This window comes from Paralcaligenes ureilyticus, assembly GCF_004346225.1.
Lineage (GTDB): Bacteria > Pseudomonadota > Gammaproteobacteria > Burkholderiales > Burkholderiaceae_B > Paralcaligenes > Paralcaligenes ureilyticus.
Window position 1 is genome coordinate 288,156 of sequence record NZ_SMAJ01000002.1, and the last position, 115,343, is coordinate 403,498.

Sequence of the window (115,343 nt, forward strand, 5' to 3'; positions counted from 1 at the left end):
CCGACTCCGGCAATCTGTTCTTTTGTCACCCGGCTAAACGTACTGTTGATCATGCTTGGGCCTCTTGTTCAATTAGCGCCTCTAAAGGCAAGTCTCGCCCGCTGCTGGCTGCTCACACTAGAGCAGATCATCGGCAACGCGCGGATAAACACACTGGAAACATTCCGCATATTTGATTTTTTTATTGGAATTGCGAGACGCCTGCACACCTCGCTGCAAGCCAACGCGAGTGTAATAGTCCCACAAGTGTTCTTGTGCACCCATCACCTGGAAAGCGTTGTACTTTTTTTCCCAGACAGGTGAAATATCCAAAAACAGCTCAGGCTTCCATTCACACTGCTCCGGTTGATGGGGTTCAAACAAAAAAACCGGAGGAGCCCCAATAACCGATTGGCCCGGATTATGGCCATGCGCTTGCGCGATGATCCGTGCTTCCAGCGCCAGGTGGTTCGCTAAAGGATGATCGAAGTTATAGGGATCCTTGAATGAATGCGTCAAAACAAATTCCGGATTCAATTCGCGATAAGCGTCAACGATCTTGAATAAAGAGTCGTCGCCCACGCGCAACGGATAATCGCCACAGTCAAGAAAAGACACGCTGGCGCCCAGTATTTCAGCAGCTCCCTCGGATTCCTCTTTGCGCGCCTGCTTCACCGTTTCGAGGGACATGTTCCCCTGCTTCCACAACTTGGCCGATTCTCCGCGCTCGCCGAAAGATAGGCAAAGAATATGCACCTTCCACCCGCGTTCAACGTACAAAGCAATCGTACCGCCCGCCCGCCAAACAAAATCGGCGGAATGGGCGCTAACAATAAGAGCATTTTTCTGATTCATCAACTCATCCCAAATACTTCACCGCAGACACACTCAGTCAGCTTTGATGCCGGCCGCTTTGATGACCTGTGTCAGGACCGTGGTTTCTTTATTCAAAAAGGCGCCAAATTCCGCAGGTGTTCCCGGCAACGGCATTGGACACCGTATAAAGCTCAGGGTAGCTCGACGCCAGAACAGTTTGAGGAGACGTAACGCCAATTACGGCTGCCGCGGTGACTATAAGAGCTGCGAGCAGCTTGGATCGTTTCATGGATTGACCTCCTCATATTGATGCATTGATCCGATAAGTTTGGAGCCAGGTACTTATATGGTCAAATACTATTTCAACCTCATATTTATATGTTTTTCGACTAACTATGGATTTCAGACAGCTCAATTACTTTGTGGCCGTAGCGCAAGAACTTAGCTTCAGCCGCGCGGCACAAAGGCTGCACATTAGCCAGCCGCCGCTCAGTCAACAAATAAAGTTGTTGGAGGAAAATCTGGGCGTTTTGCTGTTTGACCGTACCCGCCGCTCAGTTGAATTAACCCATGCAGGATCGCTGTTTTACGAACAGGCGACCGCCATCCTTAAACAATATGCTGCGGCAAAGGAGCTATGTGCCTGGTCCTCGGACGGCAGAGCGGGCAAGTTGAGAATAGCTTTTACCGCTTCAGTGCCTATTTTTGAAGAATTTCCGCGGCTGATTCAAAGCTTCCGTACTGCGTACCCAGGCATCGAAATGGATTTATTACATCTATCGACCGGAGAGCAGCTTGTCGCGCTGGGCGAAAAACAAATCGATGTCGGATTCTTAAGGCCATCACTCGATTTTCACGCACCGCCCTCCATCGAAGCGCTTGATCTCTGGCATGATGAACTTAGGCTTGCGGTTGCCAAGAACCACCCCGTTGCCACAGAAAATATAGGAGTCAAACTTGGCAACCTTGCTCAGGAAGACTTTATTTTGTTTCCGCAAGCGCTGGGCTGCGGCCTGTTCGAACACATCACGGCCATCACTGCCCGGGCAGGATTTTCGCCGCACATCGTCCAGGAAGTCCGTGAAAACAGCACGACGCTGGCACTTGTCGCCGCCGGGCTGGGGGTTTCTATCGTGCCAAGCACCTACTCGTACACCAAGCCACCGGGGGTAGAGTTAAAAAAAATCGAAGATGCGGACACAAAATCGAAAATCGTTTTGGCGTCAGCCAGAGACCATGAAACGGCATCCCTGAAGCTTTTTCTGAAACATGCCCAGGATTTCCTCGCATTGTAATGTCATGGACATAATGAATCGGTACAATCCCGCAACGTAATAATTGGTTCCATCCATGACCCTTCTTCAAACCATCCTCCTTGCCATCGTACAAGGCATTAGCGAGCTTTTTCCCATTTCCAGCGTGGCTCACGCCGTGCTGACCCCGTGGGCCTTCGGCTGGACGTTGACTCCGGAGTTTCTCAAGGTGCATTTCCTGCCCGTTGTTGTGCTCCTGCATCTTGGCACCGCCGTTGCACTGCTGCTGTATTTTCGCAAAGACTGGATCGCCTATGCACGCAGCCTGCTTGGCGGTAAAGACCTGATGGCGCGTCGCGAACTGCTGCTGGTGGTCGTTGGAACGGTGCCGGCAGCAGCGCTGGGATTTATCTTCGAAAAAATGCTCAAAGGCATATTCGCCAACGTCGCCTTTGCCGCAACCTTTCTTATCATCAACGGGTTCATCTTGTACATTGGTGAAAAGGCGCGCCATCGCGGGACCAAGGAATTGGCCGAGCTGAGCATTCCCCAGGCTCTGGGCGTGGGGTTTGCGCAATCGCTCGCGCTGATTCCTGGTTTTTCACGCTCGGGCGCCAGCATGGTCGCTGGATTCTGGGCTGGCCTGAGCCACGGCGCCGCGGCCCGTTTTTCGATGCTGCTGGCCACCCCGATTATTGTCGGCGCGAGCGTACTGGAAATCCCTAAACTTGCGCATCAAGCCGATGCGGCCACTTTTCAGACTGCTGTAGTCGGCGGCGTTGTGGCCGGCATCGTGGCCTATCTAAGCGTCTGTATTTTGATGAGCTGGTTCAAGCGCAACGAGATCAATGCCATGCGGCCATTCGCGATTTATTGCTGGGTGGTCGGCGCCCTGGTGCTGTTCTTTCATTAGGACGCTAGAGCATTTTCGGTTGAAGCGTTTATGGAACTGAACGCGTTTCGCGTCGCGCTTTTTTGCGCCGTTTTGGGTGGGGTAATCGTTTAGGGTGGAGTCGTTCTGTTAAGACGCCGCAGGCCGCCGGCCCCGCCCCGGCCCCCATAGACGGCGTCTTCAAATACCCAACCGACAAATACCCAAACATCCCGTGCCGTATACAGGTTGACCAAAAATGCTCTAGTCGGGCAGCCACTCCTGCACCGTCATCTCGATAGTGATGCAGGTAGGGGATGATCCGCGAACAAATTTGCCTGCGAAAACATGGCCCTGGTTGTCGGCGACGATGCCAAACAGATTCGCGACCGGGGCTGGCGAGTTCTGATGCGTAGACACGTTTCCCGACAACGACAGCAGCTCTACGGCAAAACCTTCCACCTCGATCGTCCGAGGCGTGTCTCCCGCGGTCTGCTCAAGCTGCGTGCGAAACAGACTTCCAAGCGCCCCTTTCACAATGGCGTTTTTGACATCGTGCCGAACGCATAGTTCTTCGATGCTTTCGACCAAGTCATCATTGCATAGCAACCGGGCAGCAAGCACACGGCCGAAGCGGCCTCCGATCAGCCTAGATTCCATGACTTAGCCCTTCGCGTCTGACCGGATGGAATATATGCATGTTCGAGGTGCGATCCAGATCGGCCGCAAAGCCGATATTGGGCGTAGCGCCGACTTGCACGCTCAAGCCCGCCGCGCCCGCAATGCAATTGACAACATCCAGATGGCCGCCATGCATCGCATCGTTTGCGTCAACCAGGAAACCGTGACAATGCAGCAAAGGCGAGCCATTGAAACCGGCGCCGTAAATAGCGTTTGCTGAAAACAGGAGAGCCCGGCCAAGGTGGATGCCTGCTCCGTACTTCACAAGCGTTTTACCTGATTGTTCGGGCGGTGCCGTGTGATAAACCGCTACATCGAGCGGTCCGGGTAAAAACTCAAGCTGTGCGAACCGGATGCCGGCATTTTTCAACGCCTGATGCACTCCATCCCAAATACTGGCGCCGGCTTCGATATGTAATTGAAAATCGTCGACATCCCAGTCGGCAACCGACAAGACCCTGCTGCTCATGGCGAAAATCCTTGAATAGGCAGCAATGGCTTTTGACTCATGGCCGCCTGTATTGACATCCGTTCACCTCTTTGCGTCCTTGTGGGACATTAGACAAACAGGTGCTTTCGGCCCTAGTGGGCAAACTGCGCAAAGATAAATTGGTATGAGTGGATTGCTTTAGAATCGTCCCACTATATGAACCAAACCTAACCTATGTTTTTTATCTTATGGCAATGCTTTCATTTAAACAACAAAAATACTGAAGAATAAGGGTTGTTACTAGTCCATGATATGAACCATATGAAGTGCAAGAAAGATTTGCTGGTGCATGTGGCTGTATGCCACTCGCAAAGGGGTGGGGCTACAACAGCGAACGGCAATGGGTGTTAATACCCGGATGACAGGCACAAGGCCTGTCGCTACATGCCTGTCGCAATCTGAATTGCACCCTGCCCGCGTGCTTGCTACACTTGCCGCGGAGATGGCATTCCTCCTTTAACCGCCGGCACTCGCCCGCTAATGATGCCTACACGTTCCTGAACGCTGTAGGCCCAGGCATACGGTTTCGTCCAGGCTCATGTTTTTAGTTGCGTATCTGGCCCCCATGATAAATATGCCGTTCATATCTCCTACCCTCCCCGGCTCGCGCACCATGCATCCTTTCCGCACGCAAGGCTAAGCCATGGCACTCACCGCTATCGTCGTCATCTCCATCGGTGCAGCCCTGGGCGCTTTGCTGCGCTGGGTGCTGGGAATGAGTTTGAACCATCTTTGGCCAACCTTGCCGCTAGGCACCTTGGCGGCAAATTTGATCGGCGGCCTGTTAATAGGTGTCGCCGCCGAATTCTTCAGAAATCACGGCGGCCTTGCGCCCGAATGGCGCCTGGCCATCATCACAGGGTTTATGGGCGGCCTGACCACATTTTCAACCTTCTCGCTCGAAGTGGGCAGCCTGATTCAAAGCCGCGAACTGGCCAGCGCTGCTCTTGAAATAGGCCTGCATGTGGTGGGATCGATCGGCCTGACCTTGCTGGGCATCGTTCTTGTGCAAACCGTGGCTCAGAGCTAAACATACGGAGTGTTCTCCATGACTGGCTATCAACTGACTTTCTTTACGCAGCAAAACCGAAGCCATGATTCCAAATCGTTGCATCAATGGCTCATGGACCTGACGCAATCCATGGGTATTCGCGGGGCAACCATGTCCACAGCCCAGGAAGGCATCGGAAGCGATCATCACCGTCATTCGGCCCGCTTCTTCGAGCTTGCAGACCAGCCTGTTGAGATCACCATGGTGGTGTCCGTTGCCGAATGCGAGTCAATTCTAAAACGCCTGAATGATGAGCCGGGCTTGCATCTGTTTTATTCGAAGATGCCGGTCGAGTTCGGGTTTATCGGCCAAGCCGATTAACCATTCTGTTATTTTCGGTGTCTCGCCACCGACACGGCCACATTGACCAACAGAATAAGCAAACACCCCAAGGCAAATAGAGGCGCACTCCAGCTGCTTTGAGCGGCGAACCGCGGCAACACCAGGCCGGCCCCCACGCACCAGAGAATCAGCGCCACGGCGAGACTGCCATCATCGACGAACAACCGGCCAAGCTTCCGTAGAAATTGAACCAGGCCTTCCATTACGCACCGCCCATGGAATCAAGTCGGGCACGGGCGAGGTTGACAGCTGCAACCGACGCGATAAGCAGCCCCCCCGCCAACACCACGATAGCCAGGTCTTCGCCAGGCCAGATCAGGCCTAGCCCTTCGCCCACCCAAAAAACCCCGAAAGCCGTAATCAGTATGCCGACGGCGAACTTGAGCGTGTTTTCAGGAACGCGAGCGAGCGGTTTTTGCAGTACGAAGCCCAAGGCAATAACCAGCACGCCAGCCAACGCCGCACCGATGCTGGCCGGAACCAGCGTATTGCCGGCGGCGCCTACCGCGATAACGATAAATACCACTTCAATGCCTTCGAGCAAAACCGCCTTGAAGGCAGTGGCCACGGCCAGCGGATCAAGCTGCCGCGTCGCGTCTGCGCTGACCGAACGCAATTGGGCGGTCTCGGAATTAAAGGCTGCCTGCTCATCGTGCAATCGGATAAGCCCGGCCGCACGCAGTATGGCTTTGCGCAACCAGCGCATGCCGAAAAGCAGCAATAGCACGCCGATGCCCAGTTGTAAAAACCGAATGGGAATATGGCCCAACAGCGGACCAAAAACGGCAATCATAATGGCCAACAGCAGCACGCCGCCGGCCACACCGGTGAGTGCCGAGCGCCAGCCTCTAACCGTGCCCACCGCCAGCACAATGGTGAGCGCTTCCACGAACTCGACCAGCGAAGCCAGAAAAGCAGCCAACACGGCGGGCCCGGCATGGGACCATAGCATCATGTTGCCGTCCTTTAAGTTAAAGTATTGAACATACTAAATAATAATGGAAAGCCCGATGGGCTTGTAGCGTTTTTCGAATCATACCGTAGCTCTTATTGAGGAGTTTTTTTCTTATGAACCCTTTGTTGCAAGCCGCACCGTCCTGGTCTGTAAGCCAGTGGCTGAACGCCTCATCGCCGATTACACTGGACTCCTTGCGCGGCAAGGTGACGGTGCTGCATGCCTTCCAGATGCTGTGCCCGGCGTGCGTATCCCATGGCATCCCCCAAGCCAAGGCCATATATCAGGCTTTCCCGCAGGACAAAGTCGCCGTGATCGGGCTGCACACCGTATTCGAGCACCATGCCGCCATGACTCCCGTGGCGCTGGAAGCCTTCGCACACGAATATCGCCTGGGTTTTCCCATCGGCATCGACCAGGCGGGTCCGGACGGGCTGATTCCTCTTACGATGCGCGCTTACAGCATGGAAGGCACACCCACCTTGATCCTGATCGACAAAGCCGGTTATATCCGCCTGCACCACTTCGGCAAACTGGATGACATCCGGGTGGGTGCCGTGATCGGGCAGCTACTGACCGAGCCCGCCGAGTCCTGAAGGGTTGGCCACCTTTTTCAACAGGGTGGTCAATATGTCGACGGGGATAGGGAAAACAATCGTCGAGCTTTTATCGCCCGCGACCTGGGTCAAGGTCTGCAAGTAACGCAACTGCATGGCAGAAGGTTGCTGCGCCAGGATTTCGGCCGCTTCCATCAAGGCCTGGGCGGCCTGCTTTTCACCCTCGGCATGGATCACCTTGGCGCGTCGCTCACGCTCGGCTTCAGCCTGACGGGCTATGGCCCGGATCATGTTTTCATTCAAGTCGATGTGCTTGATTTCCACATTCGTCACTTTAATGCCCCAGGAATCGGTTTGGGCATCCAGTATTTGCTGGACATCCAGATTCAACTTCTCGCGCTCGGACAACATCTCATCGAGCTCGTGCTTGCCCAATACGGCTCGCAAGGTGGTTTGGGCAAGCTGGCTGGTTGCCTCCAGATAGTGCTCGACCTGAATGATGGCTTTTTCGGGAGCAACCACCCGAAAATACAGGACCGCGTTGACCTTGACCGAAACATTGTCGCGAGAAATCACATCCTGGCTAGGCACGTCCATGGTCACCACGCGCAGATCGACCCGCACCATCTGCTGTATGCCCGGAATCACAAATACCAACCCAGGCCCTTTGACAGCCGTAAACCGCCCCAAGGTAAAAATAACGCCGCGCTGATATTCACGCAATATTCTGACAGCGTTAAATGTCAGCAAAAGCAGGACAATAACGACCCCGGACAAACCAATATTGATATCGTAAAACACATGCATCTCCTGTTATGGGTCTATTTCTTGAACGGCTGACGCACAACGTGCAAAGTCAGGCCCTCGAGCGCAGTGACTTTTATCGGGTCGCCCACGGCAAGCGGTTCGCGGCACTGAATACGCCAGCTTTCGCCGCGCACATCAGCGTAGCTCGCACGGTCGCCGGCCAATGTCACCACCCCGGGCAAGCCCAGCATTTCTTCACGCCCGGTCACTACTCGATGCTTATGGGCTCTGGCTGCCATGGCGCCTACGGCAAACAACAACACCGCGCTCGCCAGCGCAATGCCTATTAAAAATGGTATTGACAGGCCCAATCCCGAGGCGCCGCTATCCATAAGAAAAAGACCTCCTAGAAAAAAAGCAACCAAACCACCCAGGCCAACAACTCCAAAGGTGGGAAGGAACGCTTCCGCAATCATCAGCATGGCGCCCACGCCAAGTAACGCGACGCCCGCCCAGTTCACAGGAAGTAACTGAAACGCATACAAGCCAAGCAACAAGCATATAGCGCCCGCCACGCCAGGCAAGGCCATGCCCGGGCTGGTGAGTTCAAAAAACAGTCCAAAGATGCCAGCCATCAGCAAGATTACCGCCACTTCGGGATGGGCAAGCGTGGCGAGTATCCGGCTACGCCAGTCCGGCACGATCCGTTCGATGCTGGCGCCGGCGGTGGCCAGACGCACGGTGACCCCCGACGCAAGCGCGACTTGCCGCCCGTTGAGCTTGGCGAGGAGGTCGTCCAGGTTATCCGCGATCAAGTCGATCGCTCCGGCGGCAAGCGCATCGTGTGCCGACAGACTGGCCGCGTCGCGCACGGCTTGTTCGGCAAACTTGGAATTACGGCCGCGCAACTGAGCCAGACTGTGTATATAGGCGATCGCATCGTTGGTAATCTTTCTATTCATGGTGTCGCCGCCCGCGCCGGCAGCAGGCGGTTGCCCGGCCGCCGGTGGTTTGGCGGACCCGGGCTGCGTCTGGCCGGGTTCAACCGAAGCCGGCGCCTTGTCGGCCGGCTCGGAAACGGGCTTTTCGAAGCCCGGCAGGCCTATCGATACCGGAGAGGCGGCGCCCACATTGCTGGCGGGCGTCATGGCGGCGATATGGCTGGCGTAGAGGATGAAGGTGCCGGCGCTGGCTGCACGTGCGCCGGCCGGACTGACGAATGTGGCAACAGGCACGGGCGAAGCCAGGATTTGCTTGATGATGGCACGCATCGAGGTGTCAAGCCCCCCCGGAGTATCCAGTTCAATGACGGCCAATACCGCGTGTTCCTGGGCGGCATGCGCCAATCCGCGGATCAGGAAATCGGAAGTCGCAGGGTTAATGACTCCGTCGATCGATAGCACGACCACTTTGGGCGTTGCCGTAGCCGCGTGCGCCACATTTGACGCCACCGGTGAAAAGCCGCCGGAGAACAGCAAGAAGCCGCATACGATGAGTCGTCGCAACGCACCACTCATATCGGACTCCTTGAGCCATGCAGGCACTTGGAAGGTGGCGCCTGCGTCGCCTGTCTATACCTTAAGTATAGCCCCAGACACCTTTACTTCGAACCTGTTTTGCGCTTGCCCGGCGCAAGCCTGGACATTTCCTCGGCCAGCACACGAGCGTGATTATGCACAGGATCCTTGGCCGCATAAACCAGGGTAACGGGCTGTTTGCCTGCCGCCGCCAACACATCATGCATGCGGGCCTGTTGCTCTTGCGCACGCAATTCGGTTTGATAGTTCGCCTTGAATTCGTCCCAGTGCTCGATCTTGTGACCGAACCAGGTTCTCAGCGCGGGGCTAGGCGCCAGGTCCTTGCACCAGGTATCAAATTTCAGATCTTCTTTGGACACGCCGCGCGGCCAAAGACGGTCCACAAACACACGGTAGCCGTCCGAAGCCTGCATGCTCTCATAGGCGCGCTTGATACCCACATTCGTAGTCATTATTTCTCCCGCTAATCCGCCAGGCAAAGAAAACCCCTGGCTACAATTAGTCTACTCTTTTCAATGTCTACTTTGCAGGCCAGGGCAATTGCGCCAGACGCGCCCGCGCGCTGGCGTATTCGCGTTTTAAGCGGAGCACAATTTCGGCGGCGTCTGGAGTGTCGTCGATCTGGCCAACGCCTTGCCCCGCGCCCCATATGTCTTTCCAGGCCTTCGCCTTGGATCCGCCCTGGCCAAAATTCATCAAGCCCTTGTCGGCCACGCCCAAATTATCGGGATCAAGCCCCGCGCGCCGAATGCTTTCGCGCACATAGTTACCGTGCACCCCGGAGAATAGATTGCTATAGATGATATCGGCAGCCGTGGAACTAAGCAGCGACTGCTTATACTCTTCGCTCGCATGAGCTTCCCGGCTGGCAATAAAGCGCGTGCCGATATAAGCAAGATCCGCCCCCATTGCCTGCGCTGCCAGAATGGCATCTCCGGTCACAATCGAGCCCGACAAGACAAGCAGCCCCTCGAATCGTTTCCGTGCTTCACCCACCAGAGCCATGGGCGATAGCAGGCCTGCGTGGCCACCCGCCCCGGCCGCCACGAGAATGAGCCCATCCACACCCGCATCGATCGCCTTTTGCGCATGCCGCAGATTAATGACGTCGTGCAGAATAATACCGCCGTAGGCATGCACCGCGTCGATGATTTCGTGCACCGGCGCGCGCAAGGACGTAATCAGAATCGGCACTTGATGACGGATACACGTTTGCACGTCCTGCTCCAGGCGTACGTTGGAGGTGTGCACGATCTGGTTCACTGCCAGGGGGCCGACCACAGCATCCGGATGCGTCCGGCGGTAGTGGTCAAGTTCTTCTTTGATTTGAGTGAGCCACTGGTCGAGCAGTTCCGGCCCCCGGGCATTAAGGGCCGGAAATGAACCGACGATCCCTGCCTTGCACTGCGCAATCACCAGGTCAGGATAGCTGACCGTAAACATCGGCGCCGCGATGACCGGCAGGGAAAGGTTTTGCAGCACGGCGGGCAAGCGTCTGGCAACAGACATAAAATCTCCACAGGGAGGCTGTTTTGCCACCCACAAGGGGTGGCGCTACATCAGAGGAGCGGCGCTACATCAAAGGAGTGGCGCTACATCAGGTATGTGTCATATCTATCGGCACTATCCAGGCGTCGTATTGCTCGGCGGTGACAAAACCCAATGCCAGAGCGGCGCTGCGCAGCGTGGTCTGTTCGTGCTGTGCTTTCTTCGCAATGGCGGCGGCCTTGTCATAGCCGATATGACGATTCAAGGCGGTTACCAGCATCAGGTTTTTCTCGAGATTGCTGGCGATTTTATCCAGATTGGGCTCGATCCCCACCGCGCAGTGATCATTGAAGGCCCGGCACGCGTCAGCAAGCAGGCCAATGCTTTCCAACACATTGTGGACCATGACGGGCTTGAATACATTAAGCTGGAAATTGCCCTGGCTGCCTGCAAACGCCGTGGCGGCGTCATTGCCGAAGACTTGCACACACACCATGGTCATCGCCTCGCACTGCGTGGGATTGACCTTGCCGGGCATAATCGACGAACCCGGCTCGTTATCGGGGATATGCAGTTCGCCTATGCCGCAGCGCGGTCCGCTGGCCAGCCAGCGCACATCGTTGGCCATTTTCATCAACCCCCCTGCCAGGGTTCGCAAGGCGGCCGAAAGATTCACGAGTGCGTCGTGCGCAGACAGTGCAAAGAATTTATTGGGCGCCGTCCGAAACGCCAGGCCGGTAATCTTGGCGATATGCCCCGCCGCCACTTCGCCAAAGCGAGGATGGGAATTCAGACCGGTGCCAACGGCCGTGCCGCCGATGGCCAGGTCGTAAATCCCCGGCAGACCCGCCTTGATCACGCCCAACGCAAAGTCTATCTGCGCAACCCAGCCGCTAATTTCCTGGCCTAGGGTAATGGGAGTGGCGTCCTGCAGATGAGTGCGCCCGGTCTTGACGACGTTCTGATACTGCTCGGCCTTGGCGGCCAGGGTGTCGCGCAATTTTTGAACAGCCGGCAACAGGTTTCTGTGCAGTTCCTGGGCTACGGCGATATGCATAGCCGTAGGAAAGGTATCGTTTGACGATTGCCCCCTATTGACATGATCATTGGGGTGTACCGGCGTCTTGCTGCCCATCACGCCGCCAGCCAGCTCTATTGCCCGATTGGCAATCACTTCGTTGGCATTCATATTCGATTGGGTACCCGATCCGGTCTGGAAAACGACCAACGGAAACTCCTGATTATGCTTTCCGGAAATAACTTCATCTGCCGCGCGCACGATAAGTGCGGCTATGTTTTCGGGCAGTTCACCCAGCTCTGAATTGGCTTGGGCGGCTGCTTTTTTCAATATGCCAAAAGCTTCGATAACGGGAGGTTGCCATTTGAAACGCTCGATGCCTATGGGGAAGTTTTCGATGGAACGCTGTGTCTGCGCGCCCCAATAATGGTCGCCCGGCACGTCGATCGCGCCCATTGAGTCGGTTTCAACACGGTTTACGGCCATAAATTGTGCTCCTTTGAAGCGAGATCAAGTCTGACGGGCCACTCTGTGCCCAAAGAATAAAACTATACGCCAAGAAAGGCCGCCAAGGCGCCCAAAGCCCCGTTGGCCGCCATATCGGGCGGTTCCGAAAAGCGCGTTTTTATACGCTTTCCAGCGTATGCTTGGGCGTCTGCCCCATGGCGGGGCAACGAACGGACCAGGCTTGGAGGGCATCGAGCAGTCGGCAGGCAAAAGCCCATTCATTGTCAAACCACACAAACACGTTGGCAAAACGCGGTCCGTTGACCCGTGTTTGGCTGCCATCAATAACGGCCGAGTGTGGATCGTGGTTGAAATCCACCGAAGCATGAGGCGCATCGGAATAGGCAAGCAGCCCCGGCTGTTTGGCCGCCGCAGCCTTCAACAGCGAATTGATGGCATGGACATCGGCATTGCGTTCAAGGTTTGCCACCAGATCAATGGCAGAAACATTCAAGGTCGGAACACGAATGGCCTTGGCTTGCACTTTTCCGGCCAACTGCGGCAAAAAACGCACGACGCCCTGAGCCAGCCCCGTTGCCACCGGAACAATGGACTGCATGGCCGAACGATTACGGCGCAAATCGGAATGGTGGTACCCGTCGATCAGCGGCTGGTCATTCATGACGGAATGCAAAGTCGTCAGATAAACCTGCTCGACACCAAAGGCGCGGTGGAGCTGATCAAGAACAGGCACGATGGCGTTGGTAGTGCACGAGGCATTGGAAACAATGCGTTCATCGCCTTTCAGTTTTTCGTGATTGACTCCGTAGATCATCGTGAAATCGACATCCTGCGCGCTATGCCCAGGGTGAGAAAGCAGCAAGCGCGGGCAGCCCGCATCCACAAATCGCGTCAACTCATCGCGCAGGCCATAACGGCCGGAGCACTCCACCAGCAAATCGATTTCATGACGAGCCCAATCAACACCCTCGGGCGTTTGAGCGTGGCTGACATGAATCTCCTGCCCGTCGATAATCAGGCAATCGGGTCCCTGCCCGACCTGCCCCGAAAACACGCCGTGAGTCGAGTCAAAATGCGTCAGATAAACCATGGATTCGAGGTCGGCCGGCTCGTTAATAGCCACGATTTGAAACTTGTTTTTCAGCGGTGACTCGTGCAACGCGCGCAGAAAACAACGGCCAATACGGCCATAGCCGTTAATGGCCAAACGAATCGGACGACTCATGATAAAGATCCCGGGTGAAGAATTGGAAATTTTTGGGTTGCCCCGCAGCGTATTCGCAACCGGCCGTTGGGGCGACCCTGTTGCTTGGAACTGTACTACTTTCCTTGCGATGTTGAGGTGGCACCCACAAGGGGTGCCGCTACATTAGACGGGTACGTTTCTGTAGCGGCACCCCTTGTGGGTGCCATTGCGCGATAAGACACGACATCATCACCGCCGCAATCAATACGTAATGGAAAAACCGCCATCGACAACCAGCACATGGCCGTTCACATACGATGCGGCCGCGGATGCCAGAAATACCGCCGCACCGGCAATTTCATCGGGCCGGCCCCAGCGCCCCAATGGGTTGCGGCCAACCACGGCGGCGCTTTTGATGGGATCGCCCATCAGGCCTGCATTGGTTTCCGTAGCAAACGTACCTGGCGCGATGCCGTTGCTGGTGATGGCGTGGGGGCCGTATTCAACGGCCAGCGCGCGCACCATGCCTGCCAGGCCCTGCTTGGCAATGGGATAAATGGCATCGTCAATGCGCGCCAATTCCCCCGCGATCGAGGTCATGGTAATAATGCGCCCCGCAATGGCGCCTGCGACCATGCCCTGGGCGGCCAATTTGGACAAATGAATGGCAGCCACCAAATCGACATGAATGATTTCCAGGATTTCGGCCAACGAGGCCTGCGCCAAGGATTTGCGGATACGTATCCCGACGTTGTTCACCAGGATATCCGGAGTCCCGATCTGTTCGCACAGTCGCCTGAACGCAGCTTCTTGCGCGTTCAGATCGGCAATATCCTGTACAAGCGGGTACGCTTTACCTCCGCCGGCGACGAGCCTGGCTACCGCGCGAGCCACGCCGTCCGGATTGCGGCCGTTGATAATCACCCGCGCCCCGCTCGCCGCATAGGCCGCAGCAATCGCAAACCCCAATCCTTGTGTGGAGCCCGTGATTAGGGCAAGCCTGCCCTGAAGGGAAAAATCGGGCAATCCCCCGCTCATGAAGATTCCGCTACCGGTTTGGAAACGCCGCCGGCGAGCCACACGCGCAGGGTATCGCCAGCGCGCTGTCGCAGATATTGCGGCGCATCCTGACAGGCCAAGGCCAGAGTAATCGGCCCCGGCGCCAGGCTGAATGCGGCCGTGATGCCCGCCTTGTAGAGTGCTTCATAACCATCGCCCAAAGACCCCACAATGGCAATAACCGGTATACCCTGCGCTTTGGCATAAGCGGCGACGCCGGCCGGGGTTTTGCCGTGCAGGGTTTGGGCATCCATGCGGCCCTCTCCGGTGTAAACCAGATCGGCTCCTCGCATGGCTTGCGGCAAGCCCGACAGCTCGGCCAATATTTCCACGCCGGGCCTGAAGGCGGCATTCAAAAAGGCTTTGATTGCAAACCCCAGACCACCCGCCGCCCCTGCGCCAGGCGTATTCTGCTCATCTTTGCCCAGGACGCCCGCACAGACCTGGGCGAAATGAGCGAGTGCGGCATCAAGCTGCCGAACCTGGTCCGGAGACGCTCCTTTTTGCGGGCCAAATACGGCCGATGCCCCAAAAGGCCCACATAATGGGTTGTTGACGTCCATGGCGATTTCGAACGTGGTTTCCCGCAAGCGGGCATCAAGCGCGCCAAGCCTCACGGCCGACAGATGCTGCAATGCGGCGCCGCCCAGCGCAAGCGCCTGGCCCCGGGCATCGAACAACTCAACCCCCAATGCCTGCAACATCCCAGCCCCGCCGTCATTGCATGCGCTGCCGCCCAGGCCCACTGTAATATGCCGTGCCCCGGCGTCGAGCGCTTGCAGAATCAATTGCCCCACGCCGAAGCTGGTCGCCTTCAGTGGATCGCGCATTTGAGCCGGAATTTGCTCCAGCCCCGCCGCCGTGGCAATTTCAACAAAGGCGCTGCCATCGCCCAGCCACGCCCAGTCGGCCTGGCACGGCTCGCCGTTGGCGTTCTTCACTGTCGCGTACCGCCGCTCGCCCGAGCTGGCGGCAATCACCGCGTCTAGCGAGCCCTCGCCGCCGTCGGCCATGGGAATGCAGATAATATCGGCGCCGGGCAAGACATCGCGGACGCCCGCCGCAATAGCATTGGCGACTTCAAGAGCGCTCAGGCTTTCCTTGAATGAGTCGGGAGCTATAAGAACACGCATAAGACGGAAAGCCTTGTAGTAAAGAAAAAAGGCACGGTTCGGGCTTGATCGCCACTAAACCACATTGTTGGGAGCGCCCCGGTAAAACGCTTCGATATTATCCATCAACTGATTTGCCAGGCCCTGGATGGCCTCCTGGCTCGCCCAGGCTACATGCGGGGTAAGAATGAAATTGGGTAAATCAAGCAACTGCATAAGCGGGTGCTGCATGTCCGGTGGCTCCGGGCTGGTAACATCGAAACCTGCGCCGCTGATCTGGCCGGAACGCAAGGCGCGCCCCAGGGCGGCTTCGTTGACCAGCCCGCCGCGAGCCGTGTTGATCAGCAGGGGCTTGCGCTCCATTTGTGCGAACTCCGCCTCGTCGATCATGTTGCGGGTTTGCGCATTGAGCGGGCAATGCAGGCTGATGATGTCGCTGTCGCCCAGCATTTTCTCAAACGGCGTGTATAAGGCCCCCTCTTTCCCTGCCCCTTTGCGCCCCGCAAAAATCACGTGCATGTTCAGCGCCCGCCCTATGCCCGCTACGGCCTGGCCCAACACACCATCGCCAATAATACCCAAGGTCGAACCCGCCAGATCCCTGATGGGGTAGTCGAAATAACAAAACTGCTGCGACTCGTGCCAGCGCCCTGCCTTGACCGAATCCCGGTAAGCCGAAATGCTGCGGCGCAAAGCGAAAATAAGCGCAAATACGTGCTCCGGCACGGTGCGAGTGGCGTAGCCACGCACATTGGACACGACGACCCCGCGCGTATGACAGGCCTTGACATCGATAACATCAGTGCCGGTCGCGGCCACCGCAATCAGCTTCAAGCGCGGCGCATTGGCAAGCGCCGCCTGATCGATCGGCGCCTTATTGGTGATCACAATATCGGCTTGGGCGATACGTTCGGCCACGAGGTTTTTGGCCGTGCGCCCATACAGAGTCAATTCGTGAGGAAAGCTCAGGCCCCGCAGATCCGTGCGCGCCGGGATGGTTTCGCGATCCAGAAAAACTATTTGTAAAGGACGGTCGGGCATTGCATTCCTTGAGGCAGACTCAAATCCGATATAGTAATGGGATTATATTCACCCGCCAAAACAGACTCCGATGCCAACTGATTCCGCTCAACACCCGCCGCAGATCCCTAAGCACTACCCCGTCAGAGATTTTTTCCGCAACCCGGACCGGGGATTTTTCCGTTTGTCCGACGATGGCGCCACGCTGGGCTTCATGGAGCCCGTCAGCATCGACGGCGCGCCCGCCCGCATGAACGTATTTGTGCAAACGCTGGAGGGCAGCACGCCGGTGGGCGAGCCGCGACGGGTAACGTCCGAAACGGAGCGCGATATTGCTCATTTTTTCTGGAAAGGGTCAGGCACCGTTCTATATGAAAAAGACTTCAACGGCGACGAAAACTTTCATGTACTCATGGTCGATGTCGTCAGTGGGGCCGTTACCGATCTGACCCCGTACGAAGGGGTGCGCGCCAGCGTACAAGACGATCTGGAAGACGACCCCGACCATCTCCTGATCAGCCATAACAGGCGCAACCCGGAAGTCTTCGATGTATACCGCGCCCACATAAAGAGCGGCGAGTTGACGCTAATAGCCGAGAACCCCGGGAATATCGTCGCCTGGCAAACCGACCATGCCGGGTGCGTGCGCATCGGCATTGTCAGCGACGGGTTGACTACCAGCCTGCTTTATCGAGCCCACGACGGTCAGCCGTTCGCTTCCATTATTACGACCGACTTTCGCACTACGGTCAGCCCCGAGTTCTTCAGTTTCGACAATCAGTCGTTTTACGCCTTGAGCAATCGTGGCAGGGATTGCCTGGCACTAGTGACCATAGACCCAGGCCAACCCGAACGGGAACAACTTGTTTTTGCGGCAGACGAGGTTGATCTGGATGGAGCCTCATACTCGCACCTGCGCAAAGTATTGACGGCCGCCGTTTATCAAACCGATAAACCTCAGTACCATTTTTTCGATGAGATCAGCGCCGATCATCACGCCCGCGTGTCGGCGTTACTGCCCGGCTATGAAGTCTCGTTCCAAAGCAGCGCGCGCGACGAAAGCAAATTCATTGTGGCCGGTTATAACGACAGAACGCCCGGCAGCCGCTATCTGTACGATGCCCGGCGCCATACACTGGACAAACTGGCCGATATCAACGCGAGCCTGCCAGAACGCGATATGGCACAAGTACGCCCCATTCAATATGTCAGCCGGGACGGGCTTACCATCCACGGCTATTTGACCTTGCCCGTTGGCCGCAAGGCCGAAAATCTGCCTTGCGTGGTAAACCCTCACGGCGGGCCATGGGCACGTGACGGCTGGGGCTTCAATCCCGAAGCCCAGTTTCTGGCCAATCGCGGTTATTGCGTCTTGCAAATGAACTTTCGAGGGTCCACCGGTTACGGCCGCCAGTTCTGGGAAGCCAGCTTCGGCCAGTGGGGCCTGACGATGCAGGACGACATCACCGATGGCGTGCAATGGCTGACCGCCCAGGGCATTGCCGACCCCAAACGCATTGCCATTTACGGTGGCAGCTACGGCGGCTATGCAACGTTGGCCGGTATCACTTATACGCCCGATCTATATGCCGCCGCGGTCGATTATGTGGGTGTCTCCAACCTGCTGACGTTCATGAATACGATCCCGCCCTACTGGAAGCCCATGCTGGACAAAATGCACAGCATGGTGGGCGACCCCGAGCGCGACCTGGAACGGCTGGTGGCAACCTCGCCCGCCCTGAATGCCGACAAAATACAAACCCCCTTGCTGATTGCCCAGGGGGCGCACGACCCGCGTGTCAACAAGGATGAAAGCGATCAGATGGTTGCGGCCTTGCAGGCTCGCGGAGTCAAAGTCGAATACATCGTGAAGGATAATGAAGGCCACGGCTTTCATAACGACGAAAACAAATTCGAATTCTACGAACGCATGGAACAATTTCTTGCTTTACACTTAAAACCGAAGCCATAGCCGATTTAAATTTTTATCACCGTTTATCTCGATAGCGCACTTATCAAGGAGGCCGCTGGAGCAGGGTCACGCCGAGCGTGACGCGCTATCCCTCTTCGAGATCACTTGTTTTGTGTATGCCAAACAGGCCAGATCTGAAGTTTCCCGCGCAGCAACAATGAAACTGTATTATTTGCCAGGTGCTTGCCCGCTCGCCACACAAATCGTTCTGGAATGGATAGGCAAGCCCTACGAGTCGCAAGCCGTGACCCGCACAGAAATCAAAGAGCCAGCTTACCTGGCCTTGAATCCGATAGGTTCCGTACCGGTTCTGGTCGATGGCGATATGACCTTGACGCAAAGCGCCGCCATCCTGGAATACCTGGCCGAAATCAACCCAAACCTCAACTTGCTGGGCGATACGCCCAAACAACGGGCGGAAGCGCGCCGCTGGCTGGGTTTCTGCAATTCGGACCTGCACAGAACGTTCAGCCTGGTTTTCGGCCCTGCCGCATTCACAAGCAATTCCGACTTCCAGAAAGAGCTGGCGCTTAAGGCCACCGAGCGAGTAGTGACATTGCTCGGCGTCGCAGATAAACAGCTGGCCGGCAAACAATGGCTAAGCGGCAGCCGGTCGATCGCCGACCCTTATCTGTATACGATTCTGCGTTGGGCCAAGGCTAAAAACCTTGATATTGCCGGGATGGCCAATTTGCAGGCGTTCGTTAAGCATATGGAAGCCGACGCCGGAGTGAAATCAGCGTTGAAAGCCCAGGGGTTGTAAGCGGCGGCGGGCAGGGAATGGCACCCACAAGGGGTGCCGCTACAGGCCAGTCGCTACAGAATCACCCGCCCAGGTACGCTTTGCGTACCGCATCATTACTCAACAGATTGGCGCCGGTGTCGGCCAGCACGACTTTGCCGGTCTCCAGCACATAACCGCGGTCGGCAACCTGCAGCGCCTTGTTGGCATTCTGCTCGACCAGAAAGACCGTGACGCCTTGCTCACGTATGGTGCGGATGATGTCGAATATTTGCGTGATGATCAAAGGTGCCAGGCCCAGCGTAGGTTCGTCGAGCAGCAGCAGTTTGGGTTTGGTCATCAGCGCCCGTCCAATAGCCAGCATTTGCTGCTCGCCGCCCGACATGGTGACGGCACGCTGATTGGCGCGTTCTTCGAGCCGCGGGAACAAGGTGTAAACATGCTCCAGGCCTTCAGCCGTCTGCTGTTTGTTTAGAAAAAACCCGCCCATTTTCAGATTTTCGACGACGGTCAAATCGGGAAAAACACGCCGCCCTTCAGGGGAAATGGCGATGCCATGACGCATGATGACATGCGTTTCCTGGTGCGTAATATCTTCGCCCTCGAAGCTGATGTGACCGCTTTTAGCCCGCGGCGCACCGCACACAGTCATGAGCAACGTGGTTTTACCCGCGCCATTGGCGCCGATCAGCGTCACGATTTCGCCTTGCTTGACCTCGATCGAAACGTCGTCCAGGGCCTGAATCGCACCATAGTACGTGCAAATGTTTTCGAGCTTCAGCACTTATTCTTCCCCCAGATAAGCTTTAATCACACGCGGGTCGGAACGTACCTCGGCAGGCAATCCGGTGGTAATGGACTTGCCATGCTCCATGACCAGAATGCGATCGGACACGCCCATGACCAGGCCCATGTCGTGCTCGATCAACAATACGGCTACGCCAAACTCTTTGCGCAAACGATCGATAAGCATCTGAAGGTCGCGTTTTTCTTGCGGATTAAGCCCGGCTGCAGGCTCATCGAGCATCAGCAACCTTGGCTTGGTAATCATGCACCGCGCTATTTCCAGGCGTCTTTGATGCCCGTACGCCAGGGTCCCGGCCTCACGATTGGCAAACTGCCGTATACCCAGAAAATCAAGCCAGGTGGTGGCATTTTTCAACGCATTTTGCTCGGATCGCCGATAGGAAGGCACCTTGAACAAGCCCTGCAACAATCCGGTTTGCAACTGTGTGTGCTGCGCAACCAACAGGTTTTCAAGCACGGTCAATTGTTTGAACAGGCGTACATTCTGAAAGGTGCGCACCAGGCCTTGCTGCGCAACCTTATGGCTGGGCAGGCCATCAATGTTTTTGCCATCCATCAGAATAGCGCCGGTCGTAGGCTTGTAAAAACCGCCCACACAATTGAATACGGTGGTTTTACCGGCGCCATTGGGTCCGATAATAGCGAATACTTCGTCGCGCTTGACCTCGAACTCGATGCAATCGACCGCCAGCAGGCCGCCAAATCGCATGGTCAGATTGGATACTTTCAACAACGCGTCGCTCATGCCTTCAACTCCACCTGCGCGCGCTTGACCGGCAACAAACCCTGGGGACGCCACATCATCATCAACACCATCACCAGGCCAAAAATCAGCATGCGGTATTGGGCGAACTCACGAGCCAGCTCGGGCACTACCGTCAGGATAATGGCCGCCAGGATAACGCCCAGCTGTGAGCCCATGCCACCCAAAACGACAATCGACAGAATCAGCGCCGACTCGATAAAGGTAAACGATTCCGGGTTGACCAAACCCTGCCGGGCCGCAAAAAAAGCGCCTCCCAGGCCCGCAAACATCGCACCCATCGTAAATGCCGACAATTTGATGCGTGTGGGATTCAAGCCAAGCGATCTGCAGGCGATTTCATCTTCGCGCAGCGCCTCCCAGGCACGGCCTATCGGCATGCGGATAACGCGCGACGAAACGAACAAAGCCAGCAAAGCCAGACCCAGCACCGTTAGATAGAGATAAATAATGACGTGATCGGTATTGAAATCCCAGCCCATCAGTTGGTGAAATGTCATCTGCCCTTCAGGCGCGCGGCGCGTCATGGCATAGCCGAAAAAGGTGGGCTTGGGTATGCCCGATATGCCGTCGGGGCCGCCCGTAAACGAATACAGATTGATCAGCAACAGGCGTATCATTTCGCCGAAACCGAGCGTCACGATCGCTAAATAGTCGCCGCGCAGACGCAGCACGGGAAAGCCCAGCAAAAACCCGAACAAAGCAGCCATCAACCCGGAAAAGGGCAAAGCCTCCCAGAAACCCCACCCCGCCCAGTGGTACAGCAACGCATAGGTATAGGCCCCTACGGCGTAAAAGCCGACGAAACCTAAATCCAGCAAACCGGCGTAACCCACCACGATGTTCAAGCCCAGGCCCAGCATCACGTAAATAAGCACCAGCGTAGCAATGTCGACCTGCGCGCGGCCCGTAAAAAACGGCCAGACCACGGCGATGGCGACCATTATGTAGATGAATACGCGGCGCGTCTGGTCGCTGATTACGGGCATGGATAAACGCTTGCTGCCTCGCCTGGAGTTGAATTGTTCAACCAGCAGCGGACGCACCAGCTGAAAAACGAACACGACCACCACGCCGGCAATAATCATGAACCAATCGGGTTGAATTCGGGTTTGCGCCCCTTGACCCAGGATTTGCAGCCCGAACACAGGCGCGATGATGATGCCAGCCATAAACGCGGCGATCAGAGCATTGTTGAAATTCTTGCCCATCACACTTTTTCCACTTCAGGTTTGCCCAGTAAGCCGGTAGGTCGAAACAGCAAGACCAGCACCAGCAAAGCGAACGCCACAATATCTTTGTATTGCGATGAAATATAGGCGGCGGCCAGCGTCTCGGCCAAACCCAGCAGTACCCCCCCCAGCATGGCTCCGGGTATGCTGCCGATGCCGCCCAAAACCGCTGCGGTAAAAGCCTTGATGCCCGCAATAAAACCGATGAAAGGATTGAGTTTGCCGATGGCCAGGGCGATAAGCACCCCTCCCACGGCCGCCAGCATGGCGCCGATGACAAAGGTGAAGGAAATAATGCGGTTGGTGTCGATCCCGAGCAGGTTGGCCATGTGTATGTCTTGCGAACACGCGCGCGAAGCCCGCCCGGTGCGCGAGTGCTTGATGAAAAGCGTGAGCGCAATCATCAACAGGACCGTGACCACGATGATCATGATGCGCGAATAGGGCACCGTAACCTGGAAATCAGACCCTACCATGTGAAATTTGATCGAGCCGGTAATGAGCCCGGGCACCGCCATATCGCGCGCACCTTGCCCGATAGCGACCCAGTTCTCCAGGAAAATGGACATGCCTATGGCTGAAATCAGCGGAACCAGCCGCGGGCTATTGCGCAAAGGCGCATAAGCAATTTTTTCGGTCGCGTAGCCGTAGACGCCGGTGACAAAGACAGCAACGATAATCATCGCCAGCACGATGAGCGGCAACGGTAAACCGCTGTTGACGCCAATTGCCGACAAGGTGACCAGGCCTACATAAGCCCCAATCATGTAAATGTCGCCATGGGCGAAATTGATCATGCCGATGATTCCATAAACCATGGTGTAACCAATGGCAATCAAGGCGTAGATGGCACCTAGCGACAAGCCGTTAAACAGCTGTTGCGTCAGTTGAGGCAGTAAATCAGACATAGAAGAACATGTTCCAAATGGCAGCGGCCCGGATGAGGGTGGTCCAGGCGCTGCCAGGACATAAAGAAAATGCTCCCGCTCTGTTCAAGCCGGAGCACATCAGGGCCAATCTTAGGGTCACATTAGAAATTGGCCAGCGCGGCTATTCTGACGGCTCGCACCCACATTGTCACTACGGAAAACCCCTTAACTACTTTGCTGCATTGCAGCAGGTCGCGCCAAATTCCACATGAGAGCGCGAAAAGGCGCCAACATGGTTAGGTTGACGACCAGCTTGACGGCCAGGTCGCCCAGCAGCAAGGCGACCCAATGTATCCCGGTCCCGGCAAACGCCGCACTGAAAAACACACAGGTATCGAGCACGGCGCCCGCCACCCCTCCAATTAATGGAGCGCGCCACCAGCGCTGGTCGCGCAGCCGGTCGAATACGTAGATGTCCGCCATCTGTGCGCACAGAAATGCCAGGCCGGACGCGCCGGCAATGCGGGGTGTGGCCACCCAGAACGACACGATCAGCGCCACCACGAACCCCATCGCGGCCACCTGCCGCGCCGCGCGAGCACCAAAACGGCGATTGAGTACATCGGCCACCAAAAATGCGATGGGATAGGAAAGGCCGCCCCACGTGAGCCAATGATTGATGGGATATTGAACCAATATATTGGAGCCCACCACCACCACGCCCATGGCCAGTACCGCCACGAAAAATTGAGGGAGCGTCATGGGTACCGATACCCGGGATAAAGTAGTTGTCATTGTGCGAACTCGATCGCCAATTCAGCCGCCCGGTCCGATGCGGCCTGCATGGCCTCGTGAACAATAGCGGTAAATTGCCTTTGTTCGAATACGGCCAATGCCGCAGCCGTGGTCCCGCCTTTGGAGGTGACCCGTTCTCTCAAGACGGCCGGAGAATCCGGCGACAAGGCGGCGAGCTGGGTTGACCCATTCAAGGTGGCCAGCGCCAGTTGGCGCGACTGTTCGTCGTTCAGCCCCAGATCGCGCGCCCCTTGCATCAGGGCTTCGAGAAACAAAAACACATAGGCCGGGCCGCTGCCCGACAAGGCCGTTACCGCGTCAAGCGCCTTGTCGTCCTTGACCCAGACGACTTCACCCACGGCTCGCATAAGCTGCTGCGCGACGGCTTTATCGTCCTCGGAAACACCGGGTACAGCCATCAAGCCAGTCACGCCGGCGCCAATCAGCGCGGGCGTGTTGGGCATGCAGCGAACCAGGCACGTCCAGGGCTTGCCAGGCGCTCCCAACCAGGCGGCTATGGTGCCGCTGGTAATGCCCGCGGCAATGCTGATCACGAGCGTGTCGGGCCGTAAAAACGGCCGGCAGGCCAATACCACGGCTTTCATATGCTGGGGCTTGACGGCAAAGATCCACACGCGGCGATCGCTTAACTGGGCGTCGGGCACTGCAGCAACTGTCGTGCCCTGCTCGCGCCAGCGCGAGCGCACCGCCTCGTTCGGATCAATGACATGCACGTCGTGCGCGGCGCAGCGCTTGCCGATCAGGCCGGCCGCCAAGGCGGTAGCCATATTGCCGCCGCCGACCAGGGAGAGAGTGAGTTCTTGGGTCATAGGTGGCGTATTGTACGATTTTCCCGGGGATGCATTTCGCGTTTATATGGATTGACCGATAGATCGAGTGTCGTTACAGTCACGGCGTAGTCACAAACAAGTCATACACTTCCCCACACCGGGCCGAACACGCCACGTGGCGGCAGGTTTCTACCAAGGAGAACAAGCTCATGAGAGCGAAATACCTAGCCTTATCCCTCGCCGGCCTTATCGCCACAATCGGCACGGCGCACGCCGCCACCGACATCTCTTTCTGGCACGCCATGCAGGGGCCCTTGGGCGATCGGCTCAACTCCATTGTCGACCAATTCAACAAAAGCCAGTCCGATTACGTCGTCCATGCCGTCTATAAAGGCACTTATGCCGAAGCCATGAACGCAGGCATCGCCGCGTTCCGCGGCGGCAATGCACCCGACATATTGCAAGTGTTCGAGGTGGGCACCGCCACCATGATGTACGCCAAGGGCGCCATCGTTCCGGTTCAGGAAATGTCGGAGAAAGCCGGCAACCCGATCAACCCCAAGGACTTTCTGGGCGCGGTCGCCAGCTACTACTCCTCACCGGCGGGCAAGCTGGTATCGATGCCCTTCAACAGCTCCACGCCCGTGTTCTACTACAACAAAGACGCCTTTAAAAAGGCAGGCCTCGATCCTCAAAAGCCGCCAAAAACATGGAAAGAAGTGGCTGAAGCCGGCAAAAAGCTGCGCGCGGCCGGCCTGGAGTGCGGCTATACCACGTCATGGCCCGCCTGGATACAGCTCGAAAACTTCGGTGCCTGGCACAACAAACCCTATACAACCGAAGACAACGGCTTCGGTGGCCTGGGCGCCCGGCTGGAAATCAACAAGCCTATCTATGTACGCCACATGAAGTTCCTGGCCGATATGGCCAAGGCCGGCACCTTTACCTATGGCGGCCGGGGCGATACGCCTAACGCCCTGTTCATTTCCGGTAAATGCGGGATGTTCACGGGTTCAAGCGGCACCCGCGCCAGTATTCTGAAAAACGGCAACTTCAGTCTGGGCACCACCACCCTGCCTTATTATGCCGATGTCAAGGGTGCGCCGCAAAACACCATTATCGGTGGCGCTTCGCTGTGGGTGTTCGCCAAGAAATCTCCTGCCGTCTACAAGGGTGTGACGAAATTCTTTAAATTCCTCTCCAGCCCCGAGCAGGCTGCAGCCTGGCACCAGGACACCGGCTATGTGCCTATTACCAAAGCAGGCTACGATCTGACCAAAAAGTCGGGCTACTACGACAAAAATCCCGGCACTGAAATTGCCGTCAACGAACTCAACGCGACGACCACCAAGAATTCACGCGGTGTACGGCTAGGTTATCTGCCGCAAATACGCGATATCGAAGAAGGAGATATGGAGCAGATATTCGCAGGCAAGGTTACCGCCCAGGCTGGTCTTGACAACGCCGTCAAACGCGGCAACGAGCTGCTTGTACGTTTCGAGAAAAGCGTTAAGTAATTAACGTTCTCAGCCGACTGAAACCGTGAGAGATACCTCAACACCCAGGTATTGCTCACGGTTTTTTAGGTATATGCCACAATAGCGCCCGCAGCGGCCTGGCAACCGGGGATAATGGCCTGCAGCAGCAAGACAAAGGCACAAGCATGGAAAAACGCGTCGTTTTCAATCACAAGGCACTGCCCTACTTTCTACTGGCTCCACAACTGGCCATAACGATCGTGTTTTTCTTTCTGCCCGCGGGGCAGGCCATGTGGCAGTCGTTCCGAATTGAAGATCCGTTTGGCCTGTCATCCCAATTTGTAGGCTTGGCCAATTTTGTCGAGCTGTTTTCCAATTCCGACTACACGTACTCTTTTAAGGTCACCGCCGTCTTTTCCATACTGGTGGCTGTGCTGGGCCTGGGCATCTCTCTGGTTCTGGCCGTGATGGCCAATCGCGTGGTGCGTGCTTCGGGGCTATATAAAACGCTGCTGATATGGCCTTACGCTGTGGCTGCGGCGGTGGCCGGGGTTCTGTGGCTGTTCATGTTTTCGCCCTCGGTCGGCGTGGTGGCCGTATACCTGAGCCGCCTGGGGTTCAGCTGGAATCCGCGGCTCGACGGATACGACGCCATGACCCTGGTTGTTCTGGCGTCGGTATGGAAGCAGATTTCCTACAATTTCCTGTTTTTCCTGGCGGGGCTGCAGTCCATACCGCGTTCGCTGATCGAAGCGGCGGCGATCGATGGCGCGAGCCCCGCCCGGCGTTTCTGGACCATCGTTTTTCCTCTGCTGTCACCCACCACTTTTTTCCTGCTCGTCATCAATGTCATCTACTCGTTTTTCGACACCTTCGCCATCATCGACGTTGTCACCGAAGGCGGCCCGGGCACCTCGACCGCCATCCTGGTGTACAAGGTCTACAACGCAGGCTTCAAAGGCCTGGATATAGGGTCGTCAGCGGCTCAATCCGTGATATTGATGCTGATCGTCGTTATCCTGACGGTGATTCAATTCCGCTACGTCGACCGCAAGGTCAATTACTAAGCGCACATCAGCCATAACGAGACCTCGCCATGATAGAACGCCGCCCTTATCTGGATATTTTCTCCCACATCATTCTGATTGTCGGAGTGCTGGTCGTGGCCTTTCCTTTGTACATCACGTTTGTAGCCTCGACCCAAACGGCGCAGGAAGTGGCCCGGGCGCCCATGTCGCTGATTCCGGGCGGCCATTTTATCCAGAACTACATCAGCGTCTTGTTCGACGACACCAATGGCACCCCGCCCGTCGGGCGCATGATGTGGGTCAGCACCGTCATGGCGCTGGTCATCACATTCGGGAAGATCTCGATTTCCATGCTGTCTGCGTTTGCGGTGGTGTACTTCCGGTTCCGTTTTCGCATGTTTTTTTTCTGGATGATATTTGTCACGTTGATGTTGCCGGTCGAAGTACGCATTGCGCCCACCTACAAGGTCGTCGCCGACCTGGGGATGCTAAATAGTTATGCGGGCCTTACCTTGCCGCTTATCGCGTCGGCCACCGCCACGTTTTTATTCCGCCAGTTCTTCCTGACCATACCCGACGAGCTCATCGAGGCGGCGCGCATCGATGGGGCCGGCCCCATGCGTTTTTTCAAAGATATTCTGCTCCCCTTGTCGCGCACCACCATTGCCGCGCTCTTCGTCATCCAGTTCATCTATGGCTGGAACCAATACTTGTGGCCGCTGATCATCACCACGCAGGAAAACATGTACCCGGTCGTCATAGGCATCAAACGCATGATCGCCGGAGGCGATAGCGTCACCCAGTGGAATCTGGTCATGGCGACCGCCATACTGGCGATGGCGCCACCGGCGGCCGTCGTCATTTTCATGCAGAAATGGTTTGTCAAAGGCCTGGTCGATGCCGAAAAATAAATACGCCTCGAACACCCGGGCTACGCCACACTACAGGAACCCATCCGATGGCAACACTTAGTCTTCGCAACGTTACCAAAACGTATCCCGGCAATGTCGCGGTTATCCACGGCATAAACATGGACGTGGCCGACGGTGAATTCATCGTTATTGTGGGGCCGTCGGGCTGCGGTAAATCGACCTTGATGCGCATGGTCGCAGGGCTCGAGGACATCACGGGTGGCGAGATCGCCATCGACGGCAAGGTCGTCAACGAACTGGAGCCGGCCGAGCGCGATATTGCAATGGTATTTCAGAATTATGCGCTTTACCCTCATATGTCAGTCTTTCAAAACATGGCCTATGGCCTGAAAATACGCAAGCTGACCAAGGCAGACATCGAGCGGCGCGTCGATCGCGCGGCGCAGATTCTGGAGCTCGCGCACTTGCTCGACCGCCGGCCGCGGCAACTATCCGGCGGCCAACGCCAGCGGGTGGCCATGGGGCGCGCCATCGTGCGCGAACCCAAGGTGTTTTTATTCGACGAGCCTTTGTCCAACCTGGATGCCAAGTTGCGGGTACAAATGCGGCTGGAAATTCAGAAGCTCCATCGGCGGCTCGGAACCACCAGCCTGTACGTTACGCACGACCAGGTGGAAGCCATGACGCTCGCGCAACGCATGGTGGTCATGAACAAGGGCATTCCCGAACAAATCGGCACGCCCATCGAGGTCTTTGAAAAACCCGCATCGATTTTTGTCGCCAACTTTATCGGCGCCCCGCCCATGAACCTGATTCCCGTGCAGGTCGATGCCGAACGCCAACTGAAAAGCCGCAACGACATGGTCCTTGAAATCGACCCTCAGGCCGTTCCGGCGTCGTTGACCGGACGCAATGTCATTATGGGCATACGGCCCGAATACATGCGTCTGCATGCCCGAGGCATTGCTGTCGAGGTCGAAATGGTTGAAATTCTTGGCTCAGAACAGCTCATCCATGGCCGCCACGGCGATACCCTGCTTGTACTGCGTTGCCCGGTCAGCCTCACCGCCGCTCATCCGATTACGCCAGGCGAAACCGTGCAGATGGGCGCAGACGGCACCCATCCCCTGCACTGGTTCAACGCCGAAACAGGACGGCGCATCGAGGATTGAAGCCCGGCGTATAGGGGACTAAAAGCCGGCGAAAAAACGCGTACGTAAATTTTGTAGAGACAGGCCTTGTGCCTGTCATCCATGCAGGCTTCCGGCCTCGGTTATCAGAGATTGATGGCACCCACAAGGGGTGCCGCTACACGGACTGACGACACCCGCAAGAGGGCCGCCACAAAAACCAGGGGCACCCACGAGGGTGCCCCAACGGTTACGTCCGTTTTCGAACGATTATTTATACAGCGTTTTCGGGCCGTTTTTATGCCACATGAACACGTCGAACTTGAAGTTGGTTAAATCGCCCTGTTTGTTCCAGGAGATTTTGCCAATAGGCGTATCGACCGAGTGGCTGTGCAAATAAGCGGCCACCTTGGTGGGGTTATCGGCGCCTACACCTTTGATGCCATCGGCAATCGCTTCGGTTGCCGAATAAGCCGTCAACTGGAACGGACCGGTAGGATCGCGTTTCTTGTCGGTGAAAGCTTTAACGATGGCGGCATTGGCCGGGTTTTTGGAATAATCGGCAGGCAGGGTCAGGATCATGCCTTCGACGGCGGCACCGGCGATGGCATTGATGTCGGAATTGCCCACACCCTCAGGCCCCATGAAACGGGCTTTCAGGCCTTGCTCGGCACCCTGGCGCAGCAACAAGCCCATTTCAGGGTGATAGCCGCCGTAGTAGACGAAATCGACATTGTCCGCCTTCAGTTTGGTGATGACGGCCGAATAATCGCTGTCGCCCGCATTGATGCCTTCAAAAAGGACAACCTTGACACCGTCTTTGTCGAGCGTGTTTTTAACCGCGGTGGCAATGCCCTGGCCATACGACTGCTTGTCGTGCAAAACGGCAACGCGCTTGGGCTTGATTGTTTTGGCTATGAAGTTTCCAGCCGCCGGGCCTTGTTGATCATCGCGGCCAATGGTGCGGAAAATCATGTCGTAGTTCTTGCCATCGGTGACAGCAGGGGAGGTAGCCGATGGGGAAATCATGAGAACGCTGTTATCGTTGTAAATACTGGCCGCGGCAATGGTTGCGCCCGAGCAGACCGGCCCCACCACATAGTGGATTTTGTCATTGACGATACGATTGGCGACGACGGGGCCTTGCTTGGGTTCGCAACCATCATCGAGCCTGACCGCTTCAAGTTTTTTGCCCAGAACGCCGCCTTTGGCGTTGATTTGCTCAATAGCGGTGTCGACCCCTTGCGAAACAATATCACCGTATTGGGTAAGCGGCCCGGTAAATGGGCCAACAATGGCAATTTTGATCGTGTCGGCGCTGGCGGCACTGGAAACTAGCATTCCAACCGCCAAACCGATGGCAGCCGCTACTGGCGTAAAACGAATATTCATAAGTCCTCCTTGTTTTGACGCCGCAAGCATACACCCAAAGATCGAGCGCTGCCTAGGCCCAGATAGCAAGGGTTTTCGCTATGAAAACCCTGCCCCGGACAGGGCGTTTTCAGGCGTTGGCGGCCCGCTCCGCGGACCGAACTACTGCAACAGGCTGCGCAGCATCCAGGCGTTTTTCTCGTGTATGTCCAGGCGTTGCGTGAGAAGGTCGGTGGTAGGCTGATCGTCGGCCGCATCGGCCCGCTTCAGCGCAGCGCGCGCTGTTTTGGCGACAGCCTCATTACCTTTGACCAACAAACGCACCATCTCCTCGGCATTGGGCACGGACGCCGGCTCGGTTATCGACGAAAGCCTTGCATATTCGGCATAGGTGCCGGGCGCGTAATGGCCCAATGCACGTATCCGCTCGGCAATGCTGTCCAGGGCCTGCCACTGCTCTGTATATTGAGTCATGAACATGAGATGCAGCGTATTGAATAAAGGCCCCGTCACGTTCCAGTGAAAATTATGGGTCATCATATATAAGGTATACGAATCGGCCAGCATTTTGGACAGTTCGCTTGTCACCGCAGCGCGATCTTTCGCGGAAATGCCAATATCGATAAGGACGGCCTGACTGCCAGATTTTGCCGCGCCGGACTTTCCCGTTTTTGCTGCCTTTGCCATACTAACCTCCGAAGAAAATGAATAAGCGATGCGGTTCAAGGTTAACACGCACCGTTTTCTAAAATGATGACGGGTATTGGTTTTGAAATAGGGAGGCGCGGCGCGGGGAAATGGCACCCACAAGGGGTGCCGCTACAACGCTGCGGATATGTTTTTGTAGCGGCACCCCTTGTGGGTGCCATTTCAGGCAATCAAACACCCGCCCACCGATCAAACCGTAACCGCCTCGCCGACCGGCTGATCATTATGCAAATAATTGACGCCGGGTAGCTTGCAGTTGTGGATAGCCGCGGTCAGCGCATCGATGGCCGAGGGGCGGGGAAAGCTTTTACGCCAGATCAAAACGACGCGCCGATCGGGCACGGGCTTTTTAAACGGAATATAGCTGAGCAAATCGTTTTGCAGCCCCTGCATGGACAAGGAACTGGTCGGCAAAACGGTAACGCCTATGCCCGCAGCCACCATATGGCGTATGGTCTCGAGCGAGGAGCCCTCAAAGGTACGCTGAATGCCGTCGCTGGCGGCGGAATAACGCGACAACTCGGGACACACCTCGAGCACCTGATCGCGGAAACAGTGCCCAGAGCCCAGCAAAAGCATGGTCTCTTTCTTGAGATCGTGCGCGTCGATCTCTTTGAGCGCAGTCCACGGATGATGCTTGGGCACGGCGACCACAAAGGGCTCGTCGTAAAGCGCACGCACCATCCACCCCGATTCGGGCAAAGGCAAGGCTACGACGGCGCAATCGATCTCGCCCTGGCGCAGCAATTCGAGCAGACGCGCCGTCAGGTTTTCCTGCAACAATAGCGGCATCTGGGGGGTCGTCGCGATCTGTGTAGGAACCAGGCGGGGCAATAAATAGGGCCCAATCGTATGGATCACACCCACGCGCAAAGGGCCGGCTAGCGGATCATGGCCTTGGCGCGCAATTTCACGCAGATTGGCGCCCTCTTCCAGCACACGCTGGGCCTGCGCCACCACGCGCAAGCCAATAGGCGTAACGCCCACCTCGCCCCCTCCCCGCTCGAAAAGAATCACGCCCAGCTCATCTTCCAGCTTGCGTATCGCAACCGACAAAGTGGGCTGGCTGACAAAACAGGCTTCGGCCGCCCGCCCGAAATGACGCTCCCGGGCCACGGCCACCATGTATTTCAATTCAGTCAAAGTCATGTTGTTTCTCGCAGTAATAAATGCCAATCCGGTTTTTCATGAAATCTCGCCATCCATAGCCGATCGTCAGGTACGTAAAAAATCCTGCTTGCCGCGCATCCAACGCGCCAGATGGGCTTGCGCCTGCGCCGGAAAATCCGCCCTCATCTCGCGAGCCGCATCCTGAGCCTGCAAGACGATGCGCGCGTCGGTCTCCAGGCTGGCAAAGCGCAGCAGTTCCAGCCCCGACTGCCGTACACCCAGAAACTCTCCCGGGCCGCGCTGCTCCAAGTCACGCCGCGCAATCTCGAAGCCGTCCGCGGTTTCGTACATGGCGCGCAAACGCTGTCGCGCAATCTGCGACAAAGGCGCCTGATACATCAACACGCAAACCGATTGCACCGTGCCGCGGCCGATCCGGCCGCGCAATTGATGCAGCTGCGCCAGCCCGAACCTCTCGGCGTGCTCGATGACCATAAGCGAAGCATTGGGTATATCCACACCCACCTCGATAACAGTCGTCGCGACCAGCACATCGATGCGGCCATCGCGAAAATCCTGCATAACGCATGCCTTGTCGGCGGACTTCAGGCGTCCATGCACCAGCCCCACACGCAAATCGGGCAGCGCCTGGACAAGCCGCGCATGCGTATCGACAGCGGTCTGAAGTTGCAGGACCTCGCTTTCCTCGACCAGCGGGCATACCCAATAAGCCTGTCGGCCCAGCCTGATTTCGTCGACGACGCGGGACATGACCTCGTCGCGGCGGGTATCGGCCACCAGCTTGGTCAGAACCGGGCTGCGGCCGGGCGGCAGTTCGTCAATGACTGAAACATCCAGGTCGGCAAAAAACGTCATGGCCAGCGTGCGCGGTATGGGCGTCGCGCTCATGCTGAGCTGATGGGGAATCAGGGCATCCGAGCCGGCCTCGCCCTTGCGGCTGAGCTGCAGCCGCTGCCCGACCCCGAAGCGGTGCTGCTCATCGAGCACTACCAGGTCGAGATGCGCAAAGACCACCTTGTCCTGAATCAGCGCCTGGGTGCCTATGATCAGCTGCGCCTGGCCGCTGGCCATCGCCTCGGCGACCTGTCGGCGAGCCTTGGCATTTATGCTGCCGGTCAGCCACACGATTTCCACACCCAGCGGCTCCAGCCACGCCGCCAATTTCTGAAAATGCTGTTCGGCCAGGATTTCAGTGGGTGCCATAATGGCCACCTGCGAGCCGCTGGCAATGGCTTGCGCCGCCGCCAACGCGGCAACCACCGTTTTGCCGCTACCCACGTCGCCTTGCAGTAAGCGATGCATGGGAAACGACTGGCTCAAATCGTGCCTTATTTCGGCTACAACCCGCTCCTGCGCTGCCGTAAGCGCAAACGGCAACTGGCGCAACAAGGCCGCGACCAGGCCGCCATTGCCTGCCAACGGATGCGCACGCTGCTTCAAGCGGGCAGCGCGCGCCGCTGCCAACGATAGTTGCTGTGCGAGCAACTCATCGAACTTAATGCGGCGCCAGGCGGGATGCCCATGCTCGATCAAATCGGAGTACGACACGTCGGGCGGCGGATGATGCAATACGCGGATGGCCTGCGCAAAGGGAACCAGCTCGTAACGCGCACAGATTTCGGGAGGCAGCGTATCGGACAGATCTGCTTCGTTCAGCGCTTGATCGATCGCGCGCCGCAAAGTCGACTGCATCAAGCCGTTGGTGGTGGGATAGACGGGCGTGAGCGCATTGGGCAAATCGCCGCCGGCTGTGGTTACCTTTGGATGAACCATTTCGCAACCCGAAAAACCGGCCCGTACGTCGCCGCGCACGCGCACGCGCTTGCCGACGGCAAGCTGCTTATGCTGGCTTGGGTAAAAATTCAGCCAACGCAGCGCCAGCTCGCCCGTTCCGTCCTCAATAAGCGCAAACAATTGGCGACGAGGTCGAAACTGCACTTCGCTGCGTACAACCTGCCCTTCCACCTGCGCGGTTTGCCCCGCGCGCAAGGAAACAATCGGCACAATCCGCGTTTCGTCTTCATAGCGTATCGGCAAATGCACGACAAAATCTTGCGGATCCTTCAAGCCCAGATGCAAGAGCTTGCGCTCGATCAAAGAAACGGGCTTGACGTCCGCGCGGAGTGGCGAGGGACGCACGGCTGCCTTAGAGCCTGGTCGGACGCGCGCTTCGGGCACGGAGTTTACAGGACAATAATTGCTTCGACTTCGAACTGGGCGCCCTTGGGCAGGCTGGCCACGCCTATCGTCGAACGCGCGGGAAAGGGCTGGGGGATGACATCGGCCATAATCGCATTGGCACTGGCGAATTTGCTCAGGTCCGTCAGAAACAGCGTCAATTTGACGATATTTTCGAACGTGCCGCCGGATGCTTCGATCACGGCCTGCATATTGGCAAAGGCCTGGCGCACCTGGCCTTCGAAATTTTCGGAAACCAGCTCGCCCGTCCCGGGTTCCAGGCCGATCTGGCCCGATAAATACACCGTTTTTCCGGGCCCTGCGGCCACCGCCTGCGAATAAGGGCCTACCGCTGCCGGAGCCGCGTCCGTGTGAATAATCTGTTTGGCCATGAAAACCACCTCTGATGAATTAAAACAACTATCAGAGTGTAATCATCTATAGAGAATATTAAAAGCCCCCGGAAGCCCCAAAGCGCTTATTTATCTACGAAAGCGCGTTCGACGACATAATCGCCGGGCTGACCGACACCGGTCGATGCCACGAAGCCGCGCGCCTTCAGCATCTGGGTGATGTCGGCCAGCATATGCGGACTGCCGCAAATCATGCCGCGATCGGTCTCGGGATTTAGAGGCGGCAAGCCGATATCCTGAAACAAACGCCCGCTTTCAATCACCTCGGTGATGCGTCCTTGATTGCGGAACGGCTCACGCGTAACGGTCGGGTAGTAGATGAGCTTGCCTTGAATGTGCTCGCCGAAATACTCATTTTTGGGCAACTCGCCCTGAATGTAATCGGAGTAGGCCAGTTCGCTGACGTGACGCACCCCGTGCATCAACACCACTTTTTCAAAGCGATCGTACACATCGGGGTCTTTGATGATGCTCATGAAAGGCGCAAGCCCCGTGCCTGTCGCAAACAGATATAGATGCTTGCCCGGCTTCAGATCATCAACCATCAGGGTGCCTACCGGCTTTTTGCTGACCAGAACCGAATCGCCCGCCTGCAAATGTTGCAGGCGCGACGTCAGCGGCCCGTTTTTGACCTTGATACTGAGGAATTCCAGGTTTTCTTCGTAGTTGGCGCTAGCAATGCTATAAGCACGCAACAACGGCTTGCCGTTGACCTCAAGGCCCAACATGACGAAATGGCCGTTATGAAAACGCAGTGCCGAATCGCGCGTGGTGGTAAAAGAAAACAAGGTGTCGTTCCAGTGACGAACGCTGAGCACTTGCTCGGAATTGAAAGCAGCCATACATAGTCGATAAAAAGGAATACACCGATTTTAACCTACCTGGCCCGAAGCCTGCCTCTTGGCGCCTGGAGGATTGTGTGGCGGCAAGTACGTTTTGTAGCGGCAGCCCTTGTGGCTGCCATCTATGTTCTATACATGCCATCTTTTATCAACGATTTTGGCAGCCACAAGGGCTGCCGCTACAGACGACGGGCACAGCGGCTTAGGTCTCTTCCAGACCCAGTTCCTGGCATTTGCGCGTTAGCGTATTGCGACCGATACCCAAGCGCTGCGCCGCCTCGGCGCGCCTGCCGTGACTGTGCACCAGCGCGGCGCGCAGCAGTATGCGTTCAAAGTCGCGCGTCAGGGTGCTCATGACGGCTGGTTCGCCGTGAGCCAATCTATTCCTGACCTGACGCTCCAGCAAGGCCGCCCAATCCGGTTCGATGGCCGCCTGGGCCTGTTCGTCCGTACGAGGCGCATCTGCCGGACGCCCGTTGGGCCCTGCGGCCAGGGCACTGATTTCAGGCGGCAAATCGTTCACGTCGACCACCTGGCCGGCCGACATGACCGACAGCCAGTGGCAGAAATTTTCAAGCTGGCGAATATTGCCCGGATAATCAAACGCAATCAGCGCCTGCAAAGCACCGGGGGTAAGGCGGCGCGCCGGCACAGCCAGGCTACGCGCGCTGCGTTCCAGAAATAATCGCGCCAATGCCGGGATGTCTTCCTTGCGTTCACGCAGCGGCGGCAGGCGCAAACGGATCACGTTCAAACGATGGAACAAGTCTTCGCGAAACTGCCCTTGCGCTACGCGCTGCTCTAAAGGCTGATGCGTCGCTGCCACGATACGCACATCGACACTGACCGCCTGTGAACCGCCGACACGATAAAAACTGCCCTCGGCAAGCACCCGCAACAGGCGTGTTTGCAGCTCCAGCGGCATATCGCCGATTTCATCCAGAAACAGGGTTCCTCCGTGCGCAGCCTCGAAGCGCCCGCGGCGCAGCGTCGTGGCACCGGTGAAGGCGCCTCGCTCGTGACCGAATAACTCGGCTTCGAGCAGATCGCGCGGTATGGCCGCCGTATTCAGCGCAATGAACGGACCGTCGGCCCTGGCGCTATGGATATGCAAGGCGCGCGCAATCAGCTCCTTGCCTGTACCCGATTCCCCGGTGACCAGCACGGTTGCCCGCGATGTGGCCAAGCGGCCAATGGCGCGAAACACATCCTGCATCGCCAGCGACGCAGACTGCATCAGGGTCGCATCGCCGGTGATTGGCGAGGCGGGAGCCGGTGCGCTCTGCTCCTGGGCGGCGCGACGAATCAGATCGACGGCTTCGTTCACGTCGAATGGTTTGGCCAGGTAATCGAAAGCCCCTTTCTGGAACGCCGATACCGTGCTGTCCAGATCAGTGAACGCCGTCATGACAATGACGGCCAACTCAGGGTGACGCTGCTTGATGGCCTGCAGCAGGCTTAACCCGTCCTGGCCGGGCATGCGCACATCGGTCACCAATACCGACGGCGTGGCCTCTTCCAGCGCCTCCAGTACGGCAGCGGCCGACTCAAAGCTTTGTACGTCGATCGACACACGCGCCAGCGCCTTTTCCAGCACCCAGCGGATGCTTTGATCGTCATCGACTATCCAGACGGGTTTCACGACAGCTCCAAGGGCAAAATCATGCGAAATTCAGTGTGGCCTTCCGTCGAGTCAAACTCGATAACGCCGCCATGCTGCTGGACGAACTCCTGTGCCAGGCTTAGGCCCAGGCCGGTGCCACTGGCCCGTCCCGTTACCAGGGGATGAAAAAGCTTGTCGCGCAGATCGGCTGGTACGCCCGGCCCGTTATCGATAACGGACACAACCATACCCAGTTTGACTGGCCGCGTCGCCAGCACCAGCTGCCGCCCGACACGGGTGCGCAAAATCAATTTCGGCGGATGAGCTGAACGGCTTTCAGTCAGCGCCTGAGCCGCATTGCGCACCATATTCAACAGGGCCTGCAAAAGCCGGTCATGGTCGCCCATGAGCTCGGGCGCCGAGGCGTCGTAATCACGCACAATTTCTATTTGAGCGGCGTATTCCGCCCGAGCCAAGGTGTATACCAACTCGCATATCTCATGGATATTAAAGCGCGCCCGTTTCAGCGTAGCGCCCTGAGGCGCGATCAATCGATCCACCAGGCCACTCAAACGATCGGCTTCCGCCATGATCACGCGCGTGTACTCGCGCAGCGACTCCGTCTTGAGCTCGGTTTCGAGCAACTGGGCGGCGCCCAGGATTCCGCCCAGGGGATTCTTGACTTCGTGCGCCAGATTGCGCAGCGATTCGCGCTGCACATCGAGTTCTTGGCTGAGATGACGATTGCGCTCAAGCAAAATGTGATGCTCGAGCTCCCGCACTTCCAGCAAAGCCGCCCAGGGCGGCTGCGGCGAGTGCACCAGGGTCAGGCTGACCGGCACCGGAAGACCGCGCCGATCAACCGTCATATCCTGACGCAAGACACCGATTTTGCCTTCTATGGCCGACGCAATGTGCGCCGCCAGCGACGCATCGGCATTAAAAAGAAGGTGGGCCGACACCCCGCTCAGTTGCTTGCGCGATAAGCCAAACAGTTCTTGAGCGGCGGCGTTGGCATGTACGACTGCGCCTTGCTCATCCAGAAGCAATATGGTGGTGGCCAGCAGATCGTAATTCGCAATGTCCATCGCAATGCAGCGTCCATTTGGTTTGGTGGTTGCGAATCCGGCACCGGCCACCAGGCAGATTACAGGCTGTAGTACATATCGAACTCAACCGGATGGGAGGTCTTGCGCAAGCGCGTGATTTCTTCCATTTTGAGTTCGATATAGGCGTCGAGCATATCGTTGCTGAACACCCCACCGCGCGTCAGGAACTCGCGATCGCGATCCAGTGCGGCCACCGCTTCTTCAAGCGACGCGCACACCGTCGGGATCTTTGCATCCTCTTCGGGCGGCAGATCGTACAGGTTCTTGTCGGCCGGATCGCCGGGATGGATTTTGTTTTGCACGCCATCCAGACCCGCCATCATCAACGCCGAAAATGCCAGATACGGGTTGGCCAGCGGATCCGGGAACCGCGCCTCGACGCGGCGAGCCTTGGGGTTGCCTACGTAAGGAATGCGCAGCGACGCCGAACGGTTGCGGGCGGAATACGCCAGTTTTACGGGCGCCTCGAAATGCGGTACGAGCCGTTTGTACGAATTGGTACCCGGGTTGGTGATGGCATTCAACGCACGGGCATGCTTGATGATCCCGCCTATGTAGTACAGCGCGAATTCCGACAAGCCGGCATAGCCATTGCCCGCAAACAGGTTCTGCCCGTCTTTCCAGATCGACTGGTGCACGTGCATGCCCGATCCGTTGTCGCCGACAATGGGCTTGGGCATGAACGTGGCGGTCTTGCCATACACATGAGCCACGTTATGAATGGTGTATTTCAGGATCTGGTTCCAGTCGGCGCGCTCGACCAGCGTGCTGAACTTGGTGCCGATTTCCATTTGGCCCGGAGCAGCCACTTCGTGGTGGTGCACTTCCACGGGCACGCCCTGCTGCTCGAGCAACAGGCACATTTCCGAACGCATGTCGTGGAAGGAATCGACGGGAGGCACGGGCATATAACCGCCCTTGACGCCGGGACGATGCCCCAGATTGCCGCCGTCCATATCCAGGCCTCGCGACCAGGGTGCCTCTTCAGACTTGATCTTGACGAAGCAGCCCGACATATCGTCGTTCCAGGTAATGGCGTCGAACACGAAAAACTCGGGCTCAGGGCCGAAATAGGCGGTATCGCCCAGGCCACTGGATTTAAGATAAGCTTCGGCGCGCCGGGCCAAGGAGCGTGGGTCGCGATCGTACCCTTTGAGGTCGGAAGGCTCGACCACATCGCAGGTCAGATTCAGCGTAGTCTCTTCGCGGAAAGGATCCATGCGCGCCGATTTGGGATCCGGGATCAACAACATATCCGACGCTTCAATGCCCTTCCAGCCCGGCAGCGACGAACCGTCGAAGGCCTGCCCGGCTTCCATCTTCTCTTCATCCACCATATGAGCCGGCGTCGTCATGTGATGCTCGCGCCCCAGGGTATCGGTAAAGCGAAAATCGACAAAAGCAACTTCGCGTTCTTTAATAAGCTTAACTACTTCTTCTGCAGTGGACATGTGAGCTCCTGGGCAAATAATGGATCAAACCGAGATGAAATGGCTTGGTAGACTGAAATAGATGGGAACTAAAGGGCTGAATAAATCGGATATTACTATCTTGACTTAGCTTAAAGCACTTAAAGCAAAAATTGTGCCAGCCTGGGATGAGCTGGTTGTAATGCGTGGATGGCACCCACGAGGGGTGCCGCTACAAATGCCTGGCTGCCGTTAATGACGCGGATGGCAGCCACAAGGGCTGCCGCTACAAATGCCTGGCTGTCGTTAATGTAGTGGCAGCCCTTGCGGCTGGCAAATCGTTGAAATTCAAGGCCGCCTCTACTAACCCCGCAGAGAATTATCTCTGCCATTGCATGTCCCGCCAGTGCAGCCCAAAATCTCCGCCCCGATAGTCCAAAGAGATCACAAGAAAACGCACCATAAAAGTGCATTTAACACACATTCGCACCAAACAGGTGCATATTCTAGTGCATAATCGTCTTTGCACCGCAATGAGCCCAATACGACACTGCCCACAAGACATCCGAAAATCGCACGTTAGGCCAAAAATTCTTCTTGCAGATCATTTAAAAACTGCCAGCCCAGCGCGGTAGCTTTGAAACGGGTTGGATCGGATTCCAACAAGCCCCTGGCGACAGCGCGGTCGATCGCCGGGGCAATGGCCAGGACCGAAAGCCCCGTGCGTTCAGTAAAACTGCTGGCGGCAACGCCATTTTTCAGGCGCAACACATTCAACATGAATTCAAACCCCAGCTCATCGGCGCCCACCGTACGCTCTTCGGCAATATGGCTGCCATCGAGCCGAGGGGCATGCTCCATCCAGGACACTGGGTTCTTCAGCTTGGCGTGCCGCGTAATTTTGTCGTGAAACGTCAGCTTGCCATGCGCGCCGGGACCTATGCCCAGGTAGTCGCCAAACTCCCAATAATTCAAATTATGGCGGCAGCGTGCGTTGGCCTTGGCATAGGCCGAAACTTCATAGCGTTCCCAGCCGCCTAGCGTTGTTTGTTCGGCGATCATGTCTTGCATGGCGGCGGCGCTATCGTCATCGGGCACGGCAGGCGGAAATTTGGCAAATACGGTATTGGGCTCCATCGTCAGGTGGTATAGCGACAAGTGCTCGGTATTGAAAGATATGGCTTGACGCAAGTCCCGCCTGCAGCCATCCAGCGACTGCGAGGGCAAGGCAAACATAATATCCAGATTGACACGGCCGACAGCCTTTTGAGCGATTTCGATGGCCGCACAGGCCTGTTTGGCATCGTGTATACGCCCCAAGGCCTTAAGCGCCTGGTCGTTAAAACTCTGTATGCCCAGCGATATGCGGTTGACCCCGCTGCGGGCATATTCGGCAAAGCGCCCCGCCTCAACCGTGCCGGGATTGGCTTCCAGCGTAATTTCGGCATCGGGCAGGATATTCAAATACAGGCGGAACATGGCCAGCATCTGATCGATGGCCGCCGCCGACAGCAGGCTGGGCGTACCCCCACCGATAAAGATGGTCACCACCTGGCGTCCCCACACCAATGGCAGGGCCTGCTCCAGATCGGCGCGCAGGGCCGCCAGGTATTGCTGCTCGGGCAACTCGCCCGACAAGGCATGCGAGTTGAAATCGCAATAAGGGCACTTGCGCACGCACCAGGGCACATGCACGTATAAAGATAAAGGCGGTTGGCTGCCAAGCGTCGCATGCACCGGCGTGACCAGTTTGGCATGAGACTTGGCCGATCGGCCTTCTGGCTGGATTGAAAAAGTGGGATGCACCGAAATCTCGCAACAGGTTGTGGGTAGGGCTATGCAGAGGCGCTCGGCGCGGGCGGCTATGCCCGCAGCGCCTGCAATAATTTGACCAATGCCTGGGCGCGGTGGCTCCGACGGTTTTTTTCCGCCGGATCCAGTTCTGCAGCGGTCTTACCCAAATCAGGCAAATAAAAATGGGGATCATAGCCAAAGCCCGAAGCGCCTTTGGGCGTATCGATGATCTCGCCCCGCCAGAGGCCTTCGGTCACAATTGGCCGCGGGTCGTCGGCCGAACGCAGGTACACCAGTACCGCCACATACGAGGCGGACCGATCGCCCTGGGCAGCCAAGGCCTGTACTAAATAGCGGTTATTGGCGGCATCGGATTTTTCGCCGCCATTACGCAAGGCGTAACGCGCCGAATACACCCCGGGCGCGCCGCCCAGACAATCCACGCAAAGACCCGAATCATCGGCCAAGGCGGGCAGACCCGTTTGGCGGCAGGCATGGCGGGCCTTGGCCAGCGCGTTTTCGACAAACGTTGCAAAAGGCTCTTCAGCCTCCGACACGCCCAGATCGCCCTGTGCCACCATGGCAATGCCGGCGCCGCCCAGGATGGCCGAAAATTCCTTCAGCTTGCCCGCGTTATTGGAGGCAAGCACGACTCGGGTATCTGACATAAGGTGATAAACGTAAAGGTTCAGTTTACTCGAACCCGTCTGTGTCCTGGCGGGATTCCCCCGAGTTGGCCTGCGCACCGTCCTGCACCAGTAGAGACACCAGCTCTTTGGCAAAGACCGGCAGCTTATCGAACTGCCGCACGCATATATGGAGCTTGCGCAACGCCCAATCGTCAGCCAGCGTAATGACTTTCAGCGGCAGGTTTTGCAGATATCGGCGCGCGGCCGTTTCGGGAATCACGCCAATGCCGACCTGGGCGGCAATCATCCGGCAAGCCGCCTCGAAATTGCTGACCTCGACCCGAAAGCGCAAGACGCGCCCGATATCGTCCGCCGCTTGCAATAAAAACGCATGTATTGCACTGGCCTCGGATAAGCCCACATAATCGTAGCCTAGCGTATCTTCGAAGCTCAGGACATCATGCTCGGCCAGCGGATGGTCGGTACGCGTCACCAGCACCAGCCTGTCGTTGCGATAAGGTAAAAATTCAACCCCTTCGCCACCGCCCGCCTGAGCGGTAATGCCAATGTCGGCCGCTCCATCAACCACCGCCTTGACCACCAGATAGCTCAGGCGCTCGCGCAGTTCGATATTCACATCGGGATGATTCGCCAGATACTGCCCCAGAACAGCGGGCATGAACTCGTTCATGGCGGTCGTATTGGCGTAGACCCGCACGCAACCTTTGACGCCGCGGGCGTACTCCTGCATATCGCCGCGCAGATGCTCAAGCTGGCGCAGCACAATGCGCGCATGCTGCACAAATGCCTCACCCGACGGCGTCAGCGTCACCCCCTGGCTATTGCGATACAACAACGCCGTACCTAGATGATTTTCAAGATTCTTGACGCGGTTGCTGGCGGCGGGCAGAGACAGAAAGCTGCGTTCGGCGCCTTTGGTCAAACTGGACACACCCGCTACATTGACCATCAATTGCATATCGGTCAGGTCAAAATGCAACGCCATGGAGTGTCACTTCCTTTAAAAAAAGCTAAGCCACGCTTAAGCAATCAATAATAGGCAAACCTATGCCTTTCGGGCATTGTAGCGACATTACAATGAATTCAGGCCATTCCCGATGCTAGAGTCAAACCGTCAACACCAGGATATCCGCGACGCCATCCGTGATTTATGCGGCCAGTTTCCACCCGAGTATTTTCGCAAAATCGACGAACAACGCGGCTACCCCGAAGAATTCGTCAACGCGCTGACTCAGGCGGGCTGGCTGGCGGCGCTGATCCCCCAGGAATACGGCGGTTCAGGCCTAAGCCTGACCGAAGCCTCCGTCATTATGGAAGAAATCAATCGTTCAGGTGGAAATTCCGGGGTCTGCCACGGCCAAATGTACAACATGGGCACCTTGCTGCGCCACGGCTCTGCGGAACAGAAGAAACGCTACCTGCCCCGCATCGCCACCGGCGAATTGCGCCTGCAGTCAATGGGCGTGACCGAGCCCACCACCGGCACCGACACGACTAAAATCAAGACCACCGCAGTCAAAAAAGGCGACCACTACGTCGTAAACGGCCAAAAAGTGTGGATTTCGCGTATTCAGCATTCGGACTTGATGATCCTACTGGCGCGCACTACCGCGCTGGACGAGGTCAAGAAAAAATCCGAAGGCATGTCGATTTTCATCGTCGATCTGAAGCAAGCCATAGGGCACGGTCTGGAAGTGCGGCCCATACCCAATATGGTCAATCACGAAACCAACGAACTGTTCTTCGATAACCTTGAAATCCCGGCCGAGAACCTGATCGGAGAAGAAGGCAAAGGCTTCAAATACATACTGGACGGGCTGAACGCCGAACGCACGCTGATTGCGGCCGAATGCATCGGCGACGGCTACTGGTTTATCGACAAAGTTTCAGCCTATGCCAAAGAACGCGTTGTCTTTGGCCGGCCCATCGGCAAAAATCAGGGTGTGCAGTTTCCCATCGCCCGCGCGCTGGTCAATATCGAAGCCGCCAGCCTGATGCGCTACGAAGCCTGCCGCCTGTTCGACGCGCAGCAAGCCTGCGGCGCCCAAGCCAATATGGCCAAACTGCTGGCGGCCGACGCATCGTGGGAAGCGGCCAATGTCTGCCTGCAATTCCACGGCGGATTCGGTTTTGCCAACGAATACGATATCGAACGCAAGTTCCGTGAAACCCGCCTCTACCAAGTGGCTCCCATTTCAACTAATCTTATTCTGTCCTACGTGGCCGAACATGTATTGGGTTTACCGCGTTCGTTCTAGACCCAGGCCGCCATCCGTCCCTACCCATTCACCTCTTGCGTCCAACAAAGCCATGAACCATCCTAGTGCCGAACTAAGCCGATTTGTTGCCGAACTGAGTTTCGACGACATCCCCGAATCTGTCTTGCGTCGCGCCGAAGACTTCCTGCTCGATTGCCTGGCCTCGATTCTCGCCGGATCGAGCAGCAGGCCTGTGCAGGCCATTGCCAGCTTTGCGCGAACCATGGGACCGGCCGGCGGCCCGTCCGAAGACATGGTCGCACGGCGCGGCTCAAGCCCCTTGTTTGCGGCCCTGGTCAATGCCGCATCCGCCCACATGGTCGAGCAGGACGACGTACACAACGGCTCGGTATTTCATCCGGCCGCGGTCATATTTCCGCCGGCCATCGCCACGGCTCAGGCTTTGGGTCGTTCAGGTAAAGAACTGCTGGTCGCGGCCGTTGCGGGCTACGAAGCCGGCATCCGCATCGGCGAGTTTCTGGGACGTACGCACTATACCGTTTTTCATACCACCGGCACAGCGGGGACACTGGCCGCCGCCATGACTGTAGGGCGCCTGCTTAATCTCAATCCGGCGCAAATGCTGCACGCCCTGGGGTCAGCGGGAACCCAGGCCGCTGGTCTGTGGGAATTCCTGCGCGACGGTGCCGACTCCAAGCAACTGCACACCGCCAAGGCCGCGGCCGACGGCCTGACCGCCGCCTGGCTTGCGAGCGACGGCCTCACCGGGGCCAGCCACATTCTTGAAGGCAAACAGGGGTTGGCCGCAGGCATGTCGCAAGACGCCGACCCCGCACGGCTTACCAGCGAATTGGGATCACGCTGGGCCCTGGTCGAGACATCGTTCAAATATCACGCCTCCTGTCGCCACACCCACCCGGCCGCCGACGCCCTGCTTGCCGTGATGCAGAAAAACAAATTGGAATTCAACAATATCGCTTCTGTCGTGGCTCACGTGCACCAAGGCGCCATCGATGTGCTTGGGCCGGTTGTCAAACCAACCTCTGTGCATCAGTCCAAATTCTCGATGGGCACCGTACTGGCTCTTATTGCACGGCACCGGCATGCCGGTTTGCCCGAATTCGACGCCGCCCTGCACGACGCGGCCATCGCCGATTTTCGCGACCGCGTCACAATGCGGCTCGACCCCGAAATCGATGCCGCCTACCCTAAACAATGGATAGGCAAGGTGACCGTGCAAACCCGCCAGGGCCAGACGCTGACGGGGCGGGTCGATGTGCCCAAGGGCGACCCCGGCAATACGCTGACTCGGCCGGAAATAGAAGAAAAGGCCTTGCGCCTGGGTTGTTATCGCAATGCGGCGGCGCCTGAAGAGGTGCAGAGCATGATTGGCAAGGTTTGGGGGTTGGCTGAGTGCGAGCGGGTGGGGAATTTTCTGTAGATTAAAAGGCAGCAGTCGACAGTCTAGGCTGGGACCCCTTCCAACCCATATCGAATAAATTTCATATAAGTATCGGCTACGCCTTTTGGCAACGTTTTATTCTTGCCGCCACCGTACATGTATTTCAAAGCCAAATAGCTGCGTGCAGCCATTAGCATGTATACGATAACTTCCAGCTCTTCCACTTTATAGGCGGGAAATTCGCCTTGCCGATGAGAGTGCTGCAGAAACCGCGTGTATTGCTTGACCAGAATATCAAAATGCTTTTTATGACTTTCCGGCGCAAAGCTTTCAGCCTCGTTCAGTATCCGGAAGAAGTGAGGCTCCTGCTGCAGAAAGTCAAAGAAACCAAGAAAACCGCGCCTTTCCAGTTCGGCGAAGCTGTCTGCGCCCAGAGCGCTTTGGCGGATATGTTGCTGCATTTTTTCACCCAAATCGGGTAACAGCGTATCGAGAATATCCTGGCGAGTTTCAAAATAATTATAAAAAGTACCTTGCGCCACGCCTGCCTTCTGGGTGATACGCGTGATCGACGCCGCTGCGTAACCTACTTCCCCTACGACCTCTGCGGCGGCCCATAACAAGGTATCGCGCACCCGTTCCGATTTTTCCAGACGATTTCGGCCTTCACGCCAGTGCCCCGGGTGCTCATGGCCGACACCTTTCTTGGGCTTTGAAGATGTGGGTTTCGAAACTGTTTTCTTTTTTGAAATTGCCATTTGATTTGAAAACTCTAAGGATTAATTCGAAGCTGCACCGATCGGCAGAGCCGCAAAGCACGCAAGTACTTCGCCAATATCGTGACGCTCAGGATCATCGACAAAGCGTTCAAGGCGTTGATAAACACTCTCAGGCACGTTACTTTCGCTACCCACTCGGCGGATAAGCGCCGATACCCCTGAGCGGGAATAGGCATAATCGGCCGTCGTCATCTGCTGATCATGCGCAATGCTCTTCCCGCCATCCAGCTCGACCTCAATGACGCAACACAGTTTGTTGACACCTGCGTCGGTCACCAGATCGATGCGCGTAATCAACTCGTTAACCTGCGCATCGTCATAGATCGTCATCGCGTTCAGATCGGGAACCCCATATAGTAAGGTATTGGCAATGCAAAACGGAATACTCATCAAGGTCCCGGAGATGCTGTTGAATGGCCCTTTTGAATCCATGCCTGCATAGCCCGTTTCGTACGGATTCATCCTGACACGCACGCGCCGCATGCGGGCTGGCACGATTCCTGCCATCTTTTCACGCAGGGCGAGCGCCGCCGTGACGGGCGTTTGATTAAACGCACAAACCGGGTAAGGCTTGAATGTTACCCGATGAATGGCCCATTTTTTCCCCAAGCCCGCAACCAACTCGGCCACATTGCACTGCGTGCGCGCAAATACTTTGACAAAACCCGCACTCCCCTCAAAGGCATGGGGAGCCGACACGGAACCGGCCAGCGCCAATTGAGCCGCCGTATAGCCGGTTTGGCCCACCACACCAACCTGGTAGCGCCATTCGTCGGTCCCATCGGCAAATGATTGCAAAATACCTCCGGCAAAGGAAGCGGCATTCGATAACGCGGCAGCGGTCTGCTCCGAAGAAAGATCCATCATTTTGGCTGCTCCGGCCGCCGCGGCGACCGTACCGTATACCGTTGATGCACGCAATCCACCCGGAGTCGTATTGCCGGCATAAGCGTCTTCAAAAACTCCGCCTGCTTCGTAACCTGCCAAAAGCGCCGGAATCAGGCGCGACATGGGGTAACCGTCCGCCTCGATCATCGCCGTAAGCAAAGGCACGAGGATGGCCCCAAAATGAGCGGCGCCGCAGGTATCTTCTTGCGCACGGCCGTGAAATAGCGCAGAGTTTGCCAACGCTGCGCCGGCAACGGTAGTACGGCGGCCATCTCCCAGTAAAGTCGCGCCATTTTTACTACGCTCCCCATTCATGGCCAGTGCTGCACGTCGCGCAACAGGCGCATAGGGTGTGTTGCGACACCCCAAACCGATGCCATAACTATTCAGTAGACAGGTTTTGGCCTTTTCCAGCACATCCGCCGGAAGGGTTGCAGCATTCAGAGAGACAATAAATTCCGCAATTGTTTTACTTAGGCTCATAGCGATTCCTTTAGTTTGATGACGTGCCGGTCGATAACTCCTGGCGCAGCACGCGTTTGAGTACCTTGCCGCTGGGATTGCGTGGTAGCGCATCGCGCACAATCAACTTCCTGGGCACTTTGAAACCAGCCAGATGCTGGCGGCAATATGCGGTCAGTTGATCCAGGTCCAGCGTCTGTTGTGGCTGCAAGGCAACGACGGCGGCCACGCATTCGCCCCAGCGTTCATCGGGAAGCCCAATGACGGCAACGTCGGCGATCTGCGGCAGCATGAAAATAATGCGCTCGACTTCGGACGACGAAATATTCTCTCCACCGCTGATGATCATGTCTTTTTTTCGATCGGTCAGATAAAGAAAACCTTCGGCATCCAGATGCCCGACGTCTCCTGTACGAAACCAGCCATCGAAGAAACTTAGCCGCGTCTTTTCTTCCTGCTTCCAATAACCATGCGTCACCTTGGGCCCACGCAGGCAAATTTCACCGCTCATGCCGGGACGTACGGGATGGTTTTGCTCATCAAAGATCTGTATCTCTATGTGAGGCAAGGCACGGCCTGTAGATCCAATTTTTTCGATTTCGCGGCCAGCCTCCATGAAGGTATCGCCGCCACAGCTTTCGGTCAGGCCATACGCATCGATATACCGCCCTTGCGTAAACACCTCGCTAAACATGCGAATCCGTTTTTCGGGCGTCTTTTCGCCACCGCCTATGCACCATTTAAAGCTGCTCAGGTCGCGCTTGCTGTTTTGTCCGCATGCCAATAACCGGCCAACCATGACAGGCGCCAGCCAGGCCCCGGTAAGCCGTTCATTTTCTATGGCGGCAAGCGCCTGCTCTTCATCGAAATTGCGTTGCACCAGCAACATGCCTCCGAGATACAGCACGGCAGTCCCTGGCAAATCAAAAGCGCCAACATGATAGAGGGGTCCGACGACCAGTAAACGTTCCTCGGCCGTGAGACCAAGCGAGGCAATATGATCCAGACACTTCCAGTAGTAGTTCTGATAAGTGTGCATGACCCCTTTGGGGCGATCGGTCGTACCCGATGTGTACATCAGACGAAATAAATCATCCGGATTGCGCGGGACCGCCGGAGCTTTCTGGGCATCGCCAGATATATGACGCGTGTCTTCCTGCGCGCCGCTGTCCACGAACACCACGGAATCAAGAATACCGGCCACCGTCTCTTCGTACTCGGCATCGGCAAATAAAAAAACCGCATCCGAATTGCCAACGATATAGCTGATTTCCGGACGGGACAGTCGAAAGTTAATAGGTAAGAAAACAGCAGCAATATGACTGACGGCAAAAGCAACCTCAAGAAAAGCCGCACTGTTTTTCATGACAACGGCAACTACCTGGCCAGGCCGCACACCCTTAGCTTTCAAGAATCCCGCCATCTTCAACAGGCGATCAGCCAGTTCCGCATAACTGATTCTTTGCCGTTCGTAAACGAGAGCCAAACGGTCGGGAGTACAAGCGGCATGAAATAAGATTTGTGCGCTTAGATTAACCATGATGATAGTGACTTAGTAAGATTTAGGCATGCCCAGATCGTGGGTTGCAATAAAATTGAGCACCATTTCTTCGGCTACGGGCGCGAAGCGAAACAAGCGCGCATCACGCCATAGGCGCTCGACATGAAATTCCTTTGAATACCCCATGCCACCCATTGCCTGCATGGATCGCTCGGTTGCATCGGCTGCCGCTTGCGCGGCAATCAGTTTGGCCATATTGGCATCACTGCCATAAGGCACACCCTGATCGCAATAGGTCGCCGCTCGATAATTCATCAGGCAGGCGCACTCCAGTTCGGCATAGGCCTGAGCCAGGGGAAATTGCAGCCCCTGATAGGAACCAATAGGTTTGCCGCCGAACACCTTGCGATCCGTCGTGTATCTCACCGCCTGCGTAATAGCCAAGCGGCCTGCGCCAACCAATCCGGCCGTGGTAACGATGCGTTCAGTATTGAGTACGTCAAGCAACTCATTCCAGCCGTGATCAAGCGTACCCAGCAGCTCGTCGGGCTGGACGCGGACGTTATCAAAAAATACGGCGCTCGCCGGCATCGTGTGGGTGCCGAGTTTATCGATTTCATTGTGGCTTACTCCCTCGCGATCCGTATCGATGATGAACATACTGATGCCATGAGTGCGGCGTTTCACCTGATCCAGCTTCGTGGTGCGCGCCACGACCAGCATTTTGTGAGAACTAGGTACGGCCGTTATCCAGATTTTTTGCCCATTCAAACGCCAACCGTCACCATCCACGTTAGCGAACGTCGATATTTCCAGCGAATTGCTTCCCGCATTGGGCTCGGTGAGCGCCATGCAGCAGTGCATTTCGCCCGAGATGATTTTGGGTAACCACGCCTTGCGTTGTGATTCAGAACCGAATTTCGATATGGATACGCCGCCAAAAATCGGGTTGACCATAAACAATTGGCCCAGGGTCGAACCGCCGCCGCCTTCGGCCAGCGCCTCGACGATTACAGCGAGGTCGAGCATGCCTAAACCACTGCCGCCATATTTTTCAGGCAAAGCCGCCCCACACAAGCCCGCATCGCATATGGCCTGCCAGATTTCGGCAGGAAACGCCTTGCGAGCGTCCAGCTCACGCCAGTAATCAAGACCGAACTGAGCACCTATTTTTTTGGCCGTCTCGACCATCATTTGTTGTTCTTCGCTTAATGCAAATTCCATGCTTACTCTCCGCGCACTATGGGTTACCGCCTAACAGCTTCAAGGGTTGCTCCAGATAACCCGCCACGCAATTGAGGAAATCAAGCCCAGAAACGCCATCCAGGATACGATGGTCGGCGGCTAGGACGAGGCCCAATTCCTGGCACAACACGGGTTTTCCCTGACCATCGGGGCGGAAGACTTGATTGATGCTGCCTACCCCAAGAATCATGGCCTGCCCCGGATTGATAATGGGCGTCAGATATTTGACTTTGTACATACCCGCATTAGAGACAGCAATTGCGCCCCCGGTCGAATCGTCGGGCGAAAGCTTGCCGGCGCGGGCATCAGCCACTTTATGTGCGGTACGACGGCTGACCTCCTCCAGCGATACATTGCCCGCGTCGCGCACGACCGGCACAAACAGCCCGCGCTCAGTATTGACAGCGAGACCCACGTCGGTACTGCCAAAGGTCACCACCTCGCCGTCGTCCCAGACACGATTGGCCTGTGGGATGTCCCTTAATGCCCGACCTACCGCGGCAACCAGAAAATGGGTCAAGGTCAAGTGAGTAGCGGTCGCTAATTGATTGCGTTGTGCACGAAGAGCCAACAGAGATGATGCCTGAACATCAATCGACATATAAAAGTGCGGTACGGCTTGCTTGGCCTCAGTCAGACGGCGCGCCATCGTTGCACGGACCGAATCCGGTTTGCTGCGCACGCCAAGATCGATTGCGTCCGAAGCTGCGCGACTTTCAGAAGCCGCCACGACAGGCCCAGGAGCCGCTTCAGCCGCGGGTTCAACGAACGGCGCTTGCCGACCTGATGCGGCTTCAATATCAGCGGCCTTGATTCGGCCTCCCGGCCCACTGCCATCGACCGACTCGAGAGCTATGCCGTTGTTCGCCGCCAGCCGCCGCGCAAGCGGCGTAGCCAGAACTCGAGCCGCAACGGATAGTCCTTCTTGTGCAGATTCGGCCCAATTACCTACCACCGCACCCACCGGAACCGTCTGCCCCGGCTCGACAACAATGTCGGCCAGCACGCCATCGGCCTGAGCTTCCACCTCTGTGGCCACCTTATCGGTTTCCACCACAAACAACACATCGCCCGCCTTGAACTGAGCACCTGCTGTTACCAGCCATTCCGACAACAAGCCCTCGGTCATCGTCAAACCCAGTTTAGGCATCAACAAGGGATGTGACATGGATCAATTTCCTTTAAAAACCGGTGTGCGCTTGGCCAAAAATGCATCGCAACCTTCATGGGCATCGTTGGTGTCGAGAACCAGGCCTATCATGGCTTGTTCGTGCGCCAAAGCGGCGCCCAACGGCATCTCGCCGCCATAGCGCAGGTTGCGTTTTAACAGCTTGAGCACCAGCGGCGACTTGTTGGCGATACGCTCGGCCAAAGCCAGCGCCTCATCCCAAAGTTGCGCGCGAGGCACAGCGCGATTGCATAAGCCCAGAGCAACCGCCTCGACTGCGGTAATCTGGTCTCCTGTGAACATCAATTCCTTGGCGCGGCAAAGCGGAATCTGCCGAATTAAACGCTGCGTGCCACCCGCACCTGGAAACAGGCCCAATGTGATTTCGGGCAAGCCCAGCTTCGCCTCCTCGGCTACCAGACGAATGTCAAGAGCCAACAGCAATTCCATGCCTCCACCCAACGCCCAGCCATTGATCACGCCGATAGTCGGCTTGTCGCTTTCTTCGAAACGCCGGAACACGCGATGCACTACCTGGGCAAATTCGTTGTAATGCGCCAGGCCCCGGCGGCTGTTCAAGTCAGCGATGTCTCCGCCTGCCACAAAAGCGCGATCGCCCGCGCCGGTAACCATAATTACGCGTACGTTGACATCCTGTTCCAGCTGTACGAGCCCAGCTTCAAGATGCTCCAGAGTGCCCACATCAAGCGCGTTCAACTGCTTGGGACGATTAATCGTCAGGACGCCTATACGGCCACGAACTTCGGTTAATACGCTTTCAGCGCTCATAAAGGATTCCATTCAGGCAAGGGTCTTTCGGATGGCGGCGATAATGCGCTCTACACTCACCACATAGTCTCGTTCCAGCGAGCTGGCAAACGGCACAGGCATGAAAGGAGCCGCTACACGCATCACAGGTGCATCCAGCTCATCGAAGGCGTCCTGTGCAATGCACGCGGCAATCTCGGCTCCCACACCAAAAGCCTGGACGGCCTCATGAACAATCACAACCCGATGAGTGCGCGCTACCGATTCGAAAACGGTTTGATGATCCCACGGCTGCAGTGAACGCAAATCGATGATTTCAACATCGACGTTTTCATTTTTGAGCTGATCTGCCACGGTCACGGCGGTATGCACCGTCGACCCGTAAGTGACGATCGTGACGTCGCGACCAGGCCGGACGATAGAGGCCGATCCAATTTGTGCTGTCTGCCGCGTGTCGACTTCGCCTTTTCGACCGTACATACCCTTGTGCTCCACGAAAATTACCGGGTCGGGATCGCTGATGGCGGCACGCAATAGCGAATACGCATCTTGGGGGTTGGATGGGCAAACCACCTTCAGGCCTGGAACATGGGCCACCCAGGCCTCCAGGCACTGCGAGTGCTGCGGGCCCGCATTCAAGCCGCCACCATGGGGTGTACGCAAAACCATCGGCACACTGCTGCGGCCGCCAAACATAAAGTGCGCCTTGGCCGCCTGGTTCACGATTGGATCCATCGCCAAAGCGATAAAGTCCATAAACATAATTTCCACTACCGGCTTAAGACCAGTCATCGCAGCGCCCACTGCGACCGACACAATACTTGCCTCGGAAATCGGCGTATCCCGAACCCGTGCTGCACCGAACTTCTCGTACAAATTGCGCGTAGCCTTAAATGAACCGCCGGCAGCGGCAACATCTTCGCCAAGTACGATCACCGTCTCGTCGTGTTCCATGCTGTCGGTCAATGCCTGATTGATCGCTTGTGTGTAACGCATCTGAGCCATGTCTTTAACCTTTTGCCGTGTATACGTCAGCCAGCGCGCTCGCGAAATCGGGTTGCTTTCCTGCTTTGGCTTTTTCTATGGACAAAGCGACCCGATCTTCGATACCCGTAATAATCCCCTCCAAGCCTGCCTGCGTCATGCCTTGCTTTTTCAGCAGAAGCTCGGCACGCTCAAGGGGATCAATGTCTGAGCCCGACGCTACCTCGTCCGCCGGGCGATATTTTTGCGGGTCGCCCTCGTAATGGCCTCGCACCCGATGTGTTTTGCATTCGAACACGCGAGGCTGTCCTGTGCGGACTTCACCAACCAGTTTCTTTGCCACAGACGATACTGCTGCAACATCATTGCCATCGACAAGTTGATGCGGAATCTTGAACGCTGCGGCAAGATCGCCCAGTTCAGCCGCAAATTGATCTTTAGTGGGTGAAAACTCAGACCAACCATTGTTTTCGCATACGAATAACAAGGGCAAACTCCACAATGACGCCATATTCAGGGTTTCGTGCAATACCCCTTCGGCCATCGCCCCATCGCCAAAAAAGACGACGGCTATTCCTCCCGTTTTGCGTAACGAGTGCGCCAGGGCGCTCCCAAGCGCGATAGGAATGCCCGCACCCACAATTCCATTGGCGCCAATGATGCCCCGCTCCATGTCGGCCACATGCATCGACCCGCTGCGGCCGCCGCAAATACCACCCGCGCGGCCCATGATTTCCATGAAAAACATGTCCAGATCAATGCCCCGTGCAATCACATGTCCATGCCCCCGGTGATTGGTCGCCATTGTGTCGCGCGCATCGAGTGCCGCCATGACACCAGCCGCGACCGCTTCCTGTCCAATACTTAGATGAATGAATCCGGGCACCTCGCTATCGGCAAACAATTTGGAGAGTTGCGTTTCGACCGTTCGGATCAAACGCATCATGCGATAACAATCAACCTGAGAATCCTGCTCGTTCTGTTTCATCATGACATTCCAATTTCCTTAATATTTCCTGTTCCCTGCAACCTTAAACCGATAGATAGCGCTTCTTGATATCGTCGTTGCGACGCAGCTCCTCGACGGTTCCGGTATAGACGACGCGGCCTTTGTCGATCACCGCGACATGAGTGGCGATGTGCAAGCAAAAATGCATATTCTGTTCAGCAAGGAGAATTGTGGCGCCAGTCTTGAGCAATCCGGCAACACAGCGTGCAATCTGCTGCACAATTACCGGCGCCAGGCCTTCGCTGGGTTCATCGAGCAGCAGTAGACTGGGATTGCCCATCAGGGCGCGGGCAATCACCAACAATTGCTGCTCTCCGCCAGAAAGCAGGCCACCCTGCCTGTGACGCAGCGGAACAAGTAAAGGAAAGGTCCTGTAGATATGCTCAAGGCTCCATTTATACGTCCCGCTGCTATCGGGCTTTGCCGCGATAAGCAGGTTCTCTTCAACGGTATGCTCGGGAAACGTTTGACGGTCTTCGGGCACAAACGCCAAGCCACTGCGCGCGATACGATAGGCTTTGTCCTTGAAAATACTTTGGCCGTTAAACACAACACGCCCACTCGTACCCGGATGGATGCCTGAAATCGCTTTCATTGTGGTCGACTTACCCGCGCCGTTGCGCCCGAGAAGCGCCACGCATTGGCCCTTTTCAATCGTCAGGTCGACACCGAACAGTACCTGGCTGATGCCATAATGAGCCTCCAGATCATGGACAGCGAGAATGGACTGATTCATGCGGCATCCTCGGTAAAGCCCGCGCCCAGATACGCATCGATCACGGCCTGATTACTGCGGATTTGTTCTGCAGTGCCTTCGGCCAGCAAGGCGCCGTAGCACAGCACACGAATGACCTGTGCGTATTCAAACACAATGTCCATATCGTGTTCGATAAAGATCACCGTGATCTTTTCACGCTCCCATAACGCGTGCACGCGTCCAATCATGTCAATGCGCTCTTCGGGACCCATACCGGCTGTGGGCTCGTCGAGCAGAAGCAGGCTTGGCTCAAGCGCCAGGGCCAAACCAATATCGAGCAATTTTTGCTCACCGTGGGCGAGATGCCGCGACAGAGTACACGCGCGATGCTGCAAGCCGACCTTTTCCATCAATTCTTGTGCGCGTTCACGCGTAGCCATCTGTGAAAAAGGGGTAAACAGATTATTTAATTTGCGCCACTTGGCCAGAACGGCTGCTTCAAACGACTGCCGCACGGTAAACGTGGGAAATATGCTCGACACCTGAAAAGCACGAGCTATGCCTTTGTGCACGATTTGAGTAGCAGGCAGGCCAGCGATATCCTCGTTATTGAACACGATGCGCCCAGAATCCGGCCTGATTCGCCCCGAAATCAGGTTAAATAAAGTCGTCTTCCCTGCCCCGTTAGGCCCGATAATGGCAGACAGACTTCCTTGAGAAAAATCCATAGACAAATCGTCAGTGGCTATAATGCCGCCGAATGATTTTTTCAAGTTGACTAAGCTAAGCACGTGTCGCCCCGGATCACGATGAGGTATCGACGTTGGCCGGTACTTCGGCCTTTCGCAAGCCGCCATAGGTGTTCCACGGATTAGCAACCAGCCAGCCGCAATCAACGGGTAAATCAATACCGGTGATCGCTAGCGCGCGCTCCGATAACAGAAACTCCACCGCATCACCCACTTGGGATGGCTGAACAGCGCGCTGCAGCGCCGCGTTGCGCTCCAGCAATTTCAAATCGCGCTCACCGCGCTCAATTGCGTCCAGTAAAGCCGGGGTCAGCGTATATCCCGGCGCAATCGAATTCACGCGTATTTGTGAAGGGCCCCACTCGGCTGCCAGACATTTGGTCATACTGAGTATGGCTGCTTTGGACGGGCCGTACGAATGCAGCGGGGTCGATACCGAATCGGTAATGGAAGCAATATTCACGATGCTGCCCGCTTCACGCGCAATCATGCCTCGACCAAAAGCCAAACTGACTATATAGCTGCCACGAAAATTTACACGCTGTATTCGATCCCACGTCGCCATATCAAGATCGTACGGATTAAGAGGTTTCTGAATAATGCCTGCCGAATTGACCAACCCGAAAACGGGGCCTATACGTTTTTCGACATCCAGTGCTGCATGCTTTACGCTTTCATCATCGGCGACATCCAGCTCGAGCGCTTCACCGCCAATTCTGGCCGAGACTTGACGTGCTCCGGCGATATTGACGTCGGCCACAACGACATGCCAGCCGTTAGCTGCAAGCGTCGTTGCGCACGCAGCCCCAATGCCACTGGCACCTCCGGTTACTACGACTATCTTTCCCTGTGCTAATGCCATATTGCCTTCTCGTTTGGTTAGATTAAAAACAAGCCCGTTATTTTGTCTGACGTAGCGCCGCACGGCCGGCCGGGAAGAATTTCTCCACGATCAGATCCAGCAGCCCTTTGCGCAGCACCAGCACATAGGCGAGAATAACGATGCCCAGAACCAGACCATAATTTTGTGTGTACTGGGTCACATAGTGATTGAGCAAGGTCAGCATGGCCGCCCCCACCAGAGGCCCCAAAAAGGTATTGAGCCCGCCAAGCATGATCATGAAAATAGCCTCGCCCGACATCGTCCAATACCCAAAGTTGGGATATGCCGAAGAGACATACAAACTCATCAGTGCCCCAGCCACACTAGCCGCGGCCGACGCAATCACAAACGCGGCTAACCGGTATGCATTGATGTTCAGTCCGAAAAACTCGGCTCGTACCGCGTTATCGCGAATCATTCTTAGCGCATAGCCGAACGGTGTCTTGGTGATGTGCCACAAAATACCCAACGTCGCCAGCACGACCGCGGTAATGAATAAAAAAGTGTCGCCCGAGCGGGTCAGGTCCAGGCCGAGGAATACGGGCTTGGCGAATCCCCCAGTCAGGCCCTGATCGCCGCCGGTCAAACTCACCCAGCTCAGGATTGTGCTGTAAAACATCATCTGGATGGCTAGCGTCAAAAAGGCGAAATAGATTTCTCGAGTCTTCAGGCACACCACGCCTACCACCAACGCGATGACGATGGAAATTCCCAAGGACACGACGATGGCGCCCGGAATGGAATAATGGCCCGTTTGCATCAACAGGCCAAACCCGTAGGCCCCCGAGGCAAAAAACATCGCATGCCCAAAAGCGATTAGCCCTGTGTAGCCAATCAGGATATTGAGCGAGACGGCGAATAGCCCGAATATGCCAATATGAATAATCAAATCGGTCAGCGTGGGCGAGCCGGTCACTGTAGCAACCCCCACAATCAGTACAAAGCTCAGGGCCACCCACAGGAGCGAAATCAGCACACTAAGCCAGGACTTCATGTGTGCTCCCTTTTGCCAAATAAGCCGTTGGGGCGCAGCACCAGCACCGCGGACATGAGCAAAAACACCAGGCCTTCAACAAACAGCGGAAAGGCAATGCTGCCAAACGCGCGCACCAGGCCAATCAGCAGCGCTGCAACCAGTGCGCCGCCCATCGAGCCCATACCGCCAATCACCGTCACGATGAACGAATCGATCAGTACCGAGAAGCCCATCCCTGCTGTGATCGATCGCACCGGTGCGGCTAGCGCACCGGCCAAGCCGGCCAGACCAGCCCCCAACGCAAATACGGCCGCGTACAAAGCCGTAGTATTGATTCCCAACGCCGAGGCCATGGCGCTATTGGCTGCCGCGGCACGGATTTTTCGTCCAAATGAGCTTTTTTCAATTAAAAGCCATAAGACCAGTGCCACACAAAAACTTATCGCAATCAGGAAAATGTAAAAGGGTGGAATGGGTGAGCCGGCTACCATGACCGGTGCAACAGCGAAGGTCTCAGGCATGCCAATGGACTGGAACTCGGCCCCGAACCCAATACGCACCAGATCATCCAGAATCAATATCCACCCATAGCACACCAGCAACTGCATCAAGAGATCACTTTTGTAAACGCGGCTAATGAAAAATCGCTCCAGAAACGCTCCGAAGATCGCTACAGCCAGCGTGCCACCCAGAACAGCATAAAAATAATTTCCCGTCAGGCGATACACATACAAGGCCGCGTACGCGCCCAGCATATACAACGAGCCATGCGCGAAATTGATCACCTTGAGTACGCCAAAAATCAGCGATACACCAGAGGCCACCAGGAACAACAGCATACCCACGATCAAGCCATTGGTGCCGTGAGCGATCACGCACGAGGCTGACGACATGCACGAGAGTAAGGAGTCAAGATCCACAGTGGAGCCTCCAGATATAAAGATGAGCGTTCACTGTGTCAGCGAACGCCGGACACAAACGACATCAACTGGTATAGCCCATTTCTTTAGTCCACTGCGCCTCAAGCTCGTAAATTTCCTTCCAGCTGGTTGGGGTCATCTTTTCAATATAAGGAGGCTTGGAGATGAGTGGCCCCCAACCCAACGCATAGTTAACAAGAGTCTGGTCGCTGTCGCGCAAGGTCAATTTTCCACCCACGCCAAAGGGTGCGTCGATGGTCATACCGGTTAACGCTTGGGCCATTTTCTTGCCATCAACAGACTGAGTCTTGCGCATCGCTTCAATCATGAAAGACGCGCCCGAGGCGGCTTGCCAGGACCAGTTCGTAGGCAAATCCTTGAACCGCTTAGCGTACGCGGCCGACCAGGCAGCGTTGCTAGGAGTGTCCGGAAAATTGGCTAAATAACGGTTCGCCGAGTACACCCCGGCTGGCAGGTTCTTGATACCCTTAAGCGTTGTGTAGTCACCCAGGTTAATGGCAAAAACTTCGATCTTGCTGAATAACCCGTACAGATTTCCCTGATTGACAAAGGAAGCCAGGTCCCCTCCCCACATGCCGACAAACAGCGCCTGAGGCTTTTGCTGCAGGATGTTGGTAATGGTTCCGGTGTAATCAGGCTCGAACAACTTGGGCCAAGACTGCCCCACTAGCTTGACTGAGGCATCGAAATGATTCAGGTATTTAAGAAATTGCTTGACCGTGTCGCGGCCGTACGCATAGTCGGGCGACACAGTCATCCAGTTTTTTAAATTTTTCTGTTTGGAGACCGTTGCCGCAAAGCTACCACCCGACACCGCATCAAATGCCCCTTGGCGAGCCACGCGGAACGCATTTGGGATGCGTAGCTTCGGATCGGCGGTCAGCGACGAGGTTTCGCTATTGATATGAAGACATAACGTTCCTAGTTCGCGCACCACCTCGTGTACAGCAAAGGCCCCCGAAGACGCTTCGCAATCGAGAATGAAATCGCACTTGTTGCTATTGACCATTTCACGTACCAGGCGCGCCGCCTCTTCTGGCTTGCCTTTCGAGTCGCGCACTATCAATTCAACCTTGCGACCGCCTAACCCGCCGCTCTCATTGAATTTATCAAACGCCAGTTGGGCTGCATTGTGTGACGAAATACCCAACTGTGCCACGCGGCCCGACAAAATGGTCGGAACGCCAATCTTGATGGTCTGATTTGCCTGGGCATGCACGAGAGCGGGGAAGCCAACCATCGAACCCACCCCTAGGGCTGTACCCGCCTTGAGTAATTCCCGCCGACGGGACACAAGCCCACTGTTTACCTCTGTGTCTATAGTCATTTTCGTCTCCTGAATCGGTTATATGAAAACACGCTCTTGTTCACTACAAAACCATTTGGCCTACCCAACGATGACATGCTCTGTGGTAATGATTATTGGCAGATGGCCATCGGGGAGAAAGTGCGGCTCATCGGCACGCGTGATCGCGTATTCGGCGGTGGCCGTGCCCTGCTTCATAGCCTCGGTCGATCGAAACCATGTAATCGCCAAACCTTCAAAACGCGGTCGCTCTTGACGCGCGTATTCATCCATTTTTAGGTGATTCTGCTCATAACGGCACACGGCGCTTATGCGTGATGCAATCGGCCCATGCACCTGTCTCCAGTAATCGCGAAACTCGGCCAGGTTCATTCCCGGACGTCGAGTCACAAACTCGATATTTTTAACCGCATTGTCCGGAATTTTTCCGTTCTTAATGACATGCACGTCTACCGGCAATACAACCTTGACAGACATATCAGTGAATTTTCTTTCGTCTTCCAGAATTTGCGCGGCCTGCGCCTTCCCCAGCGCAACGCGGTAGCTGTCTTGCGAATCCAGCCATATCTCGCTGATGCCATCGAATATCAATTCGCCCTTCTTGTAACCCTGCGGCAAGGCATGAGATTGAACATAGCGCAACAGATTCGGAAAGCCCGCGGCCAAGGGACCATGTTGTTCATGCCAATAGCGTTGAAACGTCTCAACTGTGGTTCCGGGTTTGCGTTTGAGCAGGGAAATCACTTTGTACATAGTTGACGCGCCCTACGCTGTAGCCACCATTTGAATTGCTCGGGCCAATCCTCCCAACCTTCTGCCCCTTTTAGCGCCAAAGCAGCCTGAGCCGACCAGTTCGGATTGAACAGCATCTCGCGGCCCAAGGCGATGATGTCCGCCTGCCCCGCCTGGAGAATGCCCTCTGCCTGCTCCGGCGCCAAAATCATGCCTACGGCGATCGTATGCACGCCGGTTTCTCGTTTTATTTCCTCGGCAAACGGAACTTGAAACCCTGGCGCTCTTGAAATCAAGTTTTGCCCTTTTTCAAGCTTTATCCCACCTGTGGAACAGGCGATGGCATCAACGCCACGCAACGCTAACTGTTTAGCAAACACGACGGAATCCGCCATGGACCAACCCACATTGTTGCCATCTACCGCAGAAATCCGCACGAAAAGCGGCATTGCCTCCGGGATCTCTTCTCGCAGGGCATCGACCACTCGTAATGGCAATCGCATGCGATTTTCGATTGTTCCGCCATACTGATCTACGCGTTTGTTAACCAGCGGCGAGAGAAATGAATGTAGAAGATAACCATGCGCACAATGAAGTTCGATGATTTGAAAGCCGGCCTCGCACGCACGGCGCGCGGCCAGCCGATAATCGAGCACGAGCGTATCGATATCGGCCTCGCCAAGCGCTGCCGGCACTGCCCAGCCTGCGTCGAACGGCATGTCGGTGGGTGACACGACCGGCCAAGATTGCTCTTGCCGTTCCGCCGCATCTTTATCCGTCAATGGACCATTGCCATGCCAGGGCCGTTGAGACGACCCTTTGGGGCCACTATGGCCAAGCTGGATCCCCGCCGTACTGCCAAACTTGCGCAAAAACCCAGAGATTCTGTGTAAATCCGGCACATGTTCATCCCGCCATATGCCGTTGCATCCCGCTGTCCCTCGCCCTTGCGGAGTCACTGCGGTCGCCTCCATCATCACTGTGCCAGCGCCACCCAGGGCGAACCGTCCAAGATGAACTAAATGCAAATCATTGGCAAAACCATCTGACGAGCTGTACATCGACATAGGCGAAACCATAATGCGGTTCTTCAGAGTTACGCCACGCAACACCAGCGGCTCAAACAGCTTCGCTGCCGGCATCGACACCTCGTCAGGACTGGTCTGTGCAAGCATATTCAGAGACATCAGCATGGGTATCTGGTCGCAAAACTACCTCTTTCTGGCCGAGGGCAAAAATTGCTCGCCAAGATGCTGGCGAAACGGTTATTATGAATCATGAAGCGTAATTCATAATTTATTATAGATTCTAAAAAAACCTTGTCAACAGAAAATCCAGCACGAGAAATCCATCAACAACAATTCCCGGCACGTCGGATCCTGAAAAAACGACACGTGACGCCCATGCACTTGGAATAAAGATGCCTACATTTTTGCCAAAGCCCATCTTCCAAAAAATAAAGCAATCCGTCTTGTTGACCGACCTATACTTCACTGCAGTTCGGGCGGCAAATAAACGGCTTTAACCCGGAGACATGAATGGGCCAACTAGAAAACAAAATAGCTGTCGTTACCGGCAGCGGCAGCGGCTTTGGCGAGGGCATCGCAAAGCTCTACGCTGAAGAAGGTGCCAGGGTCATCGTCGCCGACATTAACCTTGAAGCGGCCAATCGAGTGGCCGCAGATATCGGTAGTGCTGCGCGGGCTTTTAAAGTAGATGTCAGCAACCGAAACGATATCAATCATGTGGTCAACCACTGCAAGGACGAGTTTGGCCGCGTCGACATTGTTGTGAACAACGCCGGCATTACACACAAGAACCAGCCCATGCTCGATGTCGACGAGGCCATGTTCGAGCGGATATTCAACATCAACGTCAAGTCGATCTATTACATGGCGCATGCCGTCGTTCCGCTGATGCGAGATCAAGGCGGCGGCGTCATCGTGAATATCGGCTCTACCGCCGGTATTCGCCCGCGCCCAGGGCTTACCTGGTACAACGCGTCCAAAGGCGCCATCAATTTATTATCCAAGTCCATGGCGGTTGAACTCGCGCCCGACAAAATTCGCGTCAACGTTATTTGCCCCGTGATGGGCGTGACGGGGATGTTCGAGCTGGCCATGGGTCTGCCGGACACACCAGAAAACCGTGCAAGATTTATTTCATCGATTCCATCAGGCCGCTTCTGCCAACCCTCTGACATCGCCGCGGCGGCCCTGTTTCTGGCTAGCGATGCGGCGGAATTCATAACAGGTGTCGAATTGCCTGTCGATGGAGGCCGGACCATTTAACAACGTCAAGAAACCCAGCCTGTTGAATACCGATTCATTGACTTCATAGAACGCTTGTTCTATTATTTTATTAACAGAAAACCCTACCCTCATCGATTTATTGGAATGCATCGACGACGATAGACGCCTGATTTTCAGACCGTTTTGCGGAAAATTAAATGATTGCATCAGCTACTGCAGCCATGGGTAAAAGCCCAGCAAGAAAAAGCATCAAGTTCGATCAGCAAATTATTGTGTTCCTGCTTTTTGTTGCCACATTTATGGTGTTTTCCGTATTTCTGCCTGGCTTTCTTTCCATGGGCAACATACTGGCAATGATGCGATCCGTATCGGTTTTAGGAATACTCGGACTCGGGATGGCAGTAGTGGTTATCGGGCGCGGGGTGGATTTGTCCATGATAGCCGTGCTCGCGGTTCCAACGGCGCTGATTCTGACCCTTTCCGGGAACGGGTACGGAATAGCTGTCGCGTTAACGGGAGGCTTCGCGCTGGCCATTGCTGTTGGCCTGCTCAACGGTGCACTTGTCGCGTACGCCGAAATACCCTCATTATTCGCCACGCTGGCGACCGGCATTGGCCTGGCCGGCCTCGGGCAAAGTGGTCTGTTTCAGTACGATATCGTGCCATGGCCGACATCGCTGGATCCCATAGGCTGGGTCGGGCGAGGCACACTCGCCGGCATTCCTCACGTCGTGCTGGCATTCGTGGTTGTGGCAATCTGCGTGAGCCTGTTCCTGCGGCGGCTGAAACTAGGCCTTTTTACCTATGCCATTGGCGATAATCCCAGCGCCGCCCGGACCACCGGAATAGCCGTTCGCCCAATCATGGTGCTTCAGTATGTCATCGCAGCGGTCATCGCCGTTGTCGCCGGTCTGGTAATGGCATCGTCTTCAAACAACATGGACACTCGAATCTTCAACCTGACATTGATCTATGACGTCATCCTCGTGGTTGTTTTGGGAGGTATTGGCTTATCCGGTGGTCGTGGCGGGGTATTGAATGTGATCGTCGGCACCCTGCTGATCGGCACCATCATAAACGGTATGACGATCATGAATATGTCTTATGAAGTCCAAAACCTGATCAAGGGGATGGTGCTGCTGGTCGCCTTGTCGCTGGACAGCATATTGAACCCACGCAACGAAGAAACAGCACAACAGGGAGACATTTAGTACATGAGAGGTTTGTGAAGCAAGAAAAATAGTGATGAAGGTAGCTGTATTCAAGAATCCAAGGAGATATAAGTGAACAAACTATTAAATTTACTCTACAAGAAAGCACTTGGCGCCGCAGCGCTTTCGCTTATTGCCGCCACAGGCATGGCTTCCATCGCCTACGCGCAACACACCATGAAGGATCCGGCGCGCGATAACTACTACAACACGTTCAAGGACAAGCGAGTCGTGTTTGTACCAGTATTCATGGGGTTGGATCTGACCGAGGGCTGGTCCAAACTGATGAAGGCGCAATCCGAGCGGCTTGGGTACAAGTATGAAGTTCGCAATCCAAACTTCAACACAGCGGCCGGCGCCCAAATATTGACTTCACTCATCAGCGAAAAGCCTGATGTAATCGTGGTCCAGAACCCGGATGTGCAATCCTATGCGCGGCTATTGCTCAAGGCCGAGCAGGCAGGAATTCGTGTGATTCAGCTGAACATGAAAACCAATATTCTCACCACTGGCTTTGTCGGTGCAGACGCCGTTGAAATCGGCGAACGTCAGGCCCGTGCCGCCGCAAAACAATGCGGACCTTCGACGTCCGGTAAAGTCTTGATTCTTGGCGGGCCCGCAACCAGCCCATGGTCGGTCTACCTGCAACAAGGCTACAAAAACATTCTGGACAAGCAGCCAAACATCAAGATCGTCGCGCGCCAATCTACAGGCAACTACGAATCGGCCAAAGCCAAATCAATTACGCAGGTCGTCCTGCAACAAAACCCGGACCTGTGTGCGGTCCTCGGCGTTTGGGATAACACCGATGTCGGAACCGCCGCGGCCATCAAGGAAGCAGGTAAGTCGGGCAAAGTGTTTGTGACCTCTTCGGGTGGTGGCGGCGAATTGGCTTGCAAAGGGCTGAACGAAGGCATGTGGGACCACTACGTCAGCTACGACGTGCCGGGGCAAGGTCGCGACCTCACAGATCTGATCTCGGCCGCACTGCAGGCCGAGCAGAATAAACAAAAGGTCGGCGCGATCAAGACGGTGTTGTATACACCGCTTATAGAAATGACTAAAGCCAACGTTAAAGAACATCCCTGCTGGTCGTTGAAAACGATTCATTAACACTATCGACCCAGTTCTATATTTGCGAAACCCATCGCTTCGGCCGCATTCGGCCGGAGCATTTAGCACACGACCATGCCAAAAATACTGAAACAGCTGAGATATCAATTCTGGCCAGACAAGGCATTTGGCGAAATACTTCAAAAACAATGGACCGAGACAGCCATACCTTTAGTGGCGCTGCTGATAACCATCGCGTTTTTCGCCTCGAAAATCGATAATTTCATTTCGGTATCAAACCTGGCCGACACCCTGCGCCAGGCCAGCGAACTCGGCTTTATCGCGCTAGGCATGTCCTTGGTATTAATCGTAGGTGGAATCGACTTGAGCGTCGGCTCCATGTTCGCTATCTGCAATATCGTTGCGCTGTATCTTGTGCAAGTACTGAACTTTCCAATCTTTGCCGCCATCGGGGTGACTCTGGCGTGCGGCGCATTGCTCGGCGCGATCAATGGCGTTCTGATCGGCTATTTAAGAATGCGCGCCTTCCTGACCACGCTGGTCACGCTGATCATCTTCAGGTCGATATGCGACATCGCGCAATACAACACGGCTGTGGCCATTTCCTCGGTCATTCCCACCTCCGATCTGTGGGATTTCATTGGCAATGGATCTTTTCTCAATATTCCCACCGTTACCTGGGTGTTCGCCGTTGTGGCAGTAGCAGGCCACATATTCCTGACCCGCATGCGGGGCGGCTGGCACATGATGGCCGTGGGAGGTAGTCGTCGGTCTGCTTATAATTCCGGCCTGCCCATGAGCCGGATCGTCGCCAGTACCTATATCGTTTCCGGCATATTCGCAGGTGCGGCAGCGGTCTTTTACGCCGCCCGGCTAGGCAGCCCAGGGGCGGACACCGGCAAAGGCATGGAAATCGTCATCCTGACCGCGGCGATCCTGGGAGGTATCAGGCTGGGTGGCGGCAAGGGTTCGGTGACCAAGGCCATTCTGGGCACCTTGATTATTCTGCTTATTACCAACGGTCTTTTGCGCATGGCCATGCCGGCGGGAGGGTCGCGTCTGATTCTGGCCGGCATACTTTTGCTTGCCGCGACGCTGGATATCCGCTGGTTCAAGAATCGGGGCAAGGCCATACAGGAGTTTTATGTCAGCCCAGGTTATCTCGACCTGCCCGTAGCCCCGGCGACCAGTGCCGCTGTCGGCTCCATGTACGCGGTAAACGACAAACTGCACGACATCGAGCTCATAGGTCTGGGCCAAGTCGAATCGCCGGAAGATGTCATTCTCGACGAACAAGACAATCTTTATTGCGGAACACGACATGGCGAGATTGTTCGGTTTTTCGCCCCAGACTATAAACGCATGGAAGTCTTTGCCAAAATAGGCGGCCAGCCCCTGGGGATGGCATTCGACGCCCAAAGACACCTTTATGTATGCGTCGGTGGTATGGGTCTTTACCGAGTCACCCCCGAGGGCAAAGTTGAAAAGGCCAGTGATGAAACCAATCGTTCGCTGTTTTCAATCGTTGATGATAGTCGGTTACGGCTGGCCGACGATCTCGATATCGCACCCGATGGGAGGGTTTTCTTCTCCGAAGCCACCATCCGCTACGAAATGCACGAATGGCAAATTGACAGTCTTGAAGGCCGCGGAAATGGCCGTTTGATTTGCTACGACCCGAACACTGGGCAGACTCGCACGCTGGTTAAAAACCTGATTTTTCCCAACGGCGTATGTTTAGGTCCCGATCAACAGTCCGTGCTGTTTGCCGAGAGCTGGGCTTGCACGATCAAGCGGTATTGGTTCGACGGCCCCAGGAAAGGTCAGATAGAGATGGTCATCCCTAATTTGCCCGGTTACCCCGACAATATCAACAGAGCCTCCGACGGCAACTATTGGGTCGCATTGATGGGCATGCGCGGCCCAGCCTTCGATCTGGCCATGCGTGAGCCGGCTTTTCGCAAACGCATGGCCAAGCGCCTGCCGCAAGATGAATGGCTTTCACCCAATATCAATGTGGGCTGTGTGATCAAAATCAACGAGCGCGGTGAAGTTCTGGACGCGCTGTGGGACTTGGGTGGTGTGAATCACCCCATGATTACGTCTATGCGAGAACATCGAGGCTACCTCTATTTGGGCGGCATTTCCAACAACCGTATCGGCCGCTACAAGCTTGACGGCGCCGATCCTGATTTCATGCAGCATCGTATTGTGCGAGGCGAGAAACATGTTTGAAACACTCAAACGCGCTCGCGACCGGTTTTTCGGCGATGGCGACGCCAGCGTGGCGGTACCGATTTTCGATGGCGCGTTCCGGCCTAATAATCTACTCGAGGCAGCACCCGTATTTGCTGAAATGCCGGGCCTCGAAGACCTTGCCGTCAGTACCGACGGTGTATTGCATGCTGCCCGCGGTAACGATGTGCTGCGCTTTGACGACGCCGGCGGTTCCACGGTCGTCGCGCAGTTCGATGCACCAGTCCAGGCCCTTGCGTCATTTATCGATGGCGGCTTTGCTGTAGCTGCGGGCGGACGCATCATCTTCGAAGGTGGCACCCGGCACGGCGAATCGTTTGACAAGGTCCAGGGAAAATCCCTGATTTGCGTCAACGCGCTGCAGGCAACCTCAGGGGGAAAGTTACTGATCAGCGACGGCTCACAAAGCCGCCCGTACGCACAATGGAGCCACGATCTGCTTGAGCATGGCCACAGCGGCCGGGTGCTCGAATATGATCCGGCTACCAGACAGTCTCGCGAATTGGCCCATGGCCTGGCCTACTGTCACGGTGTATGTGGCGACGGCACACGTGTGCTGGCATCACAGAGCTGGGCTCATAACCTGCTTGCCCTCGACAATGCCACGCATGTGCCGGTACTCAACGCCTTGCCGGGCTACCCCGCGCGAATCAGCCCCGCACAAGGCGGTGGATTTTGGCTCAGCCTATTTGCGGGCCGTACGCAACTGCTCGAATTTGTACTGCGCGAGCACGATTTCCGCCGCAAGATGATGAACACTATGGAGCCACATTACTGGATTGCGCCCGCGCTCAGTTCAGGCCACGATTTTCAAGAACCACTACAGGGCGGAAGCGTCAGGCAGATGGGTATTCTCAAACCTTGGGCGCCGCCGCGTTCGTACGGATTGGTTGTTCGTTTGGGCAACGATTTACGTCCACGCTACTCATTGCACAGCCGTGTTGGCGGCAAACATCACGGCATTGTCTCAGCAGTAGAGCAAGGCGCTTATTTAATGGTGTTGTCCAAGGGAGCCAGTCGAATCCTCCGCTTACCCTTGGCCGACCTGAACGGAAGCAACTCGCATGACACCCATTCTTGAACTGCGTCGGGCCACTAAAACGTATGCTGGCGTGCCAGCCATCGAAGGGGTGGATTTCACTTTATTGCCCGGTGAGGTACATGCTCTGTTAGGTGAAAATGGTGCAGGAAAATCCACACTTACCAAGATAATGGCTGGCGTCGTCTCGCTTAACGAAGGCGAAATGTGGGTCGACGGCAAACGAGTTAATTTGCGCACACCGCTCGAGGCTCTTGCTACGGGCATCGCCATGGTATTCCAGGAGACCAGCCTGGTACCCACCATGACAGTGGCGCAAAACCTTTTCTTGGGCCAGGAAAAATTCATTAACCGCCTGCGTGGCATTTATATATCGGCCCAGCAATTTTTGCAGTCATTGAACTTCAATGTCGATCCCACCATGACGGTCGGCAGCCTGGGGGCCGCAAAAAAGCAGATGGTCGAAATAGCACGAGCGGTTCTGCACAAAGCCCGCATTATCGTGTTCGACGAGCCCACGGCCACACTCACGCCCGAAGAAAAACAACATTTCTTCGGCCTGATTGCCGACTTGAAAAATCGCGGAGTGTCAATAATCTTCATCTCCCATGCACTCGAAGAAGCGCTTGAAATATCCGACCGCATAACTGTGCTGCGAGATGGCAAAAAAGTGGTAACCGATGCCACGGTCAACTTCAATCGCGACCGTATCGTGCAGTCCATGGTTGGGCGCCATCTCTCCGAAGAGCTTTACGGCACCAATCGTGCAGCGCGCCGGCCCGCCGGACAGCGTGTACTTAGCGTACAGAATCTGCGTATGGGTACCCTGGTGCGAAATAATTCGTTCTCAATATTTGCAGGGCAGATTACCGGGGTCTTCGGTCTGGTCGGCTCGGGTCGGACCGAAACGTTCAAAGTGGTCGCAGGCGTGCTCAAGCGCGATTACTTCCACGGCGGGAAAATCGTTTTCAAGGATAAGCCCGTTCGTTACCGGGTTCCGGCCCGTGCAATTGCAGCCGGGATCGTCTACGTCACCGAAGATCGGAAAGTCGACGGTTTCTTCGAAACAATGTCCATTTCCCACAATATCTATACCGGCCTACTGGCCAAGCTTGGCTGGCGACGCAATCGGGTGCGCAGCGGCGAGGCCAATACGGTTGGCCGCGACTGGATCAAATCGCTTAATGTCAGGGCTGTCGGCAAGGATGTGAAAGTAATAGAACTGTCTGGCGGAAACCAGCAAAAGGTAGTGATCGCCAAATCGCTAATCCAGGAGCCCGAACTGGTTATCTTTGACGAACCGACACGAGGCGTCGACGTAGGCGCGGTGGCCGAGATCCACGAGATCATCCGACGCCTGGCTGACGAGGGCAAGGCAGTGGTGGTCATTTCGTCTTATCTACCCGAAGTCATGACACTAGCGGACCGGATTTTGGTTTCGCGCCAAGGCAAGATTGTCGAGGAGTTTGCAAATGCCGGCGTAACAGAGCAAGACATCATGTATGCCTCGATTCACTAAACGATTTATTAATAAATCGAGGCACAAATGATGTGTCGCCCGGCCGGATTGAATAATTTACAGGAGAAACAGATGGCCAAGATGGTTATAGGCGGGAAAACGACGGACGCAGTAAGCGGCATGACACTGGATGTCTTATCGCCGACCGATGGCCTGGTGTTCTCCAATATTCCTCGCGGGCAAGCAGAAGACGTCGATCTGGCTGTAAGCGCCGCGCGTAGTGCCCTCGACGGCAAATGGGGCAAGCTGACCGCTCTCGAACGCGGTCGTCTGCTGCTCCGCCTGAGCCAGACGATACTGGATCACATCGACGAATTGACGCAACTCGAAGCCAAAGACACAGGCAAGGCGCTCACGACTGCCCGTAACGATATTCTCGCTCTGGCGCGTTATTTCGAATACTACGGCGGCGGCGCCGACAAGATCCACGGCCAGGTCATTCCGTTCCTGAACGATTATGCCGTGCAGGTGATTCGCGAACCGCTTGGGGTGACCGCGCACGTGATTCCCTGGAACTATCCGGCGCAAATGTTGGGCCGAACAGTCGCGCCCGCGCTGGCCATGGGCAATGCTTGCGTCGTCAAACCCGCCGAGGACGCCTGCATGTCGGTCATTCGCGTGGCCGAACTCGCTCTGGAAACCGGACTCCCAAGCGGAGCACTAAATATTGTCACCGGCCTGGGCGAAGAGGCCGGCGCCAGCCTGGCCAAGCACCCCGGCATCAATTTCATCAGCTTTACCGGATCCAACGAAGTGGGTGTGCTGATTCAGCAAGCGGCCGCACTCAATGCCGTGAAGTGCGTACTTGAACTGGGGGGCAAATCGGCACATGTCGTGTTCGACGACGTCAACTTCAAATTGGCCGTACCGGCCATCGTCAGAGGGATCGTCGGCAATACCGGGCAAACCTGCACGGCAGGCAGCCGGTTGCTCGTGCAGAAGGGAATCTACGACAAATTCATGGCCGCGCTCGCCGAGGAATTTTCCAAAACGCGTGCAGGCACGCCTGAAATGAATCTGAACTGCGGCCCGCTTATCAACAAGGCTCAGTTCGACAGGGTCAATCGTTACATCAAGAAGGGGCTCGAAGACGGGATGACAGTTCGGGCGGAAGGCCAGATCGCAGAGGGAGTTCCAGGCGGCGGCTATTTCGTGACGCCGACGTTATTCAGCGCAAAAGACCACTCCAGCGTGTTGCTGACAGAAGAGATTTTCGGGCCAGTTCTCGTTGCCCTGCCGTTTAGCGACGAAGCCGAGGCGATTCGTCTGGCAAACGCCACCGAGTATGGTTTGCAAGGGGCGATCTGGACGGAAAACGGTGGACGCCAGCAAAGGGTCGCCAAAGGCATGAAGGCGGGCCAGGTCTATATCAATAGTTTCGGTGCCGGCGGTGGGATTGAGCTGCCTTTTGGTGGAGTCAAAAAAAGCGGTCACGGGCGCGAGAAGGGTTTCATGGCCCTGGAAGAAATGAGTACCACCAAAACAATTGTGCAGTTTCACGGTGAATGATCATCATTATTTTTGGGAGTATTAAATGAGTCAGCTAGACAACAAGGTTGCAATCGTTACGGGCGCAGGCGGAGGTTTCGGCGAAGGCATTGCAAAACTCTATGCCAAAGAAGGGGCAAAAGTGGTTATTGCAGATATCAATCTGGAAGCAGCCAAGCGGGTTGCCGCGCAAATTGGCAGCAGCGCAATGGCGATCAAGTCAGACGTGTCACGCAAAAGCGACGTCGACGAGTTGGTCAAGCAGTGCCACAGCGAGTTCGGCTCAGTGGACATAGTCGTCAATAACGCAGGCACTACACATAAGAATCAGCCTATGCTCGACGTAGACGAAGCAACCTTCGACCGGGTTTTCAATGTCAATGTAAAATCCATTTACCACATGACACGGGCTGTTGTTCCTCTGATGCGGGCTCAAGGTAAAGGCGTCATTTTGAATATAGGCTCGACCGCCGGCATCCGCCCGCGCCCAGGGCTTACTTGGTACAACGCATCCAAAGGCGCCGTTAATTTGCTGTCCAAGTCCATGGCTGTCGAGCTTGCTCCGGACAAAATCCGGGTCAATGCGATTTGTCCTGTCATGGGCGTTACGGGAATGTTCGAACTGTTTATGGGCTTGCCAGACACTCCTGAAAATCGTGCCAAGTTTTCTTCAACGATTCCACTAGGCCGTTTCTGCCAACCTTCTGATATTGCGGCCGCAGCCTTGTTCCTGGCCAGCGACGCCGCTGAGTTCATGACAGGCGTAGAATTTCCGGTGGATGGTGGCCGAACCATTTAATATTTTATTTTTCGGCAAGAGGTCGCATGACTCGGCTGTTCCAATGCAACCAGCCGCGGCCGTTCAGGGATAAACAAAGCATATGAAAATCAGAGCTGCCGTTTTGCGTGAAATGGGAATACCCGCCCCGTACATTCAAAGCAAGCCTTTGCAAATCACAGAGGTCGAGCTGGATCCGCCCGCTTTTGGCGAGCTATTAATAAAAATCAAGGTGGCCGGCCTATGCCACTCTGATTTATCCGTTATCAACGGCGATCGTCCACGCGTGATTCCCATCGTACTGGGTCACGAATCATCGGCCGAAGTCGTCGAGGTTGGGCCGGGCGTATCCGATCTCAAGGCAGGCGACCATATCGTTACGGTTTTTGTACCCAGCTGCGGCTGTTGCTTTCCGTGCATGGAGGGGCGCCCTGCCTTGTGCGAGCCTGGCGCCGCGGCGAACACCAGTGGAACCTTGCTGGGCGGACAACGTCGCCTCCATATCAATTCCAACTACCTTAATCATCATACGGGCGTTTCATGCTTTGCCGAATACGCCGTGGTGTCCAGGCGCTCCTGCGTCAAGATCAACGCCGATATCAGCCACCGCGAAGCAGCGCTTTTTGGCTGTGCGATCCTGACTGGCGCCGGAGCCGTAATCAATCGCGCCAGAATCAAAGCGGGAAGTACTGCGGCCATCATCGGTTTGGGCGGCGTGGGGCTTAGCGCATTGCTTGCAGCCGTTGCGGCGGGCGCGCGCCGTATTGTCGCCATAGATTTAAGCGACGAAAAACTGGCGCTCGCCAAGCAGTTGGGCGCCACACACCTGGTCAACCCTGCACATATGAAATCCGATGCCGATCTGTATGACGCGGCTGGCGGTCGCGTTGACTTCGGTTTCGATATGGCCGGCGGCGTTGCCGCTTTTGGCACAGCCTACAAACTAACCCAGCGGGGGGGAATGACAATCACTTCTGCGCTACCCAATCCGAAGGCCGGCTTTTCCTTGCCTTTGGCGCAGATGGTTGGCGAAGAGCGTGAAATCCGGGGCAGCTACCTGGGATCAGGCGTACCGGCTGTTGACATCAATCATTATATCGACCTGTACAAGAATGGTCGGCTGCCTGTCGACAGGCTGTTCGGAGAAACCTTCTCGCTGGATGAAATCAATAAAGGTTTTGACCATCTGGCTTCAGGCAACGGCTTACGTGACGCTATTCTTTTTTAGACGGCGGTAGATAATGCCGGGCGTGGTAATGGCACCCACAAGGGGTGCCGCTACATTAGCGACCGGTATGTTTTTGTAGCGGCACCCCTTGTGGGTGCCAAAATCATCGACCACCAAGACGGCATCTACAAAACGCCCTCACCGTCAGATTTTTACATCCTCTTTACATCGTACCGCCAAGTCTTTACTAATTTTTTAGGCGCTAAAGACTAATCTGCTCGTTATCGGCATCACGCCTTTACGAGCATGACGATGGATCTCCTTTATCTCGGCGCAATTCTCGCATTTTTACTTCTGACCGGCCTGCTTGTCTTGGGCTGCGATAAATTGGGAGTGCGCTCTTGAATCTCTTATATCTCATAGGCGGCATCGTTGCCGTCGGCCTGCTCGTGTATTTGGCTTACGCGCTGTTCAACGCCGAGGAGCTATGACATGACGGCGCAATCCATTATTTTGCTGACCGTTTTCCTGGCCGTGTTGCTGGCGCTTGCCTATCCGCTGGGCCTGTATCTGGTCAGAGTGGCGAACGAAGCCCCTGTCAAAGGAATGGGCTGGATCGCAAAAGCCGAGCACGTCCTGTATCGCCTGGCAGGCGCATCAGTGCAATCACCGATGGCATGGAGACAATACGCCATCGCCTTGCTGATATTCAATGCCATGGGCGCGCTATTCGTCTATGCGATCGAGCGCGTGCAGGCCTGGCTGCCGCTCAATCCGCAAACGTTCCCCAACGTCAGCCCCGATCTGGCCTTTAATACGGCAGTCAGTTTCGTCAGCAACACCAATTGGCAAAGCTATGGCGGCGAATCGACGATGAGCTATTTGACCCAGATGCTCGCGCTGACCGGACAGAATTTCTTTTCGGCGGCAACAGGCATTGCCGTGGCCTTTGCGCTGATACGCGGATTTTCTTCCGGCTCCGCTCAGTCGATCGGCAACTTCTGGGTGGATATCACCCGTTCTACGCTTTACGTTTTGCTGCCGCTCGCGACAGTGCTGGCGGTATTTTTCATGAGCCGGGGGGTCATCCAGAACTTCTCGGCCTATAAAGATGCAACCCTGCTCAACCCGGTGACTTACCAACAGGTGCAGAACGGCCCGAATGGCGCGCCATTGAAAAATGCGAAGGGAGAGCCGGTTAGCCAAACCGTGGTCGAAAAAACGCAATCTCTCGCGATGGGTCCGGTTGCGTCGCAAGAAGCCATCAAGCTGCTGGGCACCAACGGCGGCGGGTTTTTCAATGCCAACTCTGCGCACCCCTACGAAAATCCAACACCACTGTCCAACTTTGTCCAAATGATCGCCATTCTGCTGATCCCGGCCGCCCTGTGTTTCACTTTCGGCAGGATGGTGGGCGACATGCGGCAAGCCTGGGCCATTATCGGCGCCATGCTCGTCATATTCATCCTGATTGCGGCGCTGGTGATGATAGCTGAACAGCAGGCCAACCCGATTCTGCATGCCTTGAACATCGACCAGGTTTCAGGGGCCCTGCAATCGGGAGGCAATATGGAGGGCAAAGAGACCCGTTTTGGCATTAGCGCATCTGCCCTGTTTGCGGCCGTCACCACGGCGGCCTCATGCGGCGCCGTCAATGCCATGCACGATTCCCTGATGCCCCTGGGCGGCCTGGCGCCGCTATTACTTATCCAATTGGGCGAGGTGATTTTTGGCGGAGTCGGGTCCGGCCTGTACGGCATGCTGATTTTTGCCATCCTGACGGTATTCATCGCAGGCCTGATGATTGGGCGCACCCCCGAATATCTGGGCAAGAAAATCCAATCGTTCGAAATGAAAATGGTGTCGATCGCCATCCTGGTGACACCGGTGCTGGTGCTTGTGGGCACGGCCATCGCCGTCATGGTCGAACCCGGCCGGATGGCTGTCGCCAATCCAGGCGCCCATGGATTTTCGGAGATTCTGTACGCGTTCAGTTCGGCGGCCAACAATAACGGCAGCGCTTTTGCGGGTCTGTCGACCAATACACCGTTTTACAACAGTGCGCTGGCGATTGCGATGTGGTTCGGGCGGTTTGCGATCATTGTCCCGGTTCTGGCGATCGCGGGATCGCTGGCCGGCAAGAAACGCCTCGAAGCCGGCCCGGGCACTATGCCTACGCACAATGTGCTGTTTCTTATATTGCTGATCGGGTCGGTCATACTGGTCGGTGTATTGAATTATGTACCTGCGCTTGCATTGGGCCCCGTGGTTGAGCATCTGCAACTTTTCGCTCATTAATCCGGAGCCGGCAATGCCCCTATTCAACACTAAAGTAGCCGCCATGACAAAAGCCCGTGCGACCCATATTGACGCCGGCTCGATCATTACCGCTATAGGCGAGGCCTTCAAAAAACTCGACCCCCGCATACAACAGCGCAACCCTGTGATGTTTGTCGTCTACGTTGGCAGCATCATTACCACCGTGCTCTTTATCCAGGCGCTCGCCGGCAAAGGCGAGGCGAGCCCCGGATTTATCCTGGCCACGACAATCTGGTTGTGGTTCACGGTGTTATTCGCCAATTTTGCGGAAGCGCTAGCTGAAGGCCGCAGCAAAGCCCAGGCCGCATCGTTGCGTGCCCTGAAACAAACCATCATCGCCAAGAAGCTCGCCGGCGAAGACCGCAGCAGCCAATGGGCCGCTACCGAAGCCAGCGCCTTGCGCAAAGGCGACATCGTGCTGGTGGAGGCAGGCGACATGATTCCCGCCGACGCGGTCGTCATTGAAGGCGTCGCCTCGGTCGACGAAAGCGCCATCACAGGGGAGTCCGCACCGGTCATCCGCGAATCGGGCGGCGACTTCTGTTCGGTGACCGGCGGCACCCGCGTACTGTCGGACTGGCTCGTTGTGCGCGTGGCGGCCAACCCCGGCGAGGCGTTCCTCGATCGCATGATCGCCATGGTTGAAAACGCCAAGCGCCGCAAAACCCCCAACGAGGTGGCACTGACGATCCTGCTGGTCGCGCTGACCATTGTTTTTCTGGTCGTGACCGCCACCCTGCTGCCCTATTCCCTGTACTCCGTGCAAATTGCCCACGCCGGCGCACCGGTCACGATTACCGTACTGATTGCATTGTTGGCCTGCCTGATACCCACCACGATAGGCGGCCTGCTGTCGGCCATCGGCGTGGCCGGCATGAGCCGAATGATGCAGGCCAATGTCATCGCCGTATCGGGGCGCGCAGTCGAAGCGGCGGGAGACGTGGACATCTTGCTGCTGGACAAGACCGGCACGATCACCCTGGGCAACCGGCAAGCGTCAAGCTTCGCACCGGCGCCCGGAATAACAGAACAGCAGTTAGCCGATATTGCGCAACTGGCGTCGCTGGCCGACGAAACTCCGGAGGGCCGCAGCATAGCTATATTGGCAAAACAGCGCTTCAATATCCGTGAGCGCGACATGACCACGCTGCATGCGACATTCGTGCCCTTCACCGCGCAAACCCGGATGAGCGGCATCGATGTGGGCCACCGCGCAATACGCAAAGGGGCTGCAGGCGCGATCAAGCAATATGTCGAATCATTGGGCGGGTCGTTTCCTGCCGAAGTCGACAAAGCCATCGACGATATGGCACGCCGCGGCAGCACACCGCTGGTCGTGGTTGACGACGGCCGCGTGATGGGCACGGTCGAATTAAAAGATATCGTCAAGGGCGGCATCAAGGAGCGCTTCGCTCAACTGCGCCGCATGGGCATCAAAACCATCATGATCACGGGCGACAATAAACTGACGGCGGCGGCTATCGCCGCCGAGGCCGGCGTGGACGACTTCCTGGCCGAAGCCACCCCTGAAGAAAAGCTCAAGCTCATCCGGGGCTATCAAGCCCATGGACGATTGGTTGCCATGACTGGCGACGGCACCAACGATGCACCGGCACTGGCCCAGGCCGATGTGGCGGTGGCCATGAATTCGGGCACGCAAGCCGCCAAAGAAGCCGGCAATATGGTCGACCTGGATTCTAATCCGACAAAGCTCCTGGAAATCGTCGAGATCGGCAAGCAAATGCTCATAACGCGTGGCTCCCTGACTACGTTCTCCATTGCCAACGACGTTGCCAAGTACTTTGCGATCATCCCCGCGGCGTTCATCGCCACCTATCCGCAATTAAAAGCGTTGGACGTAATGCATCTGGCCAGCCCATCGTCGGCCATTATGTCGGCCGTTATTTTCAACGCGTTGATCATCGTCGCCTTGATCCCATTAGCGCTCAAAGGCGTCAAATACCGGGCCATAGGCGCCGCGCGACTGCTGCGCCGCAATCTGCTGATCTACGGCCTGGGCGGGATTCTGGCGCCCTTTGCCGGCATCAAGCTTATCGATATGGTGCTGGCCCTTTTTCACTTGGTATGAAGATCATGATCAAACCCCTGTTACGACCGGCATTGGTATTGTTTGCGCTACTGACGCTCCTTTGCGGCGTCTTCTACCCCTACATGATTGCAGGCATCGGGCAAATCGTGTTCCCGTATCAAGCCAACGGCAGCCTGGTGCTGAAAAACGGCCATGTAGTGGGCTCCGCGCTGATCGGCCAGGAGTTTTCTTCACCCCATTATTTTTGGGGCCGGCAGTCGGCCACAAGCCCGATGCCTGATAACGCGGCCTCATCAGGCGGTTCCAACCTCGGCCCAAGCAACCCGGCCCTGGTCGACGCCATAAAAGGCCGTATTGCGGCGCTAAAGGCGGCCGATCCCGGCAATACCAATCCGATCCCCGTCGATCTGGTCACCGCATCGGCCAGCGGCCTGGATCCGGAAATCAGCATCGCCGCCGCCAATTACCAGGCGACACGAATCGCGCGCGTACGTAAACTATCTGTTGAGACAATCCTGGGCTTGATTGCCCGGCACAGCAAATTCCAGTACTTTAAGTTTTTGGGGGAACCCAGAGTCAATGTGCTGGAACTCAATCTTGCTCTCGACCGGCTCAATTAGACCGCCGTTGACCCCGGCCCGAAAGACATACGTCGGCGTCCCCGCTGTCAAAACGAAACCCCATTGCAGCACCGATTTATGAGCCCAAGCGATTATCCGCGCCCTGATCCCGATGCCCTGCTGGCCCATGTCAACGAGCAGGATCGCCAGGCCTTGCGCGGCAAGCTGCGGATTTATTTCGGCGCATCGGCCGGCGTGGGCAAAACCTATGCCATGCTGGTTGCCGCAAGGCAATTGAAAAGCGAGGGCCGCGATGCACTGGTCGGCATCGTGGAAACCCACGGCCGCAAAGAGACCGCCGCATTGCTCGACGGGCTGGATATACTGCCATTGAAAACCGTCGATTATCGCGACCGGAAAATCGAGGAATTCGATATCGACGCGGCGCTGGCCCGCCGCCCCGCCCTGATCCTTGTGGACGAACTGGCCCACTCGAATGCTCCCGGCCTGCGTCACCCCAAGCGCTGGCAGGACGTAGACGAATTGCTCAACGCCGGCATCGACGTTTTCACCACGATCAACGTGCAACACCTCGAAAGCCTGAACGATGTGGTGGGGGGCATTACCGGCATCCGTATCGCGGAAACCATGCCGGATACCTTTTTCGACGCGGCCAATGAGGTCGTGCTGGTCGATATCCCCGCAGACGAGCTGCTTGGCCGCCTCAAGGCGGGCAAGGTCTATCTAGCGCCTCAGGCGGATCATGCCGCCCGTCATTTTTTTCGCAAAGGCAATCTGATCGCCTTGCGTGAACTGGCGCTGCGCCGGACCGCCGACAGGGTCGGGGGCGATGTCCAGGCGTATCGAATCGAAAAGTCGATAGGCAAAGTGTGGAAAACAGACACCGCTTTGCTGGCCTGCATAGGCCCCTATGCCCAAGCCGAGCATGTTGTTCGCAATGCCGCAAGGCTTGCCGGCCAATTGAACGCCGACTGGCACGCGATTTACATTGAAACCCCCGAATTGCAAAAGCTTGCGCCCAAGAGCCGCGAACAGATACTGAAAACCCTCAAGCTTGCGCATAACCTCGGGGCTGTCACGGCGGTGCTGCCTGGCAACGATGTCGCCCAGGAAATCGCCAGCTACGCTCATAACCACAATTTCTCCAAAATCGTGCTGGGCCGCGATCACACGGCACGGCTCTGGCGCCCATCCTGTTCAAGGCGCCTGGCCCGCGATGCGCCGGACCTCGATCTGATCAAAATTGGGTCCGCCGCGTCGCCGGAATCGGCGTCCGCGGAAAAAATCAAAAGACAACACGCGGACTCGGTGAATGCGATTCCCGCAGGCGGCGCGGAATCGCCGCACTGGCGTTATCTCTGGACCGCCATCGCCTGCATCGCGACGGCCATGGCGGCAACGCCCATGCAGCCTTACCTCGACCTGGCCAACATCGTCATGTTGTTCCTGCTTGTAGAGGTTCTGATCGCCATCCGTTTCGGACGCGGCCCGGCGATCATGGCGGCCTTTCTGAGCGTCGCCCTGTTCGACTTCTTTTTCGTCCCGCCGCGTTTGTCCTTCGCGGTGGGCGACATCCAATACCTGATCACTTTTGCCGTCATGCTGGCAGTGGGCCTGATCACCGTGCACCTGACCTCGGGGCTACGCTACCAGGCCAGGGTCGCCAACCATCGCGAGCGACGGGCGCGGGCGCTGTACGAATTCGCTCGCGAGCTATCCAGCGCTCTGGAAACGGAAAAGATAGTGAGCGTGACGCAAAATGCAGTTCAACGCACCTTTCACGCCAACGCCCTGCTATTGCTCCCCGATGACGCCAGTCATCTGCAGGCGCCTTCGCCGGCCGCCGCGCATTCAGGCAAGACTCGCCATCCCGAGCTCATCGACCCTGGCACGGCGCAATGGGCTTACGATCAAGCTCAACCTGCCGGCATCGGTACCGACACCCTGCCAGGCAGCGCCTTGTTCTACCTTCCGTTGATAGCGCCCATGCGTACGCGCGGCGTGCTCGCCATTGAGCCTCCGAACCTCCGTTGGATCTGGATTCCGGAACAAAGGCAGCATCTGGACACCTTCGCGACATTGGCCGCCATCGCCCTGGAGCGCGTGCACTATATCGATGTGGCGCGAAACGCGCTGGTGCACATGGAGTCGGAACGGCTGCGCAATTCGCTGCTGGCGGCCCTGTCTCACGATTTGCGCACTCCGCTGACCTCCCTGGTCGGGCTGTCCGAGTCTTTGGCCCTGTCCAGGCTCGAACCGCCGCAAGCCGAGCTCGCGCATGCTTTGCACAACGAGGCCTTGCGCATGAGCAATCTGGTCGCCAACCTGCTGGACATGGCGCGCATCCAAAGCGGCAGCATACAGCTGAACCGGCAATGGCAGCACATCGAAGAAGTCATCGGCAGCGCCTTGCGCATCAGCCACGCCGCGCTCGCCAACCACGAGGTGACGACACAGCTGGCTCCCGACCTTCCACTAGTCCAATTCGATGCCGTGCTGATTGAACGGGTATTGTGCAATCTGCTGGAGAATGCCGGTAAATACACCCCAACGGGGTCGCACATCACCATCGCCGTCAAAACACACCTTCAGTTTCTTGAAGTCTCGATCAACGACGATGGCCCTGGCCTGCCGGCCGGGCGGGAAGAGGCTATTTTCGAAAAATTCATGCGCGGCCAACACGAATCAGCCACTCCCGGCGTTGGACTGGGCCTGGCCATTTGCCGCGCTATCGTCCAGGCCCATGGCGGCGAGATCCATGGGGCGAAATCGCCGCAGGCAGGCGCATCCCTCATTTTTACCCTTCCCCTGGGCACCCTCCCGGCCATGCCCGATCTGGACTAAAGTAACAAACCATCGAGCCACTGCGACCGAACCCATGTCCGAACCGACACCCATTGCCCTCCTGGTCGAAGACGAGCCGCAAATCCGACGCTTTGTACGCCTGGCGTTGAACGAAGAAGGGTGGCAGGTATTCGAAGCCGATACCCTGCAGCGCGGCCTTATTGAAGCCGGCACGCGCAAGCCTGGCCTGATCATTCTTGATCTGGGCCTGCCCGACGGCGATGGCGTCGGTTTCATCAACGATTTGCGTCAATGGTCGAACGTGCCTGTTATCGTGCTGTCGGCGCGCACGAATGAAGCGGACAAGATCGAGGCGCTCGACGCGGGGGCGGATGACTATCTAAGCAAGCCATTTGGCGTGGGCGAGCTTCTCGCACGGGTGCGCTCAACGCAACGGCGCCTGCAACAGGCCTCGTCGGGCAGCGATGGCCCCATCGCGTTCGGCGATATCAAAATCGACCTCAAGGCCCGCATGGTGACCAAAGGCGGCCAGCTCGTCCATCTGACACCTACCGAATACCGCCTTTTAGCAGTGCTGGCCGTCAATCCGGGGCGTGTCGTCACCAATCCGCAACTGCTGCGGCAGGTCTGGGGGCCATCACAAAGCGAGAACGGCCACTACCTGCGCATTTACATGGGACACTTGCGGCAAAAACTCGAAGACGATCCCGCGCAGCCCAAATATCTGCTGACCGAAACAGCGGTGGGGTACCGTTTGTTTCTATCTTCGTAGGGCGTTTGTAGCGGCAGCCCTTGTGGCTGCCATCGCGGCAAATCCTACACTACCGCCCCAACGCCTTCTGCTGATACTCCGCCAACTGCAAAATCCCCCCATGGGCCAGATCCAGCAAGGCATCGAGCGCCTTGCGATCAAAGGTCTGCCCTTCGGCCGTACCCTGTACTTCCACAAAGTGCCCGGCACCAGTCATGACGATATTCATATCGGCGTCGCAGCCCGAATCTTCGATGTAATCCAGATCGAGCACGGCTGCGCCATTGACCATCCCGACCGACACCGCCGTCACGCTGTCCTTGATTGGGTTCGTGGCGAGGATATGGTTATCGAGCAAGGTCTGCACCGCCAGCGCAGCCGCAACCCAGGCGCCGGTAATGCTGGCGCAGCGCGTGCCGCCATCGGCCTGCAGCACATCGCAATCCAGATGCAGGGTGCGTTCGCCCAGCGCCTGCAGGTCGAACACCGCGCGCAAGCTGCGGCCGATCAGCCGCTGTATTTCTTGCGTTCGTCCGCTTTGCTTGCCCCGCGCGGCCTCACGATCGCTGCGCGTGTGCGTCGAGCGCGGCAGCATGCCGTATTCAGCCGTCACCCAACCCTGCCCCTTGCCTTTCAAGAACGGCGGCACCTTTTCCAACACACTGGCATTGCACAGCACATGCGTGTCGCCCGCCTTGATCAACACCGAGCCTTCGGCGTGACGCGTAAAGCCCGCTACCATCGAAACAGGACGCAATTGATCAAAGGCGCGGCCCGACGGGCGCACCACATTGGTTGTTAACGAACCTTTGGATTCAGACAAGAAAGACTCCTTTACCCACATTTATTCAAATGCCAATTGTCACACGAGCCGGCGCTGAGGCTCGCAGCCCTTACAATATTTCTTTAAATCAAGAAAACAGGACACATTCCATGATACGCAGCATGACCGCCTTCGGCAGCGCTCGCGCCGAATCGCCCGCCGGCCAAGTGACGCTCGAATTTCGCAGCGTCAATAGCCGGTTCCTGGATCTTAATTTTCGTATCCCCGAAGATCTGCGCATGGCTGAAGGCATCATCCGCGAGAAGCTGGGGCAAGTCGTTACACGCGGCAAAGTCGATATCCGTGTCAATTACGCCCGTGCCAAAACCGATGCCGTTAAAACGCTCGATCCCGCCTGGTTGGCCGCCGTCGCAGCGCAATTATCAGCCGCACGCGCACTTATTCCCGACGTCGAAGCGCCCAGGCTTTCCGAATTGCTGAACGGGTCGAATAACACCGACGATGCGTTCGACCTCGAAGTCTGGACGGCCATGTGTGTAGAAGCCAGCACCCAGGCCTTAAGCGATCTGCAAGCCAATCGCGAACGCGAAGGCGCACGTTTGGCCGCCATGATGCTCGCCTGCTCGGCCCAGACAGCCGCTATCGTCACGCAGGTGGAGCAGGACCTTCCTCAATTGCTGGCCGATCATCAGCAGAAACTGGGCAACAAACTGCGCGAGGCGCTGGAAGCCGCCAACCCCGGCGGCTTTGCCCATATCAGCGGCCAGGAATTATCGGCGCGCATCGCTCAAGAAGCTTCGTTGTTTGCCCTGCGCATCGACGTGGCCGAAGAGCTGTCGCGCCTGCGCTCGCACATCGCCGAGCTGGACCATTTGCTCAACACCGGCGAAGCCGGCACCGACAAGAAAAAAACCGGCAGCATCGGCAAACGACTGGACTTTTTATTTCAGGAAATGAACCGCGAGGCCAATACTCTGGGATCCAAAGCCAGCGGCCTGAGCATCACCCGCGCCGCGATCGACCTTAAGCTGCAAATCGAGCAGATGAGAGAGCAGGCGCAAAATATCGAGTGATACTTCACACCACGCACAATGATTGATTTTGGCAGCCACAAGGGCTGCCACTACAAAACGTACCTGTCGTTCACGTAGCGGCACCCCTTGTGGGTGCCATCCTACAACTCCTACCTTGTGGGTGCCATCCCGCAATCCCTATCCTGGTAGTTTCCCTAGATAGAAGGCGACAGCCAAAAATGCTATAAAAGTAAACTCAAAAATGAAAACGTTTACATTTCATATTTCGTTAGCATCTCCCATCCCTATCACCTTCGATAAACATAATGCCGAACATCAAAGGCGTGGCAAAGTTGGCCGGGTGTTCAATCGCCACGGTTTCCAGGTGTTTTAACGCCCCTCATCTTGTTCGGGCGGCGACTCTGGCCCACGTAATGGCCATAGCGCAGCAGCAAAAATTCAGGCCCAGCGTTTTCGGCCAGCAGCTAAGGAAAAACCAGACCGGCCTGGTGGGTGTCGTGCTGCCGTCCCTGGCCAATCCGGTATTTGCCGATTGCATCGGCGGAATTGAGCATGCGCTCAATCAGCACAACAAACGCATGCTGCTCACCACCACGCAATACGATTCAACGCGGGAAGAGCCGCTTATCGAAATACTGCTGCGGCAAAAGGTGGACGGGCTGTTGTTGACCGTTGCCAGCGCCGAAAACTGCACCGCCCTGGCCTCGCTGTCCACCGAAAACATACCCTATGTACTTATGTACAACCATGCACCGGGCTACGAAACGGTGTCCATCGATGATCGCAAAGCGGCGCGCGACGCCGTCCAGCATTTGCTGAAGTTCGGGCATCGGCGCATTGCCATGCTGGCGGGTTTTCTAACGGCATCCGATCGTTCGGCGCTACGCTATCAAGGTTACCAGGACGCCATGCAGGAAGCGGGGCTTGCCGCACTGCCGCTGACAGAAGTCGACTTCGGAGCGCGAACCCTGGAAATACAACTGCAACACTGGCTCAATAAAATGTCCAGTTGTCCCACCGCCATATTCTGCAGCACGGACCTGCTGGCATTAGGCGTTATCAAAGCGCTGCGCGAGCGCTCGCTGCGCATCCCGCAAGATATCTCGGTTATCGGTTTCGATGGGCTGGAATACGGGCAACTTATCGACCCCGCGCTGACTACCATCAGCCAGCCTAATGGCGAAATCGGCAGGACAGCCGCCCAGAAATTGCTCAAACGCCTGGACGGAGAAAAAAGCCTGGAGCAGCCATTATTTTTAGCGCATGAGCTTTTAACAGGACATTCGGTGGGTCCGCCCAAGGTTTCCGGGGCTTTGGCAGCATGAATAAGCCCGAGGCGCTTAGCCACGCCGCCCGCTACGTTTTTCAGTTTTATCCACTCACAGATAAGGGAGTATTCATATGAAAAAGTCATTGTCTGGATTTCTTGGCCTGTTAATGCTGTCGGCCGGCCTCTATACGGGCGCGGCGCAGGCCGACGATAATTTGGTCATTTGCTACAACTGTCCGCCGGAATGGGCCGACTGGGCCGGGCAGATCAAGAATATCAAGGCCGATACGGGAATCACGGTTCCCCTGGACAACAAAAACTCGGGCCAGTCGCTTGCCCAGATCATGGCCGAGAAAAAGAGTCCGGTAGCCGATGTGGTTTACCTGGGCATTACCTCAGCCATCGAAGCCATGAAATACGATGTGCTGGGCACGTACAAGCCCAAGAATTGGGATCAAATTCCAGCCGATCTGAAAGATCCCAATGGTCACTGGTTCGCAATTCATTCGGGCACGATAGGTATTTTCGTGAATAAGGCGGCCCTGGAGGGCAAGCCGGTGCCGCAATCGTGGGCCGATCTGCTCAAGCCTGAATACAAAGGCATGGTGGGGTATCTGGATCCCAGCAGCGCCTTTGTGGGATATGCCGCCGCAGTCGCGATCAACCAGGCCTCGGGAGGTTCTTTGAGTAATTTCGCGCCCGCGATCGATTACTTCAAGAAGCTGAAACAGAACCAACCCATCGTGCCCAAGCAAACGGCCTACGCACGCGTGCTGTCGGGTGAAATCCCGATTCTGATCGACTTTGACTTCAACGCCTATCGCGCCAAATACAAGGATCATGCCGACGTGGCTTTTGTCATCCCCAAAGAAGGTACGGTGTCGTTTCCTTACGTAATGTCCCTGGTCAAAGGCGCTCCACACCAGGCCAATGCGGAAAAAGTGCTGGATTACATAATGACCGACAAGGGTCAGGCGCATTGGGCCAATGCCTTCCTCAAACCGGTGCGCAATGTTCAAATACCCAAAGACGTAGCCGACAAGTTTTTACCGGCCGCCGACTATGCGCGCGCAAAAACAGTGAACTATGCGCAAATGGCCAAAGAACAAGAGCCCTTCCAACGCATGTATCTTGACCAGGTGCATTAAGGCAACACGAAACACCTATGCGCGATCTCACCCTACCCGTCCACTGGCGCGTTCTGTTGCTGCTGCCCGCGCTGATTGTCTTTACGGCATTCTGGCTAATCCCCATCGGAGTATTGGTGCGGATTAGCGCGGGCGGCAACTTCTTCGACACTTATTCCGCCATCCTGACCGACTCCCGATACGTCAACAGCCTATGGCAAACCGTGATGCTGTCGCTGGTCGTGACCATTGCCACGATTATTCTGTCGGTCATTACCGGCTTGTTTCTCAGCAATAATGAATTTCCCGGAAAGCGGCTTCTGGTGTCGCTGCTGACCTTGCCGCTGGCCTTTCCGGGGGTCGTCGTCGGGTTTATGGTGATTATGCTGGCCGGTCGCCAGGGGCTCATCGGCGCTGTCAGCCAGGCCCTGTTCGGGCACAAACTGGTTTTTGCGTATTCCATGTCCGGCCTGTTTCTGGGATATCTGTACTTTTCGATCCCAAAAATCGTCCTGTCGGTCATGGCGGCCGCACAATCGCTGGACAAATCACTAGTCGAAGCCGCGCACTCTCTGGGGGCCGGCCCCTGGGCGGTGATGCGCGACGTAACCCTGCCTGCACTGGCTCCGGCCTTGATAGCCGCGGGCGCCATCTGTTTCGCAACTTCCATCGGCGCCTTCGGAACCGCTTTTACGCTGGCCACCGATATCAACGTGCTGCCCATGACCATTTATACGGAGTTCACCCTGAACGCCAACCTGGTGACGGCCGCGGCGCTAAGCGTAGTGCTGGGCATCGTCACCTGGGCCATTTTGATGCTGGCCCGCAATGTCGCCGGCGCCACCATGTCGGCGGGTGGTTAAGCCATGACACTCAAAAAACGATTGCTGTTTGGCATGCAGTTGACTGTCACTCTTTTAATCTGCGCATTTTTATTTGTACCCGTCATTACGTCGGCCTTGACCGGATTTTCAGTCAATTACTTCAAAGGGGTGCGCGCCGGCCTGACATTGAAATGGGTGTTTCAGGTTTTCAACGATTATCATGGCGCCATTGTAAATTCACTGCTGGTGGCAGGGTGCACGCTGCTCGTCGTCTTGATCGTGGGCGTGCCCGCGGGGTACGTGCTGTCGCGCTGGCAAAGCCGGTTCGCACGCCTGATTGAAGAATTGATCACGCTGCCCATTGCCCTGCCCGGTCTGGCCAGCGCCTTGGCCATCATCGTCGTCTATGGCGGCCTCAGGGATTTTCGCATCAGCCTGTGGTTCATTATTGTCGGCCACGTCGTATTCACGCTGCCCTTCATGGTGCGATCCGTGGCCGCCGCCTGCTCAGCCAATGATATCAAGACCCTCGAAGAAGGCGCCGCAAGCCTGGGCGCCCGATTTCTCACGCGATTCACCACCGTTGTAATTCCCAACATCCGCTCCGGCATCACAGCCGGCGCGCTGATGGTAGTGACCCTGTCGATGGGGGAATTCAACCTGACCTGGATGCTGCATACGCCTCAAACCAAAACCTTGCCGGTGGGCCTGGCCGATGCCTATGCCTCCTTGCGGATTGAAGTGGGCAGCGCCTACACAACCATCTTTTTTGCCATTGTCATCCCCTTACTGCTCTTGATGCAGGCCATGGACAAGCCAAAAAATCCAAAACCCTGAAGGCCCGCCATGAAGCTGAATTCGATTCCCATCCGCCTGGAAAATTGCAGCAAAACCTATAACCAGAAAACCCAGGTTCTGCAACCTACCAGCCTGGCCATCAGTGCAGGCGAAACACTGGTGTTGCTCGGGCCATCGGGTTGCGGCAAGACCACTACCCTGCGCCTGATAGCCGGTCTTGAACGCCCCGACCCAGGCGGCCGTATTTTTTTCGGCGAAGAAGACGTGACCCAACAAGCCATTGAAGAACGCCGGGTCGGCATGGTGTTCCAGAACTATGCGCTGTTTCCCAATTTTACGGTTCGGGAAAACATCGGGTACGGCTTGAAGATAAAAAAGATCCCTCCCCGGCTGCGCAAGGTGCGTGTCGACGAACTGTTGGAGCTGGTGCATTTAACCGAACATGCCGACAAAAACATTGCCCAGCTGTCCGGCGGACAGAAACAACGGGTGGCCCTGGCGCGCGCGCTTGCACCCGAGCCGCGCGTCCTGCTGCTGGATGAACCACTGACCGCACTGGATGCAAAGCTGCGCGAAACGCTTAGAACCGATATGGATCTTTTGCTGAAGAACCTCGGAGTGACCACCGTTTACGTAACCCACGACCAGGCAGAGGCCATGGTCTTGGGCGACCGGGTTATCGTTATGAGCGCCGGACGCATCGAGCAGGCCGGCTCGCCGCGCGATATTTATTTCCAGCCCAAAAATCGCCACGTGGCCCACTTCCTGGGCTCACTGAATTGTTTGAACGGCTTTTTCAAGGATGACGCATTTCATACTCACGGCGGGCATATTGCCTGCCCCGCGCAGGCTGCCGGCTTGCCGGAAGTTTTTTTCAGATCTGAAGATGCGATGCTGGTGGCTCCCGGGCAAAGCACCTTGCGCGGCATCATCGCCAACATTCAATTCCTGGGCGAGCGCACCCGGGTCTATCTGCAAGGCGTCAGCGACAGCGTCGTCTGCGTAGAAACTTCGAACCGGACGAATTATCAGACGGGCCAGGAAGCCGGTCTGCTGATTCCCCAGGAACACTTGCTAATCATCCATAAGGACTGACCATGTTGCTAGCTCAGATCAGCGATCTGCACATCAAGCGGCCCGGACTGCTGGCCTATAAAAAGGTGAATACCACCGAGTACTTGCGCGCCTGTATCGCCAAAGTGAACGCACTGCTGCCCAAGCCCGATGTCCTCATCATCACCGGCGACCTGGCCGACTTTGGCGCCGCGCCGGAATACCAGTCATTGCGCCGCGAGCTGTCTGCGTTGACCATCCCTTACTACCTGATGGTGGGCAATCACGACCACAGGAGCGCGCTGCGGGAAGCTTTTCCAGACCATGCCTATCTGAATACGGGCTCGAGCTTTGTGCACTATGCGATCGACTTCGATGAGATCAGCGTCCTGGCATTGGATACGCAGGACCTGCCCAATAGCGGCGGGCGCCTGTGCGCCGAACGCCTGTCGTGGCTGGCGGAACAATTGGCGCAGCGGCGCGACAAGACTGTCATGATCGCCATGCATCATCCACCGTTCGACTGCGGGATAGAGCATATGGACAAGCAGGGGTTGGCGGCCGGCGATTCGCAAAAGCTGGAAGCCTTGCTGAGCAGTTATCACAACGTGGAACGCATTATTTGCGGCCATGTACATCGTTCGGCATTCACACTTTTTGCCAACACGATCGCCAGCATTTGCCCCTCTCCGGCGCATCAGGTGGCCTATGATCTACGAGAAAACGGCCCGAGCGCTTTCATTATGGAGCCGCCCGCGTTCCACGTGCATGCGCATGTGGGGAAGCGCTGGATCACGCACAATGTTTATGTCAACGACTACGGTGGCCGATATCCGTTTTATGACGAGGACGGAAAGCTGATTGATTGATGGGTTGAAACAGACGGCTTATATTGAGTGTGTGTAATACACACTATGAACAGTAAAGGTCATATCAGACAGCTAAGGCATTTTCGGTTGAAGCGTTTACGGAGCTGGACGTGTTCCGTGTCGCGCTTTTTTTGAGCCGTTTGGGGTGGGGGTCATTCTGTTAAGACGCCGCAGGGCGAGGGGTGGGTACCGTCCGGTCCGTCCAGCGGTCATGGCGCTAACGCAGTAACCGCACTCCATCAGACATGACTACTGTCGGCGGCCCGGCCCAGCCGACCGATCAGCTTCGCATGTTGGGGGTACTGCATCTGCAACTCGGCCGTATCCGCCAGCTCGAATTCGCTGAACTCGAATCCGGGCGCGACCGTGCATCCCACAAACGAATAGCTTTGGCGATCGATACGCTCGGCGGCGAACCAGCATCGGGCTGGCACTACCGCCTGAAACACCGTGTCAGGTTCTTCCAGAGCATTGCCAAGCCGAAGCGTACGCAGTTGACCTGCGTCGTCCAGCACGTGAATACCCAAAGGGCAACCGGCATAAAAATGCCAGAGCTCGTCCGAACGGATCCGATGCCAGGCGGAATACGCATCGCCGCTCAACAGATAGTAAATAGCGGTGGAGGCCGAGCGTTCTCGACCTGACTGCAAACGCTGTACGCGCTCTTCGCACCGATAGGTTTCCCGGTAGTAGCCGCCTTCAGGGTGCGGGCGCAGATCGAATTGCTGGATGAGTCGATTTACGGCGGAACTGGCAGATGGCATGATTGTCTCGTTAATAATGTTCGTTGCGGCGAAGAACATACCCATTATTCATGTAGTGACAGCCCTTGTGGCTGCCATTTTTAGCGACTGTAGCGGCAGCCCTTGTGGCTGCCATTTTCAACCGTGCAGCGGCGTGGGCGGTCAAAACGGGACAGGCGAGATCAGTGCCAAGTCTGCCTAAACTAGTCGCGCCGCATGGCTAAAATGACCGTTCCGGCCACGATTGTCTGGTCGCGACAATGGCAGCCACAAGGGCTGCCGCTACAAATTCCATCTAAGAAGCCATCGTTCCATTTCGGACTCTCGCTTCATCCCGGCTCCCCACCAAAATTTTCCCACCACCATTCAGTCGCCAACACCACCGTTTGCATTTGCACCGTATGAGCAAATATAAAGTCGTCGCCGTAAATGGTTTCGTCCGGGAATTCGGTGATGAGGGTTACGCCGGGCGTCTGGTTCGGCGCTTCTGCTGTGGTGTACGGAATGCCATGCCGTACCTGAAAAGGCGCTGATGCGGCATAGCGTTGATAACACTGCAATTGCTCGGCGTTATAGGCGATGAGATCCAGATTGAGCGACAACCGTTGCATGACATGCGCAAGCAAACGGTCGGCGACCTCCTGGTAGCCAGGCTTGTAGCGCAATATTAGAAAGAACCCTTTTGGCAGGCTCCAAAGCTCGAAGCCTCGAGGCACATAACCGGTGCAGGGACGAGTCCACTCATGAGACGGATAGCCATGCAAATTCAAATGCAACTGGGCGTGGCTGACCTCGAATGCGTGGTTGCGCGCATCGCGCTCGAACCAGGGTGCATGCTCGCGATACTCAAGGTCGTCGCCTAAAGCCGTATAACGCGCCGCATGATGCATATGCGTGGGATAGAGTGAGCACAGGGACTGGTGCATGGCATAGCCATCGGGGTTTTCAATGGGCACCAGTACAAAATGAGCACTGGGATTTTCTTGCAGGTGCGTCGCGGCTCGTATCGCGCCAACCACACCCGATGTTTCATTGGCGTGCTGCGCCCCACTGATCAGCACCGCAGGCAAGACGCCTTGACGATGCACGCCGTTAACGGCCCTTCCCTGTTTGGAGGAAAAAGCAAAATGCGTTCCGGCCAAGGACTGCAAAGATTGTTCTACCAATGCAGGCGCAAATGGGCCGTCAACCAGGGCAAGGTCAGAGGCATCGCCGTGCAGCGGCTTTGAGTCACGGTCTTGGGGCGCAGAATTCACCGTGGCGCCGTGGGCATGAATTGCAGACGCAGCACCAAACATCACCTTGACGTGCGCCGTGCCCTGCTGATTGTCCAGGTGAATTCCCGGCACTATCTGGCCAGGCTGCAACCCCCTGTTTCCGTGCGCACGCCCAGAGTGCTGCTGAAAAAATTCCAGCAACGAGAAATAAATATCTTCGTGCATGGCCTCGGTAGTGCTCAGGTGCTCGTGCCCATAGGACAAGGCCCGTTCAATGCCGGGCAAGCTCATGGTGATATGCAACTGGTCGAAATAAGGCTCGCGATGGCCCCAATCGTGCTGCGCAACCGCGGCCATCACAGCGTGGAATGCCTGTTGGTACTCGGACAGCACATGCGTGTCGAGCGCATGCTCGCCGCCCGTCACCTTGATCCACGCCGATGGCGCGTACACGTCCAGGCCCAGGAAATCCTTGCTGAAAACATTGGGAGCAAAAATCCGGCGGTCTTCGGTGCGATCTGCGTAAGACAACGCCACCTGATAATAACTTTTACCCGTCGCGTCGGGCCCTTCGGTAAACTCAATATCAATGCCGGGGAAAAGCCCGGTCAACGGGTAGGCTTCCAGCAAAAAACGATTGGGCACGCATGCCGGATGACGAGGGTATTGAACCTTTACCCCTTGCAAGCCGGCGTGATCCACCTCTTCCAGGAAAAAATGCAGCAAGGGTTTGTAAGCGCTGAACACCTTGGCCTGGACTCCTGCGGCAGCCAGCGCGGCCTGCATGGCCTGCCGTTTGGCCAGATCCTCGAACAGCCATATCTTTACCTTGGCATGGCGATACGCATCGGTGGACAATTGCCGCAATAGCTGATCAGCAGTGCGCGGAAAGGTTTGATCAAGCAAAGTCTGCATGGTGCCTACCTATTTATGAAGCGAATAGTTGATTTTATAGGCGTCGCCTGCCCGGCGGCTTGAGCGACCGCGTACAATAACGCCGAGCCTTATTGCCCAGACGGGTTGATTACAGCTCGCCTACGGCGGCAACACCGTTTAGAACCTTTTCGTTTTCCCATCATCCTTATATTACCGATGACTACCATTCTGCAACATATCCCCACCGGCAAACGAGTCGGCATCGCCTTTTCGGGCGGCCTCGACACCAGCGCAGCGCTACTGTGGATGCGCCAAAAAGGCGCTATTCCTTATGCCTATACCGCCAATCTGGGCCAGCCCGACGAACCCGATTACGATGACATTCCGCGCCGAGCCCTGCAGTATGGCGCCGAGAAGGCACGCCTGGTCGATTGCCGGCAACAACTGGTCGCCGAAGGCATCGCTGCTTTGCAATCCGGGGCATTCCACATCTCGACTGCAGGCGTCACCTACTTCAATACCACGCCTATAGGCCGTGCCGTAACCGGCACCATGCTGGTGGCGGCCATGAAAGAAGATGGCGTCAACATCTGGGGCGACGGCAGCACCTTCAAAGGCAACGACATCGAGCGTTTCTACCGCTACGGCTTGCTGACCAACCCTGGCTTGCAAATCTACAAACCCTGGCTCGACCAGGCTTTCATCGATGAGCTGGGCGGGCGCGCGGAAATGTCCGAATTCATGCGGCAGTCGGGCTTTGACTATCGCATGTCCTCCGAAAAAGCCTATTCCACCGACTCGAATATGCTGGGGGCCACACACGAAGCCAAAGACCTGGAACACCTCAACAGCGGCATCAAAATCGTTCAACCCATCATGGGCGTGGCCTTCTGGCGCGACGATGTACAGGTGAAAAACGAAGAAGTCACAGTGCGCTTTGAAGAAGGCCGGCCCGTGGCCTTGAATGGCGTGGAGTTCGGCAATATGGTCGATCTGCTGCTTGAAGCCAACCGTATCGGCGGCCGGCACGGGCTGGGCATGAGCGACCAGATCGAGAACCGCATTATCGAAGCCAAGAGCCGCGGCATTTACGAAGCCCCGGGACTGGCCCTGCTTTTCATCGCCTACGAGCGGCTGATCACCGGCATACATAATGAAGACACGATCGAGCAATACCGCGACAATGGGCGCCGCCTGGGCCGGCTGCTGTATCAGGGCCGCTGGTTCGATCCGCAAGCCATCATGCTGCGCGAATCCGCGCAGCGCTGGATAGCGCGGGCCATTACCGGCGAAGTCACGCTGGAACTGCGCCGCGGCAACGACTACTCGCTGCTCAATACCGTCTCGGCCAACCTCACCTACAAGCCCGAACGGCTCACCATGGAAAAGGGCGAATCAACGTTTTCACCGCAGGATCGCATTGGCCAACTGACGATGCGTACGCTGGACATCGTGGACACGCGCGAAAAATTGCTGAATTACGCCAAGTCCGGACTCCTGTCTTCCACGCCCAACAGCGCTTTGCCTAAACTGGAGAGCGAATAACACCCTGCGCCTGCATTGCCAATGGCTGCCGCCATTGGCTTGCAAAAAGAATGCGCTGCGCAGTACGGTGACCAAGAACCATGAGTACGCCCACCCGACAAGACATTGAGTCGCCCTATGCCTGGACACGCCTGATCGTGTCCCTGCTCATCATGACCATAGGCGGCTCGGGCATGTACTCGATTACCGTCGTGCTGCCGCGCATCCAGGAAGAATTCGGCATCACGCGATCCGATGCCTCCATGCCCTATACGCTGACCATGGTCGGCTTTGGCTTGGGCGGGATCCTGATGGGCAAGATATCGGATCGGTTCGGGGTTGTCATCCCGCTGGTGGTCGGCACTATAGGGCTGGGGCTGGGCTTTATCGTGGCCGGCATGGCCCACGATATGTGGGTGTTCAACCTGACACAAGGCCTTATGATCGGCCTGCTGGGCACTTCGGCGACCTTCGCGCCGCTGGTGGCCGATACCTCGCAATGGTTTTCCCGCCGCCGCGGCATTGCGGTGGCCATCTGCATGAGCGGCAATTATCTGGCCGGCACGGTTTGGCCGCCAATCATGCAGTACTTCGTCGACATGGCCGGCTGGCGCCACATGTATATGGGCGTGGGCGTGTTTTGCATCGCGTCGATGCTGCCTCTGTCGCTCGTGCTGCGCCGGCGTGCGCCCAATGCCGAAGCGGCTGCCCGATCGCGATCGCACGTGGCTGCGTGGCTGCAGCGCGAGCTGGCCAATTCAAGCCCCGACCATCCGCTTGGACTCACGCCCAATATGCTGCAAGGCTTGCTGTGCGTTGCCGGGGTCGCATGCTGTGTGGCAATGGCCATGCCGCAAGTGCATATTGTGGCCTACTGCGGCGACCTGGGTTTTGGCCCGGCGCGCGGCGCCGAAATGCTGGCCCTGATGATGGGGCTGGGCATCATCAGCCGGTTGGTATCGGGCTGGATCTCGGACCATATCGGTGGCCTGCGTACCCTGCTGCTGGGCTCGCTATTGCAAGGCATTGCTCTGCTCTTGTTCCTGAACTACAAGGGGCTGGTGTCGCTCTTTGTCATTTCGGGCATGTTCGGCCTGTTCCAGGGCGGCATCGTACCGGCCTATGCCGTGATTGTGCGTGAATACTTCTCCGTTAAAGAATCCGGAACGCGAATTGGAACGGTACTGATGGCAACGCTGCTGGGGATGGCCCTGGGCGGATGGCTCTCGGGCGCCATTTACGATTTAACCTATTCCTACCACGCCGCCTTCGTCAACGGCATGGCCTGGAACCTGCTTAACATCAGCATCGTCGCCTTTTTGCTTTATCGTTCAAGGCGCGGGCAACACGGCATGGCGGTTGCGGCATAAAGTCGTAACGGTACGCCTTTGTAGCGGCAGCCCTTGTGGCTGCCATTTTCACTAAACGGGGTGCACGTTATTGCGCCGATGGCAGCCACAAGGGCTGCCGCTACAGGCGACGGGCACGTCCCTAAAAACCGTTATGGAAGCTGAAGATTTTTCCTCGCGGCCAGGGCCGCATCGCGCACGCTGCAACCCTCGAAGTGATCATTCACCAGACCCATGGCCTGCATCAAGGCATACATGGTGGTGGGACCGACGAAAGTCCACCCACGCTTCTTCAAATCCTTGGATATCGCCGTGGATTCAGCCGAAACCGACATGGCCTTGACGGCCTCGTACGTAACCCGCTTGGGCCGACTGCTGCGTGCAGGCTCATAGCGCCATAAAAACGCAGCGAGCGAACCGAATTCATCGCGTAATTCCAAAGCCTTCTTTGCATTATTGATGGCCGAAGCAATTTTCCCCCTGTGCCGCACAATGCCCGCATCACCTAATAAGCGCGCCACATCCGAATCGGTGAAACCGGCTACCTTGTCGATATCGAAATGGGCAAACGCCTGCCGGAACGCCTCGCGCTTGTTCAGGATGGTGAGCCAGCTAAGGCCCGCCTGGAAGCCTTCCAGGCAAATTTTTTCAAATAAGCGTCGGTCATCGACAACAGGAAAACCCCATTCATGATCGTGATAATGCTGATACGCAGGCGTCGCCTGGCACCAAATGCACCGCCGAGTGTGGGTATCGTCGCTGAAAAGGCCGGTGTCAGGCGAATCAAAAGGCATAAAATATTCCGTTGAATAAACAACAACATTCTATGCCGAGTCGAATTTATTCTATAGTTTCAACTTCGCCCGTTCTCTCCCACCACACAAAGAATCTTCATGAAAACATATCGGATCGCAACCATTCCCGGCGACGGCATAGGTAAAGAAGTGATACCCGCCGGCCGCCAGGTGCTTGAAGCGCTGGCGCAGGCCAACCATTCATTTGCATTCGAGTTTGAAAATTTCGACTGGGGCGGCGACTATTATCGCCAACATGGCGTGATGATGCCGGAAAAAGGGCTGGACGCCTTGCGCGACAAAAACGCGATTTTATTTGGCTCGGCGGGCGATCCGCATATACCCGACCACATCACCTTATGGGGCCTGCGCCTGAAAATTTGCCAGGGCTTCGATCAATACGCGAACGTACGCCCTACTCGCATCCTGCCCGGCATCGACGCACCGCTTAAACGCTGCACCGCGCGCGATCTGAACTGGGTGATCGTACGTGAAAACTCGGAAGGCGAATATTCCGGGGTGGGCGGACGCGTGCATCAAGGCCATCCTATCGAAGCCGCTACCGATGTTTCCATCATGACCCGCGCGGGCGTCGAACGCATCATGCGTTTCGCCTTCCGGTTGGCGCAGGCGCGCCCGCGCAAATTGCTGACAGTCATCACCAAGTCCAACGCCCAACGCCACGCGATGGTGATGTGGGATGAAATCGCAGTGCAAATTTCGAAAGAATTTCCCGATGTCGTCTGGGATAAAGAGCTGGTCGATGCGGCCACGGCCCGCATGGTAAACCGCCCCGCCACGCTGGACACGATTGTGGCCACCAATCTGCACGCCGACATTCTAAGCGACCTCGCGGCCGCTCTGGCGGGTAGCCTGGGCATTGCACCCACCGGCAACATCGACCCGGAACACCGCTACCCGTCGATGTTCGAACCCATACACGGATCGGCGTTCGACATCATGGGCAAAGGCCTGGCCAATCCTATAGGCACTTTTTGGTCGGTCGTAATGATGCTGGAACACTTGGGTGAAAATGCGGCTGCGCAGAGCGTTATGCAGGCTATCGAACACGTGACTGCAAACAGTGCTCTGCATACTCGCGATCTAGGCGGCAACGCAACAACGGCGGGCGTCACGGCCGCTGTATGCCAGCGAATCAATCCCAAAAAATAAACCAATAAGACGCAATCAGCCAAAATGAATCCTACGGCCTGCTCCTCAATCCTCCACTCTACATTTACTGTATCTATGAACAGTAAATGGCTTGAGTTATCACAGGGTTTACACCATAAGTTAAAACTAAAATTAAATAACTTATGTAACTAGCTAATATTGCTGGTAATTTTTTTTAATTCTGATATTATTTTGCACATCTGGCCTCACCGCCATCTACCACGTACGAACTATGCGACACATTTGGAACCGAACTTTTTTCCTGGCATTATTGCCCATGCTGGCACTCGTATTTGGCCTGAACACCAATGCGTATAGCAGCACAAACGGCAATACGTCCAGCAGCGCGACGCATCACGTTAAAAAGAAGTTTTCCACACACGCAAAAACCAAAGCCAAAACCAAAAAAGCCGCCCACCGCACAGTCGCTGTACGCAAAACCCATGTTTCCCGCCACCATCGGCATTCCAGCCGTCGAATCGCCACCCGTATTCCGCATGTCCATCGTGTAGCGCTAAGCCCCAGTTCGGACACCTCGGTACAGCGCTACGCACCTTCTCATCCCGAGGCACAGATCAAGCACGCAGCGCTCCAATCTGAAGTGGCCTATGTGCAGGATATGGAAAACTCCACCGTCCTTTATCAAAAAAATAGCGACGAAGTTCGGCCCATCGCCTCGATCTCCAAGCTCATGACCGCGCTCATTATTGCCGAAGCGCACCAACCTCTGGGCGACAAACTGACAATCACCGAAGACGACGTCGATCGCCTGCGGCACTCGCGCTCGCGCCTGACGGTAGGCACCGAACTCAGCCGCGCCGACATGCTGCACCTGGCATTGATGTCCTCCGAGAACCGCGCCGCTCATGCCCTGGCCCGCAATTACCCTGGCGGCATACCCGCTTTCGTACGCGCCATGAACGACAAGGCCCGCGCACTGGGTATGCGCCAAACGCATTTCATCGAGCCTACCGGGCTATCCAGCTCCAACGTCTCAACCCCGCGTGACCTCGTCAAACTTCTGGTTGCCGTCAGCAAACAGCCGCTGATCCATCGCTTCACCACCGACGACCATTATGAAGTAGCTGTCGGCCGTCGCCGCCAGTTATTCAATAATACCAACCGGCTCATTCGCAGCCCCGACTGGGATATCCAGATATCCAAAACCGGCTTTATCAATGAAGCCGGCGAATGCCTGGTAATGCTGACCAAAATCGACCGCCGCGAAGTCGCCATCATCTTGTTGAACTCCAGCGGACGCTACTCACGCTTTGGCGACGCAGTGCGCCTGCGTAACCTGGTCGAACGCGAAACCAACCTGGCCATGATGTAAGCTAAGAGGTTCTCTCCAGCATGGCGCCGCGTTTTCATGTGCATTGCGTATATAGCCATTCACACCCATCCGGACTGGCCGCTGTTCATCGCGGCCAACCGCGATGAATTCCATCAACGCCCCAGTATCCCTGCGGCCCCTTGGGCCGAACACCCAAACGTAATTGCCGGCATTGATTGCCAGGCCGGAGGCACTTGGCTTGGCATTACCCGACAGGGGCGTTTTGCCTTGCTGACCAATTACCGCGACCCGGGGCATATCCTGGCCAATGCGCCTTCGCGCGGCAAGCTGACCAGCGACTACCTGACCCAGAACCAGCCGGCGCAGCGTTATGCGCAAAACATAGCGGATAAGGCAACGGCGTATAACGGCTTCAACCTTATCGTCGGCGATCTGCGGCAGACTTACTACGTGGGTAATCGTGATGCCGGCATAGCCGCCCGCCTGCTCGCGCCGGGCCGGCACGTGCTATCGAACCATCTGCTTGACACGCCCTGGCCCAAGGCGGAGCGTCTGCGTCAAGCGCTTGACCGATTCCCGCTGGATCAGCTGGAACAGTCGCTCGCAACAGTATTCAATGTATTGAAAGACACAACGCAGGCGGAAGATCACGCCCTGCCCAACACCGGCCTGCCACAAGAACGGGAACGCTTGTTAAGCAGCCCATTTATTGTCAGCCCGAACTACGGAACGCGCTGCTCCACGGTTATTGCCGTGCATGCCAGCGGGCGCGCCCTGTTGAGCGAAATTAGCTATGGCTCGACAGGCCTGGCCACGCAGCGCCACGACTGGCCGTTTATGGTGGAAGACACGGCGACCACCCTTTAAATTGTAGTGGCAGCCCTTGTGGCTGCCATTTACGAATCAACCGGCACCTTGTTTAGCAAACATGGCAGCCACAAGGACTGCCGCTACAAAAGCATCGCGGCCGCCGCGCTTTGGCCCCCAATCAGAAAACACCGATCAAAGAGCCTAAAATAAACATCAAGCGCCAATCTGGAGAAAAAATAATGTACACGCACACATCGTATCGGCCTGTTCAGAAAGCGACTTTGCGGGCGGCTTCAACACCTGCCATCCAATCCGCAGCAAAATCGGCATCGCAACCCGTCGTGCGATTCATGTTATTTGCCGCCATCCTGCTTATCGGAGCATTCGTCTACACGCAGGCTCATGCAGAACTGCCTCCATTGCAGCATCAGGGGTCGGCTGATTACGTCAGCGGCGGCATAGGAATTGACGAATCCACCGCCTTCAAGGCGGCCATGTCGCAATTCCCGCTGGCGCTAACCTTTGCCAGCAACCACGACGGCAAAGCAGAATATGTGTCGGACGTACAAGTAGTCATACGCGACGGCCAGAACAACAACGTATTGAACGTGGCCTCTGAAGGGCCTTACTTCCTGGCCCGCCTGCCTGCAGGAAAGTACGAAGTTTTTGCTACCTACCAGGGCCAGACACAGTCACGCAAGGCGGATATCGGTAGCAAAGGCACCGCGGAATTGACGTTCGAGTGGAAATGATATTGGATGGCAAAACCCCACCGCAAACCTCAATGCAAGGTTCGACGGTCAACCTGCCCACCACCGGAATGACCCTGATCGCCCGTTTGATCGTCGGCCGTCAATTCTCCCAGCGCGGCTTCCCAGCGGCGCAACGGGACGCAGGTTTGCAATCGGTATATGGCCTGGTCGATCAGCGCCACGTGCAATTCGTGGCCAACTGTGGAGGCTATATCCAGGGTAGCGTCGCCGCGTAATTCAGCCAGGCGGGCATGAGCGGCCCTGGCGTGGCTAACCGGAATCAGTGTGTCGTCGGCGCCATGCAGAAGATGCAAGGTCGTGGCGGCGGGAGCCATTTCGGGCAGGCTGGCATAGCGCCCTGAAAAGGCCAATACCCGTCCTGCCAGATCAGCATGCTGCACGCTTGCCTCGAGCACCATCGTCGCGCCGTAAGAGAAACCGGCCAATGCGGTTTGCTCGTTGGACAGGCCGTACTGCGCCTGAAGCCGTCTGATTTGCGTAATCAGGTCAGGCAAGGCTCGCGCCACGCCCGCCGCAAGGCGGGCCTCACCCAAATCGCCGGATTCAAGCCAGTGATAGGCATTGTCGCCCAGACGCACCGGCCCGCAAGGCAAAACGACCAAGGCATTGGCAAACACTTTTTTTATAGCCTGGGCCAGCGGCAGCAACTGCTGCGGGCCGGCCGCCTCGCCATGCAAAAGCACAAACAATTGCTGAGGCTTGCCTTGTTCGGGCGAGAAAATCAATGGATCAGGAGAGCGTGGTTCAAGTATAGACATGGTCCAATGGTTCAATCTGCAAACCGTTCAAATCGAAAAAATCAGTCCTGATAATACACATTCCTGGGCCAACCTTCATCCTCCGGATCAACAACGCCGCCGAGCCCCGGGCGGGGCCACGATTTACTGCCATCCGTAGCGGCGGTCGTACACACCCTTCATCAACTGCACCAGGCCCATATACCCCAGCAAAATCAGCAGCATCCATGGGAAATAGCCCAGCGGCAGCGCCTGCAGCTTGAAGTAATTGGCCATAGGGCCCATGGGCAGAAAAATCCCCACCGCGGCAATCACGGCCGTCATCACAAGCAGCGGCCAGGAGGCCCGGCTCTGGATGAATGGGATTTTGCGCGTGCGCAGCATATGCACCACCAGCGTCTGCGTCAGCAACCCCTCGACAAACCAGCCCGACTGAAACAAAGTCTGGTGTTCGGGCGAGTTGGCAGCGAAAATAAACCACATGAGCGCAAACGTGGCTATATCAAAAATGGAGCTCAACGGGCCAAAAAATATCATGAAGCGGCCCAAGCCCTCGGCGTTCCATTTTTGCGGCTTGGACAACAGTTCTTCGTCGACATTATCGAAAGGAATAACGATCTGCGAAATATCGTACAGCAGGTTCTGCACCAGCAAATGAATGGGCAGCATGGGCAGAAATGGCAAAAAGGCGCTGGCTACCAGCACCGAAAATACGTTGCCGAAATTCGAGCTCGCCGTCATTTTGATGTACTTGAGCATGTTGGCAAAGGTTTTGCGGCCTTCGATCACACCCTCTTCAAGCACCATCAGGCTCTTTTCAAGCAAGATGATATCGGCCGCCTCCTTGGCGATATCCACGGCCGAGTCCACCGAGATGCCGATATCGGCGGCGCGCAGCGCCGTCGCGTCATTGATGCCATCGCCCATGAACCCCACCACATGGCCATGACTGCGCAAAACGCGCACGATGCGTTCCTTTTGCGCCGGCGAAAGCTTGGCGAAAATTGTCGTATTGGCAGCGGCTTCCATAAGCTGTTCATCACTGAACTCATCGATGGCGTGGCCCATAAGCACGCCCTTGATATCCAGGCCTACCTCTTTGCACACTTTCAGCGTGACCAGCTCATTGTCGCCAGTCAAAACCTTGACCTCGATGCCGCTGTTCTTCAGGGCTTGCAAGGCCGGCCGCGTGGTTTCTTTGGGAGGATCCAGGAACGCCATGTATCCCATCAACGTCAGATCGGCTTCATCGGCCACGCCATACACCGATCGTGTCGGCGGCAGATCCTTGCTGGCCACTGCCATCACGCGCAAACCTTCCAGATTCAGCTTGGTCGTGATCTGACGAATATTCTCCAGCCACTCAAGGCTCAAGGGCTCGGTCTGGCCGCCATTGCGCACATGAGTGCAAGCCGCCAGCACTTCCTCCAGGGCGCCCTTGCAAATAAGCTCGTGATGGTCTTCACGCTCGCTGACCACCACCGACATGCGGCGGCGTACGAAGTCGAAGGGTATCTCATCGACCTTGCGGAAATTATGCGCCAGATTCAACTCCTGGCGCAGCTCGGCATGATCGAGCACCGCCACATCCAGCAGGTTCTTCAGGCCTGTCTGGTAGTAGCTGTTCAAGTACGCCATCTCCAGCACTTGGTCGTCGGGCTGGCCGAAGATATCGGTGTGCCGTTCCAGCACAATCCGGTCCTGGGTCAAAGTACCCGTTTTATCGGTGCAAAGTATGTCCATGGCGCCAAAATTCTGGATTGCCTCCAGACGCTTGACGATCACCTTCTTGCGCGACAGAACCACCGCGCCCTTGGCCAGAGTCGAAGTCACAATCATGGGCAGCATTTCCGGCGTCAGGCCCACTGCAATCGACAAGGCAAACAAGGCGGCTTCGACCCAATCGCCCTTGGTAAAGCCATTCAGCAACAAAACCAGCGGAGTCATGATCGACATGAAACGAATCAGCAGCCAGCTGACTTTGTTCACGCCCGACTGAAACTGGGTGGGCTCTTGATCGGCCGCCGTCACCCGCTCGGCCAAAGCGCCGAAATAAGTCTGATTGGCCGTACTGATAACAATCGATATCGCCGACCCGCTTATCACCGTGCTGCCCATAAAGCACAAGTTCTCAAGCTCCAGGGGATTGGTCACCGAGGCATCGCTTTGCTGGGGAAATTTTTCAACCGGCAGGGACTCCCCTGTCAGAGCCGACTGACTGATGAACAAGTCCTTGGCGCCGAATATGCGCAAATCGGCAGGCACCATATCGCCCGCTGAAAGCAGCACAATGTCGCCCGGCACCAGCATTTTTATGGGCAGCTCGGTCTTGCGCGGGTTGCGTGGATGCAAACGCACCCCAAAAAACTGCTCGGCCTCGACGGCCGCTGTCTGCGCCGGATCGCGGCGCAAAACAGTGGCGGTATTGCTGACCATCTCTTTGAGTTTTTCGGCCGCGGTGTTGGAGCGCTTTTCCTGCACAAAACGCAGCAAGGTCGACACCACCACCATGGTGCCAATGACCGTAGTGCCTTTCATGTCGCTGGTCAGATACGAAATCAGGGCCAGCACCGTCAAAAGCAAATTGAATGGATTGCGATAGCACAACCACAAATGCTCCCACCAGGGCATGGGCTTTTCGTGCGCAATTTCGTTCGGACCCAGTTCTTCGCGCTTTGCATCGGCCTGAGCCTGGCTCAGACCATCTTGGTGCGACTCCAGATCACCCAATACGGCATCAGGCGTAGCCCGCGACATTTCGACCAAATAAGCAGACAAGCGATCAGGCACTTTTTCGCCCACGGCCGAGCCGCGCAAAAAATCCAGAAAAGCCAGGCGGCGAAACTGTCGGGCCGGCAGGCCCTTATTGGCCAGCGCCAGCAGGCGCTGCTTGAGAAAACTTAAATTCATGATTCTTCCCTACTGGCCGAGCATGGGTATCGGCCACCATTCCGGACTCAACACTACCGTGCGAGGCCAGGGACAAAACGTTCATCGCCATCCGGCGATCAAACCAGGGCAATAACATATCGTCCGCGAGCGCATCACGGCAAACAAGAAACAAGGGGAAAAGAAGAAATCAATGAAGCCGAATGGCCCATCGATGCCGCTATCCGCCAGAAACAAGGGCAGCGGCAGAGGAGCTTATGGAAAAAACCTCGTCAGCTGCCGATGCAAGATCGACTACTACCCGAATCACTATCCACAAGGGATCTCCCGTTCAAAAAGACTTGCGCACTATACCCCTGACAGGGGTCTATGGCAACACGCCTTGAAAATGAGGTGTTCCTGGGACGATTTGGCAGCCACAAGGGCTGCCTCTACAAAAACGTGGCCGTAGCGGGTGTAGCGGCAGCCCTTGTGGCTGCCATTTCGCAAATATCCGATCGTGCCACCCGTACATTCGCAAACCCATTTATCTTTCTATAAATACTGTATGTTTATACAGTAAAATAACCAAAACCAATCCACGCATCACGTCTACGGCCCAAGCACCACTACGCCTTATGAACGCATCCCCGCGATCCCCTGCCTTGCTGCACCCCGAGCGCATACACCCCGCCTTGTGGCGCGGGTCTCAGCTGGCCGGCGCGCGCCAGGCCATCATCCCTACCGGATTCGACCTCCTGGACCACGAACTCCCCAATCGAGGCTGGCCTGTCGGCACACTTATCGAGCTTATGCCGTGCCGGCCCGGCATCGGCGAGCTGCATCTGCTGCGCCCCGCCCTGACGCAGCTCGATTGCGACCGCTGCATCGCACTGCTCAGCCCCCCCTATATTCCCTATTTTCACTGCTGGTTCAACTGGCAGCTCGGCAAACACCGCTTGTTATGGATCAAGGCCGAAACCGTCTTCGACAACCTTTGGTCGGCCGAGCAAATTCTAAAAAGCCAAGCCTGCGCCGCGCTGTTATGTTGGTCTACCTTTATCCGGCCCCAGGCGCTACGCCGCCTGCAATGGCTGGCCACGCAAACCGACACGCTGTTCATTCTGTTTCGCCCCCCTGCCGCCGCGCACCAGCCCAGCGCCGCGCCCCTGCGCCTGGCTCTCGAGCCCGCCATGCAAGGCCTGGCGGCATCCATACTCAAACGCCGCGGGCCGGCCTGCACAAACCCCATTCTTATCCCTCTTTACCCGGCGCGCACTCAAGCTGCAAGCCCTATGCCCCATGCCACTCTGGATCTCTCTTTACTTGCCCACGCACAGTCTGGACGCGATCTTTCCCCATTGGCCAACTGACACGCCGCTGGCGGCTATTTTGCTGCGGGAAAAAGTTTACGCATCCACACCGGCCGCCCAAGCCCTTGGGCTACAGACGGGCATGCGCCTGAGCACCGTGCTGGCTCTGGCTCCCGGCATCGCGTTGCGCGATGCCGACCCCGGCGCAGAATGCCAATATCTGCAACAGATCGCGCTAAGCCTATTGCAATACACGCCCTGCCTGGCGTTTTTCGACGCTCACACACTGGTGCTGGAGGTAAGCGCCAGCCTGCGCCTTTTTCAGGGGCCACGCGGCCTGTGGCGGCGGCTGACAGGCACCTTGAACACGCTAAGCGTTCAGGCCCGCATGGGAATGGCGCCCAGCGCCTGCGGCGCGACCCTGCTCGCCTGGCAAACCCAATCAAGACAGCGCCGCGTATTGCAAGCCTCTTCATTACGGCGCCGGCTCGATCCCCTGGCCGTCAGCCTGCTACCCGCATCCAAAGCCTACACGCAATGGCTGCAGGGCATAGGCTGCCGATCATTGGCACAACTTCGTCAACTGCCGCGCAAAGGCTTGCAACAACGCAGCGAACCCGCGCTGGTTCACGGCCTGGATGCCGCCTACGGCACTATCGACGAATATTTCCAGTGGTTTGAAGCACCCACCCACTTCGGGCTGCGCCACGAACTATCCCATCACATCGAACACGCCCAGGCCGTGCATCACGCGGCAGCCCGTCTCATCGAGCCGCTCTGCGGTTGGCTACAAACCAAACATGCCGCCGTATCCACGCTCTGCTTTAAGCTACACCACGAAAAGGGGCGGCACGCGCAAGCTCCCACCGAGCTGATACTGAAGCTATCCCAAGCGGCCTGGCAGCCCGATGATTTTTTAACGGTCCTGGGCGAACAACTGCGCACCCTGACGCTAAACGCCCCCGTCATCGCGATCGAACTGAATGCCGCCACCATCGAACCCAGGCCGGGACTTAGCCAAAGCCTGTTTCTCGAGCCCGCACAATGGGCGAGTCACGAGCGCCATCTGTTGGATCTTCTATGCGCGCGCCTGGGCACCGCGTGCGTACTGCACGCCCAGCCCAATGCCGATTACCGCCCCGAGCAGGCCAACCGCTGGGTACCCGCCCTGGGCTCGCCCTCTCCAGGCGCCTCAGGCCGAGCCAAACGCGCTACGCCGGGGCAAGCCCGCCTGGCCACACGCTGCACCTTGCCGAACATGCCTAGCCAAACGCGGCCATTTTGGCTGCTGTCCGCTCCACTCGCTCTGCAAACCCACAACAATCGCCCTATTTACCAAGGTGCAAGCCTGCGTCTGATTCAAGGCCCCGAACGGATTGAAACCGGCTGGTGGAGTCAATCTGCACACGAGGCACGCGATTACTTCATCGCTCAGGACCCCGGATATGCCCGCTACTGGATTTACCGGGAACGCGAAGTGCTGCAGGCCCACTGGTTTCTGCATGGTTTGTTCGCCTAGACCAAGCGGTCGTAATCTATGAAAGATCCTGCATTTCCCCTTTATGGCACCCACAAGGGGTGCCGCTACGAAACGTGTACAGAATCAGGTCGCCTGCCGAACTACGCAGAGCTTGATTGCCTGTCGAATTTTTCATTTTTAAAAGGCGCCTCGCACCCCGAGGAACTGGTGCAACGCGCGGCGCAACTGGGCTATCAGGCGCTGGCCCTGGCCGATGAGTGCTCGCTGGCTGGTGTAGTGCGCGCGCACACCGAGGCCAAACAACACGCTATAAAACTGATCGTCGGCAGCCGTTTCTTTCTTGAAAACAGCCCGTCCGAAATCATTATGCTGGCTTGCAATCGCAATGGCTACGGAAATTTGTCAGAGCTGATTACGCTGGCTCGCGCCGACAGTGCAAAAGGCAACTATCACTTAGGCCTGAACGATCTACTGCAAGCTCGGGCGGGTTTACAGCATCTGCAAAATCTGCCCGATTGCCTGATTATTTTCAAGCCCGGTTCCCATGAGCAGCCCCAAACCTGGTCAATGCTGCTCGAACCTTTGCTAAAACCTTTTGAAGGGCGCCTCTGGCTGGGGCTGGCCCGGCATCATCATGACGACGATGCCCGCTATTGCGCCCAATTGCAGCAGCAAGCTCTTCGTCTGAGCATACCGCTGGTCGCGGCGGGCGGGGTTGAAATGCACCGAAGGTCGCGCCAACCCTTGCACGATACCCTGGCCGCCATACGGTTGGGACAACCTATCGGCGATTGCGGCTACGGTCTTAAACCCAATGCCGAACATCATTTGCGCAGCCTTCTGCGCCTGGCTGCGCTCTACCCCGAAAGCGCCCTGCAGGAAACGCTTGAAATTAGCCGGCGGTGCGCTTTTTCGCTCGATGAAATCCGCTACGAATACCCCATAGAAATCATCCCCGAAGGGTACACGGTCAAAAGCTATTTGCGCCAGGAAACCTATGCCGGGGCGCAAAAGCGCTACCCCAACGGCCCAACCGACAAGGTCAGGGCGCAACTGGAAACCGAGCTGGGCATTATTTCGGATCTAGGCTACGAACCGTATTTTTTAACGGTCTACGATATCGTGCTTTACGCAAGACGCAACGGTATTCTCTGCCAGGGCCGCGGGTCGGCGGCCAATTCAGCGGTGTGCTACTGCCTGGGGATCACCGAGGTCGAGCCTGAACACAGTAATCTGCTGTTTGCCCGATTCATCAGCCACGAGCGTAAAGAGCCTCCCGATATCGATGTGGATTTCGAACATCAGCGCCGCGAAGAAGTCATTCAATATATCTACCGGAAATACGGGCGCAAGCGTGCTGCCCTGACGGCAGTGGTGACCACCTATCGAACCCGCAGCGCCTTGCGCGACACCGGCAAAGCGCTGGGGCTGGACCTGGACCTGATTGGCCGCGTGACTCAATCGTTTCAGCATTGGGACGACAAACAGACGCTGCACGACAAGATCGTCGAGCACGGTCTGGACTGCAATTCCCGCGTGACGGCCCTATGGGCGGGATTGACGCAAGCCATAATGGGCTTTCCACGCCATCTATCGCAACATCCCGGCGGATTTGTCATTTCACGCGGCAAACTGTCGCGCCTCACCCCCATCGAAAACGCAGCGATGCCCGACCGCAGCGTAGTGCAATGGGACAAAGATGATCTCGACGCCATGGGCTTGCTGAAAATCGACATCCTGGCCCTGGGCATGTTGTCGGCGCTCAAGCGCGCGCTGGCTTTGGTGGGCTGGCGCCGCGCCCATGCCTTCACCATGCAGGATGTTCCTCGCGAAGACAAAGACACTTACGACATGATTTGCGAAGCGGACACCATCGGCGTCTTTCAAATCGAATCGCGGGCGCAAATGAGCATGCTGCCGCGTCTGCAGCCGCGGGAATTCTACGACCTGGTGGTGCAGGTCGCCATCGTGCGGCCCGGTCCCATACAAGGCGGCATGGTTCACCCTTATCTGCGGCGGCGCCAGAAGATGGAGCCCGTTAGTTATCCTCGCCGCCTCGAATCAGCCTTGTCGCGCACGCTAGGCATACCCATTTTCCAGGAGCAGGTGATGCAGATTGCCATCACAGCGGCCGGCTTTAGCGATGGCGAAGCCGATCAGCTGCGCCGTTCCATGGCGGCCTGGCGGCGCAAAGGAGGCGTCGATAAATTCCATACGCGGTTTATAAGCGGCATGGTGGCCAACGACTATTCAGAAGAATTTGCGCAAGCCATATTCCGGCAACTCGAAGGCTTTGGCGAATACGGCTTCCCGGAAAGCCACGCAGCCAGTTTCGCCATTCTGGCCTATGTCAGCGCATGGCTTAAACGCCATGAGCCCGAAGCCTTTCTGGTGGCGCTCCTGAATTCCCAGCCCATGGGGTTTTACTCGGCACGCCAACTGGTGCAAGACGCACGCAAACATCACGTCCATGTTTTACCGGTAGATATCGTCACGAGCTTATGGGAGGCTTCGTTCGAGCCATCGCCCCACCCTGCTACAGCGAGTGAAGACCCGCGCCCCGCGGTGCGCCTGGGTTTTAACCTGATCAAAGGCCTGTCGCGCGAGGCGGGCTTGCGCATCGAGTCGGCCCGCGCACAACACTTCTTTACCGACACGCACGACCTGGCCTTGCGAGCCGCATTAAGCCGTCACGATATGGACGCCCTGGCCGCAGCCGACGCCCTGCGCCAATTAAGCGGGCATCGCCGCCTGGCCCGCTGGCAGGCAGCAAACGCCCCCTTCAAGGATTTACTGCGTCCGGCACCCATCGCCGACACTGTCGTGCCTGATCTACCCACGCTCACCGAAGGGCAAAGCACGCTCGCCGATTACCAGGCGCTTGGCCTGACCCTGGGACGGCATCCGCTTGATTTGCTGCGCCCCACCCTGCGGGCGCGGCGATTCGTCAGCGCGGCGACGCTCTTGCGCGACTATCCAGACCATAGGCTGGCCCGGGCCTGTGGCATGGTCACCATGCGGCAGCGGCCGCAAACCGCCAAAGGGATTGTATTCGTCAGTCTCGAAGACGAAACCGGCATGATCAACGTTATCATTCGCCCCGAGCTGGCCCGGCGTCAGCACCTTGAACTTCTGCAAGCACGCCTGATGGGCGTTTACGGCATCTGGCAATGCCATCAAGGCATCGGCCACCTCCTCGCCAGCCGACTGGTCGATTTAAGCGAGCTACTGGGCGAACTGATCATTCAAAGTCGCGATTTTCATTGAAAGGCAGGGTTTGAATATGTTCGATGGCAGCCCTTTGTAGCGGCAGCCCTTGTGGCTGCCATCGTCGCAATAACCTGCATTCCGTTTATCAAACATGGCAGCCACAAGGGCTGCCGCTACATGATTCACGGATACGTATTCGCCGTCCTGGCCGCCCAACAACACCCAGGCGTTAAAATACGTGTTCTGACTTTCTGCAACCCATGCCCTGGCACGGGTTTTACTTGGAAATTATTATGAGCAACACGCTCAAACCTCAATTGTCCGAAGCCGTCAAGACGGCCATGCGCGCTAAAGATTCCGCACGTTTGGGCACGCTGCGCTTTCTGCTGGCCGCCGTCAAACAAAAAGAAATCGACGGGCGCCGTGAACTCGACGACAGCGAAATTACGGCCGTAATCGAAAAACAGGTTAAACAGCGACGCGAGTCTATCGCAGCGTTTGAAAAGGCCGGCCGCCTCGAAACCGCTGAGCAGGAAAAAGCTGAGCTGGTCGTGCTGCAAGAATTCCTGCCCCAGGCCGCTACGCCCGAAGAAGTCGACGCCGCGGTCCAGGCCGCGATCGCCGAGGTAACCCGTCAAGGTGTAAGCGGCCCGGCTGCCATAGGCAAGGTCATGGGAATTGTTAAAACCGCGCTTGCTGGACGCGCGGATATGTCGGCGATTTCCGCGCAGGTCAAGACCAAGCTGGCTTAGCTGTCAGGGCGTTTTTGTGTAATGGCGGTGGCACCCACAAGGGGTGCCGCTACATGAGGAACGGATACGTTTTTGTAGGGGTACCCCTTGTGAGCGCCACCATGACTATGAGCGACAGGTACGTTTTGTAGCGGCACCCCTTGTGGGTGCCACCTACCTCCGACGATATACGCTATCTATTTATACGCAAAACAAACGGTTGTATCCAGACGCACAGATTCCTGCATGGCATCGAGCGCAGCCCTGTCCCAGGGCGTACGGCCCCAGACAATCTGCGACACCTGGGTATGCTGCGCATCAACGGCCTTTAGCTCGGTGCGCGCCACCACCGCCGCCCCTAACGGGGCCACTACCGCCACGACACCGGAGCGCGCATCCCGGTTTAACGTCGCTTGCACCGTATATGCATTCTTCCCGCGCAAGCATTGATCGGCCTGATCCTCCGCGCGACTGTAAACCGTTTGATAGTCACGCGCCACAGTGTAGGAGACACTGGGCGACTGTCCAGGCTGTATACCGATGGCGCATCCCGACAACAATGCAGCCGCTGCCAACCCAAAAACGAGTGTTCTCACTCTGGCTCCTTGTTAAACATGCCTCTTGCGATTATGCACGAGAGCTGAAATATATGCCAAATACGCTCATAGGAGCGAACCATGTTTCAATCCGCCAGTAAATGGATGAACCTATTGAGCATCACGTAAATGCGAAGCTGCATCTGTTACCTGGATAGCCGAGACGCAAGTCGACCCGAAACCCCCACTTTCCACGATAAAAACACTTTAGCGGTGGGGAGAAACGCAACGCTTATTTATGCTAGAATTTCGTTCTTCGCTGGCTTGGATCAAGACTGGGTCGGCGTACTAGTTGCTGCAAGGCAATTAGCTTCGGGGCGTAGCGCAGCCTGGTAGCGCACTTGCATGGGGTGCAAGGGGTCGAAGGTTCGAATCCTTCCGTTCCGACCAATAAAATCAAGAGGTTACAGATTTTTATCTGTAACCTCTTCCGATTTTTAGGGGGTTCACGCGACGGAATGGCTATTGGAGATGGTCTTGGCGATTACGGCCGCTGTCGCCGCCGACAAGGTCCAACCCAAGTGACCGTGGCCTGTGTTGTAAAACACACGCGGCGCTCTGCCTTTCTTCACGCGAGGCATCATGTCTGGCATCATTGGACGAAGACCGGCCCACGGCACCACGCGCGACGTGCCAACCTCGAAATTGCGGCGCGTCCAGGCCACTAGCGGTTCGATGCGGTCGGCGCGGATGTCACGGTTGTAACCGTTGAACTCGGCTGTACCGGCAACGCGGAAACGGTCCGCGCCCAGGCGGCTGGTAACGATCTTGGCGCTTTCGTCCAGCAGGCTGACCCAAGGCGCGGCCGCGACACTGGCGGCGTCATCCAGATGCACCGTAATCGAGTATCCCTTTACTGGATAAATGTTCACACGATCGCCCAGCATCGCTGCAATGCTGCGACTGCTGACGCCAGCGCAAACAACGAGCGCATCGGCACTGATGACGTCGTCTCCTTGATCGACGTGCGAGATCTGCAGCTGCACGCCGGCCAAGGTGTTCTTGATTGAAGTCACGCAGACGCCTTGCACAAATCTTACTCCTCGCTTTTGGCACGCACCCGCCAGGCCGCGAGTAAACTTGTGGATGTCGCCTGTCGAATCCGAGGGCGTAAAGTAGCCGCCAAAATAATCGCGACGCAGCGATGGCTCGATGGCTTTCATTTCCGCCGGTGTCACCGCATAGCGTTCAAGGCCACCGGCCACCAGCAGTTTATTGGTCCTGCCACCGGAATCAAAGGACGCCTGATCATGGAACATGTGAAGAATGCCGCGCCGTTCAAGGTCGAACCGGATGTTTTCCTTTTCGGCCATATCGAAAAGATACTGCCGCGCGGCAATCGCCAAGCGTGTGGTTTCGATGGTGTTTTCGCGATATTTACTGATGGCGGCGACGAACTCACCCATCCATGAATACTTGTGCCATGACGGCTTCGGGTTGACCAGTAAAGGCGCATCGCTTTTGAGCATCCATTTCAGCCCCTTGAGGATGGTGCCAGCGCTGTTCCAGACCTCGGCATTGCACGCGGAGAGTTGGCCGCCGTTGGCGAAGGAGGTTTCCATTGCGGGGTAGAGGTGGCGGTCGACTACCGTAACGCGGTAGCCGAGTTGCGAGAGGGTGTAAGCAGTGGTGACGCCGGAGATCCCGGCGCCGATGACGACAATGTGCGGCATGGCAGGTCCTGTTTCAATAGAGGTAATTGGCCGAATCCGGCGGACTGCCCCATCTGTCACGGGTACCTGAGAGCTTGGGCTGCAGTCAGACTGCGGCCATCCCCTTCGGTAGGCATTTGTAGGTTGCGCTTTCCCTGAACCTGCAATGCCGTTCTCCAGATCTTACGCCGAAGTCACGGTCCTTTCGCCTGAGAGTTTCCGGGGTGGTTGCTCCGTCGGCGCCGGTTCGGGCGCTGCCCCTCCGGTCTCTCCCGCGACTTCGTGCAATGCAAAGAATCGCATTGCCTGTACAACAAAAATTGAACCATGGGCCGTTTATTCACCCGGCAAGCTGTCTCCAGCTGTTTTCCGGCGGCATTGGCAAAACAAGCACAATCAAACTACTGGCCAATCTATCACAAGTGGGTCGAGACGACCGTTTCACAGGCGGCCACGAAATGTTGAGATAGCATCGAGTGCTCCCCCCCGCTTGCGGTGGACGCGACAATTGGAAGTTCGATCTTCGGGCGGATGGGAATCACTCTGAGCCCGCGCTCCCGCGCGGAAATGGCAGTGACGGCATCGATGATGCCTACGCCGCCCGACTTTTCGACAAGCGAGACCACGCTGTGATAAGACTGTGCAGTGATGCGAATATTCAACTGAATATTCTGGCTTCTGAGCGCCTGTGTCAACAGCTTGCCGACAGGGTCGGCGGCATCCGGGCCAATGAGGCCAAATGCTCCAAGTGCGTCCAATCCTATACCGGGCGCGAGTGGCAGGCTGGACGGGTGTCCGACCAACACCAGCTCGCTCATGCCAAGCAATTGCTCCCGTATCGCAGGGTGCGACGGACTGTGATACAAAATGCCAACGTCGGCCTCAAGTAGCGCGAGGGAGGTAGTCGCGGCAGCCGAGTAATCGGCACGAACCGCGACCCGCACATCAGGATACCTGGCACGCAGAGCGAGGACCGCCTCTGGCACGATGGTTTGTGCCAGCGCCGGCGCCGCAAGCACACGCAAAGTGTCATCACGTCGTACACGCAAGTTGTCCGCGATCTGCTGAACCGCGTCGAGTTGGCGATCGAGGCGCTCAATTTCAGGGAAAAGCGTGACGGCCTCGCGCGTCGGAATCAACCGGCCCTTGCTGCGCGTAAAAAGGGCGTAACCGAGTTGGCGCTCAGCGCTCTGCAAGATTTGGCTTACACCGGGTTGGGTCAGGCTGAGGAGTTCGGCCGCCGCGCTAAGCGTCCCGGTGGCGCGTATGGCATTGATGACTTCGATGTGCCTCAACCGCATGTCCTATCCTCCACGATGTTCTTTAATTCTCGCAGATTTTGGATGAGGGCTCCAAAATATTGAGCAATGTCGTCTTGCGGACCCGGAGCGTGATCGCATTGAGAAATCAGGCATTCCGTTCCGCACAGACTATCATCTTTGCGCACCGATCCTGGCGGCGGCGCGTCAAGCCTCGCCGAGAATCCCTTGTGCAACTGAATTTTGCCTGGCCTTCCTGATGAAAATGCAGACACAACACAGAGCGAGCGCGACGGTCGCCATCACGTAGTACGCCGGGATGAACTTGCTGCCGGTTTCCCTCGCCAGCCAAGTGCAGATCAACAACGATAGTCCACCCACAACCGTGAAGTTAAGGTTATGGATCAATGCCAGCCCAGTGGTACGCACTGAATTAGGGAACAGTTCAGCAAGGAACGAAGGCATTGCTCCCTGGAACACCATCACGCAAGCGGTCAGGCCAGTGACGCAGGTTACGTACACCCCGACGGTGGGATTCGACACCATCCATTCGAATGCCGGAATGGTGAATACGCCAGTAAGCACAATGCCAAGCGTGATCATCGGTATTCGCCCGACCCGGTCGGACAGCGCGCCGAATACCGGCGGCAGAAAAATTTGCGCCAATGCGTAACCCACTGCACCCCACATCGAGTCGGCGGGGCTCATGCCAAGTTCCTTTTGCGCATATAAAGGAATGAACACACCCAGCAGGTAGTTGGTCGACGCGGCAAGCGAGTAAACACCGATAGCGCAAGTGATGCGCGCCTTGGAACCCGACAAAGTGCTCTTGACCGGACTCTCGGCTTTGACGCTCGCCATAAATTC

General features: G+C 56.6%; 106 protein-coding genes, 1 tRNA gene and 2 riboswitches (2 of these 109 cut by a window edge). Of the genes, 46 read left to right on the forward strand and 61 right to left on the reverse strand.

Annotated features, from left to right (window positions below; all coding sequences use genetic code 11):
• From EDC26_RS03670 to EDC26_RS20065, 3 genes are all read right to left on the reverse strand, one after another.
• Positions 1-53 carry the start of an RraA family protein gene (locus EDC26_RS03670; protein WP_132579898.1) on the reverse strand. Its footprint begins 649 nt before the window's first position, so the window shows 53 of its 702 coding nt (coding positions 1-53); the start codon lies at positions 51-53; its stop codon lies off the left edge, out of view.
• A gap of 64 nt (positions 54-117) precedes the next feature.
• Positions 118-834 carry a PIG-L deacetylase family protein gene (locus EDC26_RS03675; protein ID WP_132579899.1) on the reverse strand — a complete coding sequence of 239 codons (717 nt, stop codon included), beginning with the start codon at positions 832-834 and terminating at the stop codon, positions 118-120.
• A gap of 88 nt (positions 835-922) precedes the next feature.
• On the reverse strand, positions 923-1,084 hold the full coding sequence (locus tag EDC26_RS20065; protein WP_165930901.1) for a hypothetical protein: 162 nt from the start codon (positions 1,082-1,084) through the stop codon (positions 923-925).
• Positions 1,085-1,190: 106 nt separating this feature from the next.
• On the opposite strand from EDC26_RS20065, the gene EDC26_RS03680 reads away from it, so the two are divergent.
• Positions 1,191-2,090: a LysR family transcriptional regulator gene (locus tag EDC26_RS03680; protein WP_132579900.1), complete on the forward strand. Its 900-nt coding sequence runs from the start codon at positions 1,191-1,193 to the stop codon at positions 2,088-2,090.
• A 55-nt stretch (positions 2,091-2,145) separates the two neighbouring features.
• The gene (locus EDC26_RS03685) at positions 2,146-2,961 is read left to right on the forward strand and encodes an undecaprenyl-diphosphate phosphatase (protein ID WP_132579901.1); all 816 of its coding nucleotides are present in this window, start codon (positions 2,146-2,148) and stop codon (positions 2,959-2,961) included.
• 222 nt (positions 2,962-3,183) lie between these two features.
• On the opposite strand, the gene EDC26_RS03690 is transcribed toward EDC26_RS03685, so the two are convergent.
• Positions 3,184-3,579 carry a PPC domain-containing DNA-binding protein gene (locus EDC26_RS03690; protein ID WP_132579902.1) on the reverse strand — a complete coding sequence of 132 codons (396 nt, stop codon included), beginning with the start codon at positions 3,577-3,579 and terminating at the stop codon, positions 3,184-3,186.
• Complete coding sequence (locus EDC26_RS03695) at positions 3,569-4,069, reverse strand: PPC domain-containing DNA-binding protein (protein WP_132579903.1); 501 nt, start codon at positions 4,067-4,069, stop codon at positions 3,569-3,571. The genes EDC26_RS03690 and EDC26_RS03695 overlap by 11 nt, the downstream gene beginning before the upstream one ends.
• A gap of 450 nt (positions 4,070-4,519) precedes the next feature.
• Positions 4,520-4,587: riboswitch (Fluoride riboswitch) on the forward strand.
• 146 nt (positions 4,588-4,733) lie between these two features.
• Here EDC26_RS03695 and crcB point away from each other — a divergent pair.
• Together crcB and EDC26_RS03705 are read left to right on the forward strand one after the other, a co-directional pair.
• Entirely contained in the window at positions 4,734-5,120 is a 387-nt protein-coding gene (gene crcB, locus EDC26_RS03700; RefSeq protein ID WP_132579904.1) for a fluoride efflux transporter CrcB, read from the forward strand.
• An 18-nt stretch (positions 5,121-5,138) separates the two neighbouring features.
• On the forward strand, positions 5,139-5,462 hold the full coding sequence (locus EDC26_RS03705; protein WP_132579905.1) for a DUF190 domain-containing protein: 324 nt from the start codon (positions 5,139-5,141) through the stop codon (positions 5,460-5,462).
• Positions 5,463-5,470: 8 nt separating this feature from the next.
• On the opposite strand, the gene EDC26_RS03710 is transcribed toward EDC26_RS03705, so the two are convergent.
• Both EDC26_RS03710 and EDC26_RS03715 read right to left on the reverse strand, forming a co-directional pair.
• Positions 5,471-5,686 (reverse strand): hypothetical protein, encoded by a 216-nt coding sequence (locus tag EDC26_RS03710; protein ID WP_132579906.1) that lies wholly within the window; start codon positions 5,684-5,686, stop codon positions 5,471-5,473.
• A complete protein-coding gene (locus EDC26_RS03715) occupies positions 5,686-6,438 on the reverse strand; it encodes a COG4280 domain-containing protein (protein WP_207915046.1) in 753 nt (250 codons plus the stop codon). The genes EDC26_RS03710 and EDC26_RS03715 overlap by 1 nt, the downstream gene beginning before the upstream one ends.
• A 113-nt stretch (positions 6,439-6,551) precedes the next feature.
• Here EDC26_RS03715 and EDC26_RS03720 point away from each other — a divergent pair, with 113 nt between their 5' ends.
• Positions 6,552-7,034, forward strand: a complete 483-nt coding sequence (locus EDC26_RS03720; RefSeq protein ID WP_132579907.1) for a peroxiredoxin family protein — start codon at positions 6,552-6,554, stop codon at positions 7,032-7,034.
• On the opposite strand, the gene EDC26_RS03725 is transcribed toward EDC26_RS03720, so the two are convergent.
• The 9 genes from EDC26_RS03725 to EDC26_RS03765 all read right to left on the reverse strand — a co-directional run bounded on the left by EDC26_RS03725 (position 7,008) and on the right by EDC26_RS03765 (position 16,652).
• The gene (locus EDC26_RS03725) at positions 7,008-7,796 is read right to left on the reverse strand and encodes a slipin family protein (RefSeq protein ID WP_132579908.1); all 789 of its coding nucleotides are present in this window, start codon (positions 7,794-7,796) and stop codon (positions 7,008-7,010) included. The genes EDC26_RS03720 and EDC26_RS03725 overlap by 27 nt on opposite strands.
• A gap of 20 nt (positions 7,797-7,816) precedes the next feature.
• Complete coding sequence (locus EDC26_RS03730; protein WP_132579909.1) at positions 7,817-9,259, reverse strand: NfeD family protein; 1,443 nt, start codon at positions 9,257-9,259, stop codon at positions 7,817-7,819.
• 83 nt (positions 9,260-9,342) lie between these two features.
• Positions 9,343-9,732 (reverse strand): DUF488 domain-containing protein, encoded by a 390-nt coding sequence (locus EDC26_RS03735; protein ID WP_132579910.1) that lies wholly within the window; start codon positions 9,730-9,732, stop codon positions 9,343-9,345.
• A 67-nt stretch (positions 9,733-9,799) separates the two neighbouring features.
• The gene (locus EDC26_RS03740) at positions 9,800-10,789 is read right to left on the reverse strand and encodes an NAD(P)H-dependent flavin oxidoreductase (protein WP_132579911.1); all 990 of its coding nucleotides are present in this window, start codon (positions 10,787-10,789) and stop codon (positions 9,800-9,802) included.
• Positions 10,790-10,877: 88 nt separating this feature from the next.
• Complete coding sequence (gene fumC / locus EDC26_RS03745) at positions 10,878-12,272, reverse strand: class II fumarate hydratase (protein WP_132579912.1); 1,395 nt, start codon at positions 12,270-12,272, stop codon at positions 10,878-10,880.
• A gap of 139 nt (positions 12,273-12,411) precedes the next feature.
• Complete coding sequence (locus tag EDC26_RS03750; RefSeq protein ID WP_132579913.1) at positions 12,412-13,479, reverse strand: type I glyceraldehyde-3-phosphate dehydrogenase; 1,068 nt, start codon at positions 13,477-13,479, stop codon at positions 12,412-12,414.
• A 222-nt stretch (positions 13,480-13,701) separates the two neighbouring features.
• Positions 13,702-14,478, reverse strand: a complete 777-nt coding sequence (locus EDC26_RS03755) for an SDR family oxidoreductase (RefSeq protein WP_132579914.1) — start codon at positions 14,476-14,478, stop codon at positions 13,702-13,704.
• Positions 14,475-15,632 (reverse strand): glycerate kinase, encoded by a 1,158-nt coding sequence (locus tag EDC26_RS03760; protein ID WP_132579915.1) that lies wholly within the window; start codon positions 15,630-15,632, stop codon positions 14,475-14,477. The genes EDC26_RS03755 and EDC26_RS03760 overlap by 4 nt, the downstream gene beginning before the upstream one ends.
• A 54-nt stretch (positions 15,633-15,686) precedes the next feature.
• A complete protein-coding gene (locus tag EDC26_RS03765; RefSeq protein ID WP_132579916.1) occupies positions 15,687-16,652 on the reverse strand; it encodes a D-2-hydroxyacid dehydrogenase in 966 nt (321 codons plus the stop codon).
• Positions 16,653-16,722: 70 nt separating this feature from the next.
• Here EDC26_RS03765 and EDC26_RS03770 point away from each other — a divergent pair, with 70 nt between their 5' ends.
• Together EDC26_RS03770 and EDC26_RS03775 are read left to right on the forward strand one after the other, a co-directional pair.
• Positions 16,723-18,603: a S9 family peptidase gene (locus EDC26_RS03770; protein ID WP_132579917.1), complete on the forward strand. Its 1,881-nt coding sequence runs from the start codon at positions 16,723-16,725 to the stop codon at positions 18,601-18,603.
• Between the two features lie 157 nt (positions 18,604-18,760).
• The gene (locus tag EDC26_RS03775; RefSeq protein WP_132579918.1) at positions 18,761-19,366 is read left to right on the forward strand and encodes a glutathione S-transferase family protein; all 606 of its coding nucleotides are present in this window, start codon (positions 18,761-18,763) and stop codon (positions 19,364-19,366) included.
• Positions 19,367-19,427: 61 nt separating this feature from the next.
• On the opposite strand, the gene EDC26_RS03780 is transcribed toward EDC26_RS03775, so the two are convergent.
• The 6 genes from EDC26_RS03780 to proC form a co-directional block, all read right to left on the reverse strand.
• Positions 19,428-20,129 carry an ABC transporter ATP-binding protein gene (locus tag EDC26_RS03780; RefSeq protein WP_132579919.1) on the reverse strand — a complete coding sequence of 234 codons (702 nt, stop codon included), beginning with the start codon at positions 20,127-20,129 and terminating at the stop codon, positions 19,428-19,430.
• Positions 20,130-20,897 (reverse strand): high-affinity branched-chain amino acid ABC transporter ATP-binding protein LivG, encoded by a 768-nt coding sequence (gene livG / locus EDC26_RS03785; RefSeq protein ID WP_132579920.1) that lies wholly within the window; start codon positions 20,895-20,897, stop codon positions 20,130-20,132.
• The gene (locus EDC26_RS03790) at positions 20,894-22,126 is read right to left on the reverse strand and encodes a high-affinity branched-chain amino acid ABC transporter permease LivM (RefSeq protein WP_132579921.1); all 1,233 of its coding nucleotides are present in this window, start codon (positions 22,124-22,126) and stop codon (positions 20,894-20,896) included. Before EDC26_RS03790 ends, livG begins: the two co-directional genes overlap by 4 nt.
• Entirely contained in the window at positions 22,126-23,055 is a 930-nt protein-coding gene (gene livH / locus EDC26_RS03795) for a high-affinity branched-chain amino acid ABC transporter permease LivH (RefSeq protein WP_132579922.1), read from the reverse strand. Before livH ends, EDC26_RS03790 begins: the two co-directional genes overlap by 1 nt.
• A 186-nt stretch (positions 23,056-23,241) precedes the next feature.
• The gene (locus EDC26_RS03800; RefSeq protein ID WP_165930902.1) at positions 23,242-23,811 is read right to left on the reverse strand and encodes a VUT family protein; all 570 of its coding nucleotides are present in this window, start codon (positions 23,809-23,811) and stop codon (positions 23,242-23,244) included.
• On the reverse strand, positions 23,808-24,641 hold the full coding sequence (gene proC / locus EDC26_RS03805; RefSeq protein ID WP_132579923.1) for a pyrroline-5-carboxylate reductase: 834 nt from the start codon (positions 24,639-24,641) through the stop codon (positions 23,808-23,810). The genes EDC26_RS03800 and proC overlap by 4 nt, the downstream gene beginning before the upstream one ends.
• A 170-nt stretch (positions 24,642-24,811) precedes the next feature.
• Between proC and ugpB the strand changes: the two genes are divergently transcribed.
• From ugpB to EDC26_RS03825, 4 genes are all read left to right on the forward strand, one after another.
• Positions 24,812-26,119: a sn-glycerol-3-phosphate ABC transporter substrate-binding protein UgpB gene (gene ugpB / locus EDC26_RS03810; protein WP_132579924.1), complete on the forward strand. Its 1,308-nt coding sequence runs from the start codon at positions 24,812-24,814 to the stop codon at positions 26,117-26,119.
• A gap of 146 nt (positions 26,120-26,265) precedes the next feature.
• Positions 26,266-27,147 (forward strand): sn-glycerol-3-phosphate ABC transporter permease UgpA, encoded by an 882-nt coding sequence (gene ugpA, locus EDC26_RS03815; RefSeq protein WP_132579925.1) that lies wholly within the window; start codon positions 26,266-26,268, stop codon positions 27,145-27,147.
• A gap of 29 nt (positions 27,148-27,176) precedes the next feature.
• Positions 27,177-28,019: a sn-glycerol-3-phosphate ABC transporter permease UgpE gene (gene ugpE / locus EDC26_RS03820; RefSeq protein WP_132579926.1), complete on the forward strand. Its 843-nt coding sequence runs from the start codon at positions 27,177-27,179 to the stop codon at positions 28,017-28,019.
• A 47-nt stretch (positions 28,020-28,066) separates the two neighbouring features.
• Complete coding sequence (locus tag EDC26_RS03825) at positions 28,067-29,152, forward strand: sn-glycerol-3-phosphate import ATP-binding protein UgpC (RefSeq protein ID WP_132579927.1); 1,086 nt, start codon at positions 28,067-28,069, stop codon at positions 29,150-29,152.
• Positions 29,153-29,380: 228 nt separating this feature from the next.
• Here EDC26_RS03825 and EDC26_RS03830 read toward each other — a convergent pair whose 3' ends face one another.
• From EDC26_RS03830 to EDC26_RS03890, 13 genes are all read right to left on the reverse strand, one after another.
• A complete protein-coding gene (locus tag EDC26_RS03830; protein WP_132579928.1) occupies positions 29,381-30,502 on the reverse strand; it encodes a branched-chain amino acid ABC transporter substrate-binding protein in 1,122 nt (373 codons plus the stop codon).
• 141 nt (positions 30,503-30,643) lie between these two features.
• The gene (locus EDC26_RS03835) at positions 30,644-31,168 is read right to left on the reverse strand and encodes a Dps family protein (RefSeq protein WP_132579929.1); all 525 of its coding nucleotides are present in this window, start codon (positions 31,166-31,168) and stop codon (positions 30,644-30,646) included.
• 210 nt (positions 31,169-31,378) lie between these two features.
• Positions 31,379-32,338, reverse strand: coding sequence for a LysR substrate-binding domain-containing protein (locus EDC26_RS03840; RefSeq protein ID WP_132579930.1), 960 nt, complete (start codon positions 32,336-32,338; stop codon positions 31,379-31,381).
• Positions 32,339-32,404: 66 nt separating this feature from the next.
• The gene (recG, locus tag EDC26_RS03845) at positions 32,405-34,459 is read right to left on the reverse strand and encodes an ATP-dependent DNA helicase RecG (protein WP_132579931.1); all 2,055 of its coding nucleotides are present in this window, start codon (positions 34,457-34,459) and stop codon (positions 32,405-32,407) included.
• Between the two features lie 44 nt (positions 34,460-34,503).
• Complete coding sequence (locus tag EDC26_RS03850) at positions 34,504-34,890, reverse strand: Rid family detoxifying hydrolase (protein WP_132579932.1); 387 nt, start codon at positions 34,888-34,890, stop codon at positions 34,504-34,506.
• A gap of 86 nt (positions 34,891-34,976) precedes the next feature.
• Positions 34,977-35,753 (reverse strand): ferredoxin--NADP reductase, encoded by a 777-nt coding sequence (locus tag EDC26_RS03855; RefSeq protein WP_132579933.1) that lies wholly within the window; start codon positions 35,751-35,753, stop codon positions 34,977-34,979.
• 202 nt (positions 35,754-35,955) lie between these two features.
• The gene (gene ntrC / locus EDC26_RS03860) at positions 35,956-37,395 is read right to left on the reverse strand and encodes a nitrogen regulation protein NR(I) (protein ID WP_132579934.1); all 1,440 of its coding nucleotides are present in this window, start codon (positions 37,393-37,395) and stop codon (positions 35,956-35,958) included.
• Entirely contained in the window at positions 37,392-38,444 is a 1,053-nt protein-coding gene (gene glnL, locus EDC26_RS03865) for a nitrogen regulation protein NR(II) (RefSeq protein ID WP_132579935.1), read from the reverse strand. The genes ntrC and glnL overlap by 4 nt, the downstream gene beginning before the upstream one ends.
• A gap of 59 nt (positions 38,445-38,503) precedes the next feature.
• Positions 38,504-39,916: a type I glutamate--ammonia ligase gene (gene glnA / locus EDC26_RS03870; protein ID WP_132579936.1), complete on the reverse strand. Its 1,413-nt coding sequence runs from the start codon at positions 39,914-39,916 to the stop codon at positions 38,504-38,506.
• Between the two features lie 119 nt (positions 39,917-40,035).
• A complete protein-coding gene (locus tag EDC26_RS03875) occupies positions 40,036-40,266 on the reverse strand; it encodes a hypothetical protein (protein ID WP_132579937.1) in 231 nt (76 codons plus the stop codon).
• Positions 40,267-40,453: 187 nt separating this feature from the next.
• Positions 40,454-41,662: a radical SAM family heme chaperone HemW gene (gene hemW / locus EDC26_RS03880; protein ID WP_132580106.1), complete on the reverse strand. Its 1,209-nt coding sequence runs from the start codon at positions 41,660-41,662 to the stop codon at positions 40,454-40,456.
• A gap of 74 nt (positions 41,663-41,736) precedes the next feature.
• Positions 41,737-42,336 (reverse strand): RdgB/HAM1 family non-canonical purine NTP pyrophosphatase, encoded by a 600-nt coding sequence (gene rdgB, locus EDC26_RS03885; RefSeq protein ID WP_132579938.1) that lies wholly within the window; start codon positions 42,334-42,336, stop codon positions 41,737-41,739.
• 25 nt (positions 42,337-42,361) lie between these two features.
• On the reverse strand, positions 42,362-43,303 hold the full coding sequence (locus EDC26_RS03890; RefSeq protein ID WP_132579939.1) for a LysR substrate-binding domain-containing protein: 942 nt from the start codon (positions 43,301-43,303) through the stop codon (positions 42,362-42,364).
• Positions 43,304-43,415: 112 nt separating this feature from the next.
• Between EDC26_RS03890 and EDC26_RS03895 the strand changes: the two genes are divergently transcribed.
• Both EDC26_RS03895 and EDC26_RS03900 read left to right on the forward strand, forming a co-directional pair.
• Entirely contained in the window at positions 43,416-44,576 is a 1,161-nt protein-coding gene (locus EDC26_RS03895) for an acyl-CoA dehydrogenase family protein (protein WP_132579940.1), read from the forward strand.
• Between the two features lie 52 nt (positions 44,577-44,628).
• Positions 44,629-45,978, forward strand: a complete 1,350-nt coding sequence (locus tag EDC26_RS03900) for an MmgE/PrpD family protein (protein ID WP_132579941.1) — start codon at positions 44,629-44,631, stop codon at positions 45,976-45,978.
• A 23-nt stretch (positions 45,979-46,001) separates the two neighbouring features.
• Here EDC26_RS03900 and EDC26_RS03905 read toward each other — a convergent pair whose 3' ends face one another.
• From EDC26_RS03905 to EDC26_RS03980, 16 genes are all read right to left on the reverse strand, one after another.
• A complete protein-coding gene (locus EDC26_RS03905) occupies positions 46,002-46,697 on the reverse strand; it encodes a TetR/AcrR family transcriptional regulator (RefSeq protein WP_207915048.1) in 696 nt (231 codons plus the stop codon).
• A 21-nt stretch (positions 46,698-46,718) separates the two neighbouring features.
• On the reverse strand, positions 46,719-48,089 hold the full coding sequence (locus EDC26_RS03910) for an MmgE/PrpD family protein (RefSeq protein WP_132579942.1): 1,371 nt from the start codon (positions 48,087-48,089) through the stop codon (positions 46,719-46,721).
• A gap of 10 nt (positions 48,090-48,099) precedes the next feature.
• The gene (locus EDC26_RS03915; protein ID WP_132579943.1) at positions 48,100-49,608 is read right to left on the reverse strand and encodes an AMP-binding protein; all 1,509 of its coding nucleotides are present in this window, start codon (positions 49,606-49,608) and stop codon (positions 48,100-48,102) included.
• 12 nt (positions 49,609-49,620) lie between these two features.
• Entirely contained in the window at positions 49,621-50,793 is a 1,173-nt protein-coding gene (locus EDC26_RS03920) for an acyl-CoA dehydrogenase family protein (RefSeq protein WP_132579944.1), read from the reverse strand.
• A gap of 16 nt (positions 50,794-50,809) precedes the next feature.
• Complete coding sequence (locus tag EDC26_RS03925; RefSeq protein WP_132579945.1) at positions 50,810-51,982, reverse strand: dihydrolipoamide acetyltransferase family protein; 1,173 nt, start codon at positions 51,980-51,982, stop codon at positions 50,810-50,812.
• Between the two features lie 3 nt (positions 51,983-51,985).
• The gene (locus EDC26_RS03930) at positions 51,986-52,771 is read right to left on the reverse strand and encodes an enoyl-CoA hydratase/isomerase family protein (RefSeq protein WP_132579946.1); all 786 of its coding nucleotides are present in this window, start codon (positions 52,769-52,771) and stop codon (positions 51,986-51,988) included.
• Positions 52,772-52,783: 12 nt separating this feature from the next.
• Entirely contained in the window at positions 52,784-53,755 is a 972-nt protein-coding gene (locus EDC26_RS03935; protein ID WP_132579947.1) for an alpha-ketoacid dehydrogenase subunit beta, read from the reverse strand.
• A gap of 4 nt (positions 53,756-53,759) precedes the next feature.
• The gene (locus tag EDC26_RS03940) at positions 53,760-54,722 is read right to left on the reverse strand and encodes a thiamine pyrophosphate-dependent dehydrogenase E1 component subunit alpha (protein WP_132580108.1); all 963 of its coding nucleotides are present in this window, start codon (positions 54,720-54,722) and stop codon (positions 53,760-53,762) included.
• A gap of 43 nt (positions 54,723-54,765) precedes the next feature.
• Entirely contained in the window at positions 54,766-55,479 is a 714-nt protein-coding gene (locus EDC26_RS03945) for an ABC transporter ATP-binding protein (protein WP_132579948.1), read from the reverse strand.
• Complete coding sequence (locus EDC26_RS03950; RefSeq protein ID WP_132579949.1) at positions 55,476-56,231, reverse strand: ABC transporter ATP-binding protein; 756 nt, start codon at positions 56,229-56,231, stop codon at positions 55,476-55,478. Before EDC26_RS03950 ends, EDC26_RS03945 begins: the two co-directional genes overlap by 4 nt.
• A gap of 13 nt (positions 56,232-56,244) precedes the next feature.
• Positions 56,245-57,051 carry an SDR family NAD(P)-dependent oxidoreductase gene (locus tag EDC26_RS03955; protein ID WP_132579950.1) on the reverse strand — a complete coding sequence of 269 codons (807 nt, stop codon included), beginning with the start codon at positions 57,049-57,051 and terminating at the stop codon, positions 56,245-56,247.
• Positions 57,052-57,088: 37 nt separating this feature from the next.
• The gene (locus EDC26_RS03960; RefSeq protein WP_132579951.1) at positions 57,089-58,066 is read right to left on the reverse strand and encodes a branched-chain amino acid ABC transporter permease; all 978 of its coding nucleotides are present in this window, start codon (positions 58,064-58,066) and stop codon (positions 57,089-57,091) included.
• Positions 58,063-58,968 (reverse strand): branched-chain amino acid ABC transporter permease, encoded by a 906-nt coding sequence (locus tag EDC26_RS03965; RefSeq protein ID WP_132579952.1) that lies wholly within the window; start codon positions 58,966-58,968, stop codon positions 58,063-58,065. The genes EDC26_RS03960 and EDC26_RS03965 overlap by 4 nt, the downstream gene beginning before the upstream one ends.
• 64 nt (positions 58,969-59,032) lie before the next feature.
• Positions 59,033-60,316, reverse strand: coding sequence for an ABC transporter substrate-binding protein (locus EDC26_RS03970; RefSeq protein WP_132579953.1), 1,284 nt, complete (start codon positions 60,314-60,316; stop codon positions 59,033-59,035).
• A 60-nt stretch (positions 60,317-60,376) separates the two neighbouring features.
• Positions 60,377-61,048: an EthD domain-containing protein gene (locus tag EDC26_RS03975; RefSeq protein WP_132579954.1), complete on the reverse strand. Its 672-nt coding sequence runs from the start codon at positions 61,046-61,048 to the stop codon at positions 60,377-60,379.
• Positions 61,036-62,220 carry an NADH:flavin oxidoreductase/NADH oxidase gene (locus EDC26_RS03980; RefSeq protein WP_243700767.1) on the reverse strand — a complete coding sequence of 395 codons (1,185 nt, stop codon included), beginning with the start codon at positions 62,218-62,220 and terminating at the stop codon, positions 61,036-61,038. The genes EDC26_RS03975 and EDC26_RS03980 overlap by 13 nt, the downstream gene beginning before the upstream one ends.
• A 345-nt stretch (positions 62,221-62,565) precedes the next feature.
• Here EDC26_RS03980 and EDC26_RS03985 point away from each other — a divergent pair, with 345 nt between their 5' ends.
• The 15 genes from EDC26_RS03985 (at position 62,566) to kdpE (ending at position 82,339) form a co-directional block, all read left to right on the forward strand.
• Positions 62,566-63,318 (forward strand): glucose 1-dehydrogenase, encoded by a 753-nt coding sequence (locus EDC26_RS03985; RefSeq protein WP_132579955.1) that lies wholly within the window; start codon positions 62,566-62,568, stop codon positions 63,316-63,318.
• Between the two features lie 158 nt (positions 63,319-63,476).
• Entirely contained in the window at positions 63,477-64,490 is a 1,014-nt protein-coding gene (locus EDC26_RS03990) for an ABC transporter permease (protein WP_243700768.1), read from the forward strand.
• Between the two features lie 147 nt (positions 64,491-64,637).
• On the forward strand, positions 64,638-65,603 hold the full coding sequence (locus tag EDC26_RS03995; protein ID WP_132579956.1) for a sugar ABC transporter substrate-binding protein: 966 nt from the start codon (positions 64,638-64,640) through the stop codon (positions 65,601-65,603).
• A gap of 75 nt (positions 65,604-65,678) precedes the next feature.
• Positions 65,679-67,799, forward strand: coding sequence for an ABC transporter permease (locus EDC26_RS04000; protein ID WP_132579957.1), 2,121 nt, complete (start codon positions 65,679-65,681; stop codon positions 67,797-67,799).
• Positions 67,792-68,901 carry a hypothetical protein gene (locus EDC26_RS04005; RefSeq protein ID WP_132579958.1) on the forward strand — a complete coding sequence of 370 codons (1,110 nt, stop codon included), beginning with the start codon at positions 67,792-67,794 and terminating at the stop codon, positions 68,899-68,901. Before EDC26_RS04000 ends, EDC26_RS04005 begins: the two co-directional genes overlap by 8 nt.
• Positions 68,885-70,378, forward strand: a complete 1,494-nt coding sequence (locus tag EDC26_RS04010; protein WP_132579959.1) for a sugar ABC transporter ATP-binding protein — start codon at positions 68,885-68,887, stop codon at positions 70,376-70,378. Before EDC26_RS04005 ends, EDC26_RS04010 begins: the two co-directional genes overlap by 17 nt.
• A 72-nt stretch (positions 70,379-70,450) precedes the next feature.
• Positions 70,451-71,887, forward strand: coding sequence for an aldehyde dehydrogenase family protein (locus EDC26_RS04015; protein ID WP_132579960.1), 1,437 nt, complete (start codon positions 70,451-70,453; stop codon positions 71,885-71,887).
• A 25-nt stretch (positions 71,888-71,912) separates the two neighbouring features.
• The gene (locus EDC26_RS04020; RefSeq protein WP_132579961.1) at positions 71,913-72,665 is read left to right on the forward strand and encodes a glucose 1-dehydrogenase; all 753 of its coding nucleotides are present in this window, start codon (positions 71,913-71,915) and stop codon (positions 72,663-72,665) included.
• An 82-nt stretch (positions 72,666-72,747) separates the two neighbouring features.
• Positions 72,748-73,872: a zinc-dependent alcohol dehydrogenase family protein gene (locus EDC26_RS04025; protein WP_132579962.1), complete on the forward strand. Its 1,125-nt coding sequence runs from the start codon at positions 72,748-72,750 to the stop codon at positions 73,870-73,872.
• Between the two features lie 341 nt (positions 73,873-74,213).
• Positions 74,214-74,303 (forward strand): K(+)-transporting ATPase subunit F, encoded by a 90-nt coding sequence (gene kdpF / locus EDC26_RS04030; RefSeq protein WP_132579963.1) that lies wholly within the window; start codon positions 74,214-74,216, stop codon positions 74,301-74,303.
• 1 nt (position 74,304) lies between these two features.
• Positions 74,305-76,110 (forward strand): potassium-transporting ATPase subunit KdpA, encoded by a 1,806-nt coding sequence (kdpA, locus tag EDC26_RS04035; RefSeq protein WP_132579964.1) that lies wholly within the window; start codon positions 74,305-74,307, stop codon positions 76,108-76,110.
• Positions 76,111-76,153: 43 nt separating this feature from the next.
• Complete coding sequence (gene kdpB, locus EDC26_RS04040; RefSeq protein ID WP_132580111.1) at positions 76,154-78,220, forward strand: potassium-transporting ATPase subunit KdpB; 2,067 nt, start codon at positions 76,154-76,156, stop codon at positions 78,218-78,220.
• A gap of 8 nt (positions 78,221-78,228) precedes the next feature.
• Positions 78,229-78,801, forward strand: a complete 573-nt coding sequence (kdpC, locus tag EDC26_RS04045) for a potassium-transporting ATPase subunit KdpC (protein ID WP_207915060.1) — start codon at positions 78,229-78,231, stop codon at positions 78,799-78,801.
• A 78-nt stretch (positions 78,802-78,879) separates the two neighbouring features.
• On the forward strand, positions 78,880-81,606 hold the full coding sequence (gene kdpD, locus EDC26_RS04050) for a two-component system sensor histidine kinase KdpD (RefSeq protein ID WP_132579966.1): 2,727 nt from the start codon (positions 78,880-78,882) through the stop codon (positions 81,604-81,606).
• 34 nt (positions 81,607-81,640) lie between these two features.
• Positions 81,641-82,339: a two-component system response regulator KdpE gene (kdpE, locus tag EDC26_RS04055; protein ID WP_132579967.1), complete on the forward strand. Its 699-nt coding sequence runs from the start codon at positions 81,641-81,643 to the stop codon at positions 82,337-82,339.
• A gap of 49 nt (positions 82,340-82,388) precedes the next feature.
• On the opposite strand, the gene rph is transcribed toward kdpE, so the two are convergent.
• Positions 82,389-83,141 (reverse strand): ribonuclease PH, encoded by a 753-nt coding sequence (gene rph, locus EDC26_RS04060; protein WP_279432676.1) that lies wholly within the window; start codon positions 83,139-83,141, stop codon positions 82,389-82,391.
• Between the two features lie 110 nt (positions 83,142-83,251).
• Here rph and EDC26_RS04065 point away from each other — a divergent pair, with 110 nt between their 5' ends.
• The 7 genes from EDC26_RS04065 to EDC26_RS04095 all read left to right on the forward strand — a co-directional run bounded on the left by EDC26_RS04065 (position 83,252) and on the right by EDC26_RS04095 (position 90,077).
• Entirely contained in the window at positions 83,252-84,175 is a 924-nt protein-coding gene (locus EDC26_RS04065; protein WP_132579969.1) for a YicC/YloC family endoribonuclease, read from the forward strand.
• Between the two features lie 266 nt (positions 84,176-84,441).
• Complete coding sequence (locus tag EDC26_RS04070) at positions 84,442-85,461, forward strand: LacI family DNA-binding transcriptional regulator (protein ID WP_132579970.1); 1,020 nt, start codon at positions 84,442-84,444, stop codon at positions 85,459-85,461.
• Positions 85,462-85,537: 76 nt separating this feature from the next.
• Complete coding sequence (locus tag EDC26_RS04075) at positions 85,538-86,554, forward strand: ABC transporter substrate-binding protein (RefSeq protein WP_132579971.1); 1,017 nt, start codon at positions 85,538-85,540, stop codon at positions 86,552-86,554.
• 17 nt (positions 86,555-86,571) lie between these two features.
• Positions 86,572-87,396, forward strand: a complete 825-nt coding sequence (locus EDC26_RS04080; RefSeq protein ID WP_132579972.1) for an ABC transporter permease — start codon at positions 86,572-86,574, stop codon at positions 87,394-87,396.
• Between the two features lie 3 nt (positions 87,397-87,399).
• Positions 87,400-88,194, forward strand: coding sequence for an ABC transporter permease (locus EDC26_RS04085; RefSeq protein WP_132579973.1), 795 nt, complete (start codon positions 87,400-87,402; stop codon positions 88,192-88,194).
• A gap of 9 nt (positions 88,195-88,203) precedes the next feature.
• Positions 88,204-89,250, forward strand: a complete 1,047-nt coding sequence (locus EDC26_RS04090; protein WP_132579974.1) for an ABC transporter ATP-binding protein — start codon at positions 88,204-88,206, stop codon at positions 89,248-89,250.
• A gap of 2 nt (positions 89,251-89,252) precedes the next feature.
• Complete coding sequence (locus EDC26_RS04095) at positions 89,253-90,077, forward strand: phosphodiesterase (RefSeq protein ID WP_132579975.1); 825 nt, start codon at positions 89,253-89,255, stop codon at positions 90,075-90,077.
• A gap of 239 nt (positions 90,078-90,316) precedes the next feature.
• Here the strand turns inward: EDC26_RS04095 and EDC26_RS04100 are convergent, their stop codons facing one another.
• Positions 90,317-90,841: a cupin domain-containing protein gene (locus tag EDC26_RS04100; protein ID WP_132579976.1), complete on the reverse strand. Its 525-nt coding sequence runs from the start codon at positions 90,839-90,841 to the stop codon at positions 90,317-90,319.
• Positions 90,842-91,149: 308 nt separating this feature from the next.
• The gene (locus EDC26_RS04105) at positions 91,150-92,952 is read right to left on the reverse strand and encodes a M14 family metallopeptidase (RefSeq protein ID WP_132579977.1); all 1,803 of its coding nucleotides are present in this window, start codon (positions 92,950-92,952) and stop codon (positions 91,150-91,152) included.
• Positions 92,953-93,129: 177 nt separating this feature from the next.
• On the opposite strand from EDC26_RS04105, the gene argG reads away from it, so the two are divergent.
• Entirely contained in the window at positions 93,130-94,458 is a 1,329-nt protein-coding gene (gene argG, locus EDC26_RS04110) for an argininosuccinate synthase (RefSeq protein ID WP_132579978.1), read from the forward strand.
• 80 nt (positions 94,459-94,538) lie between these two features.
• On the forward strand, positions 94,539-95,807 hold the full coding sequence (locus tag EDC26_RS04115) for an MFS transporter (RefSeq protein WP_132579979.1): 1,269 nt from the start codon (positions 94,539-94,541) through the stop codon (positions 95,805-95,807).
• Positions 95,808-95,938: 131 nt separating this feature from the next.
• On the opposite strand, the gene EDC26_RS04120 is transcribed toward EDC26_RS04115, so the two are convergent.
• Positions 95,939-96,580, reverse strand: coding sequence for a DNA-3-methyladenine glycosylase I (locus EDC26_RS04120; protein WP_132579980.1), 642 nt, complete (start codon positions 96,578-96,580; stop codon positions 95,939-95,941).
• A gap of 99 nt (positions 96,581-96,679) precedes the next feature.
• On the opposite strand from EDC26_RS04120, the gene EDC26_RS04125 reads away from it, so the two are divergent.
• From EDC26_RS04125 to EDC26_RS04140, 4 genes are all read left to right on the forward strand, one after another.
• The gene (locus tag EDC26_RS04125; protein WP_132579981.1) at positions 96,680-97,753 is read left to right on the forward strand and encodes a tartrate dehydrogenase; all 1,074 of its coding nucleotides are present in this window, start codon (positions 96,680-96,682) and stop codon (positions 97,751-97,753) included.
• Between the two features lie 277 nt (positions 97,754-98,030).
• Positions 98,031-99,086, forward strand: coding sequence for a D-alanyl-D-alanine endopeptidase (gene pbpG / locus EDC26_RS04130; protein WP_132579982.1), 1,056 nt, complete (start codon positions 98,031-98,033; stop codon positions 99,084-99,086).
• 36 nt (positions 99,087-99,122) lie between these two features.
• Positions 99,123-99,914 carry an NRDE family protein gene (locus EDC26_RS04135; RefSeq protein WP_132579983.1) on the forward strand — a complete coding sequence of 264 codons (792 nt, stop codon included), beginning with the start codon at positions 99,123-99,125 and terminating at the stop codon, positions 99,912-99,914.
• A gap of 182 nt (positions 99,915-100,096) precedes the next feature.
• Positions 100,097-100,609, forward strand: coding sequence for a carboxypeptidase-like regulatory domain-containing protein (locus tag EDC26_RS04140; protein ID WP_243700769.1), 513 nt, complete (start codon positions 100,097-100,099; stop codon positions 100,607-100,609).
• A gap of 29 nt (positions 100,610-100,638) precedes the next feature.
• Here EDC26_RS04140 and ypfH read toward each other — a convergent pair whose 3' ends face one another.
• Positions 100,639-101,388: an esterase gene (ypfH, locus tag EDC26_RS04145; RefSeq protein ID WP_132579984.1), complete on the reverse strand. Its 750-nt coding sequence runs from the start codon at positions 101,386-101,388 to the stop codon at positions 100,639-100,641.
• A 123-nt stretch (positions 101,389-101,511) separates the two neighbouring features.
• Positions 101,512-104,277, reverse strand: a complete 2,766-nt coding sequence (mgtA, locus tag EDC26_RS04150) for a magnesium-translocating P-type ATPase (RefSeq protein ID WP_132579985.1) — start codon at positions 104,275-104,277, stop codon at positions 101,512-101,514.
• Positions 104,278-104,873: 596 nt separating this feature from the next.
• On the opposite strand from mgtA, the gene imuA reads away from it, so the two are divergent.
• The 4 genes from imuA (at position 104,874) to EDC26_RS04170 (ending at position 110,990) form a co-directional block, all read left to right on the forward strand.
• Positions 104,874-105,608, forward strand: a complete 735-nt coding sequence (gene imuA / locus EDC26_RS04155; RefSeq protein ID WP_132579986.1) for a translesion DNA synthesis-associated protein ImuA — start codon at positions 104,874-104,876, stop codon at positions 105,606-105,608.
• Positions 105,562-107,067, forward strand: coding sequence for a Y-family DNA polymerase (locus EDC26_RS04160; RefSeq protein WP_243700770.1), 1,506 nt, complete (start codon positions 105,562-105,564; stop codon positions 107,065-107,067). The genes imuA and EDC26_RS04160 overlap by 47 nt, the downstream gene beginning before the upstream one ends.
• 18 nt (positions 107,068-107,085) lie before the next feature.
• Entirely contained in the window at positions 107,086-110,295 is a 3,210-nt protein-coding gene (locus tag EDC26_RS04165; RefSeq protein WP_132579987.1) for an error-prone DNA polymerase, read from the forward strand.
• A 233-nt stretch (positions 110,296-110,528) separates the two neighbouring features.
• A complete protein-coding gene (locus EDC26_RS04170; RefSeq protein ID WP_132580114.1) occupies positions 110,529-110,990 on the forward strand; it encodes a GatB/YqeY domain-containing protein in 462 nt (153 codons plus the stop codon).
• A gap of 176 nt (positions 110,991-111,166) precedes the next feature.
• Here EDC26_RS04170 and EDC26_RS04175 read toward each other — a convergent pair whose 3' ends face one another.
• Positions 111,167-111,565, reverse strand: a complete 399-nt coding sequence (locus EDC26_RS04175) for a BPTD_2524 family lipoprotein (RefSeq protein WP_132579988.1) — start codon at positions 111,563-111,565, stop codon at positions 111,167-111,169.
• Positions 111,566-111,878: 313 nt separating this feature from the next.
• Between EDC26_RS04175 and EDC26_RS04180 the strand changes: the two genes are divergently transcribed.
• Positions 111,879-111,955 (forward strand) — tRNA-Pro (locus EDC26_RS04180).
• 56 nt (positions 111,956-112,011) lie between these two features.
• Here EDC26_RS04180 and EDC26_RS04185 read toward each other — a convergent pair.
• The 3 genes from EDC26_RS04185 to EDC26_RS04195 all read right to left on the reverse strand — a co-directional run.
• Positions 112,012-113,238, reverse strand: a complete 1,227-nt coding sequence (locus EDC26_RS04185; protein ID WP_132579989.1) for a D-amino acid dehydrogenase — start codon at positions 113,236-113,238, stop codon at positions 112,012-112,014.
• Between the two features lie 166 nt (positions 113,239-113,404).
• A riboswitch (glycine riboswitch) is annotated at positions 113,405-113,502 on the reverse strand.
• A gap of 131 nt (positions 113,503-113,633) precedes the next feature.
• Entirely contained in the window at positions 113,634-114,518 is an 885-nt protein-coding gene (locus EDC26_RS04190; protein ID WP_132579990.1) for a LysR family transcriptional regulator, read from the reverse strand.
• 165 nt (positions 114,519-114,683) lie between these two features.
• Positions 114,684-115,343: the 3' portion of an MFS transporter gene (locus EDC26_RS04195; RefSeq protein WP_132579991.1), read on the reverse strand. The gene runs 648 nt beyond the window's last position; 660 of the gene's 1,308 nt are visible here — the last part of the coding sequence; the start codon falls outside the window, past its right edge; it ends in the stop codon at positions 114,684-114,686.

Coding starts and splice junctions, on each gene's coding strand:
- EDC26_RS03975 (WP_132579954.1), bottom strand. CDS start 61,048: ATGTACAAAGTGATTTCCCTGCTCAAACGCAAACCCGGAACCACAGTT.
- EDC26_RS04085 (WP_132579973.1), top strand. CDS start 87,400: ATGACACTCAAAAAACGATTGCTGTTTGGCATGCAGTTGACTGTCACT.
- livG (WP_132579920.1), bottom strand. CDS start 20,897: ATGAGCGACGCGTTGTTGAAAGTATCCAATCTGACCATGCGATTTGGC.
- EDC26_RS04000 (WP_132579957.1), top strand. CDS start 65,679: ATGCCAAAAATACTGAAACAGCTGAGATATCAATTCTGGCCAGACAAG.
- EDC26_RS03730 (WP_132579909.1), bottom strand. CDS start 9,259: ATGAGTGGTGCGTTGCGACGACTCATCGTATGCGGCTTCTTGCTGTTC.
- EDC26_RS04135 (WP_132579983.1), top strand. CDS start 99,123: ATGTGCATTGCGTATATAGCCATTCACACCCATCCGGACTGGCCGCTG.
- glnA (WP_132579936.1), bottom strand. CDS start 39,916: ATGTCCACTGCAGAAGAAGTAGTTAAGCTTATTAAAGAACGCGAAGTT.
- EDC26_RS03945 (WP_132579948.1), bottom strand. CDS start 55,479: ATGAATCAGTCCATTCTCGCTGTCCATGATCTGGAGGCTCATTATGGC.
- proC (WP_132579923.1), bottom strand. CDS start 24,641: ATGACCCAAGAACTCACTCTCTCCCTGGTCGGCGGCGGCAATATGGCT.
- EDC26_RS04015 (WP_132579960.1), top strand. CDS start 70,451: ATGGCCAAGATGGTTATAGGCGGGAAAACGACGGACGCAGTAAGCGGC.
- EDC26_RS04190 (WP_132579990.1), bottom strand. CDS start 114,518: ATGCGGTTGAGGCACATCGAAGTCATCAATGCCATACGCGCCACCGGG.
- EDC26_RS03765 (WP_132579916.1), bottom strand. CDS start 16,652: ATGCCCGACCGTCCTTTACAAATAGTTTTTCTGGATCGCGAAACCATC.
- kdpD (WP_132579966.1), top strand. CDS start 78,880: ATGAGCCCAAGCGATTATCCGCGCCCTGATCCCGATGCCCTGCTGGCC.
- kdpE (WP_132579967.1), top strand. CDS start 81,641: ATGTCCGAACCGACACCCATTGCCCTCCTGGTCGAAGACGAGCCGCAA.
- EDC26_RS03755 (WP_132579914.1), bottom strand. CDS start 14,478: ATGAGCGGGGGATTGCCCGATTTTTCCCTTCAGGGCAGGCTTGCCCTA.
- EDC26_RS03720 (WP_132579907.1), top strand. CDS start 6,552: ATGAACCCTTTGTTGCAAGCCGCACCGTCCTGGTCTGTAAGCCAGTGG.
- fumC (WP_132579912.1), bottom strand. CDS start 12,272: ATGGCCGTAAACCGTGTTGAAACCGACTCAATGGGCGCGATCGACGTG.
- argG (WP_132579978.1), top strand. CDS start 93,130: ATGACTACCATTCTGCAACATATCCCCACCGGCAAACGAGTCGGCATC.
- EDC26_RS04095 (WP_132579975.1), top strand. CDS start 89,253: ATGTTGCTAGCTCAGATCAGCGATCTGCACATCAAGCGGCCCGGACTG.
- EDC26_RS03840 (WP_132579930.1), bottom strand. CDS start 32,338: ATGACTTTGACTGAATTGAAATACATGGTGGCCGTGGCCCGGGAGCGT.
- EDC26_RS03710 (WP_132579906.1), bottom strand. CDS start 5,686: ATGGAAGGCCTGGTTCAATTTCTACGGAAGCTTGGCCGGTTGTTCGTC.
- EDC26_RS03900 (WP_132579941.1), top strand. CDS start 44,629: ATGAACCATCCTAGTGCCGAACTAAGCCGATTTGTTGCCGAACTGAGT.
- EDC26_RS04020 (WP_132579961.1), top strand. CDS start 71,913: ATGAGTCAGCTAGACAACAAGGTTGCAATCGTTACGGGCGCAGGCGGA.
- EDC26_RS03790 (WP_132579921.1), bottom strand. CDS start 22,126: ATGGGCAAGAATTTCAACAATGCTCTGATCGCCGCGTTTATGGCTGGC.
- EDC26_RS03990 (WP_243700768.1), top strand. CDS start 63,477: ATGATTGCATCAGCTACTGCAGCCATGGGTAAAAGCCCAGCAAGAAAA.
- EDC26_RS03735 (WP_132579910.1), bottom strand. CDS start 9,732: ATGACTACGAATGTGGGTATCAAGCGCGCCTATGAGAGCATGCAGGCT.
- ypfH (WP_132579984.1), bottom strand. CDS start 101,388: ATGTCTATACTTGAACCACGCTCTCCTGATCCATTGATTTTCTCGCCC.
- EDC26_RS04080 (WP_132579972.1), top strand. CDS start 86,572: ATGCGCGATCTCACCCTACCCGTCCACTGGCGCGTTCTGTTGCTGCTG.
- EDC26_RS03985 (WP_132579955.1), top strand. CDS start 62,566: ATGGGCCAACTAGAAAACAAAATAGCTGTCGTTACCGGCAGCGGCAGC.
- EDC26_RS04120 (WP_132579980.1), bottom strand. CDS start 96,580: ATGCCTTTTGATTCGCCTGACACCGGCCTTTTCAGCGACGATACCCAC.
- EDC26_RS04075 (WP_132579971.1), top strand. CDS start 85,538: ATGAAAAAGTCATTGTCTGGATTTCTTGGCCTGTTAATGCTGTCGGCC.
- EDC26_RS03835 (WP_132579929.1), bottom strand. CDS start 31,168: ATGGCAAAGGCAGCAAAAACGGGAAAGTCCGGCGCGGCAAAATCTGGC.
- EDC26_RS03675 (WP_132579899.1), bottom strand. CDS start 834: ATGAATCAGAAAAATGCTCTTATTGTTAGCGCCCATTCCGCCGATTTT.
- EDC26_RS03680 (WP_132579900.1), top strand. CDS start 1,191: ATGGATTTCAGACAGCTCAATTACTTTGTGGCCGTAGCGCAAGAACTT.
- EDC26_RS03695 (WP_132579903.1), bottom strand. CDS start 4,069: ATGAGCAGCAGGGTCTTGTCGGTTGCCGACTGGGATGTCGACGATTTT.
- EDC26_RS03875 (WP_132579937.1), bottom strand. CDS start 40,266: ATGGCAGAGATAATTCTCTGCGGGGTTAGTAGAGGCGGCCTTGAATTT.
- EDC26_RS04090 (WP_132579974.1), top strand. CDS start 88,204: ATGAAGCTGAATTCGATTCCCATCCGCCTGGAAAATTGCAGCAAAACC.
- glnL (WP_132579935.1), bottom strand. CDS start 38,444: ATGGACATTGCGAATTACGATCTGCTGGCCACCACCATATTGCTTCTG.
- EDC26_RS03685 (WP_132579901.1), top strand. CDS start 2,146: ATGACCCTTCTTCAAACCATCCTCCTTGCCATCGTACAAGGCATTAGC.
- EDC26_RS04125 (WP_132579981.1), top strand. CDS start 96,680: ATGAAAACATATCGGATCGCAACCATTCCCGGCGACGGCATAGGTAAA.
- EDC26_RS03995 (WP_132579956.1), top strand. CDS start 64,638: ATGGCTTCCATCGCCTACGCGCAACACACCATGAAGGATCCGGCGCGC.
- EDC26_RS03940 (WP_132580108.1), bottom strand. CDS start 54,722: ATGAAACAGAACGAGCAGGATTCTCAGGTTGATTGTTATCGCATGATG.
- pbpG (WP_132579982.1), top strand. CDS start 98,031: ATGCTGGCACTCGTATTTGGCCTGAACACCAATGCGTATAGCAGCACA.
- kdpA (WP_132579964.1), top strand. CDS start 74,305: ATGACGGCGCAATCCATTATTTTGCTGACCGTTTTCCTGGCCGTGTTG.
- ugpA (WP_132579925.1), top strand. CDS start 26,266: ATGGAAAAACGCGTCGTTTTCAATCACAAGGCACTGCCCTACTTTCTA.
- EDC26_RS03705 (WP_132579905.1), top strand. CDS start 5,139: ATGACTGGCTATCAACTGACTTTCTTTACGCAGCAAAACCGAAGCCAT.
- ugpB (WP_132579924.1), top strand. CDS start 24,812: ATGAGAGCGAAATACCTAGCCTTATCCCTCGCCGGCCTTATCGCCACA.
- EDC26_RS03980 (WP_243700767.1), bottom strand. CDS start 62,220: ATGCTGATGTCTCTGAATATGCTTGCACAGACCAGTCCTGACGAGGTG.
- EDC26_RS03935 (WP_132579947.1), bottom strand. CDS start 53,755: ATGGCTCAGATGCGTTACACACAAGCGATCAATCAGGCATTGACCGAC.
- EDC26_RS03800 (WP_165930902.1), bottom strand. CDS start 23,811: ATGACAACTACTTTATCCCGGGTATCGGTACCCATGACGCTCCCTCAA.
- imuA (WP_132579986.1), top strand. CDS start 104,874: ATGAACGCATCCCCGCGATCCCCTGCCTTGCTGCACCCCGAGCGCATA.
- EDC26_RS04115 (WP_132579979.1), top strand. CDS start 94,539: ATGAGTACGCCCACCCGACAAGACATTGAGTCGCCCTATGCCTGGACA.
- EDC26_RS03850 (WP_132579932.1), bottom strand. CDS start 34,890: ATGGCCAAACAGATTATTCACACGGACGCGGCTCCGGCAGCGGTAGGC.
- EDC26_RS04010 (WP_132579959.1), top strand. CDS start 68,885: ATGACACCCATTCTTGAACTGCGTCGGGCCACTAAAACGTATGCTGGC.
- EDC26_RS03855 (WP_132579933.1), bottom strand. CDS start 35,753: ATGGCTGCTTTCAATTCCGAGCAAGTGCTCAGCGTTCGTCACTGGAAC.
- EDC26_RS03925 (WP_132579945.1), bottom strand. CDS start 51,982: ATGTCACATCCCTTGTTGATGCCTAAACTGGGTTTGACGATGACCGAG.
- EDC26_RS03760 (WP_132579915.1), bottom strand. CDS start 15,632: ATGCGTGTTCTTATAGCTCCCGACTCATTCAAGGAAAGCCTGAGCGCT.
- EDC26_RS04105 (WP_132579977.1), bottom strand. CDS start 92,952: ATGCAGACTTTGCTTGATCAAACCTTTCCGCGCACTGCTGATCAGCTA.
- crcB (WP_132579904.1), top strand. CDS start 4,734: ATGGCACTCACCGCTATCGTCGTCATCTCCATCGGTGCAGCCCTGGGC.
- EDC26_RS04005 (WP_132579958.1), top strand. CDS start 67,792: ATGTTTGAAACACTCAAACGCGCTCGCGACCGGTTTTTCGGCGATGGC.
- livH (WP_132579922.1), bottom strand. CDS start 23,055: ATGTCTGATTTACTGCCTCAACTGACGCAACAGCTGTTTAACGGCTTG.
- EDC26_RS20065 (WP_165930901.1), bottom strand. CDS start 1,084: ATGAAACGATCCAAGCTGCTCGCAGCTCTTATAGTCACCGCGGCAGCC.
- EDC26_RS03920 (WP_132579944.1), bottom strand. CDS start 50,793: ATGGAATTTGCATTAAGCGAAGAACAACAAATGATGGTCGAGACGGCC.
- EDC26_RS04140 (WP_243700769.1), top strand. CDS start 100,097: ATGTACACGCACACATCGTATCGGCCTGTTCAGAAAGCGACTTTGCGG.
- rdgB (WP_132579938.1), bottom strand. CDS start 42,336: ATGTCAGATACCCGAGTCGTGCTTGCCTCCAATAACGCGGGCAAGCTG.
- EDC26_RS03915 (WP_132579943.1), bottom strand. CDS start 49,608: ATGGTTAATCTAAGCGCACAAATCTTATTTCATGCCGCTTGTACTCCC.
- EDC26_RS03830 (WP_132579928.1), bottom strand. CDS start 30,502: ATGAATATTCGTTTTACGCCAGTAGCGGCTGCCATCGGTTTGGCGGTT.
- EDC26_RS04025 (WP_132579962.1), top strand. CDS start 72,748: ATGAAAATCAGAGCTGCCGTTTTGCGTGAAATGGGAATACCCGCCCCG.
- EDC26_RS03905 (WP_207915048.1), bottom strand. CDS start 46,697: ATGGCAATTTCAAAAAAGAAAACAGTTTCGAAACCCACATCTTCAAAG.
- EDC26_RS03690 (WP_132579902.1), bottom strand. CDS start 3,579: ATGGAATCTAGGCTGATCGGAGGCCGCTTCGGCCGTGTGCTTGCTGCC.
- EDC26_RS03970 (WP_132579953.1), bottom strand. CDS start 60,316: ATGACTATAGACACAGAGGTAAACAGTGGGCTTGTGTCCCGTCGGCGG.
- EDC26_RS03770 (WP_132579917.1), top strand. CDS start 16,723: ATGCCAACTGATTCCGCTCAACACCCGCCGCAGATCCCTAAGCACTAC.
- EDC26_RS03930 (WP_132579946.1), bottom strand. CDS start 52,771: ATGAGCGCTGAAAGCGTATTAACCGAAGTTCGTGGCCGTATAGGCGTC.
- EDC26_RS04100 (WP_132579976.1), bottom strand. CDS start 90,841: ATGCCATCTGCCAGTTCCGCCGTAAATCGACTCATCCAGCAATTCGAT.
- EDC26_RS03955 (WP_132579950.1), bottom strand. CDS start 57,051: ATGGCATTAGCACAGGGAAAGATAGTCGTAGTAACCGGAGGTGCCAGT.
- EDC26_RS03960 (WP_132579951.1), bottom strand. CDS start 58,066: ATGAAGTCCTGGCTTAGTGTGCTGATTTCGCTCCTGTGGGTGGCCCTG.
- EDC26_RS03715 (WP_207915046.1), bottom strand. CDS start 6,438: ATGATGCTATGGTCCCATGCCGGGCCCGCCGTGTTGGCTGCTTTTCTG.
- EDC26_RS04070 (WP_132579970.1), top strand. CDS start 84,442: ATGCCGAACATCAAAGGCGTGGCAAAGTTGGCCGGGTGTTCAATCGCC.
- EDC26_RS03895 (WP_132579940.1), top strand. CDS start 43,416: ATGCTAGAGTCAAACCGTCAACACCAGGATATCCGCGACGCCATCCGT.
- EDC26_RS04185 (WP_132579989.1), bottom strand. CDS start 113,238: ATGCCGCACATTGTCGTCATCGGCGCCGGGATCTCCGGCGTCACCACT.
- ugpE (WP_132579926.1), top strand. CDS start 27,177: ATGATAGAACGCCGCCCTTATCTGGATATTTTCTCCCACATCATTCTG.
- EDC26_RS03775 (WP_132579918.1), top strand. CDS start 18,761: ATGAAACTGTATTATTTGCCAGGTGCTTGCCCGCTCGCCACACAAATC.
- EDC26_RS04165 (WP_132579987.1), top strand. CDS start 107,086: ATGAAAGATCCTGCATTTCCCCTTTATGGCACCCACAAGGGGTGCCGC.
- EDC26_RS03740 (WP_132579911.1), bottom strand. CDS start 10,789: ATGTCTGTTGCCAGACGCTTGCCCGCCGTGCTGCAAAACCTTTCCCTG.
- mgtA (WP_132579985.1), bottom strand. CDS start 104,277: ATGAATTTAAGTTTTCTCAAGCAGCGCCTGCTGGCGCTGGCCAATAAG.
- kdpB (WP_132580111.1), top strand. CDS start 76,154: ATGACAAAAGCCCGTGCGACCCATATTGACGCCGGCTCGATCATTACC.
- EDC26_RS03825 (WP_132579927.1), top strand. CDS start 28,067: ATGGCAACACTTAGTCTTCGCAACGTTACCAAAACGTATCCCGGCAAT.
- EDC26_RS03890 (WP_132579939.1), bottom strand. CDS start 43,303: ATGGCGTTGCATTTTGACCTGACCGATATGCAATTGATGGTCAATGTA.
- EDC26_RS03910 (WP_132579942.1), bottom strand. CDS start 48,089: ATGAGCCTAAGTAAAACAATTGCGGAATTTATTGTCTCTCTGAATGCT.
- EDC26_RS03750 (WP_132579913.1), bottom strand. CDS start 13,479: ATGAGTCGTCCGATTCGTTTGGCCATTAACGGCTATGGCCGTATTGGC.
- EDC26_RS04065 (WP_132579969.1), top strand. CDS start 83,252: ATGATACGCAGCATGACCGCCTTCGGCAGCGCTCGCGCCGAATCGCCC.